This window comes from Roseobacter cerffii, assembly GCF_054226325.1.
Genome location: NZ_CM135757.1, coordinates 1,395,825 through 1,509,509 on the forward strand (window position 1 = coordinate 1,395,825; position 113,685 = coordinate 1,509,509).

Here is a 113,685-nt window from a genome sequence, read left to right on the forward strand (position 1 = left end):
GGCTTCTGGGCAATTGACGAGAAACCGACGGGGAGTAAAGACCCATTTGCGCTGAGAAGGGCTGCATTGGGTGTTATACGGATTGTTCTCGTGAACAACTTGCCTTATTCATGGCTAGACATAGCAACACCAGCTGCCCGAAGGCTACCTGCGCCAGATGCAACCTCGGCGCTGGCGTTTGCTCAAAAACTGGCCCATGACAACGATCCTGCGTGGTTCGTGGCTCGCGCAACCCTCGACTTTCTCCACGACCGTTTCAAAGTCTACCTGCGTGACCATGGGATTCGACACGACATCATCGACGCTTGCATTGCAATGGAAGGCAATGACGATCTGACGCTGCTCATGAAGCGTGCGCGGGCTCTGTCGGACGTGCTGAAAACCGAGGACGGCGAGAACCTTATCCAAGGCTTCAAGCGGGCGAACAATATTCTGACCCAGGCGCAGGAGGCGGATGGGGTGGAGTACTCCTACGGTGCCGATGCGAAGTTTGCCAAGACAGATGAGGAGCACGCGCTCTTTGCCGCGCTCGATCAGGCGGAGGCCAACATCGCTTCGGCGATGGAGCAGCAGGACTTCGCGACCGCGATGGCCGCGCTAGCGGACCTGCGCGCGCCGATTGATGCATTCTTCGAGGCGGTGAAGATCAATGCCGATAACGCCACCGTGCGGCGAAATCGTCTGAACCTGCTCAGCCGTATCACCACGCTTTGCACATCGGTCGCTGATCTCACCCGCATAGAAGGCTGAAACTGGACTCATCAGGCCATCCGCACTAAGCCTTGCCAGCCGCGCGTGACGTCTTATGCTGCATCCGAACCAAAGGAATGCCGCGGTGCAGAATAATCCGAATACCACCCTTGTGACCCCCACCGCGCCGATCGCGAATGACACGCATGGGGGGCGGGCAAAATGTCTGCAGCGGCTGGTGCGGCTCGATCTGCCTGTGCCGCGTACGGTAGCGCTGTCCTTTGACGCGGTTCAGCGGATCGCCAAGGGCGAGTTGCCTGATATCCCTGCGATTGTCTCGCAGTTCCCTGACGGCGCGTTGCTCTGTGTCCGGCCCTCGTCGGAAGACCCGGATTGGGGGGGGCCGGGTGCCGTGCTGAACATCGGGATGAACGCTGCGCGCTGTGAGGCCCTGACCGAGCGTCTGGGTGCAGACTCGGCCCGGGCGATCTATACTCGCTTTGTTCAGAATTACGCGATTGATGTGGCGCGGCTTGACCCGGATGTCTTCGAAGCGGTGCAGGGCGAGGGGCCGGAAGGCCTGTCGGAGGCGTTGCGCGCCTATGAAGCGGAGCTCGAGGAGGCCTTTCCCAGCGATCCGGCCGAACAGCTGGCTGCGGTGCTGAAGTCGATGGCGCGCGCCTGGGACGGAACCTCCGCGCGGTTGCTGCGTCAAGCGAAGGGCGCACCGGTCGATGCCGGGCTGGGTCTCGTGGTGCAGGAAATGGCGCTGGGGCTGGGATATGGCGAATGCGGCTCGGGTGTTTTGCAACTGGTGGACAGCGAGACGGGCTTGCCACAGATCACCGGGCGATACCTCAGCCAGAGTCAGGGCCGCGATGCGCTGGAGGGGGATGCCGCCGCGCTCTATCTCGGGCGGGATCCGCGCGGCCCGTCTCTGGAGGAGCTGGCGCCCGAGGCGTTCGAGGCGCTGAAATCGCAGGCGGCGTTGATGCGGATCAAGCTGCGCGAGGAGATGCAGGTCGAATTCGTCATTGAGAACGGAGCGCTCTTTATCCTCGACGGGGTGCGGGTGACGCGGTCGAGCCAGGCTGCCGTGCGCATTGCCGTGCAACTGGCGGAGGACAAGATCATCACTCAGGCCGAGGCCCTGATGCGGGTGCAGCCGCGCACGCTCTCGGAGCTCTTGCACCGGCAGGTCAGCCCTAAGGCCAAGCGCGACGTGATCGGGCGTGGCATCGCGGCCAGCCCGGGTGCTGCGACCGGCCACATCGTTTTCACGGCGGCTGAAGCGCAGGCCAGCGCGGCTCGGGGCGAGCCGTGCATCCTCGTGCGGCGCGAAACCTCGCCCGAGGACATCCGGGGCATGCATGCCGCCCACGCGGTCCTGACCGAACGGGGCGGCATCACGAGCCATGCCGCCGTGATCGGGCGGGGGATCGGCCTGCCGTGCGTCGTGGGCGCATCCAACATGCGATTTAATCGGAGTAAGAAACAGCTCATCACCCGGGATGGCCGGGTCTTCGCGGCGGGTGAAATCATCACCGTGGATGGCTCCAGCGGCGAAGTTCTGGCAGGCGCGCCCAAGATGCGGGAAGCCGCCCTTGATGAGAGTTTCCAGAAGCTCATGGAGTGGGCATCGGCGCATTGCGATATCGGTATCCGCGCCAATGCAGACACGCCGGCCGATGCGCAAACGGCACGCAATTTCGACGCGCAGGGCATCGGGCTCTGTCGCACGGAGCATATGTTTTTCGAGCCGGGCCGCTTGACTGTCATGCGCGAGATGATCTTCGCCGAGACGTCGGAAGACCGGCGCGCAGTGCTCGAGCGGTTGCTGCCGATGCAGCGCGACGACTTCACGCAGCTCTTCCGGATCATGGAGGGCAAGCCGGTCTGCATTCGGCTGTTTGACCCGCCGCTTCATGAATTTCTGCCGACAGATCGCGCGCGCCAGCGAGAGCTTGCCGAGGCGCTTGATCTGCCCTTGTCGGATGTGACCCGGCGGATCGACGCGATGTCAGAGTACAATCCGATGCTGGGGCTGCGCGGCGTACGGCTCGGGGTCACTGTGCCCGAGATCTACGAGATGCAGGCCCGTGCGATTTTCGAGGCGACCATTGCGGCCAATGCCGAAGGGTCTGTCGTGGTGCCCGAGATCATGATCCCACTGGTCTCCGCCCGCAGAGAGGTCGAGCTGGTGAAAACCTTCATCGACGCCGTCGCCGCGGCTGTCCGCACGGAGATGGACCAGGAGTTTGATTATCGCCTCGGCGTGATGGTCGAGACGCCCCGCGCCGCGCTGCGGACGGCGGAGATTGCGCCGCATTGCGCCTTTCTCAGCTTCGGGACAAACGACCTGACACAGATGGCCTATGGGCTCTCCCGAGACGACGCGGGGCGGTTCATGTCGGATTATGTGCAGCAGGGTGTCTTTCCGGAAGACCCGTTTCATGTGCTCGATACCGACGGCGTGGGTGAGTTGTTGAAACTTGGGGCAGAAAGAGGGCGGGCCGCACAGCCTGGTGTCACCCTCTCGATTTGTGGCGAGCATGGGGGGAACCCCGAATCGATTGCCTTCTGCCGGGATGTGGGTTTCGACTATGTCTCCTGCTCTCCCTTCCGGGTCCCGGTGGCGCGACTAGCTGCCGCACAGTTGGCGATCGCTGGCCAGATACAGTAGATACCTAGTTAAGTCTCTCTATATGTAGCGTTTTCTCGGATTGCGTGTTGAGCGGGACCGTGCCGACGTTAACCATCTTTACGGCCGTAAACTTTACGTCAACTTTCATTATCGTTAGAGCACCGCCATTGAAATGCCGTTGGGGGACGCGCTGTGCGTAGGATTTGCAAAGCGATTTTTTCGTTAACTTTAGGGTTGCTTCTGGGCTTTTTTGTGGCCGATACGGGCCTCGCGCGCCAGGGTGACCAATCTCAAAAGACTACTTCTGCTGACCTTCAGGAGGTCACATTGCGCCGTATGCAAGATACGGCTTTGAACACCAAGACCACCGCAGCTGTGGAGTTTTCCAAGAGCTGGCTCGACGCCCAACCCAAGGCGCAAGGCGGGCCCGAGCTGCAATGCCTGGCGGAAGCGCTGTACTTCGAGGCGCGTGGCGAAACCGTCAAAGGGCAGTTTGCTGTCGCTGAGGTCATTCTGAACCGCGTTGAATCCGAGCGTTTTCCCGGGTCGGCCTGTGGCGTGATCAATCAGGGAACGGGCAAGAAGTACCAATGCCAATTCACCTACACCTGTGACGGCCACAAGGAAGTCATCGCCGAGCCGCGCGCGTTTGAGCGGGTGTCCAAGGTGGCGCGTGCTGCCCTGGATGGCGCCGCACCAGAACTTACCGAAGGGGCCACGCATTATCACACAACTGCCGTGAGCCCGCGCTGGAGCCGCGTCTACACCAAGACAGCAGCCATCGGTGACCACATCTTCTATCGTCACACATGGCGCACCGCCAGCAAGTGACGTTTTCGGGGCTTGGCGCGGCGCTGTAAGGGCTGCTAAAGGCCGGGCATTGCTTACTTTGGCATTTGCCAGCGGTACCGAAAGGCCCAGCCCATGAGCTCCGAGATCAGACTTGCCTTCGCGCATCCCACAGAGCGGTCCGAGGCGACGGCGGAGGGCACGCCGCTGGACCGCATCTCGGTCCGGGATCATACCGTCGAGATCGAGATCGGAGCCTTTCAGGCGGAACGCGGTGTCACCCAGCGCATCTGTTTCAACGTGGTCGTCGAGGTGCGCCCGCTGACGGGGCCGATTGATGACGATGTCGACCGTATCCTGAGCTATGACAAGGTGACCGAGGCCATCGCCTTTGAGCTTTCGGACGAGCGGCTCAACCTGCTGGAGACGCTGGCTGAGCGGGTGGCCGAACGCATCTTGCTCGAACCGCAGGCGATGCGCGCCTTTGTCCGCATCGAGAAGCTCGACCGGGGGCCTGGTGCCCTCGGCGTCGAGATTGTCCGCGCGCGGCAGGAGCGTGCGCCAGTGCGTGCGGAGGAAGAACCCGCACCGCAGCCGCAGTTGATCTACCTCGGCAACACGGCCATCGCATCGCCTCATCTGAAGGGTTGGATCGATCAGCTCGAGGCGGGGGGCAAACCGTTGATCTTCTGCGTCGGCGCCTCGGACACGCCCGCCCCGCAGATCGCACATAAGATGGCGCAGCGCCGGATCGACCTGCTGGCAATCGAACAGAACGCCTGGGTGCTGGCCTCGAAGGATGATCGCTGCGTCGTTGTCAGCACCCGTACCGAGCTCGATTGGGCGATGAAGAATGGCCAGACCTGTGTTTGGGCGCCCTCGAAGATCGTGCTGGATGCGGTTGACGGGCCTTCTGCGCAGCCGCGGGATGCCGTGGCGCTGGCCGCTTGGTTCGCCGCGACCTTCGAGGCGGAAGAAATGATCGTGATCGGGGCTGACCTGCCCCAGGAGGCCTCAACGCCGCTGCGCTCCATCCCGTCCGACGCGGCAGCACTCTGATCGATGCGCGACTACATTCGTCCGATTGTTCAGGTCGATACTGCCCGCCCGCCGGAGGCAAAACCGCTTGCGGGTGGGTGGGGCTGGTTCACCCATGTCGAAGTGCTGGCTCGTGACACAGCCCCCCGGATCGTGCCAATCCAAGCGGTTGATCCGGCACGGCTGGCCCCCTTAACCGAGCCACGGGCGCCTTTGGCCGGGCTTACGCTTAGTCGCCCCAGGATCATGGGGATCCTGAACGTGACGCCCGACAGTTTTTCTGACGGTGGCAAGCACAACTCGGTGGAGGCAGCACAGCTCGCGGCCGCGAAGATGCAGGCGGCAGACATCATCGACATTGGCGGTGAATCGACGCGACCCGGTGCGGCGCTGGTGCCCGAAGCGGAGGAGATCGCGCGAACGGCTCCTGTCATCTCGGCTCTGACCGCCACAGGGGGCCGGCAGATCATCTCGATCGACACGCGCAAAGCGGCGGTCGCGCGAGAAGCGTTGGCTGCAGGTGCGACGCTGGTGAACGATGTGTCGGGGTTCACGTTTGATCCGGCACTGGCGTCGCTTTGCGCCGAGCATGAGGCGCCTGTCTGCGTGATGCATGCGCAGGGTGATCCGGCCACGATGCAGAAGAGCCCGCGCTACGATGATGTCCTGCTGGACGTTTATGACTTTCTGGCGCGGCAGATCGAGATTCTGGTGGCGCAGGGCGTTCCGCGCGCGCGCATCATCGCTGATCCGGGGATCGGGTTCGGCAAGACGCTGGGGCATAACCTTGCGCTTCTGGCACGTCTGTCACTGTTTCACGGTTTGGGCGTTCCGCTGCTGTTGGGCGCGTCTCGCAAGCGGTTTATCGGAACCTTGAGCGGTGTTGGCGCGGTAGACCAACGTATGCCCGGCTCTCTCGCCGTGGCGCTCGCGGCGTTGAAACATGGGACACAAATTGTGCGCGTGCATGACGTCCCGGAAACGGCGCAGGCCATTGCGCTCTGGCGCGCCAGCATGGCAGGTTGCGCGGATGGATAAGCTCTTTGGAACGGACGGGGTGCGGGGCACGGCCAACGCGCATCCGATGACAGCCGAGATGGCACTGCGCATTGGCGCAGCTGTTGGGCGATACTTCAGCCGCGATGGCTCCAGTGTGCACCGGGTGGTGATCGGCAAGGACACCCGGCTGTCGGGCTACATGTTCGAAAACGCGCTTACCGCCGGGCTGACCTCCACAGGTATGAACGTGCTGCTGCTCGGGCCCGTGCCCACGCCCGCGGTTGGTTTGCTAACGCGTTCGATGCGTGCGGATCTTGGTGTGATGATCTCGGCGAGCCACAACCCGGCAGTGGACAACGGCATCAAGTTCTTCGGTCCCGACGGCTACAAGCTCTCCGATCAGATGGAAGCGGATATCGAGGCGCTGATCTCGGCTGGCGTAGCGCCCACCGAAGCCAAGGAGATCGGACGCGCGAAACGGATTGACGACGGCCGCTTCCGCTATATCGAGCGGGTGAAGTCGTCTTTCCCGCGCCAGCAGCTTTTGGATGGTCTGAAAGTGGTTGTGGACTGCGCGAACGGGGCCGCCTACCGCGTGGCACCCGAAGCGCTGTGGGAGTTGGGCGCGACGGTCATTCCTGTCGGCGTGGCGCCGAACGGGCACAACATCAACGATGGCTGCGGCTCGACCCATCCGCAGATGGCCGCGGAAACCGTGGTCGCCCATGGCGCGGATGTGGGCATCTGCCTCGATGGCGATGCGGACCGGGTGATCTTGCTGGATGAGAACGGGCAGGTTGGCGATGGCGACCAGTTCATGGCGCTGATGGCGGCACGCTGGGCATCCGAAGGCCGCCTCGCCAACAAGGCGCTGGTGGCGACAGTGATGTCCAACCTTGGCCTCGAACACTTCCTCAGCGACAAGGGCCTGCGGCTCGAGCGGACCGCGGTGGGCGACCGCTATGTGGTCGAGCGTATGCGGGCTGGCGGTTTCAACCTCGGCGGCGAGCAGTCGGGCCATATCGTCATGTCTGATTATGCCACAACCGGCGACGGGCTGATGGCAGGGCTGCAGTTCTTGGCTGAGATGATGCGCTCGGGCCAGCCTGCCAGCACGTTGCTCCGCAATTTCGAGCCGGTGCCGCAACTGCTCAAGAATGTCCGCTTCTCAGCCGGTCAGACCCCGCTGGATGTTGAGAATGTGAAAGCGGCCATCGCACAGGCCGAGGCGGATCTTGCCGGACGCGGGCGCCTCTTGATCCGGAAATCGGGCACCGAGCCGCTGGTGCGAGTGATGGCCGAGCATGAAGATGCGGCCTTGATGGAACGCGCAGTGGACAGTGTGGTCGAAGCCGTGGCCGATGCGGTTTCTGCCTGACATCACTTGCGGAAAAAGAGCCGCGTGAGTGCGCCGTACTGGCTCAACGCAACCCCTGCGAGGATCAGGCACATCGCCCAGAGCAGGGAGGGCGGCAGCGGTTCGTTCAAGAGCAGCGCGCCCAGCACAACCGACCAGACGGGCACCTGGTAGTTCGTCAGCGTCATGAATACAGGGCCGGCCGTCCGGATGACCAGCACCCGCAACAGGTTGGCGGCGGCCGTCGGGATGAGGCCGAGCCCAATGACCACAAGAATGGTTTGTGTGTCCGGCAAAGGCGGAGGGCCCTCGATGATTAACGCCATCGGCACGACGAGCGTCGCGCCGATCAAAAGCAGGACCGTGGCCAGACCGATGGGGTCAACCGGTGGTAGGCGCCGCATCAGAATCGACGAGACCGCATAGCACGATGCGGCGCCCAGACAGGCGGCGCGCCCCGCGGGCTCCATGGAGGCGCCGGTCGTTTCAAAGGCCTGTGCCCCGATCAACACGCAGACGCCGACGAAGCCGATAAGAAAGCCAAGTGTCTTGCGCCACGTCAGACGTTCACCCGGCACAAAGAAATGTGCCAGCGGCAGAACGATCAGGGCGACCGCCGCCATCGAGACACCTGCAAACCCGGAGGTGACGAACTGCTGCCCCCAGGCCAGCAGCATGAAGGGCACCGCCGAGCTGAACGCGCCGATGAAGGTGGCTGCCGTCCAATCCGCGCGCGTGGCCCGTGTCTCGAAAAGACGAAATCCGATTGTGGCCCAGATCGCAGCCATCAAGGAGGCGGCAAAGGTGATCCGACCCGCCGCAAGCCAGAAGGGGGTGATCCCTTCCAGCGCCACTTCTGTGACCAGGAAGGTGCCGCCCCAGGTGAAGCCCAGCAGGGCGACCATGAGCCAACTGCGCGCGGTGATCACCGGCTGGCGTGTCATGCGGCGTTCTGCCTCTGAAACCATCCGGAACCTCTCTCGTCTCCGGAGGTTTGTTCAACAGAGAGAAAGGAGAGCGACATGGATTTTACGTACCTGATTGTCATTCTGGCGCTGGTGACGATGCTGGCTGTCATCGTCTTTGCCCTAGTCAGCAAGGCGAAAGTCGAGCAGCGCAAGGATGACCCGGACAGCCCGAAATCGACACTTGCGGCAGATAAACCGTCCGACGGCAAACCGGTTGACGTGTAATGCGCGCGGTGAAATGGCCCGGCGCTCACCGCCGGGCCGTCTCGTTTAGTTCTTGGCCTTGTCGACCATTTTTCCTGCGGAAATCCAGGGCATCATACCGCGCAGCGTTTCGCCGGTCCGCTCGATCTGGTGCTCATCGTTGATCCGCCGCGTGCCTTTGAAGAACGGCTGGCCAACCGCATTTTCCTGCATGAAATCACGCACGAACTTGCCGGTTTGGATATCGGTGAGGATCGCTTTCATGCGAGCCTTTGTTTCGTCATAAGGCAGCACGCGCGGGCCGGAGACATACTCACCATACTCGGCGGTGTTGGAGATCGAGTAGTTCATGTTGGCGATACCGCCCTCGTAGATCAGGTCCACGATCAGCTTCACCTCGTGCAGGCACTCGAAATAGGCCATCTCGGGCGCGTAGCCTGCCTCGACCAATGTCTCGAAACCCATGCGGATGAGTTCCACGAGACCGCCGCAGAGCACGGCCTGCTCGCCGAAGAGGTCGGTTTCGCATTCCTCGCGGAAGTTGGTTTCGATGATGCCGGAGCGGCCACCACCGATGGCGGAACAATAACTGAGGCCGATCTCGAGCGCCCTACCTGACGCGTCGTTGTGCACGGCCACAAGGCAGGGCACGCCGCCGCCTTTGGTGTATTCGCCACGCACGGTGTGACCCGGGCCCTTGGGGGCCATCATGATCACGTCGATGGTATCTTTCGGCTCGATCAGGCCGAAATGCACGTTGAGCCCGTGGGCAAAGGCGATGGCGGCGCCGTCGCGGATGTTGTCTTTCACATACTTCTTATAGGTTTCAGCCTGCAGCTCATCGGGCATGGTGAACATGATCAGGTCCGCCCATGCGGCGGCTTCCGCGATGCCCATGACAGTCAGGCCTTCCCCTTCGGCTTTCGCCGCAGAGGGCGACCCATCGCGCAGGGCGACGACGACGTTCTTCGCGCCGGAATCGCGCAGGTTCAGCGCATGGGCGTGGCCCTGGCTGCCATAGCCCAAGATCGCCACTTTCATGTCTTTGATCAGGTTCACATCGCAATCGCGATCATAGTAGACGCGCATTTCTCTTTGTCCTTCGTGTTGATTTGACCTGCCGCGCACTGTACTGGCCGTGATACGGGATGAAAGGGATGTGATGATGATATTCTGCCTTTAAGTCAGAAGTATCATGCGAAAAAATAAAGGAATACGGAATAATCATGCTTGATGATGTTGATCGCAGACTGCTACGCCGTTGGCAGGCCGATGCCAGCCTGAGCCCGGCTGAATTGGCCGATGCGGTGGGGATCACCGCGGGCAAAGCGGCGCGGCGCTTGGCCCGGATGCAAGAAACAGGCGTCTTGGAGGGCATCTCTGCGGTGATCGATTGGGCGGCACTCGGCTATGCGGTCGAGGTCTCGCTGCGCGTCACGCTCGACAAGACACAGTCCCGCGCCTTTGATGACTTCATCGATGCGGCGCGCGCAGTTCATCAGGTGACCGAGATCCAGACATTTCTCGGCCGCGTGGATGTGCGGCTCAACATCATCGCGCGCGACATGGCGCATTACCAAGCCATCTACCGCCAGCGCATTCTGACCCTGCCGCACATCGCGGATATCGAGGCCTTGATGCAAATCGCACAGATCAAGGCAGAGGAGGCGCTGCCGCTGTGATGGAACTGGATGAGCTTGATCGCGCCTTGCTACGCGCGCTGGCCCAAGACGCGACACAAAGCGCGGGCGCGCTGGGGCGGGCGCTTGGCCTATCGCAGCCTGCTGCGTGGCGTCGCATAAGAAAACTCGAGACAGCGGGTGTCTTGCGCGGGCGACGATTGCGGCTCAACGCCGAGAAGCTGGGCTTTGGCGTGACCGTGTTTCTGGGCGTGAAGCTCGCCACGAAGGGCCGTGTCAGTCTTGAGGATTTCGAACGTGCCGTCAGCGCCATCCCCGAGGTGCAGCGGGTCGAGCATGTGCTTGGGCTGTATGACTACCGCTTGCGGGTGGTGGCGCGCGACCTGCCGGATTTCGAGCGCGTTCTGCGGCGGCGGATCATGACGCTGCCGGGTGTCGGAGAGGTCGAGGCGAATGTTCTGCTGAGCGAAGAGCGCCGGATGGGGCCAATCGGCTAAGGTCGGCGACGCCGGTTTCCGATGCTAAACACGAGGGGTCAGCACGGGGCGCCCGTATACCGAAGTAGACTTTGCCAAGCCCTGCGCGACAGGCTAGGTCTGCCCGAAGTCAAGGGAGGTGAGATGATGGCTGCATTGCTCGATACGGTTGATCCGACAGGGCTCGAAGAGTTTTCGGTCGTGTTCACGGACCGGTCGCTGAATTCCATGAGCGCCGCGTTTCAGCAGGTGATGACCGACATCTCGTCGCTGCTGAAAGAGGTCTATGCGGCGGACGCCGTGGCTGTCATTCCCGGTGGGGGCACCTACGGGATGGAGGCCGTCGCCCGGCAGTTTGCGCGCAACTCGGACGTGTTGGTGGTGCGCAACGGCTGGTTTTCCTATCGCTGGAGCCAGATTTTCGAAACCGGTGGTTTGACGGCAAACACCACCGTGCTAAAAGCCCGACAGACCGGTAACAGCGCGCCATCGCCCTTCGCGCCCGCGCCCATCGAAGAGGTGACGGAGGCCATCGCGACCCAGAAACCTGACGTGGTTTTTGCGCCGCATGTGGAGACCAGCGCCGGTGTGATCCTGCCGGACGACTACATCAGGGCGATGGCGGATGCTGCCCATGCGGTTGGCGCGCTTATGGTGCTCGATTGCATCGCATCAGGCTGTGCTTGGGTTGATATGCGCGCGCTCGGCGTCGATGTGCTTATCTCGGCGCCGCAGAAGGGCTGGTCAGCCTCGCCCTGCGCCGGGCTCGTGATGATGTCAGACCGTGCTGTGGCGCGTCTCGCGGAGACCCAGTCTGACAGCTTTGCGATTGATCTGGGCAAGTGGCACAGCATCATGAAAGCATATGAGGACGGCGGGCACGCCTATCACGCGACGATGCCGACGGATGCGCTGCGCGCTTTCCGCGACACGATGCTGGAAACCCGCGAATACGGGTTTGAGCGGCTGAAGGAGGCGCAGTGGAAGCTTGGAGATACCGTGCGGGCGATGCTGGCTGCCAAGGGCGTGGTCTCGGTCGCGGCGGAGGGCTACGGCGCGCCGGGTGTGGTTGTGAGCTATACCGGGGACCCCGATATCCAGAACGGCAAGAAATTTGCGGCCGAAGGCATGCAGATCGCCGCCGGCGTACCCCTGCAATGCGACGAGCCTGCGGATTTCCGCACCTTCCGGCTGGGGCTTTTTGGGCTCGACAAGCTTTACGATGTGGATGGCACAGTTGGGCGGTTACAGCGTGTGATCAATCAGGTGCTCTGAGCGCCTTTTACACCGAGCCCCATCTGCATCAGCGTCCGGCGGACCGGGCCCATGGAATAGAGCGCGTTCAGCGCTGTGGCCCGGGCGTCGCGAAGCAGCGGTGCCCGCACTTGGCTTGCGCGGTTCAGCAGGTCGATCCCCTGCACGCGCAGGGTGATATCGCCATAGCGCGCCTTGTGGTAGGCATCCAGCATGGTCTGGTCGCCCAGATCATCGGGACGCGCTTGGGTCAGATGTAACAGGGTCGATGTGTCGGCAAGGCTCATGTTCAGACCTTGGGCGCCAATGGGTGGGACCACATGTGCAGCCTCTGCAATCAGGGCGATCCGTTCACCGGATAACCGCTCGGCCTGTTGGCTGATGATGGGCCAGAGGGTGCGGCGCGACGCGAGGGTCAGCGGGCCAAAGAGGTGACAACTGCGCTCCGTCATCTCGGCCTCGAAGGCCGGTACCTCCATCTCGTAACGCGCCTGTGCCAGCGCGCCGTCGTCCATCCAGACCACAGCCGACGACGGCAGCCCTTCGTGATCCGGCAGCGGCACCAGTGTGAAAGGCCCGCCGGTGCGGTGGACCTCGGTCGAGACGTTTTCGTGGGGGATCGGGTGCGTGACGGCAAAGGCCAGTGCTTTCTGGCCATAGCGCGTGGTGCGTACGGCAATTCCGGCTGCCTCGCGCATGGGTGAGTTTCGCCCGTCGGCGGCCACGACGAGCTGCGCGCGGATACGGCTGCCGTCAGTGAGACCGACACGGGCCTCACGCTCGCGGGTGAAGAGGCTGTTTGCAGCGACCCCCGAGTGGAAGGTGACATTTGGCAACTCCGCCAGCCGGGCGACGATTTCACGCCGTAAGAGCCAGTTCGGCAGGTTCCACCCGAAGGGCAGTTCCGACACATCGGACGCGTTGAAGTCCTTTGTCAGCCGCGCTTCGGGTTCGGGGCCACCGGCATCCACGATCCGCATGATTTGCAGGGGCGAGGCATGGTCCGCAAGGCGCTCCCACAGCCCCGCCGCTGCGAGCACCTGGCGCGCGGGTTGCAGCATCGCGGTGGTGCGCATATCCGCGCCATCCGCCTCGCGATCGGTGATGGGTGGCGCCGGGTCGACGCAGATGACGTCGAACCCTGCAGTGCCAAAGGCGGCCGCTGCGGTCAGCCCGGCAATACCGCCGCCGGAGATGAAGATGTCACAGCTTTGATCCGCCACGTTCCACTCCCTTATTCCCGTTGCCAGACTAGGGTTTGGCCTGCGAAATGACCAGCGTCGGTCAGCCCTTGGTGATCAACAGGAGTAGCACGAAGATTACCGGCACCATGGCCAGCGCGGGCAGGTAGAGGCCGGGCAGCCCGAAGGTGAGCGCCGAGGTCATCCAAAGACTGAAAAAGCCGATCAGCGCGAACCAGACGTTGTTCTTGTCGCCGAAGAGCAGGTCTTTCGCGACCCAGCCCAGAACGGGGACTTTGAAAAACAGACGCTGCCAGAGGGGCAGGGCAGGTGAGTTCACGGCGATCGTCATCAATGGCGCTCCTTACTGGCGTTTGCAGAGAGATAGGGGCCAGAGCCCTGGTTCACAGAGGCCGGATTGTCGCAGGGGCGTCAGATCAGGCGGGCGAGAAAGCCGCCGAGGTCGTCTGTGTGGAACTGGACATGCTGGCCTTCGCCACGGGCTTCTGCCACGTGCACGGTGCGCATTCCCATGTCATGGGGAACCTTAAGATTTCGTGCATCGTCCTCGAACATCGCGGCAGATGTCGGGGTCAGCCCGTCCTTGCGGAACACGGTGTCAAAGGCGGCCTGATCGGGCTTGGGCTGGAAGTCCGCGTCCTCGACCCCGTAGATTGCATCGAAAACCCCGTGCAGCCCGCGGGCCGCCAGCACCCGCTCGGCATAGGGCGCACAGCCGTTGGTATAGACGATCCGCCGTCCGGGCAGCGACCGGATCTGCGCGGCCAATTCGGGATCGGGTGTGAGGCTGTCCATGGGGATGTCGTGTACGTCATCAAGGTAGGGGCCCGGGTCCAGGTCATGCTCGCGCATGAGGCCCGCGAGCGTCGTTCCGTGCGTCGCCCAGTAGTGTTTGCGCAGACGATCTGCCTCAGCGTGATCGACGCCCAAGGCGTCCATCACATAGGCCGTCATGCGCACTTCGATCAGATCGAACAGTCGCGCTGACGGCGGGTAAAGCGTGTGGTCGAGATCGAAAACCCAAGTGTCGACACTGGTGAAGGCGTGCTTTGGCATGGCGCTTAGGTAGAGCGATGGCGGGGCTTGCGCAAGGCGGGCTTGGGGTTGCGTGCGGGTGGTTCGCGTCGTTAAGGTGTCAGAACAAGAACGAAAAAGGCGATGGCCATGGGCTTGCAAAAACCGCAGCCGACCGATGCATACTCCATGATTCTCGATGCAATCGACTTGGGCGTCTATCGCCCTGGCGACCGGCTGGTCGAGAGTGAGTTGGCCGAACGCTTTGGTGTCTCGCGCACACCTATTCGTGAAGCATTACAACGGCTTGAGACGCAATCCTTGCTCGCGCGAGATGGGCGTAGCCTGATTGTCGCCTCGCTCGATCACAACCAGATGGCGGAGCTTTACGTGGTGCGGCGCGAGCTTGAAGGCCTGGCCGCACGGCTGGCCGCGCAACACGCGACGGATGAGGAGGTGCGTATCCTGCGCGAGATGGTCGAGGCAGATAACGCGCTGACGGAGAACCCGGTGGCGCTGGCGCGGGCGAACCGGCGGTTTCACAAGCAGATCCATCTTGCGTCGCACAATCGCTATCTGGTGCAGCAGCTGGACCTCGTGCACCGGACCATGGCGCTGATGGCAACCACCTCGCTGGCCGCAGACGGGCGCGGCAAGATTGCGCAGGCGGAACATGATGCCATCGTGCGCGCAATCGAGACCAAGGATGCGGAAGCGGCCGATGAGGCCCTGCGTGAGCATATCTCCGTGGCTTTCATGACCCGTCTCAAGCAGGATGCGGCGCGGCGTGAGGAAGAGAGCTAGCGCCCGTCGGTCTGATGCGACACGCCGTGCTGGGTCTTGTCCCAGAAGAATGGCGCGCGGATCATTTCCCACAATGCCTTGTAAGCGGCGAGCGCGCCGAGCGTGAAGTAGAACATCATGGTCGGAACGTAGCCCAGCAGGTGGCGGTGTGCGGGGCCCGACACGGCGTAGAGCCCCATGCTCAGGCTCAACACCTCGGAGAAGATGAAGAGACCTGCGAGGGTCCAGACCACCTGCGCCCCGAGGGTCATCTCGACCGGGTGTGTGACGCCGAAGATCGTGAGCCAGAAGGACCAGAGCAGGGGTGCCGCGGCGAATTGCGAAAAGGTCGCCAGGAAAATGGTCTGCAGCCCCAGGAACCGCTTGAGGCCAAGGTCGCGCAGCAACTGGCGCGGCTGCCGCATATGCACGAAATAGGTGATCATGAAGCCCTTGAGCCACCGCGACCGCTGCCGCACCCAAGGCCAGGCGCGGCTTGTGGCCTCCTCATGGGTCACGGTCGGCAGAAGCTCGGTGACATAGCCATGGCGCGCGAGCCGGACGCCAAGATCGGCGTCTTCGGTGACATTGTGTGCATCCCAGCCGCCGAGTTCTTCAAGCGCGTCCCGCCGGAAAAACAGCGTTGTGCCGCCAAGTGGCAGCACCAGCCCTAGCTTGGAGATACCCGGCAGGATCACCCGCCACCATGTTGCATATTCAATGGTAAAACACCGCGACAGCCAATTTGTGCGCGAGTTGTAATAGTCCAGAACGCCTTGTAAACATACGACATTATCGGGTGCCGCGTTGAAGCGCGTCACCACGCGCTCGATCTGGTCGGCCTCGGGCCAGTCCTCGGCATCCCAGACGCCGATGATACTGCCGCGGCAAAAATCCAGCGCATAATTCAATGCGCGCGGCTTAGTCGTCAGCGCACCGGCGCCGGGCACCTCGATCACGCTCATCCAGTCGGGCAGCTCGGTCCGCGCAATGGTGTCGCGCGTGGTCTCATCGCCTTCTTCCAGCACCAGCACGACATTCAGCAGCGACTTTGGATAGGTCAGCTTGCTCAGCCGGGTGATGAGTTGCCCGGCGATCTCCTTCTCCTTGAGAAGCGGCACAAGCACCGATACGCGCGGCAACCGGAACTTCGGTGTCTTCAGGCTGTCCAGACTCACGTGCCGCACCGGTGGTTGGGTGAGCTGCGCAAGGAAGGCAGCTGCCTTCATCGTGGTGGTCATGAGCAGTGTCAGCACAGCCCAGAGCGCGCCGATGGTGAGCGTCCAGGCCGGCGCAAGAAGCAGCGCCGCTGCGATGCCCGCACAGATCGCGGCCGACCAGCGCCCACGATGCGATGCCCGCGCGTCCCATGACCGACAGCTTTCTGCCTCGGGCACGCGTTTTTCGGCCTTCTGGGCCAGTTCAGCGCCATAGAGCCGACTGAGATGCGACTGGATCTGCAGCTCATCGACGATCACCGGAAACAGCGACAGACCGCGCCGCTTCATGGTCTGGCAGAGCGTGGCGAAATCGGCGGGGCTGCTGGTCGCGACGAGGATCCTCAGCCCATCGCGCTTCCACGGGATCACCCCATGGCGCAGGCACACCTCGGCGGGCAGGGTTGCGGCGATCTTGGCTGTTGGCGGCTCAAGGTCCAGATCGGCGGGTTGTGCGCGGCATTGCTCGGCCAGGGCATCAAGCACGTCACGCTTGCTGAGCAGGCCTTCGGACACCATGATTTCGCCCAGAGGCGCATCCACATGGCCCTGGATTTTCAGCGCATGATCGAGATCGGTATGCGCGATCTTGCCCCGCTCCACCAGCATGCGGCCGATGGGCTCGTATGTGATTGCGGGCGCTGTCAGATCCGGTTCCGGAACCGGCTCGGACACAACCAGCCGCAGGGTGTTCATCTTTGAATGCCTTGCATAAATTCAACGCAAGCCACGCTGTCAGAACAGGGTTAACGATCTGTTAAATTAACCTTTTTCAACCTAAACGCGTGTTGGTCGGGTCTCAGGCGGCGCGGTCGGCCATGGCCTTGGCAAAGCGCTCGAACAGGTAATAGCTGTCCTGCGGGCCCGGGCTGGCCTCGGGATGGTGCTGGACCGACCACACCGGCCGGTCGGCCATGCGGATGCCGCAGTTCGAGCCATCGAAAAGCGAGGTGTGGGTCTCGATCACACCTGCGGGTAGGGTCTGTGCGTCGACCGCGAAGCCGTGGTTCATCGAGGTGATCTCGACCTTGCCGGTGTCGTGGTCCTTCACCGGGTGGTTGGCACCGTGATGTCCGTGGTTCATCTTGATCGTCTGCGCGCCCAGGGCCAGCGCCAGCATCTGGTGCCCGAGGCAGATGCCGAAAACGGGCAGGGCGGTGTCCGACAGCACCTGTTTGATCATCGGCACCGCATATTCGCCTGTCGCCGCTGGGTCTCCGGGGCCGTTTGACAGGAACACGCCATCGGGCGCATGTGCCATGACCTCGTCATAGGTGGCCGAGGCAGGCAGCACGGTCACATCGCATCCCGCGCTGGCCAGGCACCGCAGGATGTTCCGCTTGGCGCCATAATCAATCGCGACGACCTTGTGTTTTGGATCGGTCTGCGGCGCATAGCCATCGGGCCAGGCCCACCGCATCTCATTCCAGCGATAAGACTGCGCACAGGTAACATCCTTGGCCAGGTCAAGACCTTCGAGGCCGGAAAAGCCGCGCGCTGCGGCCAACAGGGCTTCGACGTCAAAGTTGCCCTGCGGGTCATGCGCCAGGGCCACATGCGGCGCCCCTGCGTTGCGGATCGCGCGGGTCAGGCGGCGGGTATCGACACCGCCCATGGCGATCCGCCCACGCGAGGCGAGCCAGGCATCGAGATCCTGTGCCGCGCGCCAGTTCGACGGGTCCGTGGGCATCCACTTGACGATCATGCCCTCGGCCACCGGATCGCCCGTCTCGTCATCCTCGGGGTTCACGCCTACATTGCCGATATGCGGGAAGGTGAAGGTCACGATCTGGCCCGCGTAGGACGGGTCGGTCATGATCTCCTGATACCCTGTCATCGCGGTGTTGAAGCAGAGCTCAGCCACAGTCTGGCCGGTTGCGCCGAAGCCTATGCCGTAGAACAGGGTCCCATCGGCCAGCGCCAGACAAGCGGTTGGGCGGTCGGGCGCAGACGGCGGCATGGGCGGTCCTTTCAGGCAGGTGGGGGCAGACAAATCTGGCGGAAACTAGACCCGGCCCGACAGCGGGTCAAGGCCGATTCAGGCCGGCTGGAAAAGCGGCTTCGCAAAGTGACGCCGCGGATCGAGTTGCGGCGGTGGGCCATGTTGGATATGGTCCAAGGCTTGAACATGCAGAGGCCGGGGATTGCCCCGCCCGCCAGTTTTGAAGGATGCAAAACCATGGAATTGCGTGCGAAGGTTTCCGCCGCATTGAAGCAGGCGATGAAGGACAAGGCGGCCGATCGGCTGTCGACCCTGCGCCTGATCAACGCGGCGATCAAGGACAAGGACATCGCGGCCCGGGCCGAGGGCAATGACGAGGGTGTGGGTGAGGCAGAAGTGCTTGCGATCCTTGGGAAAATGTCCAAGCAACGTCTGGAGAGCGCGCGCGCCTACGAGGAAGGCGGGCGGCTCGACCTGGCCGAGAGCGAGCGTGACGAGATCAAGGTGATCGAAGAATTCCTGCCACAGCAGTTGAGCGAAGCCGAAGCCGAGCAGGCGGTGGCCGACGCGGTGGCTGAAGTGGGTGCGGACAGCATCCGCGACATGGGCAAGGTGATGGCCGTGCTCAAGTCGAAATACACCGGCCAGATGGATTTCGGCACGGTCGGTCCCAAGGTGAAAGCCCGCCTGAGCTAATCGCGCGCGGGGCGGCGCAAGCGAAGCTTGCCAGCGAGCCAATGGGCCCCCCTCCAGCGCCGCGATGCGCGGGCCGTGGTGGGTCTCAACGGACGGGTTTGGGGCCGGTGTGGATCATGGTCATGGTTGGACCACCGGCCCAGACCAAGCCGCAGCATCGTGTAGTGATCGTAAGACGACATGGCACCTCTCGCTTTTTTGCAGGTATGGCAGAGGGCTGCTGACAAGACGCTGTCAGTGGTCGGTGCTAGGATGTCAGCAGTGAGGGAGGGAGGTGCACATGCCCCGGTCTGATCGGCTGTTCGAAATCATCCAGATGCTGCGCGCTGCCCGCGCGCCGATGACGGCGGATGCGCTGGCGCAGCGTCTCGAAGTGTCCAAACGCACGGTTTACCGCGATATCGCGACGTTGCAGGCGCGGCAGACGCCTATCGAGGGCGAGGCGGGGATCGGCTACATGATGCGGGCGGGCTACGATCTGCCGCCGCTCAATTTCGACGCCGAAGAGATCGAAGCGCTGCGGGTCGGCCTGGCCATGCTGACACGCACCGGAGACGGCGGGCTGCAGGCTGCGGCGCATCGCATCCATCGGAAAATCGACGCCTTGCACGGGCCCGCCGACTGGTTGCAGGTCTCGTCCTGGGGGGCGGCGCCGGACGACCCCTGCAAGGGATGTGTGTCGATGGCGTCCTTGCGAGATGCCATTCGCCGCGCTGTGAAGCTCCGGCTCACCTACCGCGACGAAGCGGGCACCGAGACCGCGCGCGTGGTGCGGCCGCTGGCGCTTGTCTATCACGTGGAATGCGTGATGTTGGCCGGGTGGTGCGAGTTGCGTGGCGGGTTCCGGCACTTCCGCACCGACCGGATGGAGGACTGCACCGCGCTGGACGTTTCATTTGCTGACCAGGTGGCGACCCTGCGAGCGCTATGGGTCGAAGAAAACCAATGGGATCAACGTGATCTGGCGCTTTCCGAAGGCTAGCGGCGCCAGGCAATCTGCAGCTCGTCGTAGAGCGAGACGCGCTCTTCCTCGCTGAGGAAAGCACCGATTTCCACCTCGCGCCCCATGCCCTTGAGGGTCACGTAGTGGGGCACCGGGCCGTCCTTTTCGTACTTGGTGATCGTGGTCCAATAGCGGTTGCAATCCCATGTCTGCACCGCCCCCGAAGGTTCCTCGCGCACCAGGTGGGCGGCCTCGTCGTCGAGTGTCAGCGTTTCGGTGATCTGTCGCGCGCGGTAGTTGCGTTGCAGCGCGAAGTAGATACCCCAGACGGCCGCGAGCAGGAACGGCAGCAGGCCCCACAGGATGGGGGAGCCCAGAAGCGGCAGGGTGGGAATGCAGATCAGCGTGAAGGTCGTCAGAACGAAGGCGGCCATGCCGCGGGCTGGCAGCGAGTTGTGCGGCCAGAGCTTGAGCGTCTGCGGGCTGGTGCCAGGTTCTGAGATCCACTGATACGGCATGGCCGGTAACCTAGCCAGCGATCCGCTTTGAGGCAATGCGACAGGTGGGCTCTGCGTCGCCCGCAGCGCCGTGCGGGACCCACCGCACGGTGGTGCGGGCGAATCGCCGGGTTAATGCTTATTTTCATGGCAAAACCGGTGTCGGTATCGCGTCGGTAAAACATCGGTATTACGTCGGTGTTTGGGTCGGTATCCGCCGCCACTAACAGACCGTGCGCTGCCAGAAAAGCCCGCCGCGGGGCGGTGAGGCCAACCGCGGCGGTAGTCATCCGTGATGCCAAAAAGGGACGTTGGCTGCGCCGAAGGCAGACCGGCGCAGCGGGCCTCACGGAACCCTGAAAGGTTTAGAAGCCTTCGTTGAAGGCCCGCTGATCGCTGTAGCCATTCGTCTGGGTGGTGTTGGCACCGCTGGCAAACTCCGCGCGGTAGGTCTTGAGCAGGCCGCGGGTGCCATCGGGGTTGGCCGCGATTTGACGGAAGGTCTGATCGCCACCGGCCTGAGCCCGGTTGTAGGAGCGCAGCAGCAGCTCTTTCTCAAAGGAGGTCAGCTGTCCGCTGGGCGCGTAGCCCATATAGCTCTGGTAGTCGGAAATGGCCGACCGGCTCTGACGGCCCAACTGGCCATCGACCGTGCCCGCGTTGAAGCCGAAATAGTTCAGCGACGTCTGGATTTCGCGGCCTTCCTGCGTGGCAGGGATCGACGAGCGATATGTGCGCTGGGTCGTGCCGCTCTGACGGACCGTGGGGGCGCGATAGACCGGCTGGGGCTGGGCGCGGTTGCGGTCCACGTTCTTCTGGATCTGCGACCCGACGACGCCGCCAATGATGGCGCCGGCGATGAAGTCTTTCCCGTCAGCGGCGACCCGGGCAGCGGGGGCGAAGGCGATGGCCGCGGCAAGCGCGGCAGATGTCATACGTGTCGAGAACATGTGTCTCTCCTCTCACTCTCTCTGGCGGGTCAACGCGCAGGCCGCGGCGGCTGTTCCATCCTGCGGCCTCACGACCGTTCACGGCGGCGTTCCGGCGGAGATACGCCCCATTTGGCCGCTCGGCTCGGCAGAAAAGCACCGGATGGTGCTTTGAGGGTCGGGCTTTGCTCCTGAGTGCGCCGGGCGCGCCGGGCCAGCCGTTCCAGGTCTGCGGCCAGCGTGATCAGCCGTGCAATGCGGGCCGCATCCCGCTGCAGGGCGATGGTATAGGCGCGGTCCTGCACCTGTGCCGCACAGCGCTCAAGGCTGAGCGCCACGTCTTCCAGCACGCCATTGGGCTGAGGCGCCTTGGCCGGGCCCGCGCATGTTACGTCGCTACGTGACAGGGCATCAGGTGACGGTGCCCTTGGTGTATTTCAGCACGCCGGAGCCGAGGCCGCGGATCGCGGCAGAGGCATGGTCGCTCACGTTGAGCTTGTCGGAGACCCGGCGGGTCAGCGTGTCGACGGTGTGGGGCGAGATGTCGAGAGTAGTGCAGGCGCATGGCCTGCCCAGGGGGGGCCGTTGGCGGGTTAGCCGCGCCAGCGCCTTGTTGCGGGACGCGTGCACGTGGCGCGCGCGCGTCTTTAAGTCTCGACCGCAGCCCGCCGGCCCATCGCAAGGGTTGCGAGAGCCAGAAGCACGATCCCGGCGGAGATCAGGGCGAGCACCGCCCAGCCGAGGCTTGACACCACGACGCCCGCGGCAAAGGCGCAGAGGGTGGAGACAAGCGCGATGATCGTATCATTCGCCCCCTGGACCGCGGCCTTCTCGGCCTCGGGCACCGCAGCGTCCAGCATCGTCGTGGCGCCGATGAAGCCGAAGTTCCACCCGACGCCCAGGACGATCAGGGCGCCGTAGAAGTGCAGTGCAGAGAGGCCTAGTGCGGCAGAGAGGGCTGCTGCGATGATCATGGCAAGCCCGCCCATCGCAATCTTCTGTGCGCCGAAGCGCTTGATCAGGAAGCCGGTGGCAAAGCTCGGGGCAAACATGGCCACGATGTGCCAGCGGACCACGTCGCTGGCGGTCGCCTCGCTGAAGCCGCATCCGACCATGGCAATGGGCGTCGGGATCATCAGGAAGACCATGACCCCCTGTGACACCGCGGCGATGCCGATGGCCCGCCGGACAGGGCGGCGCTGAAGTGCCGCGCGTGCCGCGGCCCATCTGGGGGATGTGGCGGTGGCAGGTCTCTGCGGCCGCGGCATCCGGACGGCGGCGAGGGGGACCAGGCCGAGCAGAGCAATCAGGCCCGTTGCGGCATAGGCGCCTGCAAAGGGGATGGGCGCGAGCGCGTCCTTCGCCGCGATGAACACCTGTGGTCCGACAACTGCCGCGACCAGCAGGGAGCTGAGCATGAGCGAGATGGCAACGGGGCGCCAGACGGTCGCGACCACCTCGCCCGCGGCGAAGCGGAAGTACTGAAAGGAGGCCCAACCGGCCCCCATCAGGAAATGCGCCGCACAGAGCAGGGCGAAGTTCTGGGCATAGAGCGCCTGGGTGGCTGCGACCGCGCCGAGGAGCGTCATCAGCCCGCCGAGGGCAAAGCCCGCGCGCCGCCCCATCCGCCCCATGAGCAGTGAAAACGGGGCCGCGGCGATCATGCCGGCCAGTGTCTGGACCGAGGAGGGCAGCGTTGCGAGGGTTGGGCTCGGGGCCAGCATCAGCCCCGCCAGGCCGCCGAGAATGAGCTGGATGGGAAATGCCGCGCCGAAGATCGTGTTGGCCAGCAGGAGGCCCGCGAAGTTCCGGTTTTGAAGAATGGACGCCACGGACATGGAGAGCAGGCCTTTGAACTTGCATGTGCTCGTTATGTTGTAGGGCGGCTGGCGACGTCTTCACCGTCGAAGAGGGGACATTCGTGTTGTGCGCTGACAAGGCCGGGGTGGGGGGCGTCCGGGCGCGGGTGTGGCTGGTCCATGAGGCCGGTGTCGCGGGGGACCGATAGGCTTGGCAGAGGCGCATAGAAAAAGGCCCCGGAGGTGATCCGGGGCCTTCTTTGGGTGTGGCTATCAGTGGGCCGGGTGCTTGTCCCAGTCTTCCTGCTTGGGCAGCTGCTCGAACGTGTGTTCGGGCGGCGGGCTGGGCAGGGTCCACTCCAGCGTGTCGGCATATTCGTTCCACGGGTTGCTCTCGGTCGCGGGTTTGCCTTTCCGCAGGGCGTAGAACATCACGCCGAAGAAGAACAGGAAGGACGCGAAGCTGATGAAGGCACCGACGCTTGACCACCAGTTCCAGTAAGCGAAAGCATCCGGGTAGTCGATGTAGCGGCGCGGCATGCCCTGGCGACCCAGGAAGTGCTGTGGGAAGAAGGTCAGGTTTGCGCCGATGAAGAACGCCCAGAAGTGCAGCTTGCCCGCCCATTCAGGGTACATCTTGCCGGTCATCTTCGGGAAGTAGAAGTAGATACCGGCGAAGATGGCGAAGACGGCACCGAGGCTCATCACATAGTGGAAGTGCGCCACCACGTAGTATGTGTCGTGGTAATAGCGGTCCACGGCAGCCTGCGACAGAACGATGCCTGTGACGCCGCCCACGGTGAAGAGGAAGAGGAAGCCGAAGGCCCAGAGCATCGGTGTTTCGAAAGTCACCGACCCGCCCCACATGGTGGCGATCCAGCTGAAGATCTTCACGCCGGTGGGCACCGCGATGACCATGGTCGCGAGCATGAAATAGGCCTGCTGGTTGAGCGACATGCCCACGGTGTACATGTGGTGCGCCCAGACCACGAAGCCCAAGGCGCCGATGGCGATCAGGGCCCAGACCATCGGCAGGTAGCCGAAGATCGGCTTGCGCGCGAAGGTCGCGATGACGTGGCTGATGATGCCGAAGCCGGGCAGGATTACGATGTAGACCTCGGGGTGGCCGAAAAACCACAGGATGTGCTGGTAAAGCACCGGGTCGCCGCCGCCTGCGGGATCGAAGAAGGTGAAGCCGAAGTTGCGGTCCATCAGCAGCATGGTGATCGCACCCGCCAGCACCGGCAGCGACAGCAGGATCAGCCAGGATGTCACGAAGATCGACCAGGAGAACAGCGGCACCTTGAAGAGCGTCATGCCGGGCGCGCGCATGTTCAGGAAGGTGGTGATCATGTTAATGGCACCGAGGATCGAGGAGGCGCCCGAGACGTGCACCGCGAAGATCGCGAGATCCATCGAGAAGCCACCCTCAAGCGTCGAGAGCGGCGGGTAGAGCACCCAGCCCACGCCCGAGCCCGACTGATCATTGCCGCCCGGCGCCAGCACCGAGCAGATCGCCAGCGAGGTGCCTGCGACGTAGAGCCAGAACGACAGGTTGTTCATGCGCGGGAAGGCCATATCGGGCGCCCCGATCTGCAAGGGCATGAAATAATTGCCAAATCCGCCGAAGAGGGCTGGGATCACGACAAAGAACATCATCAGGATGCCGTGGCCGGTGATCAGCACGTTCCACAAATGCCCATTGGGGGTGCAAGCCTCGCCTGACGAGAACAGACGTGCCCCTTCCATGCACATATATTGAACGCCCGGATCCATCAGCTCCAGCCGCATGTAGACGGTGAAGGCGACCGAGATGAAGCCGGCGAGAGCCGACGTGATCAGGTACAGGATACCGATGTCTTTGTGGTTTGTGGACATGAACCATCGGGTAAAGAACCCGCGTTCATCATGGTGTTCGTGGCCATGAACGGCTGCGTCAGCCATGCTCGTGCCTCCTTGTTGTCGTCGTGGTTGCGATGCGGCGGTTCCCATGCCGCATAGCAGAGTCCCGATGGTTTTAGAGGGAGTTGTCTTAAGGAGCAATGATCGTAATTGCCGCAGCCCCAGAAAATTTGTGCGCAGGCGGCGCGGAGGGCGGCTGCCCGCGCTGATTGAAAATATTAGGATCAATTTAACCGATCCGGGCCGCTGTTTACGCAGGCTTAAGCTTCGTCGGACAGTATGACGGGTGGAGTGGTCAAGGTCCCGACGGGCCAAGTGTGTGTGAGAGTCGATAAGATAATGCGGGCGATCCTTCCTCAATGCGCTGAAGCAGCGCCGGTCCCCGCCGGCGATCGCAGCACTGAATTCTGGGAAAAGATGGCGGATATCGTTCCGGGCATCATCTATATCTTCAATCAGCAAACCATGTCGAACGAATATGCCAACCGGTCCGTGATGGACCTTCTGGGCTATTCGGAGGTCGAAGTACGGGACATGGGCACCGATATGCTGAAAACAGTTGTGCTGCCCGAGGATCAGCCCGCGCTGTTTCGCTATCTCGACGGTTTGCGCGAGCTCTCGGAGGGAGAGGACAGTTCGCACGAATACCGGGTGCGGCGGCGCGACGGGACGGTCCGGTGGCTCTGCAGCATCGATACGGTGTTTGAAAAGGCCCCGGATGGTGGCGTGCTGCGGCACATTGGTATCGCCCTCGACATCACGCGTCAGAAGACCGCCGAGGCGGAGCTGCGCGCAATCAACGACGAGCTTGAGGCACGGGTCAAGGCCAGGACCGAAGAGCTGGAGGCACTCAACGTTGAGTTGGGCACCTGCATGGCGCAGCGCACCGCCGAGCTGAACGACATCAATCGCGACATGAAAGACCTGACCTATGTGGCGACCCATGATCTGAAGGTGCCGGTCAACAACATGAGCAGCCTGACGCATATGCTGAGCGAGGCGGAACCGCTGTTGCCGCCGGAGCATGTAGAGACGCTGGGCTGGCTGCGCGATGTCGCCGATCAGGCGAGCGAGAAGCTCGATGCGCTGATCTGCGTGGCCCAGGCGCATTCGGGCGCGTTGAAGGGGTTTCAGGAGGTCGATCTCGCCGAGGTGACCGAGCGCGCGCTGGTCAATCTGCATTTCCAGATCAGCCGCGCGCGGGCGGTGATCAAGACCGGGTTTGAGCAGCCTTCCGTCTGGTTTGTGCCGCGGGAGATGGAGCATATCCTGCAATCCATGATCGGCAACGCGGTGAAGTATCACGAGCCGGGGCGCAGGCCGCGGATCAATGTGTTGTCGCGCCAGCTCGACGATCACGTGGAAATCTCGATCCGCGACAATGGCACCGGGCTTGACCTGCCGCGGGACGCGGAGAAGGTGTTTGGCCTCTTCAAACGTGCGCATACGACGCCCGATGGCGCGGGGGTGTCGCTCTATTCGATCCGGCGGGTGTTGGAGCGGGTGGGCGGAACCATCGATGTGACCAGCAAACCGGGGCGGGGCAGCTGTTTCTCGATCTGCCTGCCCAACCGGCCCGAGCCGTCATGACCGCGCCCGCGTTGCAAAAGGTGCTGCTTGTCGATGACGACAAGGTGACGAACCTGATGCACGGGCGCCTGATCCGGCGCAGCGGGCTGATCGGCGAGATCGATGTGGCCACCGATGGTGTGGCCGCGCTCGACTATCTGGATGCACGCACCGCGGCGGGTGAGGCCTGGCCCGAGCTGATCCTGCTCGACATCAACATGCCCCGGATGGGCGGGTTCGAATTTCTGGAGAACTATGCGGCCCTGCCGGAGCAGATGCGGGCGGCGGATCCGGTGATCGTGATGCTGTCAACGTCGATCTTGCGGGCCGATCACGAGCGGGCCGAGGCAGACCCGCATGTGCATGCCTTTGTCAGCAAACCGATGCAGAGCGAGGATATCGCGGGTTTCGTCGACGCTTGCCAGAGCCGGTGCGCCAGCTAGCTGTCCGCCCCCGCATGTGAAGCCTCAGGAATGACGGCCTGCGGCGGGTCAACCGGCGCATCGCCGAAGACCTGTTCAAACGCCGCGCGCAGAGCCACGTCCACATCCGGCAGACCCACCGGCAGGCCAAGATCGACAAGGCTTGTGACCCCATGTTCGCGGATCCCGCAGGGCACGATGCCGTCGAAATGGCTCAGATCCGGGTCCACGTTCAGCGAAATGCCGTGAAAGCTGATCCATTTGCGCAGTCGGATGCCGATGGCGGCGATCTTGTCCTCGGCGGGGCTGCCATCGGGCTGTGGCGGTTTTTCGGGCCGTTCGACCCAGACGCCCACCCGCCCTGCGCGCACGACGCCGGTGACGTTGAAGGCGTCGAGCGTGGCGATCACCCAGGCTTCAAGCTGCTGGACGAAGCGGCGCACGTCGCGGCCGCGTCGGCCCACGTCGAGCAGCACGTAGGCAACGCGCTGGCCGGGCCCGTGGTAGGTGTACTGCCCACCGCGCCGCGTGGGGTAGACGGGGAAACGCCGCGGGTCGGTGAGGTCTTCGGCGCGGGCGCTGGTGCCGGCGGAGTAGAGCGGCGGGTGCTCAACCAGCCAGATGCATTCAGGCGCGGTGCCCGCGGCGATTGCGTCCGCCCGGGCCTCCATCCAGGCCTCCGCCGCGCGGTAGTCGGTCAGCCCGTCGGTTACGATCCACTCCACCATGGGGGTGGTCTATCGCAGGGACGGGCGCACGGAAAGCCCCGGCTTCTGCGGTGTAGGAGGCCGGGTCGTGGTGGGCGCGGCGACACGGAGGAGATTGGAATGAGGGCTGCAAGCGGTCGGGGTGGTTGCTTCGCGAAACCGGTCTCCCGACGTACGCGGAGTCGGCGGGGCTCAATCGGCGAGGTTCGACGCCACGGCTTGTTCGAGGAGCATGTCGGCCGTCTCCGGCCACGGTCTTCTGAAGAAAGCCGGCGGATACACCCTGTGCCCCTCCTGCACCAGCGCGATTTGCTGAAAATGGCTCTTCACAACCGCGGGCGGGCAGGCTAAAGACCTCCAACATTCTAAAGCGTGCGGATGTGGCGGAATGGTAGACGCGCAGCGTTGAGGTCGCTGTGGGGTAACACCCGTGGAAGTTCGAGTCTTCTCATCCGCACCACTCCCACCCTCCAGAGCTTTGTCATTACGTCACTCGCCCCTCACGCGAGTGTGCGTGTTTGGTTTTTGACATCCCCTGCCGTGGCGCGCTAGGCCGCTTGGACGCTGCGCGCAAAGGACAGGATTTGACCGCCCGCCTTTTTTCGACCCGACACCGGCCGTTCCATCTGGGGCCGTTTCCGCTGGAGCGCTTGGCGCGGCACGCGGGGATGCCGGATATGACCCGGGTACCGCCGATGCAGCCTGTCTCCTTTGATCGGGGCGAGGTGCCTGCCTCGCTGGTCAATGCGATGGCGGAGTACCAGGCGATGCTGGACGCGATCCGGGACGGGCTGATCAACCGTGCGCCCTCGCGATGCCCCGACGATCCTGAGGAGCGGGCGCGGCATATCAAGTCCTTTGGGTATTTCCAGGATGCGCCAATGGTCGGCATTGGGCGGCTGGCGGCGGAGAATATGCTGGAGGTGCCGCTGCGCAATCCGGGCATCGACCGGCTCGCCGAGGAGCTGCGCACGCGCCAGACCCAGACGCTGGCGGCGGGCATCGACACCATTATGGCCGATCTGCGGGATAGCATGACAGCGCCGCCGCGCACGATTTCCGCGCATCGCTATACGGTGGTGTTCCTCTATGACTACAGCCGCGAGCCGGACGCGGGAGAGCCGGGGTATGACTGGATCGCAGAGGCGCATCAACAGCGGGCAGCGCTGCGCGCGAGTGAGACAGCGGTGATCATCGCGGGGTATCTGCGGGTGCTGGGGCATGACGCCAAGGCGCATACCGCGACATCGTCGGATGTGGACCTGAACAAGCTGGCGGTTGGCGCGGGTTTGGCGACGGTGGAAGAGGGCGTGCTGGTCAACCCCTATGTCGGGTCGCGGTTTCAGGTGGCGGCGGTGACCACCGATTTCGAGATGACGCCGGACAGGCCGCTGGTGCCCCTGGCGGAGCAGCCGAAATCCATCCACGGGCTGGCCTGGAAGCTGGGCAAGGGCGCGCCGAAGAGTGCGCGGACGCTCGATCCTTACGCCAAGCGGCGCTATGCGGACGGGCCGCACCCGTTCGAGACGCTCAAGCGGGTGGACAGACCCACGACCTATATCGACGAGGCGCGGGTGGCGCGGGTGCCGAAGCGCACGGACATGTTTGCGCGGGCGCAGTTTGGCGACATCGGCAAGGCCAACCAGCGGGCGACGACAGGCGGGTATTTTGCGCAGAAAGCGCCGATCAGCAATGCGATCCGGCGGCCCTCGGGCGCGCTGTTGCTGCTGCAGCAGGGCGCCGTGGCGCCAGAGATCGACCCGAGCGCCCGCGAGGCGGCGCGCAATGCGGAAGGGATCAAAGCGGCGGCCTATTTCATGGGCGCGGATGCGGTGGGCATCTCGCGCTGTCCGGAGTGGGCGTGGTATTCGCATGATGCGGTGGGCGAGCCGATCACGCCCACCCATGACAACGCGATCAGCCTGATCATTGATCAGGGGTTCGACACCACCGAGGGCTCCTCGGGGGATGACTGGATCGCGGTCACGCAATCGATGCGGGCGTATTTGCGGTTTTCGCTGTTGGGGGGCGTGATTGGCAAGCAGATCCGCAATCTGGGCTATGAGGCCCGGGTGCATACGAACCTCGACGGGGAGGTGTTGCAGCCGCCTCTGTTGTTGCTCTCCGGGCTCGGTGAGGTGAGCCGGATTGGCGAGGTGATCGTGAACCCCTTTCTGGGGCCGCGGCTGAAGTCGGGCTGTATCACCACGACCATGCCGCTGGCCCATGACAAGCCCATCGACTTCGGGATGCAGGCATTTTGCGAGGCCTGCAACAAATGTGCGCGGGAGTGCCCCTCGGGGGCGATAACGGCGGGGCCGAAGCTGATGTTCAACGGCTATGAGATCTGGAAATCCGACAGCCAGAAGTGCATCACCTATCGGCTCACACAGGAGGGGGGCTCGATGTGTGGGCGCTGCATGAAGACCTGCCCGTGGAACATGGAAGGGCTGGAGCACGAAAAGCCGCTGCGCTGGATCGCGATGAATGTGCCCGCGATGGCTGGGGTGCTGGCGAAGGCGGATGATCTGGTGGGCAATGGCGGGATCAACCCGCAGAAGCGCTGGTGGTGGGATCTGAAGGTGAACGACGAGGGGGGCTTTGAGCCTTCTGAGGTGCCTGCAAACGCGCGCGCGTTGCAGACCGATCTGAAGCTCGACTATGCGGATCAGACCTTGGCCGTGTACCCCGCGACCCTGGCGCCGCCGCCTTATCCCTTTCCCTTCCCGATGGATCGGGAGAAGGGGATCGAGGCCTACCAGGCGCTGATCACGGCGGAGGAGTACCAGGCGCGGCTGGACCGGGGCGAGACCGATGGTCTGGCGCACACCTACTTGGGCGCAGGCGAGGCGCCGGTGATCCGGGTGCGGGTGGCCAAGGTGACGGCGCTGACGCGGGAGATCAGCCTTTACGAGCTGCGCAGCCTGGATGGCAGTGACCTGCCCGCCTGGGAGGCGGGGGCGCATCTCGATGTGGTGGTGGCGCCGGAGTTCTTTCGTCAGTTCTCGCTCTGCGGGAATCCGGGGGACCGGTCGCGGTACCAGGTGGCGGTGCTGCGCGAAGAGGGCGGGCGCGGCGGCTCGAAGTTGATGCACAAGATCTTCACGGAAGGCCGGAAGGTCTTTGTGTCGAAGCCGATCAATCACTTCCCGCTGGTGGAGGGGGCGTCAAAGCATATCCTGATGGGCGGCGGGATCGGGATCACGCCGATGCTGGCGTTCGCGCATGCGTGTCATGCGAAAGGCGCGGAGTTTGCGCTGCATTACTCGGTGTCTTCCGGGGCGGAGGCGGCGTTTCTCGATCTGCTGAGGGCGGTGCCCTGGGCGGATCGGGCGACGGTGCATAACTCGGCGGCAGGCACGCGCGCCGATCTGGATGAGGTTTTGGCGGGGTATGCACCCGGCTGGCACGTCTATGCTTGCGGGCCGGACGCTTACATGCGCGCGGTGACGGACGCAGCCACGCGGCAGGGCTTTCCCGAGGCGGCGCAGCATGTCGAGTATTTCTCGGTGCCGGAGGTGCCGGACTATGAGAACCATGCGTTCACCTTGCGGCTGGCGCGGTCGCAGCGCGATCTGCAGGTGCCTGCAGATCGCGCTGCGACCGATGTGCTCCGCGACAACGGGATCGCCGTGGATGTGAAGTGTTCCGACGGGCTCTGCGGAGTGTGTAAATGCGGGCTGATTTCCGGTGAGGTCGAGCATCGCGATTTCGTCCTGTCGAAGGCGCAGCGCGAGGGGGCGATCATCCTGTGCCAGAGCCGCGCGGCAGAGCCGGGCGGGGTGGTGGAGGTTGATCTTTAGGCGTGGTCTGTGCTGGTCGCTCAGTTCAGTGAACCAAGGGCATCGCCCGACCTAGAGGGCGTTTCTATCCGAACAGCTGCTTACGTGATTGCGAAATGCGGTGGTGGTGCGCTGTTTGAGGCGTCGCAAAATCGCCCTCCGGGGGGAGGTCGGGCGATGCCCGGCGTTGCCGCCGGGCGGGACATCTTCACCGTCGCACTCTAAAAGCCATGGGTTGGCCAAGATGCGGTCTGACTTCTAGGTCGGCGCGTGGGCGAGGTGGCCGGATTTGATCCAGACGCGGGCGCCCTCGGGGCCTGCGGTGGCGGAGCTGGCCGTGCCCGTGGGCAGGCGTAGCCAGTCCCAGGGGCCTAGCGTTTCGCCCGCTTCTTCGAAGCCGCCCTCAATCACGAAGAGCTCCATGCCGCCCGGGGCGTCGAGATCGACGGTCGTTCCAGGCGCCCACAGCGCCACGCGGACCTCTTCGAAGTCGTCGCGGTGCAGCAGTTGAGCGTCCTGCGCCGGGTCGAGATCGACGCGGACCTGCGTGCGATCTGCCGGGTCGAACTGGTGCAGTTTCACCAGGATCGTGGCCCCCTCGGGTGCGGAGGGCGTGTGGCTGGAGGTTGGCGGGTTGCGCACATAGGTGCCCGTCGGGAAGGCGCCGTGCTCGTCGCAGAAGGTGCCGTCGAGCACCAGGTATTCCTCGCCGCCGTCATGGGTATGGGCGGAAAACGCGCTGCCGGGGGCATAACGTACAATGGTCGTGGCACGGGCGACCTCGTCGCCGATCCGGTCGAGCATCTTGCGGTCGACACCGGGCATGGGCGAGGCGATCCAGTCGTTCTCGGAAAACCGCACCAGCGCGCGTTGGGTAAAATCGGCGTTCAGTCGCATGTGAGCCTCCGCTGTCTCTGGAGCCCCTGCATGGGCGATTCTGGCCGCGATGTGAAGAGCGGGGCCCCGGTTGAGGCCCCGCGCACAGGTCAGTTTGACATGCCGTGACTGGAATGGTCGTGTTCCGCGGCGGCGCCGCGTTCCTCGATGCTGAACTGCACCTCGAGTTCGCCTGCGGTCTCGAAGATCAGCGTTGCGGGGATTTTCTCGCCCACGTCAAAGCCATCGCCGCCGAGGCCCATGAACATGACGTGCAGCCCGCCTGGTTCGAGCGCGACAGTCTCGCCCGCGGGGATTTCGATGGCCTCAACATGCATCATGCGGGCGACGCCATCTTTCTCTTCGGTGGTGTGCAGCTCGACCTTGGGGAAGTCGGCGCGCACGCCAATCAGCTTGTCGTCGGTGTCGCCGGTGTTGGTGATGGTGAGGTAGCCGCCACCCGACTTTGCAGTCGGTGCGGTGTTGAAGGCCATCGGGTGGTCGATGACCAGATCGCCGACAGTGTAGTCATGCGCGAAGGCGGCGGTGGACAGGGCAAAGAGCGCGGCGGAGGCCGCAAGTGTGAGACGTGTCATGATGTGATCCTCTGGTGAAGCGCTGCTGGGCGCCGAAAAATTCGGGTGTAGTACGGGATCATCCAAAGGGGGGCGCGCGGCTCGGCGGTCTGACGTCCGTGTGCTCCGGCGCTGCAAACGGGGCTGGTACGCCCGCGTGTTCGACCCGCGCGTACCGCAGCGGGGCCGTGGTGTCTGGCGTGTGGTCCGGGGCGAGCGCATTGGCGCTGATGCGGCAGGCGTCGCAGCCCGCGGTGAGGTGATGCGCCACCCCGGCCTCGCCGCAGAGCTCGGCGAGCGTACCGCCCATGCTGAGATAGGCGAGCAGATCCGGTGTCTGGCTGCCTTGTGTCACGCGATGCGTGAAGGCCGCCGCCGACATGGCGAGGCTGGCCAGAAGCACAAGCGCGAGACCCGCGCGGGAGAGAGCAGACCGGAGTGTCATCCTCTCTGTCTTAGGCATTGCGGCGCGCAGCGTCCAGAGCGCGCGCGGGCTTGCGCGGCTCTGTCGCGGCACGGATCGGGCTTGACGGGTCCGCGCGGCGGTGCCCTGATCGGCGGGCAGGAGGAGGGCGCAACATGACCGTAAACCCATTGGGGCTCGACCCCGCGCAGTGTCTCATTGGCGGGGTCTGGCGGGCCCCGGCGGACGGCGCGGTGCTGCCGCTGATTGACCCGTCGACGGGGGCGGAGCTGTGCGAGATCGCGCGGGGGCAGGCGGCGGACATTGATGCCGCCGTGACGGCGGCGCAATCGGCTCTGGCGGGTGATTGGGGCCGGGCGACGGCGGGGGAGCGAGGTCGGGTGCTCGCGCGCATCGGCCAGTTGGTGCAGGAGCAGGCGGAACATCTGGCAGAACTGGAAGCGCGTGATGTGGGCAAGCCGCTCACCCAGGCGCGGGCGGATGTGACAGCGCTCGCGCGGTACATGGAGTTCTATGCAGGTGCGGCGGACAAGGTGCATGGGCAAACGATCCCCTATCTCGACGGCTATACGGTCTATACCCTGCGGGAGCCGCACGGGGTCACGGGGCATATCGTGCCGTGGAACTACCCGATGCAGATCATCGGGCGGTCGGTGGGCGCAGCGCTGGCGATGGGCAACGCCTGTGTGCTGAAGCCGGCGGAGGAGGCCTGCCTGACGGCGCTGGCCTTTGGCGAACTGGCGCAGCGGGCCGGGTTGCCTGCAGGCGCGCTGAACGTGGTGCCGGGGCTGGGGGCGGAGGCGGGGGCGGCGCTCGCCGCGCATCCGGGTGTGAGCCATGTGTCCTTCACCGGGTCGGTTGAAGTTGGCAAACTGGTGCAGCAGGCGGCGGGGGCCAATGTGGTGCCGGTGACGCTGGAGCTGGGGGGCAAGTCGCCACAGCTGGTGTTCGACGATGCGGATCTCGACGACGCGCTGCCATTTCTGGTGAACGCAGGCGTTCAGAATGCGGGACAGACCTGTTCCGCCGCCTCGCGCATCCTGGTGCAACGCGGCGTCTACGATCAGGTGGTCGCGGCCATGGCCGCGCGGTATCGCGGCTTGCGTGTGGGGCCTGCGCTGGATGATCGCGACGTGGGGCCGCTGATTTCAGAGCGCCAGCGCGCGCGGGTCGAGGGGTTTCTGGCGCATGGCCGCGATCTGGAGGTGGCCGGGCAGGCCATGTTGCCGGGTGATCTGCCAGAGGGTGGGGCCTATGTGACGCCGACGCTCTTTGCCGGGGCAGCGCCGGACCATGTGCTGGCGCAGGACGAGGTCTTTGGCCCGGTGCAGGTGGTGATCCCCTTTGAAGACGAGACCGAAGCGCTGGCGATTGCCAATGGCACGGCTTACGGGCTGGTCGCGTCGGTCTGGACGCGGGACGGGGCGCGGCAGATGCGGCTGGCGAAGGCGCTGCGGGCGGGGCAGGTGTTTCTGAACAACTATGGTGCGGGCGGCGGGGTCGAACTGCCCTTTGGCGGCACTGGGCTGTCGGGGCATGGGCGCGAGAAGGGGTTCGAGGCACTTTACGGGTTCTCGGCACTGAAGACGGTGGCCGCTCGGCATGGGTAGGGGGCTGTCCGCTTTGCCAGACCGGGACATGCGTCAGGCGTCAGAGCGTCCCAAGCGCCATCAGCCAGAGCCAGACCGTGATCACCGACGCACCGGTGGCGATGAGGACGGAGGAGGCGGCGACCCGTTTTGCGCGCCCGTACATGTTGGCGAAGATATAGGTGTTGACGCCGGGCGCCATGGCCGCCGTGAGCACGCCGGAGCGGAACGCGTCGGTCGGCAGGCTCTGCAGGCTGCCAAAGAGCCAGACGAGGGCGGGGTGCAGCACCAGCCCGATGGCGCAGACCATCGCGATGGTGCGGCCATCGCCTTCGGGGCGGTACTGGAAGAGCACGCCGCCAAGCGCGAAGAGGGCGGCGGGCAGGGCGGCCCGGGCGACGAGGGTCAGCGCATCATCGACCACTGCAGGCACCGTGACGCCGGAGAGGTTGACGACGAAACCTAGCGCGATGGCGAGCACCAGCGCGTTGCGGAACATCGCGCGTGCCACGCCGCGCAGCATCACCAGCGGGGACTGGCCGCGGTTGCGCACGATTTCCATCGCAGTGATGCCGAGCCCATAGCAGAAGGGCGAGTGGATCGCGACGATGGCGAAATTGCCGGTGAGCGCCTCTGGCCCATAGGCGCGTTCGGTGATCGGCAGGCCGAGCAGCACGGAGTTGGAAAAGAGGCAGCAAAAGCCGATGGCGACGCAGTCTTCCCAATCGCGGTTGAAGAACAGCCGGGCGCCGATCAGCCCGGCGGCAAAGCAGAGGCCGGCGCCCGCATAGAAGCTGCCGAGCAGGGCGGGATCGAAGGAGGTGCCGAGGTCGATCTTGGCGATGGCCTGGAAGAGCAGGCAGGGGATGGCGAAATGCTGGGTGAAGTTCATCACGCCGTCGATGCCCGCCTCGGGGAAGAGCTTGCGCCAGACCGCGACATAGCCAAAGCCGATGACCAGAAACACGGGCAGGATGACGTCGAGCAGGGTCTGCATGGGCGGGCCTTTGCGCGCAAGTGCTGGGCGCGTGGGGCGTCAGGGACGCTCAGGACGCGGGAAAGGTGAGGGTCAACCCGTCGTAGGCGGGCTCGATATGGTCGGGGGTTTCGGCGTTGACGGTCTCGTAGTCGAGGTCGATGTGCATGTTGGTGAGCACGGCGCGCTTGGGCTGGACCTCGGCGATCCATTCCAGCGTGCGGGCGAGATGGGCGTGCGTGGGATGCGGGTCGCGGCGCAGCGCGTCAACGATCCAGCAGTCGAGGTTGGCGAGCGCGGGCCAGGCGGCCTCGGGGATTTGGGCCACATCCGGCAGGTAGGCCAGATCGCCGATGCGGAAGCCAAGCGCGTCCATGCCTCCATGGGCCACTTGAAAGGGGGAGAAGGTGATCGGGCCGCCCGCGCCGTCGATGGTCACATCCCCCTCGATCAGGTGCATGTCGAGGATCGGCGGGTAGGTGGAGCCTTCGGGCTGCACAAAGGCGTAGGCGAAGCGTTCCATCAGCGCGGCCCGGGTCGGCGGATCGGCCCAGACGGGCAGGCGCGCGCGCATGTTGAAGACAATCATGCGCAGATCGTCGATGCCGTGCACATGGTCGGCGTGGGCATGGGTGTAGATCACTGCATCGAGCCGCCCGACACCGGCGGTGAGCAGTTGGTTGCGCAGGTCGGGTGAGGTGTCGATGAGCACGGTGGTCGTGCCCTCAGCGCTCTCCCGTTCAACCAGCAGCGAGCAGCGCTGGCGGCGGTTGCGGGGGTTTTTGGGGTCGCAGTCGCCCCAGTGGCCGCCGAGGCGGGGCACGCCGCCGGAGGAGCCGCAGCCGAGGATCGTCACCCGCAGTGTTGCCATCAGGCGGGCACCTCGAATTGCGCCGCCTTGCTGAAGAGTCGGTCGAAGTTGGCCTGGGTGTGGGCGGCGAAGGCGCCGTAGCTCAGCCCCATGGTTTCGGCCCCGCGCCGGGCGGTGTGGGCGACGTAAGCCGGTTCATTGCGTTTGCCGCGTTGGGGCGGCGGCGCGAGGTAGGGCGCATCGGTTTCCACGAGGATGCGGTCGATGGGGGCGGCGGCGAAGATGTCGCGCAGTTCCTGGCTTTTGGGGAAGGCGGTGATGCCGGACATCGACAGGTAGAACCCCAGGTCGAGGGCCGCCTGCGCCAGCGCGGGCGAGGAGGAAAAGCAATGCATCACGCAGGTGTAGTGGCTTTTGGCGTATTCCTCGGTCAGGATGCGCGCCATGTCTTCATCTGCATCGCGGGCGTGGATGATCAGAGGCAGGCCGGTGGCCCGCGCCGCCTCGATGTGCAGGCGCAGCGAGGTCTGCTGCGCCTCGGCGCTCTCGGCGGTGTAGTGATAGTCGAGCCCGGTTTCGCCGATGCCAACGCATTTGGGGTGGCGGGCGATGGCGATCAGATCGTCCACCTCGATCATTGGTTCCTTGGCGACGCTCATCGGGTGGGTGCCAGCGGCGAAGAAAACGGGCGCATGGGCCTCGGCAATGGCCTGCACCTGCGCCAGGTTGGCCAGCCGCGTGCAAATGGTGACCATACGCGTCACCCCGGCCTCGCTCGCGCGGGCGATGATGTCATCCAACTGGCCCTCGAAATCGGGGAAATCCAGATGACAGTGGCTGTCGGTGATCTGAGGTGTCACGGTCATGCCGGTCCGATCAGTTCGCGCGGGCGTCGCATTACGCCTCGGCGGTGAGGCTCATTTTGATCAGGGTATCTAGGACCAGCGCGGCAGGGTCAAGGTTCACCGCGATGCCATGTTGCACCCGCGCACCGGTCTCCTGCGCGATCTGCGCCCAGGCGCGGCCCGCGCGTGCGTCGGGGGCAAGGCGCGCAAAAGTCTCAGCCTCGCGCGGCGCGGCTTCGGGGCTGGGGGGCTGGCCGGTGGCGCCGGTGCGCGCTAGGCGGGCAAGAGCGAGGTCGATCAGCTCGAAGAGCAAATCGCGCTTGGCTTCGGCGCCGCGGGCGGCGGCGGCTTCGGCCATCTTGACGGCGGCGGGGCGGTCGAAGCGGGGCAGGGTGCCCATCAGCGTGACAAGATCCGCATAGGTCTTGAGCCCGTCGAGCAGCGAGAGGCGCAGCGCCGCGCCAATGGAGCCACCGGACAGTGCCGCGAGCGCGCCCGCATCCGCTCCGACCTCGATGCCCGCCTGCGCAAAGGCGCGGGCCATGTCGTCGGGGTTTAGCGTGCCGAGCCTGAGGGTCCGGCAGCGCGAGCGGATCGTGGGCAGCAGGCCGGAGGGGCGATGGCTGATCAGCAGCAGCGTGGCACGCTCGGGCGGCTCTTCCAGCATCTTCAGGAGCGCATTGGCGGCGGAGGTGTTCATCTCATCAGCCGCATCCACGATCACAACGCGCCGCCCGCCGTCGGTCGCCGAGAGCTGGAAGAAGCCGGCGAGCGAGCGGATGTCATCGACGACGATCTGGTCGCGCATGCGCTCGGTGGTGGGGTTGGGCGTCCGGGTGATCGCCTTGAGCCCGGGCTCGGCACCGGCGGCAATGCGCCGGGCCACCGGGTGCTCGGGGTCGATGTGCAGCGTATCCGGGGGCGGCGGCGCGCCGAAGAGGCCATCGTCGTCCTGCGGCGGGGTGGCGAGCAGGAAGCGCGCGATGCGCCAGGCGAGCGTGGCTTTGCCCACGCCGCGCGGGCCTGTCAGCAGCCAGGCGTGGTGCAGGCGACCGGTGGCGTAGGCGTCGAGAAACGCCTGCTCTGCCGCATCCTGACCAAAGAGCGTTGGCGTGTCGCGCGGATGCGGGGCGCCCTCGATCTGGTCGGGTGCGCTCATACCAATTCGCCGTCGACCACAGCTGCGATATCCTCCGCCACCGCGTCCATGTCGCGCGCGCCGTTGATGACGCGGAAGCGCTGGGCGAACTCCTCGGCGAGGTCGAGAAAGCCTTGGCGCATGGCCGTCTGCAGATCTTCTCCGAAGGCCTCGAAGCGCTCATCCGCGGTGCGTCGCGAGAGCGCGCGGGTCAGGCCAACGGCGGGGTCCATGTCGATCAGGATTGTGAGGTCCGGCTCGCGCCCGATCATCAGGGTGTGCAGCTGGTCGACAAGGCCGCGCAGATTGCCACGGGAGAGGCCCTGATACATCCGGGTGCTGTCGGCGAAGCGGTCGCAGAGCACGATTTTGCCAGCGCGCAGTGCGGGTAAAATCGTGCGCTCCAGATGATCGCGCCGGGCAGCGGTAAAGAGCAGGATTTCGGTCTCGGCGGACCAGCGATCGGGATCGCCCTGCAGCACCAGCGCGCGGATTTCCTCGGCGCCAGGCGAGCCACCCGGCTCGCGCGTGAGCACCACGTCGTGGCCTTGTGCGGTCAAATGCGCCGCCAGCCGTTTCACTTGCGTGGATTTGCCCGAGCCGTCGATGCCTTCGAAGGTGATGAACCGTGCCGAGGCAGGCAGGGGTGTCGTCACGTCGCCTCCTCGGGTCCCTGCATGAGCATCTTGAAGAGCACAAGGGCGGCGGTGCTGACCCGGCTCACGAAGCCGCCCGGCGCGATGTCACGATCCGCGACCAGCGGCACACGGGTTTCGGGCAGCCCGTCGAGGGTGAAGACCAGCTCGGCCAGTTGGTCGCCCGCGGCGATGGGTGCGCTGAGCGGACCGGTGTAGACCACCTCGCCTTCGATCTCACTGGGCGCCAGCGCAGGCATCAGGATGCTGACGTCTTCCGCAGCGACGAGGCCGACCGTGGGTTCGCTGCCCATCCAGACGTTGGCCTGCGCAAATTGTTCGCCCTCTTCGGCCAGCGGGCGCATGGAGAATTGCCGGAAGGCCCAGTTCACGATGGCCTGGCTCTCCTGCGCGCGCTGCTGCACCGTGTCGAGCCCGGTGATCACCCAAATCACCCGGCGGTCGCCCTGTTTGGCGGAGCCGGTGAGGCCATAGCCCGCTTCCTGCGTGTGCCCGGTCTTGAGCCCATCGGCACCGATGCCCATGGTCAGCACAGGGTTGCGGTTGCGCTTGTTGCTGGGCACGCGGTTGTCGAATTCGAACTCTGTCTCTGCAAAGAGCGGGTAGAATTCGGGGAAATCGGTGATCAGACGGTCAGCCAGCAGAGCCAAATCACGCATCGACATCAGATGCCCGGGCTGCGGCCAGCCGCTGGAGTTCACGAAGGTCGAGTTGGTCATGCCGAGCTGTTGCGCGCGCTGGGTCATGAGCCGGGCAAAGCCGTATTCGGTGCCATCGGGCGAGAGCGCTTCAGCGATCACCACACAGGCATCATTGCCCGAGAGCACGATGATGCCGCGGATGAGATCCTCGACCGTGACACGCTCGCCCGAGCGCAGGAACATGCTGGAGCCGCCAAAGGATTGCGCGTGCTCGGACACCAGCAGCTCTTCATTGAGGTCGAGCCCGCCATCGGCCTTGCCGCGGCGGATTGCCTCGAAGGCCATGTAGAGTGTCATCAGCTTGGACATGGACGCAGGTGGCAGCGGCTCGTCCGCGTTTTTGTTGAGCAGGACGGTGCCTGTGGTCTGGTCGATCACGAAGGCGGAACTGGCCTCGGTGTCGAAGGCCGAGGCCTGGGTGGTGGACAGGGCAAGGGCCAGAAGGGCGGTGGCAAGACGGATCACGGGTGCGCGCTCCTTTCTCGGGGTCAATTGGTCACGGCGTAGGCGTCGGAGAAGCCTTCGTCCTTGATGGTGGAGAGCAGCGATGCCTGCTCGGATGCGGAGGTGGCCGGGCCCACGACAACCCGCCAGAAGGGTTTGCCGCTCAGTTCCTGTTCCTTCACGGTCGGGATCAGCCCGGCGCTGCGCATCTGCTTGGCGGCGCGGTCGGCATTGGCCTCTTCGCTGAAAATTCCGATCTGGATGAAGGGCTTGCTGAGCGAGGAGGTGGGTGCCACGGATTGCGGCAGGTTGGATTGCGGCAGTGCTGCGGGTTCGATCACCGCAGTTTCAGTGCTGGCTGTCGCCGCTGCGGCGGTTTCCACCGGCGTGGGCTCGGCGGCGTCAATTGCGGCGCCTGCGGCGGCGATCGGATCAAGCGAGGTTTCGGTGATTTCCGCCGGTTCCGCGATCACCTCTTCTTCTGATATCGGCGGGGCCACTTCGACGGTTTCCTTGCGCAGCGCAACCACTTCGAGGTCGGTCGGGGCACCCGCCAGGATGCCAAGCGCCTCGGCGGCATCGGAGGACATCTGCAGGCGCGGGCCGGGAATGTCGCGCTCGCGGCGGAAGAGGGCGCCGACCACGAACTGGCCGTTGCTCTGGTTGCGGATGATCACCCGCTCGGGTTCGGTGACGTCGGGGTGGGCCACCCAGACCCCGCCCAGTGAGGGCCGCCCGTCCCAGAGCCCGGCTTCGTTTGACGAGAACACCTCGGGCGCTTCCACATCGCGCTCGATCACCTCACCCGTGGCGGCGGGGGTCGTTTCCGCCGCTGCTTCGGCCCCGGGCTTGGGTGCGAAGGCCTCGCGAAGGTTGAAATTGCCCGCCTCATCGCAGGCGGTCAGAAGGCTCAGCGCGGCCAGGCCGAGCGCGAGCGGAAATCCGGTTCTGGAATAGGGTGTGATGTCGCCGCTCATACTGCGCGTCCTTGCCTGTTGGCCGGTGGTCCGGCACGCTCAATGGCCCCTTGAAGAGGGATCTTTGCGCGCAGTCTAGCTTGGCCGGGCCAGTCTGGGAAGGTGTTGCGCATCAAATCGGCGACATTCCCCAGCAAATATGCGGATTTTTTGAGGTTTCAGAATCGTTTGCGGGGCACTAGGACGGATCAACCGGAGGAGTGGCAGAGTGGTCGAATGCACCGGTCTTGAAAACCGGCGTGCGTGAAAGCGTACCGTGGGTTCGAATCCCACCTCCTCCGCCAATCTCCCTTTCCTTTTGATTCAAACCATTCGCCTCTGATGTGAGATAATCCATATTTCATTAGACAAAGTGCGGCCACTGCGTTGTCTTCAATTTCTTTCGGTTACGTCTGTATTCTTCCTTGAGTGGTATGGAATGTGGTACTTATGGAATTGCTCTATCTGGCAAGCTGACAAAGAAACTGGTGGCGAACCTCCGCGCTGGGCGGCATGGCGACAGCAACGGGCTGTATTTGGTGGTTGATCCGTCAGGTGCGCGGTGTTGGATCATGCGGGTGGTGGACAAAGGTCAAAGGAATAAGAAGGGCGCACCGTTGCGGACCGACTTTGGTTTGGGCGGGGCGGATATTGTCACGCTCCACCAAGCGCTTGAACGGGCGCTGGACTATCGGCATATGGCCCAGGCGGGGCTAAACCCGCGTCTCAATGCCAAACGGAAAAACCCGACGTTCGAAGAGTTTGCAAAACAAGTGCATATTGATCGGATGCCCACCTGGAAGACCGCTAAACACGGTCAGCAATGGATCAACACGTTGCGCGACTATGCTTTCCCAAGATTGGCCGCATGCCGATTGATAGCGTCCAACAGCCCGAAGTGATGATGTGTCCGGCTCCGATCTGGACAAAAAACACGAAACTGCCAAGCGCTTGGCCCAACGGATCAAGACGGTGCTGGACGTGCCGCGCTCGAAAGGGTTTCGCGATGGCGAGAACTCGGCGATAGCGATCAAAGACGCCGGCGCATGGCCCAAGGTTAGAAAGAAGATCAAGCACCACAAGGCAATGCATTGGCGCGACGTGCCAGCCTTTTACGCCGACCTGAAATCCCGCAACGCAATCACCGCAAAAGCGTTGATGTTGACCTGCCTGACGGGATCACGCCCAGGTAATGTACTGCGCATGCAATGGTGCGAGGTCGATCTGGGCGCGTGCGTTTGGATCTGTCCGGCGGAACGTATGAAGACGGGTGTGGAACACTGGGTGCCACTGACGGGTGAAATGCTGTCGATCATCGAACCGCTGCGGGCGATGCAGTCAGACTACGTTTTTGAAGGCCAGAAGCGCCATCAGCCACTTCCTAATATGTCGATGCTAATGCTCCTGCGCCGCATGAAGGTGGAGGGTGTCACGGTAAACCGTTTTCGCTCAGCATTCCGGGATTGGGCATCCGAGGCGGCCAATGCGCCGCGTGAAGTGGCCGAAATGAGCCTGGCCCATCAAGTCGGATCAGACGTTGAGAGCGCTTACGCGAGGTCTGATCTGCTGGATAAACGGCGGGTCCTGATGGAGCGTCGGTCAGACTTTGTTTCGGGCATGTCACAAAAAAACCGATAGGCTGCACTGATGTTTTGAAAAAGGGTACACATCACTTGCAAATCTCTGGAACGAATTCGAGCGGCAAAACTTGGGATGGTGCCACCGCCAAGCTTGCTCATATTTTCAATCGCATGGCTTTGCAACTATAACGTGTTCGACTCTCCGATGGAGTTGTGCGAGAATCTTTTTCTCAACTCAGTGAAGAAATTTGAGCTTGCACTGCTCACTCTCTCTGAGCAGGTCATTCGATCCTGGTCGCGGGACAGGTTGCGGACAAGCCGATCCACCATCGCGGCCGCCCCGGAATCCCGTTCCGCAAAATCAAGCAGCGCGCCCCCGAGGATCACCTTGCGCCTTGTATCGAGCTTGCGCTGTTTCGTGGCTTCCCGATTGCGCAGGGCCTGAAGCCGGGCTTTGGCCTGGGCGTATCGCTTCTCCGCACGTTCCAGCTCCGTCTCGGCCATGTCTCAAACCATCCGTGTTCATTCACGTCATGGTTGAGAGACTCCGATATCGTCGTAAGATAACAAGGGTCATCCAAATCATGTCTGCCTTTCGGCGGAACATGGCGGATGACACTGCGCGGATCGGCAGAGCTCCGCGAAGAAGGACAGGTTGCACCCTCTGTTCTTGAAATACCGAACGGAAGCGCAAACCCTGAGCTGAGGATCAGTGAAGGGTGCACTTATGCAAACTCTCCAGGGCCAACGTCAGCCGTTGGATCGCAGTCCAGCACAGAATGCGCTGGACCGAAAGACGTGCCCCGTCTCTCGTACTCTCTGTGGCCAAGCTGCGCGCTTGGATGGCGTCCCGCGCCGCAACACCCTGACGGCACCCTGTGCCCCGTTGCCGGGGCTGGCGTGCCGGTGGTGTCGCGCTTGGGGGCTGCGCGAAAGGACAGTCGCTTGCCTATGCTTCCTTGCCGGGTTTGCCGCTGGCAAACCGCAGATGAGTGCCGCCAATCTCCCGCCCCCTATGCCGGGGTGCGCGCCGGCACGGCTGGGGAGATTGATGGAACGCATCATCAAGCCCGGGCGTCTGCCACCCTCCGGGCAGCTTCGGCCGGGCTGTCTTTCCCCCTCCGCCACTTGCGGTGCGAACGCGCACAGCGACCCGGGGCGCGGGGCGTCGGGGCAAAGACGGTTGGTCGCCGCAAAGATGGCTTCGGCACGGTGTGTTCCAAAGCCATTGACTTACGCCCAACAGGGAGGTTGAAGCCGGAGCCTCTCACGAAGAGTAGAAGGCAGACTTCACCCTCATCCTGCGCAGACACCCCGTCTCTTGTCGCGCGCCAAGGGCCGGGTGGCATGGGAATGCCTGGTGTCGCGCAGCGGCCGCGTGTTTGCCCATTGCGGGCGCAATTGCAATCTTCTGGAGAGGGGGTCGGATGGCCAGCTACCACCTCTCCGTGAAGACGATCAAACGCAGCGCCGGGCGCTCTGCCACGGCGGCAGCAGCTTACCGTGTCGGAGAGCGCATTGAGTGCCAGCGTGAAGGTCGCGTCCACGATTACACCCGCAAGCAGGGCATTGAGGAGACCTTCATCCTGACCCCGAAGGACGCGCCCGAATGGGCGCTGGACCGCTCGAAACTCTGGAACGAGGTCGAGGCCAGCGAGACCCGCCGCAACTCCGTCACAGCCCGCGAATGGGAGCTGGCGCTGCCGTCCGAGATCAGCGCCGAGGACCGCTCCCAGATCACCCGAGACTTCGCCGAGGAGCTGGTCAGCCGCTACGGCGTGGCCGTCGATGTGGCGATCCACGCGCCGAACAGGGAAGGCGATCAGCGGAACCACCATGCACATGTTCTGACCTCCACGCGGAAGCTGGAGCCGGAAGGGTTCACGGCCAAGACCCGCGTGCTCGACTCCGCGAAGACCGGCGGCGTCGAGATCGAGCAGATGCGCGGTGTCTGGGCCGATCTCCAGAACCGCGCGCTGGAGCGGGTAGGGGAGGTCGAGCGCGTCGATCATCGGTCGCTCGAAGCGCAGCGGGAGGCGGCGCTGGAGCGGGGCGATCAGCTCTCAGCCGAGGAACTGGATCGTGACCCCGAGCTGAAGCTGGGGCCAGCGGCCAATTCCATGGAGCGGCGCGAAAAAGCTGCGGCTGCCCGAGAAGGCCGGGAGTACGTCACCGTCACCGAGCGCGGTGCCGTGGTCCATGCCGCGCGCCAGGCCCGCGTGCGTTCCGCGAGTTACGCGAGCGACTGGACATTGCTCGGGACACCTACGCGGCTGAGCGCGATGCGGGGCAGGGGCTTGTGTCTGCCGGTCTCGCGGCGCTCCGGGCGGCGGCTTCGAAAGAGCAAGGCGCGCAGTCTGGGCCGGAGGACATGCGCGAGCGCTTGGCGAAGGTCGTCGGACGGTCAGAGGATCGGGAGGACACGCCGATGCCGGAAGGCCGCAACTATGCACGGGAGCGGCTCAAAGCGATCATGGAGAAGGGCACCGGTCGAGATGGTCAAGCAGCGGTTCATAAACTGGAAGGGCACAGCGATCCAGAGCTCGGCCAGGGGACCAATCAACCAGATCTCAAACCGTCCGTGAACGAACGACTAAAGGACGTGCTCAATAAGCCACGCGAAAGGCTGGAGAGTGAAAACGAGCGAGAGGTGGAGAAGGATCGCGAGGCTGAAAACGAGCGTGAAATCGACAGGGAGATAGATCGTGATCCCGGTCTGAGTCATTGAGGCGTGAACACTGACAACTTACTATCCGCATTCGGCCAAACTTCCCCGGCCACCGGGCGGACAGTACAAACTTAACACATGACCGCTTACAGGCGTCTGGCCCAGCCTTGAGCTCCCCAAGGATCGGGCGGGGGCCGATAAGCGCGCTTATGTACAACTGGCTCTCATAGTTAGCTCTTGGTGTAGGGAAATGAGCGGCCTTGATGCAAGGCGATGGCAAGAGTTGTATGAGACGCGTCCTGCTTAGCTGATACCGAGATCAACATACCGTTCAAGCACCACGAAACTCGCAGCCACCGTACTCCGAAGTTGAAATGCCGGGTTGCGAATTGGGGCGAGCATGATCGCGGCTTGGTCCAGCGGGGCGATATCCGCTTCTGGATCCATGAAGAAACGATCAATTCCTGGATCGCTCCGTATCGACGACGCCCGGTGGACAGAAAAATACTCAAACTTCGCGATTGAACCACCCTTACCCTCAGCACGGTGTTTGGCCTGCAACTTCGACAAACGGAAGGTTTCGTGCGCAGCTTGATAGATCTGATGGGTCATGATTTAACTGTGCCGTACTATACGACACTTCCCCGAAGATGCCGTACAATTGAGGTAGGCATTCATGCACCTGGACGAAAAGCGCCTGTCGACTTGGTGCTGGGTAGCACTGGGCTCAAGTTGTGTCGGTCTGTCAAAAGCAGGATGAAGAGCGTCGGACGTGGAGGAAGCTCCACATCGCCATGGACGCGGGCACTGGTGAAATCATGCCGCCTAAGCTGACCAATGATGACACATCAGATCCAGAGATGGTGACTCCCCTGATGACAGTCGCTGGAGGTCGCATACGCCACGCATTCCCAGATGGCACCTACAATGGGCAACCCACATACGACGTAATCCGAGAGCCAGCCCACCTAAATTCACGCCGAAGGTCGTAATCAATCCGCGCTATACATAGATCCCAGACAAAGGAGCCACCCACGGCGGGCCTGAGCGTGAAATCCGTGCCGCTAGGATTGCAAAAGTCGGACAAGTTGCCTGGCAAAATGAAACTGATTATGGCACGCGATCGCTCGGCGAGAACACCCACGGTCGCATCAAATCCAAGCCGGGTGGCAAGCTGAAGGCCCGTACATTCGGCGCACAGAAATCCAAGATCAGCATTCAATTTACGTTCGCAAACCGGGTAATCCGAGCGGCCAAACCAGTCTCCGTACGAGTATCATCAAATCAAAAAACCCGACCGAAATCCGCCAAGCAGGCTCTGTGCATCAACGACGCCATGCCGGAAACCAACATCTACGCGTGAACATCGGTGTGACAATCCTTGCTAGCTTGTACATGCGCCCACACCCCATCTTCTGCGTTGGTTTGCTACCGCAAGATTAGTTTGAAATTGCTACCACAACACTCTAGCCTGCTCCGAGAAATAGATCTGGCCGCTGGTATGAACTTCGAAGAATATGTTATTGAAATCCTTCAGGATGTAGGAGGTATCATTCTGGCGCAGCAAGATGGGGACATTGTCACCCGCTTTCCAAATTCCACGACGAAGTTTGGAGAATCTACGTGGATAGTCAGGACTTTTGATAGTATCGATGACGGTGAAGGGGATCTAGAAAAATTTCTTTCTCGGAGCTTCTCGGAGTTGTCTAAGACTTACAAGGCGAATTTAGGAGAAACCCCATTGATACTTGCTCCAGTAATTAGGGGGCCTCTTGACCCCCAAGTATTGAGCTTTCGCATAAAACCTAAACTGCCATATCAAATACTCGATGAAGAGAAGTTCCGATCTCTTTCAGAGAGATCAGACAAACTTTGGAAAGAGAACTTTGGTAAAGAAGCCTTGCAAAAGGGCGAATTGGAAATACAGCTGCGGGAGGTGAAGACGGAAGTCAGTGATCTACGCCATCAAATCCTTAAGTACGACTCCGAACTAAAAGAAGAACGAAAACGTTCTCAAAGACTAGAAGCCAATTCTCTTTGGAAAATAATGGCGTCGTTTATGATCCATGACTTAACAAATGCAATGCTACCATTGAACGGAAGGATTAATGCCGCAAAGAATTGTATTGTCACAGATCCTGAGAGATTACCCGAAATTCTTGAAAAATTAGATAGCCTATCAAGCGATATTTCTGAGAGGTTAGAAAAGTTCAAGATCAAGAAGGTTGCACTAAATCAAACGCGTATTGCTGTGAATGACTTAATGTCAGAGCTACGAGATTGGTGTAGTATTCATGATGTGAAGTTCAATGGACAGAGAAAGAAGGCCTACATAGAAATTGACAAGCTGATTTTTTTTGATGTTTTGCAAGAGCTAAAATACAATACAGAAAAGTACGCAAAAGAAAGTGCCGATAGAAATTTACACGCTAGAGTAATTGAAAGAGCTGATCGGAGCCGAATATTTCAGCTGGACTATTCAGATGACGGGCCCGGAGTCCCGGAAGCGCTAAAAGAGAAGATCTTTCTGCCCGGCTATTCTTCGGCTTCCCAGAAAGCAGAAGATAAGAAGAAAGGAAAAATCTATGAAAACGGAGAGGGCCTTGCGTTTGTCTCAGATGTAGTGTCACGAATGAACGGTTCTGTCAAAGAAGTTGGAAAGTTTCAATCAGGTGCAACTTTTCGATTTATTTTTCCGTTGCACAACGCGGAGGTGACACCTTGAGGACAGTCTATGTACTTACTTTAGAGGACGATTTTCACGTTTCAGAAGACTACCAAAGCGTGATCAGTGAGTGTTTTGAGAAATTTGACGCTGAATTACACTTGTTACCGTTCGTAGACTACGACGAGGCGGTAAGGTTTATGAAAAAGACGAGTAGGCCGCACATAGACATAGCTCTTGTTGACCTGCTTCTGGAGTCTCATCGGCTTTACGAGGCAGACTCAAAACCGCCTATGGAAACGTATTCAGGTTTCAAATTTATGGAGGCGTTCCGAAATCAGTTTAAGGCGTGCTTCTTTATTTCAGCGTCGATTGAGCGAGAAGATTATCGGGAATTTATGAAGGGGGAATTCTCTTCAATACCTTTTCTGACAAAAAAGCGAACTGCACCTGAATGGCTACAGGTGGTTGAGAGGCCAAATTTGCCACAGAATTTTGGCTATCCACAGAATCTCCACCAATTATTGCAAGACTATTTGGGAGGAACGGTAGATGAGTGAAGAGAACCTTCTGTATTGGCTTGATCTTCACGCGATACCAAGAGATTTCCCCCTTCTATCGAAGGGGGAGGTTTCTAGTCGAGTGTACTTACGAGAAAACGGCAATGAGATCATTCGAATACTTGACCACATGCAAGCGAGCTTTCGGAATATGGTTGTGGTTCCAAAGGGGCAAGGCGCTACCACTTTGCTAAGAGAGCTGATTGAACGAACAGTCACCGCTCCGGTTCGGGTGCCGACACTTCATATATCAATTGACTTAGAAAATTTCGATGATGATGAAGACATTAGCGAAGTTGTTAGCGAAGCAATTGTAAGAGGCGTTTTTCACCATCTTGTCCAGAACCAATGGCCAGAGGCTTCGAGCGGCGCAAAAAGAGCAAAACTATTATCCTTTCTCGGTTTTGAAACCATAAATGACTTCAGAGTATTCCGTGGAACTTTGACGCTCGACCAACGAGTTCCAGAATCAATTATGGAGTACTCCGAAAATGTGGAAGACCTTTATAAATTTTTGTATGAAGAGCTTGGCATATCGGTTCGCCTCTGCTTTGATTTCAATCATGACTGTAGTCAAGATTTGCTTCTCGATGTCGTTCGCGAGCAGAAGTGGTTTGATGAGAATTCCAAAGACAAAATAGTCGAGGCTGCAGTGACAGAGACCTATTTTGTTACGAGTGAACAAGCTGATCAGATATCATCAACGTGGTCCGTGTCTTTTCAAAAGTACAATGTTCGGCCTTATAGCAAGGCCGAAATATTTGGTATGCTAGAAACTAAATTTGACCTTGAGGGTCACTTAATCACGATCTTCTCGGACCGTTTTGTAAATAGAATTTGGGAAGATGGGATGCCTCTTCATCTATTCGGCACACGGTTGAAGGCGGAAATGGTTGATGCTCTAGATCAACTATTGCGAGGTGAGATACCGTTCTATCTTGAGCCGAAGAATGGAAGCTATCAATGATTACTAATAGGGAACTTACTAGCAAGGTCGAAATGATCTTCGCGCATACCAATGCATACAACCTGCCCGCTGCATTCGCAAACCGAGAGGACTCTCGCGAAGAGCTTCGCGGTAAAATCGAGCGCCTATCGGGCTCAAGTGTAATCCTGGTTTCTGACATACTGGGAAGTGGTAAAACATTTCTTGTGCAGATGGTTATGGGTGAATTGGGACTGGAAGATGCAGCCCCGTTGATTGCTGGCCGAACGAAGGCATCCGACTTTGAGGGCGATACACCAAAGTTTATCGATGAATGGGACATCAAGGCAAACCCCCGGAGATTACGTAGAACGGTTACGCAGATGCTGGAGCAAAAAAATGCTCGCGCTCCTCTCATACTGATGGGCGATTTCACACTACGTTCTGCGAACTTCCGGAGTATGATTGAGCCTTTGGGTGCTCCCGACGAAATCGAAATGGAGCAACTGAACCCAAAGTTCTTTCACCTTGCACTTAATAATCGATTAGCACGTGCGACGGGCGATGAATTTGATCCAAGTCAGGAGCTGATTTCGGAAGAGGTCTTGAGTGCTTTGGTTCCAAACTGGTCTGAGACACCAGCAAACTTTCGTGACGTTTTTAAGACGCTTGCTCAGGTAACATATAACTTACCACAAAACTATGAGCCAGCTTTTATCGACGTATCGGCAGTACGTCCTTGGGTAGAGAAAAATCGGCCAACGATCGAGAAGGGACCGCAATCTGAGCTATTCGAAGCGCTGGTGGTGCACTTTGCAAGTGAAATTCGGCAGGGTAAATGGAATGAAACGATGCCTCTGAGTGTTTCAAGCCTTAAGAAAATGATAACGTCTGAAGATGTTGATGAGTTTCAATCACAAGTTATAGAACCGTTTGCTCGATCTGGACTGCTATCTTCTTTTGGAGTGCCCGAGATATCTGAGGATTGGAAGGCATATGACAGATATCCGGGACCGTACTTGCCAGGCACATTTATTCGGCTTTGTGCGGCATTGAAGGCAGCTACGATATGAGCTTAACAACGAAAATTAGCGCATGTGTGGCTCTGTTTGGCAAGTCGAGCTCAACTCACGAGGTATCTCTCAAAGTTTCTGTTTATAAGAAACTGCTTGAACTAAGAAATGTAGAAGGGATAGACGAATTTGATTTGAGGGTGGCCCTTGAAGATGTAGATAGTTTTAGGTCTTTAGATGACTTAGTCGCTATAGCGAACTCCTTTAAGATTATTCATAGAGATTCGAAAAGTGATTTTATTGAAATTCGAGAGGAGATCCCTTTTGACGACCTATTTTCGAGTGAAATACCAAGCGACCCGTCTTCTTTCTCAACTGAGATATTTGACGAGGTAAACCAAGACCACGTGAATGCATACAATACGGATGTGTTCCAAGTTTTGGGTGTTTTAGAAAAATCTCGCCAATTAGCTGTTGAGGTTGCTAGTCAAGGAATTGGAGACCCTGTTTTCTTCTCGCCATTTGTCCGAGTTGGAGAGAAGAGTGGCAACGTTGTGCCGTTCTCAGACATCTCTGCATCCTCGTCGTTCCTAGATACGATCTTATTCCTTAATACCCTGTCCTCGTGTGTACCTCGTGCTTCGCGGGGCGAAGAACTACTTTTGCTTCTATCGCACTTGAAGAGGATCTCTGACTATCTGCTCTCTGATGATGACGAGTTTGGTGATGTAGGTGTGTTGTGTCTCAAAGAAGACGACGATTACCCTGGAGCGGACCGTCCAGCGACGATGCCATGCGGGATGCTTCTGTCCGTGTTTGCCATAGCTGCCAAGGCGCAACCAGATTTGGACTTTACAAAGCAGGTAAGCGATCATGTGGACCACTTGAACCGCCAAATGGAGGACGACGGAGGATGGGGCGTATACGGGTATAAGTCAGGCCTTTTTGGCGACTTGAAGATCGCCAGCCAAAAGCATGTGTATTTTTCCTACCATGCAGCTCGAGGATTAATAGCTTGTTTTTCACTCTTGAAAAGTGACGAACAGAAGCGAGAGACTGTTCACTCGCTTCGCAAGCTAGCTAAACTGCTAAATCGCAGTTTCAAAGGCACTGCCAATGAAAGTCAAGGAGGATGGTGTAGTGGATTCAACCCCGACTCAGACATTTGTCCATTTGACACAGCGACAAGCATAGTTCTTTCTCTTATGCTTGCTGATTTTTTGCAGGATGAGGCAAGTACACTTCGGTTGAATGCAGCAAAAGCTGTTGATTACATTTCTTCTCAGTGGAGTATTGGATCGCTTGCGTCCGAAGACCTTCATCGGATTACCTTTCGCCCACCTACGTCGCTTGGGCCATCTGGAACATCTTTGAGCTGGGAGCAGTCAGGGCGTTCAAAGATCTTGGATGCTTTGGCCACAAGTTATTTGGTTACTGAAAATGACCTGTCTACGGCGGGGTGGGAGCTTATGAGTGCGCTCACAGATCGTCTTCTTCAAGAAAATCTACATGGCCACTGGCCAGATCTAAATTCGGATATGAGTGAAGTAGGAGGAGAGACCTTTATTGTTGCAAACAACAACAACACGATGATGTCAGCATCAGCCCTTGCCAAGTCGGTTGCCTCTTTTGCTAAGCGTTCTGGCCATATTGATACAATAGTACTATGAAGGGCTTGGAAAATCTTTTTTTTTGGAACCCTCAACAGACTTTTCCAAGAGTACGTTTAGAGGAAGAGTTACTCGTAGAACATCGAAATGATGATTACAAATCAAGCTTGATTTCAATTTCAGAAGAAGCAGGTGGTTTTTGTTCGCGTGAGCTTTGCGAAGATATTTTCTTGTCTTTTGGTATTAGTGTTCCACGTCAAATATTGCATTCTGGTGCCCGTTCTAACACTGAACTGCTCAAAAAGATTGGATCCTTTGATAGTCTTAGGTCTCTGAATCCTTGTGTAGAGAGCTGGGAGATGGAGGACTTTCGAGGACGGCTAGCTCGTTTAACTAGTTTTGAAGAGACTAGGTTCATATCTTCTGTCGGAACAACATTTTACTACAACTCCCGCGTCGGGATGCGGGAGTTACTCCTGAGCAGAAAGGAGTTGAGAGCAGCTTTTCCAGGGTCAACGGTAGCTCATACACCAGAACAAGTGAGTTCACTGATCAACAATGATGCTGAAATGAGTGTGTACGTTGTAAAGTCAAACTTTTCAATGGGCGGAGTCGGGTCGGCCATTGTTTCTGCAAGCACCGGTTTTAACTTGGATATGCTTGGTTTTGACATAGATCCGAATGACAATCTACTGGATACTCAGCGGGAGTATTCCGGAAGTAAGGTAGGCTCAGAGAGTTGGGACTGGACTCACGAACCATTTGTTGTTGAGAACTTTGTTGGAGACGAGCGAACAAACAAGAGTCTCACATTCGATGGAATGATGGATAGCGACGGTCAGTTTGAGTTTGTAGGTGCATCTGAGCAGATCCTCCGAGATAGGAAGTGTTATGAGGGCATTAAGTCGTTTGACTTTGACTGCCCAGCTACAATAGATGTTTGTATGAGCCTAATTGAGCTGGTCTCGAGTCTATTATGGACTAAGGGCTATGTCGGCCCAATCAATATTGACTTTGTTCGATTGTCTGATGGCAGTATTTTCTTAGTCGATTTAAACTTGAGGTTCTCCGCACCGTTCCCCATACACAGACTTCTTCAGAAAATTTTGCCGAACTTTCGAGGGGGCAGAGTTCAGTATCAGTTTGTCGAAGAGTTTTTCTGCGGCAGGAATGACATCAAGAGAGTAAAAGAGTACTTCGATGGGCTTCGATCAGAGTTTCCGCGCGAGTTCGGGCCGTTCCTTCTCGCTTCTCCGGTGGCGTCAGAGTCTCGAACAGTTACTGTTCCAATTCTATTTTTGGATGACAGTCATGACAGCATCCAGAATTTGATAGAACGTATTCGGCGAGAATTGGCATAGTGCTAAATGATAGGTGTGACCCCCAAATAGTTCAGGACTTGGCGAAGCGCATGGCCAAGCTAACGGCTCGTTTTCGAAGTTCGCACCCTCTAACCCCAGGCAGATTCCGTACTGGGCATTATTTGGCACCGATTTGTCCTGACGGCAAACCTGCTCACAAGGCTCTGGTCTGGTATCCAACCAAGGGGTGTAGCTGGGCTATCAAGTCCGGATGTACAATGTGTAACTTCGGCCAATGGTCAAGTCTTCCCGAGAGTGGTCGACTGATAGATGATTTCATCGCAGAGCTCGACAAGCTGGACCCTGGGACAAGGTATATGCACATCGGGCCTGGCGGTTCGGTTCTTAGGGACAAAGAAGTCTCTCCGGTCTTAAGAAAGCGGTTGATAGGCCAACTTAAGAAGTTTGCTTTTTTGGAGTCGCTTGGCATTGAAAGCAGGGCGGAGACAATGAACAGCGAGCAAATCTTGGAGATCGAAAGCACTCTTGGGCCAAACGTGCGGGAACTTTCGATTGACTTTGGGCTTGAAAGCAGCTCGGATTTGATACGACGTGTTGCGGTTAACAAACATCAAACCCGAGAGATGCTTGGTAATGCATTCAACACTGTTAAGGTCGCAAACGCACAAAGCAGTCGGAATATTGTCGTCGACTGCTACGTTTTATTGAAGCCAATATTTCTGAGAGAAAGCGAAGCGATCGAAGACTGTGTGCGATCTATAAACTGGGCTTATGATCAAGGTGCATCAACAGTCACAATCTTTATGTCCACGGTCAAAGTAGATACCGTCATGAAGTTTCTCAACGAGGTAGATATGGAGTATCCATATCGGTACGCGACGCCCTACTATCATTCAGTATGGGAGGTGTTAAAACGATTACATCCGCTTAGGCGTCGAAGAACAGGCGTCTTGGGCTTGACTAGCGGCAGGCCATTTGACGTTGCTCCACGGAGCTGTGAATTTTGTAAGTTTGTGCATGAAGGTCTCATTGCAACACATAACTATACTCGGGACCCTGCCATTCTAAGTGCAGCCTCAGAAATTAACTGCTCCTGTAAATCCAAATGGGAGGAGGAAATTCAGATAATGGAGCAAGGCTCCCTGGTAGATAGATTTATGGAGTACATTAGCCTTCTTGATGCACAGTTCTCCGGGAACGATTGGTAGGTCGCCAAGTATGTTAATTGCAGGACTAAATGTGTCTGCCACACAAGATGGCCGGCCTCAATCTGATGCTGCTGTGGCATTTTACACAGATGGCAAGGTATACTCTATCCCAGAGGAGCGAATAACCAGAAAGAAGCACGATGGAAATTCACTCTATTCTATTCAGTACGGTCTTTCAGCGCTGAAACGCGGCATTAATGATGTAGACCGATGGATCGTGTCTACTTGCGGGGAGGAAGTTCCTAGTCCCGATTGCTCGACCTGGATTAGAGCGGATCGCAGGCTGTCGCTTGAGGATCTGGGAGTGCCCAAAAATAAAATCATCTGGAATCCGTCACATCATCAATCACATGCCTACGAAGCCCTCCTTTCGAACGATCTTCCAGGATCATGCAAGCAGACTTCACTTATCTTTGTAGCTGATCGAATTGGGCAACCCTTTGAGAAGCAGTCGCTGTTTTTTTATGAATTTGGAAAACTGAGAAAAGTAGTAGATGCTTGGAAAGGATCAGGAATGGGAATATGCGATGCATACGAACGCACTACCGGTGCCTTGGGATGGCATCCTCAGTTTGATTGTGGGTTGACTATGGCACTTTCTGGATCTTCTAAAAACGTGGGCAATTTGGCCGCGGACCTATTTTCCATAAAAAGAGACCACATCTATGTGAATGAGGATGGTGTTGATCAAATTATTCATAAAATAGATGATTCGCGAAGTTTACAGAGTAGAATTCAATTCTCATGTGTGTTGCAACGCAGCTTAGAGAAAACTGTTGTTCGTTTTTTAAGGTCTTGGGTGGAAGCGCTGAAACCCGATAATCTGATAATATCAGGAGGACTCGGATTGAATTGTGCTCTGTTAGGTCGACTAGTGCAGAAATTCCCGGAGGCGCAAGTCCGGGGCACGCTGATCCCAAATGACCACGGTCAAGGTGTTGGAAACATTTGTTGGTATTTAGCCGAAACCATTGGTGTTCTACCGGAAAAACTACCCGTATTACCGAGCGACAGGTCCCATAATCTGTCTAGGGATCTTGTTCGCAAAGCGGCCAAAGAAATCCTGTCTGGTGGGTTTTGGGAAGTTCATCAAGGGGATGCGGAACCTGGTCCAAGAGCTTTGGGTAACCGTTCAATCCTTGCTGATCCAAGAAGAACAAATGTCAAGTTTGACTTAAATCGGAGAAAGGGGCGGTATACTTGGCAGCCTTTCGGAGCGGTGCTTCACCCGAACGTTGCCAGATCATTTTTGGTTGACTCTCCTTACATGTCTACCGTTGCGTTCCCTTCTTCTGAATTTACGGGGGAATTTCCATCCATAATGCATACTGATGGTTCCTGTAGAGTTCAAACTTCATATAAAGGCCGACCATTCTTACGCGCACTGATGGATTACCTTGAAGAAAAACATGGGCTAAATGTTCTCCTAAACACGTCCCTCAATCGAAATGGTGAACCCATCGTTCTATAGACCAGTGGCACGGAAATTGTAGAGTCTAGACCCGAGTTCATTATGTGGTAAAGGTTAGTTCATAGCCGCAGGCTGTTTTGAATGAACGAGCACTTCGTCTTGAGACATCCAGTACCATTTTGCGTTTGGCGCTCGCCCCAAATCCATGCCGTGGGCTCTTGGATCTAGACCAATAGAACTTAGAAACTGGCTCATCAAGTAGAGATTTGCCTTAGTAATGCTATTTGACTTTCCGTCATGACCAAAATCCGACACTCGGTCGAACGTGTCTGACATCTCGTCTAGTGTCTCTTCAACACCTGGCGGTAATTCAAATGGTAAAGGTGCACCGAAAAATAGAGCGCCTAGCCGAGCTGCTGGTGCTAGGTATTTCAACAAACCCTGGTCAGCTGTGAAATCAATTTCTGCAATAAATTGACCGCTGAACTCGGAATATAGACTCGCGTTTAGACGAACTCGACCAAGTAGGGACCAACTCTTGATGTCTTTCCAGCGCTTTTCAGCGGGCTTAATGACGACACTCGCAGGAGCAGGCCGTTGTAAATGTTGTTTCAAATAGCCTAAATCATCGAACTCGACTCCGTACGATCGATGAACCTGCTGCGGCTTAATGCCAGCCAATATATGGCCTGGATAGATGGTTGTATCACACTCTTGACACTTCCCAGTTTCGTTGTTCTTCATCCATCTGAGAACATTCTCAAGATTAAACGTTCCGTTACAAAGTCCTGTTGCAGTTTGAGTTTTGCATTGCAGAAGATCGAAACGCTCTACTCCCGGCCAAAGTGCACATACGTTAGTGATAGTTTCGTCAATGATGTTGAATAGAAAACTTGGATTGTCACCACAAACAAAAACTTCGAGTTTCATAAGGGTTCGTTCATAATGTATAGTTACTAGCGCTTCGTTATTATAGCGGCCACCAAAATCCCTTAAGAATACTCCATCACTCCAAAAACTACCTTTTTCACCTTTCTTTGGATAGTGATGGTAAGGTTCAAAGGAAGCAAGGAGTCGCGGAAAAAAACCTTCAACACTTGGCTCCAGATTGGTCGTCATGCGTAGTATTTTCTCTTCCCTATTTTGAATCTCCTCTGGTACCCAAGGTAGTTCAGGGAGAGCCTTAGGAACCAGTTGAGGGATAAGACTTTTTCTTCCATTGGAACCCTTTGTTGGCAAAGCAACACCTTGCTCTTGCAGCATCCGTAGAAGACGGGCGAAATCATCTAATCTGTATATGGTCCAACCATCAGTTTCATTCCCGTGATTACACCAAACATCTTCAAGTTGGTCGTGGTTCAAAATTCCGCCAGACAGTTGTGTGGGTCGATGCTCCATTACTTGCATAAATGCCATAGCCAACCAACTTGGATCACGCACGATGGTATCCCGCAAGTATGGGTCGTTGGGCGAGTCTACACCGTACCATAAGCCGCGACCTGTCCGATGGATGTACGAGGATGCAATTGTTTCGACGGCTTCTCCATCAATAATACCATGCCTTTGGCAAATTCTTTGCAATTCAGAGAAGTTTAGCCATGGTGACGACTTGGGCCCGCCAAGTGCTTCTGCTCTGGCAGCCAGCCAACTCTTATTGATTGGGTGATCATATCCTGGAGTAGACTTTGTCGCACAGATAATCGCTTTTCGTAATTCATCGATCTGAAAATCTTCTAAAGAGTCAACCTGCACTTGTGAAACTACCATTTCTTGGATATCATCGTCGAAATTGGTTAAGTCAACTTTCCAAGAGTACGCGCCGCGGATAGCTTTTGCATGCGTTGCAACAATAATTATTTTTGCGCGGTTTTTTGTTCGTGCTGAGATACGATTCAGCCAATCTATGATCATGCATTGGTCTTCACCTCTTCGTGGGTCCCAAACGAGCAGATAAATGCCATGTTCGCTATAGAAGAATTGTTGCGTAATTCTGTAAACTTGTTGCCCAGCAAAATCCCAGTAGTTTACGGTTATTGTTTCCTCTGACTTGTTAGGATCGGCGATCTGGAAGTGGCCGTAGTCCAAACCCCACGTGTTTTGTTCGTCATGTTTAGGTGTGGCTGTATTGTCTAGACTCTTTCGTAGCGTGGTTTTTCCAACTCCACCTTCTCCAGTTATGAGAAGCTTAACTTCTTTCAGTCCAGTAACATCACTAGGATCGATTAATGCTTGCAAAAGAGCGCGGAGGTAGGGTGTCCCTTGCTGTGCTGCTGACACGATGGATGGTGCCAGCTGCGTACCAAGAACATTAAAAGTATCGAGGTCCTTTAGATTGCATATCTGGTACGGAATTGCATCGATAGGGTTATTGGAGAAATCGGCTTGTCGCAGTGAGATCATCAATTCTATGGATTCAGGAATTCGCTTTAGGAAGTTATTTTGCGCCCAAAGTGATCGCAGAGATGCCAAGTTACCGATGCTTTCCGGCAGTTTCTTGATCTTGTTTCCGAGAATAGCTAGCTCTTCAAGGGTGCTGATTTCACAAATAGACTGTGGAAGTGACGTAAGTTGGTTCTTAAAAAGGTGCAATTCGCGTAGGCTTTGCAGTTTTCCGATATTCTTGGGTAGCTGATTCAGTTGGCAAAAATTAGCATCTAGAATTTTTAGATCTGTGAGGTTGGCCAGGCTCGATGGAAGTTTCGTAATTGGATTATTTTGGATCTCTAGTGAATCTAGTGAGCGCATACTTCCTATATATGGCGGTAGGCTCTCAAGTTCATTTCGTGATAAGTTCAATCGCTTTAGCCTTGTAAGACTAGTTATTGCAGAGTCTATCTCAGAAATTTGGTTTCCTTCGAGGCTTAATACTTTCAGCGAAGCTAAGGTACAGATTTCTAAAGGTATATTCTGAAGACGGTTTCCGTCTAGTATCAAGTGGGCCAAGTTGACTAGATTGGATAAAGCGTCGGTTAAACTGTCGAGCTTGTTTAGCCTCAGGTTTAAGCTCCGGAGGTTTTTTAATTCGTTGAGGTCGGGTTGTAGACCTTTTAGTTGGTTTGCCGATAGGTCGAGGTCTGTCAGCTTTGGCAGTTGAGAAAGTGCTCTTGGTATTTTCTTGAACCGGTTCAGTGAGAGGTCAACTGTTTCAAGATCGTGGAGTTCACTGAATCCTGCTGGTAGAGTCTCCAAGCGGAGTCCCGACAAATTTATGGATGTGCTCTTGTTTTCTGCTGCGTATTGAACAAGGCGCTTCGCTTCGTCTAGGTGATGAGCTTTTGACATTTATACTAACCTAAGCTGAATTTTCTTAGTCTAAGTTGGCCAGGGTTTATTGGTCAATCAGGACCTCAATCTTTGAGTGAAGAATTATATTCATAAGATTGATTACGCATTATGGCAGTATTACTGACCTAAAAGTTTGAATTTCCGCCCCACTCATTCAGGTTCGGCCCAATGCTGACGTCCGCCTTGACATCCAGATGCTGCGGTGCGGCCCGTCGATCCGGACATTCGCGGCAACCGCCAAGGAAACAAGCGAACAAAACTACGATCTGCGGAAAACGACGACTTTCGCTGTTTTTGCGCTGGCCACAGACTCTAGTTGACTCAAACTCTTTGGTGGACTTGTAGCTTCATGCGCCTCTAGCTTTCAGTCTCGATTCCCCAGGAGTCGTTTTGGCTCCAATGGTGGCCAGTCAACCGACTCAAAGCTCTCAAGTGCCCGGGCACCATAGTCCGGCTCAACGGTCTCCGCCCAAGCGATCAAACCGCGGACATGGTGAAAGATACCGGACACGGAAGTTTTCCTTGAAGCTGCGTGCACAGACGGCCCGTGTGATTCCGATGTCAGGTAATGTAAATGCATGCGGATGTTATCCTTGTATTCGCGCGGCAATCGCGGCAGCTCGGAATCAACCAACATGCCTAGAACAATCCGCCTTGTCCCTGGTCCACGAACGACGGTCTTTCGGTGGTTGGGGCGGAACCCTGACTTATTGAGCTTCGCCAAAACCAAGCATTTGAAGCGCTGGAGGTGCGCAATCTCGTTTTCGTCGCCGCACGAGAACGCCAAGTCATCGGCATACCTTGTGTAGGTCATCCCGTATTCCTCAGCGAGCGCGCTCAAAATCTCGTCTGCCTTCAACATAGCAAGATTGGCGAGCATCGGACTCGTCGGCGCGCCTTGGGGAAGCATGCCTTCATGCTCGCACTGATAGTACGGAATTGCCGGCCAACGTTCTTCTAGATCAGGTCGCGGTCTGGGTCGTTCGCAGGCAACTGTCGTCAATCTTGCGAGTTCAAAGGACAGGAGGCGGGGAAACCCCAAACCCTCGAAGATAGCGGTGACGCGCCCTTCCGATACAGTGTGAAAGAATTCTTCGAGATCAATCTTGAGCAGCCAAGCGCATCCGCAATGCTCCGCCGCCGCTTCATAAGGCCGACAGTGGGGATGGAATGCAAAACTGGCGGCATGTGGCCGCGTGAACTGGAGGATGTTGTCGACGATCCATCTCTGAAGACTCATCAATGTCGCAATCGGCACGCTGATCATGCGAACGCGATTTCGGCCCGGAATACGTTTCTTGAGATAAAAGAACTTGTAAGGCCGATGCACACGCCGTGCTACCAGATCTCGAAGATGCAGAAACGGAATATCAGTTAGATAGCTGAGGTGTCTGAGCGTCAGGACCGGCGTTATCCTAGAATCAACAGCGCGAATCCGCTCGAAGGCCGCCATTGCATTGTCGAGTACCGACTCATCGACACCTTCACGACGTCCCTGAGAGCAATAGCGTTGAGAGTTCGGCGTTGGCATCTACTTTGACCCACCCGGGTGGGTGGTACTGCGCGTCGCGGCCAAGACACCGCCAGACGTGACGTGCAGTATCGCGCAGCGTGAATACTCCGCTCCTCTTAGCGAACGCCGGAAATCCGACGTTCCAGGCCCCCAAGGGACCCGTCGCTGCCGAAGCAGCGCATTTCTAGACCCCGTCACCGAGCCCTCAACCGTGTGGGATAGTAGAAGGGTTTGTTCGGCTTTGGAAGGACAGGGCTGCGCGCCCGGCGTCGTTTCAGCCGCCGAAGCTCGGATCGTCCGAGCGCAGACAATGTCAGCTTTCGCGTCGTCCAATGCGCGATTTCGGTGAAGTCGACGATTTCTCGAACCGTTTCAAGTTCTAGCCTGCTGTGCGCCGATATCTGCGCTCGGGAGCGCGCGCCCGCCTCGATCGCCGCCAATACCAGCATCGTTTTAATCCATCGGCGACCACGCGAGTCAGACAGATAAGTCTCGGCATCGCGGATACGAAGCAACTGCTCGGCACGCGCAGCGAGTTCCTCACGGTTCGTGCTTGGAAATTCTCCTCTGGCTGCGATGGTGCTTCGCCGCTGGAAAAGCGGTTCCCATTTGCCCCATCCGCTATGCAGGATGGGCGGAGCATTGTTCGGCACACCATGCTCGAACGCAATCAGCGCTCTCGCCCGACCATAACCAAAAGGCCGGTTGTGATTTGGAGGATAGGTCCGGCACAATTGCCTCACAGCGTCGCGTGTCGGCTTACGGAACGCAGCATCAATCGTCGGACATCCCGTCACCGTCAGCACCTTGGGTCGCAAGCGGCTCGATCGCACGTAGCGCAAACCCTCCTCTGTTCCCGAATACGCGACGACGTAGAAATCGATCAGGTGATAGGAGCGCCAACTTCGGACGGAGGCAACAGTACGAAATGCCTCGAGCATCTCCCAGACCCGCTGCCCTGATCCGATGAAATCAGCTACTATAACAATCGGGCCGACTTTGCGCCTTCGCAGCAGATCCGGACCTGGATGATTGAGCATCTGTCGGCCATGCTGGCGACAATAGTTGGTGATGAGATTTGCGATGAGGCCTTCGCTTCCGACCTCGGGACGATTGGGATCGAATAGAATAGGCTGTGGACCTTTGCCGACCGCACGCCCGTTTCGGGCACCAGGGAAGATGGGCAAGACTTGGTTCTTATCCCATTCCACTTCGCGTTCTGCGTAGAAGGCAAGCGGCCCCTGACCTCCATATTGAATATGGACTTTGTCAAAAAGTTGGGTGATGCCGTTCGTAAGCTCGCCACCGCTGACGAGAAGCAGTTCGTCGATGAGATTAGCGGCGATCTCACGATCCGTTTCTGAGAAGCGCTCTAACCAGCGCTGTGCAACCTCACTTCCCGAGAAATTAGCCACTTATCAATCTATCCTCGTGAATTTGCCGATTTGCTCAGCCTAAGCTACGACGTCAGTGGCAGTCTACCAACTGGGTTCGTGTTGAGACGAACCGCAGGCTTTGTTCAATTTAGTGTTCTCTGCTGCGCAGTTTCATTAACGCAGACATCGGCCCGCAGCCTGCCGATGTTTAGCACCTAAGGAATCTTGAAAAGAAGACTGGGGTTCGTTTTCGGAATGACAATTGCCAAAGACGACTTTGCGCGGCTTAAGGCCACGTAAAGCTTACATCTTCCGTAAATCGTGTTGCCAAAGCTGGAACGGTCACAATGCATGATCATGGTATTGCTGCACTCGAGGCCCTTGGCTTTGTGAACGGTAGAAAGCGTCTTCGGTAGGGGTTTGGGTCGCATTACAATGCGGCGCATAGTGATTTCGGCGTAGCCTTGGGAGACGTCTTCATACTGTACGAGCCTTTGCGATTCCCAGAACTCGCGCTTGAGATCGACCTTTACGTCAGAGAAACCCGCTGCGGAGCTTTCGATGAATTGATCAATCGCTGCGATCGCTTTCGAAATGCCTAAGTGGTTAGGCTCGGCCAGCAGCATCCTGGTTAGACCTTGTATGTTTCTGGGTTTACCTTTTCGGGTTTTACCGCACTCGCTTTCTATTTCAGCGTTCAATGTGTTGCCGTGCGTTGAAGCGGTGAAGCCTTTTGCAATAGACGACATGAACCTCGTAAGCGCTTTTCCAGCCCTGACTGCGCTGCCATCGACGGACTGGATGTCTGTTAACAAGACAGACAGTGCGTCGCGCGTATGGCCTTCCCAAATCGGAACCTTATGATTTGATGATGATCCGGGGAGGCGTCCTGATGCTCGTCGCAAACGACTATCGGATAGCGGCGTGCCAGAGCTGCCGGGACAACCGGATTATTCTTTAGAAACACAGCAACACGTGCCGCGATCTGTAAGAAACCGTTATGTGTATAGGCCCAAACCGTCGGGTCCGGCCGAAGGTCGAGCACCTTGTGATATGCAGCGGCAATCTGGCAGATCAGCGCGTCTATGGTTCTGATTTCAACCGCGTTGCGAGAGACGCCCCGTGTTCTTTCTCCGAATACGTCGCAAGCCGCATTGGTATGAGTAGGAATCAACATCCGACCGTTGCCAAGCGTCGGTGCGATGTCATGGGCATATTCGGCGCCCTGATAGGTCTTGCCACAACCCGCAGGTGCCTCAATCACGACCAGGGGTTCATCGCTCCGCAGCAAATCGAATACGGACTGATCAGGCATTCGCAAGGTTATGGGCAACGGTGAGCCCGACAGACGCCAATATGGCTGCAATCAAGGGAAGCAGGCGTTCCGAAAGGCCGTTCGATCCACCAAGCGCTATCGCCTTTTGGGCAAGTTCGGCACCGCCAGCTTCAGACTTGAACCAGCTGGACGAATGGCTCTTCCAGGCTTTTTTCTCTCCTTCGGGCGCGTCATCGGAACGCCCGCTTGCGGCGTCAATAACAAGCTGCTTCAAGGGTTTTCCGGTACTGGCCAGAGCTGCACTAATGCTGTCCAGCGTCCTTTCTTCGGCTCCGCAGCGAACTTTCAGATGTTGTAGACGGGTGCCAGTCTTATCTTCCCCTACGGCGCCGATCAACGCGGGGATTTGATCCTCAGGAATGGCAGAGATGACCGCTTCTTCAGTACAACCTTCCTCCCATTGGAGCAGTAAATCACCCATCTTTTCTTTTAACTCTGCCCAGCTATCGGTTTTGACACCTTCATTGTCGGCCAAGCCTGCAAATTTGAGTCTTGCCTCTTCAAGAGCTTTGAGCAGCTTTCTCGTGTGGTCGTTGCCTTGGCCGTTGCAGACGCGAATTCCGTGATCGAGGGGGGCGCACCCCAGTGCCAATTCGAGAAGGTGATTTAGAAAACCCACCTCTGTTACGCCCTCCGCGATAACTGCAACGCGCGACAAGAAAGTCTCGGGATCGTTCTTTTGCTGTTTGCCAACTAGCTCGGACGGCAGTGTGCCCAAGCGGCCGGTGCTATCCATGTACCACAGGTGCGCTTCTGGCGCGGAAGCTATTGCTATTGGGCTATGCGTCGTGACGAATTTCTGGCCGTCTTGCTCGGAAAGATCGGTGAGAAACTGTCTTAGACGGTATGGCTCTAGCCCACGTTCGATTTCATCCACGGTGATGAAAGAGGGCGCAGTGCTATCGGCAGCCCCGATTTCAAGGCTGGCTAAACGCCTGGTTCCGGCTCCCCAACTCGAAAGCGGAAGTTGCGTGTCCGCGCTCTTTTCAGCCAGCAAACCGACAAGGGCGCCAATCGAGATGCCCTTAGAGCTCGTCAATCCAATCGACACGCTGCCGGGAAGGGCTTTTTCTACGAACTTGGCATCAAGTGCCGTCAGTGCCTCCTTTGCCGCTGCGGATAGTTCGTCCTGAAGATTGATACTGGAAACCTGCTTGCCTATGCGGGAACGCAAGGACGGATCGCCTATGTGCCGATCCAGAGCAGACCCGTAGACCAATCTGAGGTCCTTGTCGTTTCGGTCATCACTTGGGAGTGAAACCAGCCCGATCTGTCGTCTGAGCCCAACGGAAAATCGGATCGTGTTTCCGTCTGGTTGAACGATCTCCCACAAGGTTTCTTGCTGATCGTTTGCTGTGAACCGGACTCTGTAGACTTCGTCGTTTTCGCCGCTCTCTTCGTTATTATCTGGAACAACGGCTTCCTTTCCATCCCAATGCCAAGGGTAGGCCATGTTCGACTGGGTGTTGATATCGATCTCGTTGCCCAGGCGAACTACAGCTTCGATAACGAAACTGGTTGCGGTGTCCCTCATCCAGTAATCTGTCTCGGAAACGTTAAATGAAGTCGATGGCGAGAACAGAAGATCTACGGCCTCTAGCACCGTTGTCTTTCCTGTATCGCCGCCACCTAAAACGAAATTCATACCAGCGGAGGGAAGTTACATCAGGTCGGGCAACTCGCAATCGCAGCGAATGTCGGCTCTCATCGGCCGGGCCGCAGCATTAAGACAACGGGTTTGATGTCTCCTTTGGGCCGCCAACTCAACGGGGTAAGGTGACTTTGGAAACCACAGTTTGCGCTAGCTGCCACGGCAACTACGAGCCTATAGTATTGAACTTTCCGCGATGTATGAACGTCTGTTTTCTAAAATGAGACAGGCCTCTGCATACCTATCAAAAGCGCGCTTGCTCGACAGGAACGATGATTCAGCCTACCCTTCCTGCTGAATGTAGCGGGAAAGCACTAGCAAAAATGAATAGGCGTCGTTTCGCAAAATATGTTGTCTCTGGCGCTTTTTTGGGTGTCGCGGGTGGTGGGTACTTCTGGCTGAACGCAGCGCGCGATCAAAGTCAACTCGGTCTTGACTTGATGCTGGATAAGCTCGACACGCTCGCGAAATCGCCTTTAGATAAAGCCGGAGATTGGGACCCGACGCGAACGTTTCATCATCTCGCACAATCGGTCGAGTTCTCGATGTCGGGATTTCCGGAAGAAAAGTCTTCGGTTTTCCAACGAACTGTTGGGCAACTCGCATTCAAGGTCTTCAGCGCGCGTGGAAAGATGTCCCACGGTTTAGATGAGGTCATCCCCGGAGAGGTCGTACAGAATGACGGCGAGGCTCTCAACGGTCTGCTGCGTTTGAAGTCTGCGCTTTTGACATTCCGCGAATATGAAGCCGACCTCAAACCCCACTTCGCATATGGCCGACTGGACAAAGACGATTACGCGATTGCGCATGTATTGCACATCAACAACCATCTGGAAGAGTTTCGAATTGTCTAGGTCAAAGAGCCGACCTTGAAACTTCGGAAGCGAATGGCGGCGCTGTCACGTGTCCTCGTCGTTTGGTAGAGCGCATGCTGCGCGTCCGCGCCGAACGTCTGCAGATCAGGCTGCGAGCACTGCATTGCCTGGAAACCCGTCAGACTCCAAGAAGGCCCGCTAATTGCAAGCCCTCGAACAGACAACGCTTAGACACCTCTTCGAGGAATAGTGGGTCTTGTCCGCGTGGTTCAAGCGGAACTCTGGTCTCAGGCGCACGATAACGTCGAGAATGTCTCGACAGTAGCACCAGCGGACCTGATTAACGGATTTGTATAGCGGAAGGTTTCTAGCTCATTTGAACCTGGGCTTCCCCAACGATTTTAAACATCTAATAACCAACCCGTTAGAAACCTCACCGCTTCAAGACGGTTGTCGGTTAAATTTCGCCTTTGAGTTTTGATGGTTTGGTTTGACGGACGGCAGGCGAATGGCAACCGAAGACAAAGACGCTGGGCCCAGAGGGGCACCGCAGGAGAACGCTACAGACAACCGCACGGCTCGTCCGTCGGATGAACAGTCGCGATTTGTTGATGTGCGGTTCGAGAGCGGCGACGCAACGACTTTGTCAGCGGCGGCGTCGAGCAATCTAGCGGCGCTGAGCGGCCTAGTCGGCACCGAGGCAGAGGCAGCACCCGTTGAGGGGCCGATGTCCGGGGCGCCAGCGGATCGCGCCGATGCGGTGGCTCAGGATGACGCAGTACTGCCCGAACCGACGCAGCGGAGCGGCGAGGAGGCGCGCCTTGAGGGGGCGGGTGCGGAGGCGCTCGCACAGCCCTCCGGGACACCGCAGGTGGGTGCCTCTGCGGCGCCACAGACACTCGATCTTGACCTTGATGTGACACCAGTTGCCGCCCCCGGCGCCGGTGATCGGCCAGCGGCAGAGCGCGATGTGGCGGCCCGCTCCGAGCCTGCGCAGGATGCAGAGGCAAGCGCCGCCGCCGCGGCCCCGCCCGAGGGTGGGAGTACGGCGACACCGAGTGCCACCCGTGAGGCTGCAGACGACAGCCCTGAGCCGGTGGTGACTGCGGCAGCGGTCCCTCAGCCGGCTGCCGTCGCACCGACGCTACAGGTTCTGTCGGGCGGGTCTGTCGTGGAAAACAGTGCGACCGGGACAGTGGTGGCGACGCTTGCGGCGTCTGACGCCGATGGCGCGGTGAGCTATGTGCTGACGGATGCTGCGGGCACGCCCGTGGTTGACCCGAACTTTGAGATTGTCGGGAACGAGATTCGGATCAAGCCGGGTGCGGATCTGGATTTCGAGGCGGCGGAGAGCCATGCGCTGTTTGTCACGGCCCGGGATGCCGATGCCACCTCGGACCCGTTGCCGGTGACGGTGACCGTGACGGATACCGCCGAGACGCTCACCCTGGCGGACGGGGGTGTCACCTTCGTTGACAGCGGGGTCACCGAGACCTTGGTTGCCGGTGGCGCAGGTGATGACGCCGTCACCGGGACTGCCGCGGATGATGTGATCAGCGGTGCAGGCGGCCATGATACGCTCACAGGTGCCGCGGGTGACGATGCGCTGAGCCTCGGCGCGGGTGATGATGTGGCGATGGCTGGCAGCGGCGACGACACGATCACCGGCGGGGCCGGTGACGATACGATCGACGGCGGGGCGGATGATGACCGGGCGATCTGGGACGGTGATCTTGCCGATTTCACCGTCACCTATGACAGCGGCGCTGACACCTTCACGATCACGGATGTGAATGCGGCTGATGGCGATGAGGGGAGTGATCAGGTCACTGGCGTGGAAACCTTTACGTTCAACGGCACGGACTATTCCGCGGCCTATTTGCAATCTTATGCCGCCAATACCGCGCCCACCGACATCACCATGACCGGCGGCACGGTGAATGAAACGGTCGCAAGCGGCGGCAGCATCGGCGCGAGCTATGACCCGTCGGGCGATGTGGTGGCGACCCTGTCCACCAGCGATGCGAATGCGGGCGACAGCCATACCTATAGCCTCGTGAATGACCCCTCGGGTGTGTTCGAGGTGGTTGGCAATGAAATCCGGGTCCGCTCGGGCCAGACCATCGACCATGAGACCGATCCGAGTTTCGATCTGACCGTGCGGGTCACCGATCAGTTCGGCGCCACCTATGACGAGGTGCTGACGATCAATGTTCAGAACGCGGAGAGCAGCTATGCCGCTGGCAGCGGCGGCGAGACCGTGACGGGCACCTCGGAGGAGGACACGCTGACAGGTGGCTCGGGCATCGACAGCCTCTATGGTGGCGATGGTGACGACACGCTGATTGACGGGCGCGGCGGGCGCGACACGCTGGATGGTGGCGAGGGCAGCGACCGGATCTTCCTGAACCACTCGGATGGGGCGACCAGCAATATCGTGACCGATACCGGGACCAGCGGCACCGACACGCTGGTGCTCGACAATGGCGCGGGTACCTACCGCGTGCAGGGTGATTTCTCGGCGGCCACCTCGGGCATCGAGGTGATCGACGGCAGCCAGACCTCCGGGGATGATCTGGGCACGCAGGACGGGGCCGCGAATTTTGATTTCTCGGGCATGACGCTTGTCGGTGTGGATCGGATCATCGGCACCAACAATGACGACCAGATCATCGGCTCGGATGGTGGCGACCAGATCGTCGGATTTGCTGGCGACGACAGCATCAGCGGGATGGGCGGCAATGACACGCTCCATGGCGGCGTGGGCCGGGATACGGTCCACGGTGGCGATGGCGATGATGTCATAACAGCCGATGGCAGCGCGTCAGGCGCGCCTGTGCTGTTGATGAATTTCGAGGATGGCGCCAGCGGGGTGGCCTCCGACGCCGGCCCGAATGGTGTCGATGGGGTCTATCAGGGCGATGCGTCGACGGGCTCTGTCGGCTGGAATGGCGCAGGCACGGCGGCAACGCTCGATGGCTCTGGCGATTACATCGAAGTCCCGCACGATCCGGCCTTTGCGCTGTCTTCGGGGACGGTCTCGGTGCGGTTCAACGCGGACAATCTGGCGGGGCAGCAGACGATTTTCTCGCGCGATTCGAGCTATTTCGACAATGGCGGGCACCTGACGCTCTGGGTGGAGTCCGATGGTGGGCTCAAGCTGCGGATCCAGTCCGAGACGGACAGCTATTTCATCGACACGGCCTCGGGGCTCGTGAGCCCTGGATCGTGGGCGCATGCGGCCGTGACCTTCGGGCCCGATGGGCTGGAGCTCTATCTCGACGGAACGCTTGTGGGTACCAACAGCTACACCGGCGGGATTTCGGGGAACATGGAGCCCTGGACGCTGGGCGCCTCGCAGTGGAAGAGCGGCGATGCTGTCGCCGACAATCTGCAGCAGTATTTCGAAGGCGCCATTGACGAGTTTGCGATCTTCGAGGGCCAGCTGTCGTCCAGCGAGGTCAGCGATCTGGCGACAAACGGTGTAACCGCGTTGATCGACGGCAACCTGCTGAACGGTGATGGCGGGAACGACACGATCACCGGTGGTGACGGCAACGACCAGATCCTGGGTGGCGCAGGGGATGATCTCCTCGTCGGCCAGGAGGGCAATGACACCATCGACGGCGGCGCCGATGACGACACGATACAGGTCGCGGACACGCATGGAACAGATTCCATCAGCGGTGGCGATGGTTTCGATATGCTGGAGTTTCTCGGAACCCACGGTGTCGAGGTCACATCGACGGCGGATGGCGCTGGCGATTACGCCTTCCGTTCAGGCGGCGGCGCGGATGGTACGTTCTCCGAGATTGAGCGGATGATCCTGTCGGACGGCGCGGACCGCGTTGACGGATCGGCGGATACGGCGGGCCTCGACATCGATGCCGGAGCCGGAGACGACACGCTGACCCTTGGCTCGGGCGATGATGTGGTCACCGGCGGCAGCGGGTCGGATGCGTTTCTGATCGGGTCGCAAGAGGGTGCGGACACCGTCGATGGTGGCCTTGCGGGCGGATGGACTGATGTCATCACGCTGGAGGGCATGGGCAACGGCTATTCCATAAGCGGCGACACGGTGGATGGCGATGGCTGGACCATGGTTCTCGAAAGCGGTCATTCGGTCGTGTCTGACAGCGCAGGTGTGCTGCAACTGTCGCAGGACGCCAGCGGTGTGATCTCCTTCGATGACGGCGGAACGATCGATTTCACCGGCATAGAACAGATAAACTTTTAACGGAAAACAGAGACTTAAATCGAAATTTAGCACTTTGAGGTATCTATTCCCGCGATGGTTCGAGGGAATGGAATGTCGGTTTACAAGAGTCTGCAGAGTGCGCTGCGTGATCCAGCGCTGATCGGTGCGTCTGTCGCATCGAACCTGCTTAGTTTGGCGATTCCGCTGGCGATGATCCAGATCTATGATCGGATCATCCCGAATGAGGCCTATGAGACGCTGATCGTACTTGCCGCCGTGGTGTTGACCACGGTGGTGGCGGAGATGCTGCTGCGCGGTGCACGCCACTTCCTGCTTGGTCTGGCGGGGCAAAGGTTTGAGTTCACGGCCTATGCGGCTGCTCTGCGGGCGATCATGAACCAACCGTCTGTGGAGGCCAGCCGCCAGAACGAGGGGACGCTCTTCACACAGCTGTCGAGCATTGATCGGCTGCGCGAGATTTACACCGGGCCAAGTATCATGGCGCTCCTCGATCTGCCGTTCGCGTTTCTGTTTTTGTTTGTGATCATGCTGATTTCCCCTTTCACCGGCGGTGCGGTGCTGGTGGCGCTGTCGATTGCGTTCCTGATCCTGAGATCGTCGCGCACCAAGGTCACCGCGCTGCAGGAGCAGCGCAAGGAGATCGAAGCGCAGCGCCACAGTTTCCTTGCCGAGGTGTTGCGCGCCATGTCCTCTGTCAAATCACAGGGGATCGAAGGGTTCATGCGCCGCCGGTACGAGCGCCTTTTGTCGCGTTCGGGTGAGAAAACCTTTGATATGAATGCACGTATTCACACCGCTCAGGGGTTCGCGGGTGCAATTGGCTCTCTGGCGCCGCTCTTCGTGTGTTGTATTGGCGCCTACTCGGTCATCCATGACGCGATGACGGTTGGATCGCTCGCGGCGATGGTCCTCCTGACCGGGCGGATCGTTCAGCCTGTGCTGCAGTTCGAAGCCTTCCTGGCCGGGAGTGAGACGGCCAAGAATGCGCGCGAAGATCTCGATGCCATTCTCAACCTGCCGACGGCGGCGGACGGCAAGAACGGCCTGTGGGGGGTTTGCAAGCTGGAGCTTGTCGATGTCGAGACCGAGCCGGAGCCCCGGACAGGCATCTGGTTCGAGGGGTTGAACGTCTCGCTGAAAACCGGGGACTGTATTACGCTCGAAGCACCGAACCCGCTCTATCAATCCGCGTTCCTGCGCGTGCTTGGTGCCGAGGCGGCGTTCCGGCGTGGACAATATCTCATCAATGATCAGCCTGCCGAAGCGTTCCGCTCTGCCGACCGGGCGGAGGCGGTGCGCCTTCTGGGCCCCGAGAGCCAGCTCATCGAGGGGACGATCATGGAGAACATGACGAATTTCGCGCCTGATCTGCACCGGCACCGCGCGCTGGCGCTTGCGAGCGAGATCGGGGTGGATCGGTTTTTCTCCGAAAGCGCCGATGGGTATGAGACACAGATCGGGTCGTCCAATGATGTGAGCCTGCCAAAGTCGATTGCGGATGCGACGCTGATCGTGAGCGGTCTGGTGACGGAGCCTGACGTTATCCTCTTTGATGAGGCAAATGCAGCGCTTGACCTTGAGACCGATCAGAAGCTGCTGGCGCTGTTGGAACGGCTGAGGCCAAACTCGATCATCGTGCTGGTGACCGGTCGGCCCTCGTTTCGGAACATCGCCACTGGGAGCCTCGATCTGACACCGCATGCGCGGGGCTTGCGCGTGCCGGGGGCCATGGCTGTCACGACACCTGCGGAGGTTCTGCAATGACAGAGCCCGCCTCACGCCGCAAGGCCGCCGCCACCCGACCCGGCCCGGACCATGCAAGAGAATTTGTGCTCGATGCCCATCAAGACGCGATGTGCAATGGTCAACTGAACGGATTCTCCTTCGATCCGAGGGACGCAGCGCTGTTGATCGAGCTTTTGTCGCGGCTGAAATGGATGCCGGCGATGCGGGATCTGGCTGTGGCGTTGCCGCATTTCCCGCGGGTCTTCGGGCCCCATGAGCTCCGCACCACGCTGGCCAATCTCGGCTACGCGAGCTCCCAGAGCAGGCGCCGAGGGTCTGCGATCTCGCAGCGCGGAGACGTTTGCATGGTCGTCGATGGCGATGGCGTGCCCTGGCTGCTGGACCAAGAGGAGGGTCGGGCCTGTCTCAGCCATCCCCGGGGACGCGACGGCATGGCGGAGCGCCAGCCCATCCGACCGCATCGGACCTATGACATGATCACGTTCCGCGAAATGCGACACGACGCGGACGCCGACCGCGCTGTCATGGCGCGGGGCAGCTATATGGCTGATCTGTTCTCTCGGTTCGCGCCGCAGGTGCGGCTTCTGTTCCTCCTATCGGTCCTGACCGGTGCGATGGCCATCATCGTGGCCTTCGGTATCACGATGATCTTTGACACGGTCCTGCCCACGAGGAACACCACGACTCTTCTGCACATCCTGTTCGGGCTTGGCCTTGTGTTCGGCGTGGATTTTGCGTTGCGCCGGATCAAGACCAAGCTTATCGGGCGGATTTCGGCGCGGGTCGAAAATATCCTTGGCGCAGACCTCTTCGGCAAGCTTCTGCGGCTTCGGCCCAACCTCGTGACCGCAGCCCCCGTGAGTGCGCAGCTGGCGCGTTTGCGTCAGTTCGAAGCCATTCGGGATGTTCCGGCGAGCCCAATGGTGGCGACGCTGCTGGAACTGCCCTTGACCGTGATCTTGCTGACCACCATTGCTTTCATGGCCTGGCCGTTGGCTGCGATGCTCTTTGTTCTTTGCGTCGCTTTCGGTCTGGCCGGCCTGGTTGCCGGGCCGGGCCTCAAGCGCGAGACGCGCAAGCTCGCGATCGTCAAAAGCGGGGTGTCGCGCACCGTCACGGAAATCCTCGCGAACCGGCAGCATATCGCGCGATATGGCCTGGCGGATGCGCTGTGGACAAAGACCAGCCCGCAGATCGGGGATCTTGTGCGTCAGCGACGGCGCGTGGCGATTTATGCGCGGGTGATTGGCGGGATTTCCTATGCCAGCCTCCCGTTTTCGGCGGCAATGGTGATTGGTGTTGGCGCGGTACTGGTGATGAACGGGAGCGTGACACAGGGGCAGCTTGTGGCGACGACCATCCTGACCTGGCGGCTCATGGCACCGGTTCAGCAGTTGCTGGTCCAGATGTCGCGCCTCCAGGACGTGCGCGATTTGGCCGCTGATGTGGACGCGATGATGCGCCTCCCCAACGAAGAATCGACCCGTGCGGCCGAGGTTCAGCGGATGCCGGAAGGGCATCTCAGCGCATCAAATGTCGTCGTGCGCTTCCCGAAATCGGTGTTGCCGACCCTGATGGATCTTCATCTGGACATTCCCCACGGGGCATTCACGACCCTGATTGGCGCGTCGGGGTCCGGCAAGTCGACCCTTCTGAAGGTCTTTGCGGGGCTCTTGCCGCCAAATGCGGGTGCGGTGCATTTGAACCAGCTGAATATCGCGCAGCTCTCCAAGGAGTTCCGGGTCGCAAACATCGCTTACGTCCCGCAACAGCCCCCGTTCTTCTTCGGAAGTGTTGCCCAAAACCTGAGGTTTGCCGATCCCGGAGCAAGTGATGAGCGCCTGCATCAGGTGCTTGCGGATCTGGGCATGACGGAGTGGCTCAACGACCTGCCCGAGGGCCTGTCGACCCGGCTCGATCCATCGCGCGACAGCGCCATTCTGCGCCCGGGCGTCAAATCGATGCTGGCGGTCGCGCGTGCGTTCCTGACCGACCCGGTTGTCCTGTGCCTCGACGAGCCCGCAGGCGGTTTGGACCGCCACCTAGAAAGCAACCTGTTGAGCGCTCTGAAAGTGCGGCAAGATCGCATGACGACCATCATGGTCACCCACCGGCCCAGCATTATCCGCCAAGCGGATCTGGTGATCGCGCTGAATTCCCGCAAGGCGCGGGTCTATCGCCAAAACGACAGCGAGCAGGCCGCGTGATGATCCCCAAAACCCTCATACCCCTGAAGGCATCTCGCCGGGCCCCAGACGATGCAGTGCCGGATCATCTGAGCGGCCTCGATGCCAGTCCGGAGCTGCCCGAGCGACGTGATGGCCGCTTTGCGCGGCAGTTGATTGTCACGATTTTGACCGGAATCGTTCTCGCGATCTTCTGGGCCGCGACGACTTCGGTTGATGAGATCACAGTTGGCGACGGGGTGATCGCCACCCAGTCGAACACCGTCCATGTGGAGCACCCCTACGGCGGCGTGGTTGAGCAACTCAGTGCCTCTGTCGGTGCGGACGTGGCCGCGGGCGACCATCTTCTGTCGCTCGACAGTGCATCGCTGGAGCGGGAACGGCAAACTGTCGAGGCCAGACTTGGCGCGCTGCGTGCGGAGCTTCGCCGGGCGTCGCTTGTACTGCGGGATGAGACCCCGGCCCTTGGTTCCGAAGCGGCGGATCTTTCGCCGGAAGAACAGCTGTTCTGGGCCGAGCAGGACTTTCTGACCGCCCGGATCGAGATCATCTCGTCACAAGCCACAGCCGCGGGAAACCGGATAGACGCCTTGACGGAAACGCGTGAAAGCCTGGCGCAGGAGTTGGACCTTCTAGCGGATCAACTCCAACGGTATCGCATGCTTGTGGAGCGCGGATCTATACCGCTTGGCGAGGCAGAAGCGGCTGAGCGCAGATGGCTTCAGATTGAACGGGAATTGTTGGAGCTGAACGGGGATATCGTGGCTGAACAGGACGCACAGAAGGCCACGCACCTTCGGCGCGCAGAACTTCTGGCCGAACGTCGGCGAGAGGCGGCGCAACGCCGTTTTGAACTGACTGAGGAGCTCGTCGCGGCAGAGCAGAACCTGGCTGAAATCGATGCCCGCCTCGACCGCGCGGTTGTCACGGCATCGACGGCTGGAACCATACAGCAGCTGTCTGTGTCAGGACGCGGTGAGGTCATTGCACCTGGCGATCTCATCGTGGAGATAGTCCCACATGGGGGTTTGCTGGAGGTGGAAGTCGAGGTCGGGGCTGATCGGATCGGGACCGTGCAAGAAGGCCTTCCCGCAACGATCAAGGTGTCTACCTATGATTTCACGCGCTTCGGGACCATTGAGGGGCGCGTCGCCGAGGTGTCGCCGACCAGCTTTCAGAATGAAACCGGAGAGACGGTTTATAGGGTGAAGATTACGCTTCCAAACGATGGTGGCGATATCAGACTCGGCGGGCATCCTCTACGTCCCGGAATGGTCGTCACGGCCGAGATAATCTCCGACAGTAAGACGGTCCTCAACTACGTCCTGAAACCTCTACGCGAAATTCGTCAGGGCGCATTTGCCGAAGCTTGAATTGCGAACGGCACGAGCCTGAGAGAGCTCTGGGATTTTGATAGTATTTGGCGAAGAGAACGGAGTGTGTTCGGCGTCGCTTGGTCATTCCTTGCTCAAAGAAGGGTTCTTGCTCCGGCTCATCGAGAGCTCGACCTCAGTACAGGGTCAGACCGATTATGCATGCTTAGGACCGAACTGATCCAAACTGTGGGAGCGCATCCAATGAATGCTCCGACGATCACAGAGCGCGCGGAGGAGACATCAGTGGCGTCAGGCCGGTCGACCGGACTTTGATTTTTCCGTTTGGTAGCTCGAAGGGGTCCATTGGAGAATGGAGTGCGCGAAAACTACCGCCGCATCCTGCGCGCAAGGGCCGCCAATGCTCTCAATCATGCAGCGAAGCGTTCAGATGCTATTCCGCCTCTGCTAACCGGAGCGAGCCCAGGCTCACCAATGCTGCGCCCTGCACAAATGACCGGGTCACTCGAATGCTCGCGCTGCAAGGCCGTTACTGGCTCAGGATGCTGCGGGGCGCTCACTTAAAGTGCTCCGGCCGAGAATGATGGCCGATGCGATGGCAAATCCAGATGCAGAGAATATGACGGTTTGAAAGTCAGACACTTGCGCGATCAGGCCGGCAGCGGGCCCGGCAATGACAAGCGTGATCATCATCGTGTTCCAGTACATCGCCGTCGCGTAGGCGGGTCGATCTTCAGACAGCGATTGCACGAAGCTGATCGCCAGTGTCGAGAACAGTCCGAAGTAGAAGCCTTCAAGAGCAGCGCCGATGAGCATGTGTGGAAGCGATTGCACCGTTGCGAGAACAAGAATGGCAACGATCGCCAAGAGTGCCGTTCCGAACAACGAGGTCCGCAGTCCGAATCGTGCGATCAGGAACGGCGTAGAGAAGATCGCGAAGAGTTCTACGAACGTCTTAATACTGAAGGCCGCTCCTGGCGCGTAACCTGGTAGTCCGACCTCTCTCACGAAGAAAATTGGCAACGCCGAGAACGTGAGCGAGTGTGCAAGTGCCAGACAGAATACGAAAAGGACCGCGTTCCAGAGCTTGGCATTCGAAGCATTCTTCCCGGAATCGGGCGGCGCATCCAAAGCGGGTCGAACGGCGGCATCACGTGGACCTGTCCACCACCACAGACTAAGCCACAGGAGTGCTATTGCGGATGCGACCTGAAAGACAGTCTCCGGGCCCGCCTGATCGGCCACAGTGAAGCTTAGCGCGGGGCCGATCATCCAGGCTGTCGACGTTGTGGCGCGCATGTAGGCGTTAAAGGTGCTGCGCTTGATGGCCTTGCGATCTGCAATGACCCCGCCCACCGAAAACATGGTCGACATCGAACTTGATCCGATGCCAAAGCCAATCACACCGACGGTAATAACCGTCAGAAAATCTGGCGATAAAGAGAGCGCTATGGCTGCTACGACATAGCTTGCGGCTGCGAAACCGATCATTGGAAATGGATTTGCCCCCTGGTCGATCCGCTTCGCAAAGGTCCGGTTCGCGGAGATGACAGCAAGGGCGAAAAGACCTGTATAGACGCTGATGCTCCACGGCTCCTGATCCAAGCCGTCAACTATGTAAAAGCCCATGAACGAAACCGCCATCGCGTTGCAGACGGTTCCCACCAGAAGGAGCAAAAGCAAGAATACTGGGAGTGATGTCGGCATACCCCGTCAGGCTATGGAATTGCGCTACGTTGCAAAACAATACGATTTGAACTTATCGTTTCATTCATGAACGAATATCCGCTTGGCACAGAGCGTGTTCGCTGGAACGATTTGGCTGATTTTCTGGCGGTTGCGCGGGCAGGTGGGCTGGCGGCCGCGTCCAAGGACGTAGCCTCAAGCGCACCCACACTTGGACGGAGAATGCGGAGCCTTGAGCGCACCATTGACCGTGAACTTTTTGTGCGCCGTACGCATGGGTACGACTTGACGGACGCGGGCATCGAGTTGATGCGCGAAGTCGAAGCTGTTGCGGAACGCATCGCACGAGCGACGGCCAAACCGAGAGACGACAATCCGCCACTCGTCAAGCTGTCGGCAGGGGCGTGGACGTCTCTTGCGCTGGCGAGGCGCTGGCAGAACATCACTGGTGATCCGCCTGATGTTAGATTGCGCCTTGTGTCGTCCGAGGCAGTTCTAAGCATCAAACGGCGCGAAGCGTCGATAGCGATCCGGAACAAACGCCCAACCGAACCCGGACTTGCGGGAAGGAGGCTCGCCCGGAACGATTTCGCTGTTTATGCGCTGGCCCACGCACCATCTCGCTGGATTGTCCACACCGTGGATACGCCGTCATCGCGCTGGACCAAAGAGCGCGCAGGGCAGGATGTCTGCTATGAGGTGAGCCATCCGAGGCTTGCACTCGATCTTGCTTTGGCAGGTGCTGGCCAAGTCGTTTTGCCGACGTTCATCGGAGACGAGGAGCAACGTCTCGAGAGACGGTCTGAGGCTATCCCCGAGCTATCCCATGATGCGTGGCTGGTGGCGCATGACGATGACAGACATCTTCCGGAGATACGCCGGGTCATTGACCGCGTCGTCGCACTTCGATCGTGAGGCAGCCCGAACATCGCGAGCGCCAGAGCAGACCTCGAGGGTCGCGGGTGCTTTGTCAGGTTTGTCCCTGAACTTGCCCATCCATTTGACTGATAGCGTCTTCGTTGCAGCGAATGTCCGGTAAGTGGGCTGCGTCCGCAGCAAAAGAGGTGCAGGCCCAATTTCTCATATGGGCCGAAATATGACCTCGAAATCAGCTCTGGTGTGTTTGCGAGTGCATTCGTCATTTCTGTTTGGTGGCGCTATGCAAGACGCGCAAGTCAGAGTTGGCGAGCTCAAACGACGTCACAACGGTTTGTCGCTTGGGGCAGCAGATACCACCCGGAGGACATCGGGGGTGTTCGCGTCCGGATCAGACACCCGTATGTGTTTGTGAGGTTTTCATCGGTTAGCACTTGCTCCGGCCGACCGTCGGCGACGATCCTCCCCGATTTCATCAGCACGACATGATCTGCGAACATGGCGGACAGGTTGAGGTCATGCATCACCGAGACGACCCCACCGCCGGCATCCACATAGTCTCGTGCGATCTGCATGATCTGAAGCTGATGTCCGATGTCCAGGCTCGACACCGGCTCATCGAGCAGCAGCCAGCGCGGCTGCCCGGACACCAAGGGCTCCCAAACCTGACACAGGATCCGCGCCAGCTGTACGCGCTGCTGCTCGCCACCGGACAGCTCCTGATAAAAGCGCGCCTCATACCCGGCCAGGCCAACCCGCGCCAAGGCCCGGTGCGGCAGACGCGGGTCATTCGATGTGCCCTGACCTAGGCCCAGCCGCACCACCTCGATGGCCTGAAACGGAAAGGACATGGGTGTGGATTGCGGTAGAACCGCACGCAGGCTCGCCAATTGCCATGCCGGTGTTGTCGCGATGTCGTAGCCTTCGACGCGGACCTCTCCGTCACACTTGATCTCTCCGGTCAACGCCTTGAGCAGGCTCGTCTTGCCTGATCCATTTGGCCCGACAATCGCTGTCAGCGCACCCGGGTGTGCAGTGAAATCCAAGCCTTCGAGGACTGGCTTACGCCCGTACCGCAGCGTGACATCTCTGGCGCTGATCACTTCACAGATCCACCACGTTGCGGCGGCGCAGGAGAATCCAAAGGAAAAACGGCGCGCCCAGCACCGCGGTGACAATCCCGATGGGCAGCTCCGCAGGTGCCACAACGAGGCGTGAGACAATGTCCGCCAACAGCAGCAGGCTGGCGCCCAGCAGCGCCGAGTTGATCAGCAGCCCATGATGGTCGGGGCCGGTCGCTAGGCGCAGCAGATGCGGCACGACGATCCCGACAAACCCGATGCCGCCCGACACAGCAACCGCCGCACCCGTAGCCGCGCTGACCGCAAGTATCGCGATGTTCTTGGTCCGCTGTACGTTGATCCCGATGTGGTGGGCCGACGCTTCGCCTAGAGCAAGCCCGTTGAGTCCCCGCGCGAGCGTGGTGGCTATGAACGTGGCCATCAGGATCACGGGCCCCGCAATCATGACCTTGGCCCATGAACTGCCCGAGAGAGAGCCCAGCTGCCAGAACGTCAGCTCACGCAGCTGCATGTCATCCGCGTGGTAGATCAGCAGGCCTGAAAGCGCGCTTGTCAGCGCGGCCAAGGCGATCCCGGCCAGCAGCATCGTGGCCACCGAGGTGCGCCCTGAGCGTGTCGCAACCGCGTAGAGCAGCAGCATCGACGCCCAGGCGCCCACGAAGGCCATCACAGGTAGCAGCGCATCCCCGAAATACGCCGCAACGCCAAAGGGAAGCGCACCGCCCACCACGATGGCCAGTAGGGCGCCAAGACCTGCACCAGCGCTCACGCCCAAAAGCCCGGGGTCAGCCAGTGGGTTGCGGAAGAGCCCCTGCATCACCGCCCCTGAGACTGCCAAAGCTGCACCGACAAAGGCACCCAGCATTGTCCGCGGCGCGCGGATGTCCCAGAGGATCACCGCTTCGGTCGCCGCCGCGCCCTGACCGGTCACAAGGCTCCACAGCGCGCGCCAAAGCGAGGTGCCCGATGCACCCACCGCAAGGCTCGTGACACAAACCGCGATCAGGCACAGCGTCAGCACCCCGTGCAATTGTCGCGCCCGGTGGCGGCGGTCCACCACCACGCCTATGCTCTGGTCGGCCAGCGCCACAGCGTCAGCCTGCTGTATAGAGCGCGCTGTGCAACTCACGAACCGCCTCTGCCGTGCGGGGTCCGAACCCGAGCAGGAGCAGGCCGTTCATCCGCACCACGGCCTCCCGCTGCGCCGCGGGCGTGGTGCGCAGGGCGGGCATCGCGAAGAGTTCGGCGTTGCTGCTGGCGTGATCTCCCGCACGATCCATCATCAGGATTACGTCGGGCGCGGCGGTTGCAATCGCCTCCGCGGTCACGGACTTGTAACCTTCGAATGTGTCGATCGCGTTGTCTCCGCCCGCCAGTTCGATGATCGCATCCGCCGCTGTCTCCGCGCCTGAGGCCATCAGTCGCCCGCCTTGCGTACTGAGCAGGAACAGCACCCGCGGGCGCGACGCCTCTACGCGTTCGATGTCGTCTGCCGTCGCCTGCAACTGCGCCAATACCTCATCAGCAAGCATTGCCGCCTTGTCGGGCACACCGAGGACCGCGCCCACGGCGTTGATCTTCTCGGCAATCTGCTCGGGCGTACGCGCCTGCGGCATCTCTACAAAGGGAACCTGCGCGGACTTCAAAAGCTCCAGCGCGTCTGGCGGCCCGGCTCCGGCTTCGGAGATGATCAAATCCGGCTGGGCGCTCAGCACACCCTCGGGCGAGAGCGCCCGGATGTATCCCACATCCGGCAGGTCCAGCGCGGCCTGCGGAAAGCTCGAGGTGGTATCCCGTGCGACAAGACGGTGATCTTCGCCAAGCGCAAAGACGATCTCGGTCACTGAGCCACCAAGCGACACGATCCGGCTGGCACTGCTGTCCGCACGCGCATTCGACGTGGCAATCCCCAGCGCCAGAAGGATCAGCGTGATCATCAGACTAACGCGGTCACTCAGCGTCATGCGGCCCTGTCTGAACTTCATTGTGCTGCCTCCACTTCAAGCGACGGCAGGTCGTCGACGATCTCGCGCCATGCCGGGCGGCTGTCGCGCCCCTCCTTGCCGAGCCCGAAGACCTGGAAGATCAACATGCCCCGCGCATCAAATGCCTCAACCGAGACCGCCGGGCCGCGCTGCGTGGGCTTTTCCACCGCCCAAACCTCTGCGACGTGATCACCACGCAGGTGTAGGTTGAAGCGGGGGTCCATCACGTTCCGCCAGGGCCCCATCGGTTTGAGCGTCCCAATTGGGCCGGTGTGGATCTGGATGCAGCCACGATTGCCGACAAAGAGCATGATGTCGATCTGCCGGTCCCGAACGGCCTCAAACATCGCGTTCACGGCCCGCGGCGGAAGCGCTCGCACAAACGGCGTGCCCGCGATCCGGTAGGCGCCCAAGCGGTTCATCTTCAGCTTCGACGCGAGGCGCAGGAACTGGTGGGTGTCCGTCATCCGGACCCATTCCTTGCGCAGAATATCGAGTTTGCCGGGATCAGATTTGGGCGCCTCCGGCGGCTGGCGCGGTTTTACGGTCAATGTCGCGTCCTGATCGCGCAGAGCGATCTGCGCTCTGGCCTCCGCCCATGGCGCCTCGACATCATCGCCACGCAGGAAGATCTTGTGCACCGCATCGCCTGCCGCATCGAACACCTGCAGGCTGCGGCGCAGCCCTGCGTCAGTCTCTGTCTCGACCATGTAGGCATGGCGCCAGTGGTTGGGGAAAATCCGCAGGTCGATGTCTTCTGTCAGCACCATCGCCGCATGGGACCCCGGGTGGTAATTGTCATACACACCGATCTTCTCATGCACGCAGGAGACATTGCGCGTCAGCGCCATGGTCTCGCCAAAGGTCGCGGCGGCATGCATGATCTGATCTGGATGCGCCACTACAGCCGTGGCGCCAAAGCCCACGTGGGCCGCCACGAGCTGCGCTTCGCTGATCTGCAGCCGCTCCGCCAGATCGCGGTCGCGGAACTTCGGATCTGCGGCCCGGGCTGCGCGAATGTCTTCGGGGTTGAGGTCGGTCATCACTGCGCACCAATCTTGTCGGGGGATCAAAACTGGCTCGGTGGATCGTCTCACCTGGCTTTCGGTATTCTTGACATTTTTAGTAAGTTTAAGATAGTCGTTCAAGAGGCAAGCGAAAAGCTTGTCTGAAATTATCCAAATTGACTGTGGCCAGCCTCTTGCAAGCTCACGAATTAGCCAGCTTCGAGGGGACCCCATGTCATTTTTATCTTCGCGCATCGTGTTGCGCGCCACCACTGTCGTGCTCATCGCCGCACCGGGCAGCGTTTGGTCGCAAGCGCTGGAAGAGGATGAGACATACCTCGGCACAATCGTGTTGGGGGAGAGCAAGCGGGATGTCGCCACAGACGCCGCGATTCCCACCACCACCATCGACGAGACCGAGATCAAAGACCGGCAGGCCGGAACTATCGCTGAGCTGATCGACTCCGTCCCCGGTGTCACGCTGGTCAACGGCGCGACCGCCGCAGGCTCCGGCATCAACATTCGGGGCTACGGCGCCAACGGAACCTTCGGTACCGATCAGAAGGTGCTCATCCAGGTCGATGGCGCCACCAAGGGCAGCGAGGAGTTGTATCGCATCGGCACACAGCTCTATACCGACCCGTTTCTCTTCCGCGAGGTCGAGGTCATTCGCGGCACCATCGGCTCCTTCGAGTACGGCTCGGGCGTTTTCGGCGGGGTGGTGCGGCTGGAGACGATCAACGCCTCCGACATCCTCGGCGATGAGTTGGGTTTCGGCGGGCGGCAGACCTTCGAATTCTCTTCGAACGGCGATGGCCTGACCAGCTCGACGATACTCGGGTGGAAGCCCGACGAGAACCTGGAACTGCTCTTCAACTACACCCGCCGCACCCTTGGCGTGCGCGAGGATGGCGATGGGGACGAGATCAACGCGGCTGCGGGCGATCTGGACGACCCGTCCTACCTCATCAAGGGCCGGTACACCTTTGGCGACGACCGCGCGCATTCGCTGACCTTCAGCTATTCCAACACCGAGCAGGAGCAGTTCGACGTTCCATATGACACCTTCGGTCTCGCCAATTTCGGGAACGTCGACCGCTTTATCGAAAACGAGGTTGCCAGCCTGCGCTATAACTACAACCCGGCGGGCAATGATCTGGTCAATCTTGATGTCGAGCTGACCTATTCCGATGAGCTCGTGGAGAGCGAGGCCATCGACCGCACTTTGCCTGTTGGCACGCTCGGCCTTCTCGATGCCGACAACCGCTACCAGACCACCACGCTGCGCATCCGCAACACCGCGCTCTTCAGCACCGGCTCGGTGCAGCATGAGTTGCGCGCGGGCGCCGAGTATATCTGGCGCGAGCGTCAGGATGCCTCGGACGGGTCTGCCCCAGGCGGTGACAAGGAGGTCTTCGCGATCTATGTGGTCGACGAAATGCAAATCGGTGACGCCTGGACGATCATGCCTGCGCTGCGCTACGAGACCCAGAAGATCACCGAGGACCCAGTTAACGGCGTGTCGGAATTCAGCGATGATGCGCTGATGGGTGGGCTTTCGGTGCGCTACGCCTTTGACAATGGCATCGCCCTCTTCGGTTCGGCGGCCTATACTGTGAACCTTCCCATCGTCGATGATATCGAAAGCGACCTCATCTTCCAGTCGGAGCGCGCCACCACCTATGAGCTGGGCGTCTCCTATGAGGGCCTCGATGTTTTCGAGGCGGGCGACACCCTCGCGCTCAAGCTTAACTATTATACGCAAGCTTCGGACAGCGTGACGACCCTCCGTGCGATGGGAGATCCGCTGGCCTCGGTGGATGAAGTCGACCGGGACGGTTTCGAGCTAGAGGCTTCCTACACGCGGCAAAACGGGTTCTATGTTGATCTCAACGCTCATATCTCCGACGGCGAGGAGACGCTGCTCAATGGCACAGTGCAAGACTATCGCTTCAATCCGGCGGATGCGCTGCGGATCACGCTCGGCCAGCGTCTCAGCGAGACCTGGGATCTCAGCTACGAGCTCGTGACCCAGCGCCGCTATGACGAGGGCACCGATGTCTCCCCCGGCTTCGGTGTCAGCAACCTGCGCGCCACCTACGTGCCCCAGCGCGGTATGCTCGAGGGCACTGAAATCCGTTTCGGCGTCGAAAACGTCTTTGACAAGCTATACCAGCCGCGTCTGTCGACCCGCAATGCGACCGGGCGCAATTTCATTCTGACCGTTGCCGCAACCTTCTGACCTTGATCGCGGCTTCAAAGAGGCCAAGAGAAGAGAAAGCGATCCAATGGAGACCACAGATGTATATTGCCATGAACCGATTCACCGTCCGCCCCGAAAACGCGGAAGCCTTTGAGGCGCTCTGGCTGGGGCGCGACAGCCATCTCAAGGACATGGAGGGCTTTGTCGAGTTTCACATGCTGAAAGGTCCGGAAGCGGGGGGCACGATCCTCTACGCCTCGCATACCGCCTGGGCCTCGGAAGACGCTTTCCGCAACTGGACGCGCAGCACCGCCTTCCGCGAAGCGCACAAGAATGCTGGCGACACCGCCAAGCTGCATGAAGGGTCGCCCACCTTCGAAGGGTTCGCGACGATCCAACACATCGTCTGACGCGCGAGGGCCGCGGTTTGATCCCGCGGCCCGAACCAGCTAGATTACCACTACACTCCAGCAACTGCCACGTGGCATCGCCAGGGTCTTTTCCAACTTTGTTGAGACCAATCCGGGGATGCCGATGCACCGATTTCTTCTTTCACTTGTTGCGGTGCTTGTCCCGTTTTGCGCCCTGGCGGATGAGGCCGCGCAGATCGGGATCGAACTGAATGCCGCTGAAACCGACGGGCAAAGCTGCAGGCTCACCTTCGTGATCCAGAACGACCTGGCCGCGTCCGTCGATGAACTGGTGCTGGAGACAGTCCTGTTTGACGCCGCGGGTCAGGTGGACCGGCTGACGCTCTTCGACTTTGGCGCGCTGCCTGAAGGGCGGCAGCGGGTCCGCCAATTCGCGGTCGATCAGATAGACTGTGATGATCTCGGCCACATCCTCTTCAATGGAACAGAGCGTTGCACTGGCAACACGCTGACGCCTGCGGCTTGCGAGGCAGCCCTCATAGCGAGGTCGCGCACGCCAATCGAGGTCCTGCAATGATGGAGGTGATATCGGCATGGCTCGCCCCTGTTCGCGACCTCGTAGAGACGGGCGGGCCGGTGGTTCTGCTATTGCTGATCATCTCGGTGCTGACCGTCGCGGTGATCCTCTACAAGCTCTGGCAGTTCGCAAGCGCGGGTGTCGGGCGCCACCGCTCGCTCTTGCGCGCCATCGCGGCCATCGATGCGGGCGACACAGCCGGCGCACACGATGCACTCGCCCGGTCCGCCAGCTATCTCGCGCCGCTGGCCGGGCACGCACAGCAGAACGCACAGAGCCGGGAGCGTCTGGCCATCGAGGCCGAAGGCGCCTTCGCCCGCCTCGAACGCGGCTTTCGCTGGCTTGATACGGTTGCCCAACTGGCGCCGCTGCTGGGGCTCTTCGGCACGGTTCTGGGCATGATCGACGCGTTCCAGGCCCTGCAGGACGCGGGTGCGCAGGTCGATCCGTCAGTGCTGGCCGGTGGCATCTGGGTCGCGCTTCTGACCACCGCTGCCGGGCTTAGCGTCGCGATGCCCGCCGCCCTCGCACTCAGCTGGTTCGAAGGGCGCATGGCGGGTGAACGCCTGCTGGCAGAGAGACTGCTGCACACCTTGCCTGCCACCGCCGAGGCGCTGCCTACGAACGATGTCGGCCGGTCGCATGTGTCTCATGCTTAGCGCGCCCCGGGCCCGACGGCGCCTGTCGATGACATCCCTCATTGATGTCATCTTTCTGTTGCTGCTCTTCTTCATGCTGTCCTCGACCTTCTCACGGTTTGTCGAGGTCGAGCTGGCGGCCGCTGACCCGGTCGGTAGCGATGCGCAGGGAGCGCCACCCCTATTCCTGCAGCTGTCCGTTGACCACCTCACCGTGAACGGCACACCGCACACGCTCGACGATCTGCAGCAGAGCCCGCTGGCGGAGGTTGCCCCAAGCACCAACGCGCTGCTCAGCCTGCGCGGCCCCGTCGATGCTCAGCGTCTGACCGACGCGCTTGTGGCGCTGCGCCAATTCCCCGACATCACGCTTACCGTTCTGGGCCGCTGACAGATGCCCGCGCGGCGACATAAGCGCGAGCCGACGATTGCGCTGATCAACATCGTGTTCCTCATGCTCGTGTTTTTCATGGTCGCAAGCACGTTGAGCACGCCCATAGACGGGCCGCTGGCCCTAGTCCAAACTGCCGAGCTCGACGGCAACCTGCCGCTGGATGTGCTGGTCCTGCACGCCAATGGCAACATGCGGTCCGGAGGCGAGCCGGTGGACAGCCTGTCACGCTTCTACGCCAGCCTGGCCGATACCACGCAGCTTCGCCTGCTGCCTGACCGCGCGCTGCCCGCTGCAGACCTCATCCGGGTCGCCGCAGACCTGAAGGCCCTCGGCGCGGGCCAGGTCCTGATCATCACCGAGCGGAGCCTGCCATGACCCTGCGGCTCACCTTCGTGAAATCCGCAGCGCTGGTGAGCGCATCGGCGCTGCACCTGCTGATCCTGCAGCCCTGGCAGACGCCGGAGCCTGCACTGACGGAGGCGGGCTCCGGCGCCGCAATTGCCACGTTGGGCACAAGTTTCGTGGATATGGTTGCTGGCACACAACAGCCCGCGCGTCCGCAACAAACGCTTACTGCGGACCCGACGAAGGACGAGACCGAGCACATGGCCGCACAGCCCGCACCACAACCGGCCACCGTCAAAAGCGCGCGTCCCCTCGAACCGCAAAGAAAGGCCGCCCGTCCAGTGGCTGAAACCGAGCACCGACCACCAACGAAGGACGTCACCGAAGCCACGACGCCGCCAAGGGCCTCGACCAGTCTGACCACGTCACTGCGCCCGAAGCTCCGCCCGGACCGACCGCAACCCGCGCGCAGCCCGGCGCCGCCCCCAGCCGATACGGGGCAGGCGGCACAGAATGCCGTGCAGGGGGTTGCATCCGGCCAAGCCAGTGCAACGGCCAAGACACAAGGTCGGCCAACCGCGAAACCTTCCGCCTCAGGCACCGCAGCGGCCACCAATTACCCCGGTGTGGTCATGCGCTACATCGCGCGCCAACGCCGTCCGGACCTGGGTGTCCGAGGCACGGCGGTGATCGACTTCACCATCGCTGCGGACGGGCGACTGGCGCAGGCGCAGGTGGCGCGCAGCTCTGGATCATCGGCCCTCGACCGGGCTGCATTGCAGATCGTGCAACGCGCGGCCCCCTTCCCACCGCCCCCCGACGGGGCACGGCGCAGCCACTCCGTCGGGATCAAGGGCCGAGGTTAGTCTTGCGCTGAGATGAACGCCACAATCGCAGGAACAAGCTCGGGGTGAAGCGGATGCGTGTGGTCCGTATAGGTCGCGAACGGCTGCCCCGGCACGTCTGCCTTCAACATATGCGTCATATCTTCGAGTATATGGGTCTCCGCGTGAGGCAAGGCTTCTTGCAAACGCGCCGCGTCCTCTACACCGATCTGCATATCGGCGCCCCCTTGCACAATCAGCACCGGCAGCCCCAGCGCTGCGCCTGCGTCTTGCGGATCATAAGAAAAGAGGTCGATCATGTAGCGCTGCAGGCCCGGCTGAAACATGGGCCGCAGCTCCGCGGAGATGTCATCGACAGGCCGGCTCTGCCCGGCCTCCAGATCGTCGATTATGGCTTCCAGCTCTGGGAGGAAGGGCGCATTGGCCGGGTTCGCGCGGATCTGCCCACGCATGACCTCGCTTATCGGGCGCCCCGCAGTGGCCAGCAGGATCACGCCACAGAGCTCAACCGGCGGCTTGGCTGCGGCAACCAGCGCGACGAGCCCCCCCTCGGAATGCCCTGCCAGCCAGACACAGGGGGCTTTCTCCGCAGCCTTGCCAACCCAGCCCCGTGCATCCTCGGCGTAAGCAGCGATGGTCACCGCATTCGGGTCTGAGATAGCCGCGGCGCTGCCAAAGAAACCCCGCTTGTCGATCCGGAGGGAGGAGATGCCCGCCGCGGCCAGGGCCCCGGCGAACAGGCGGTAGCTGTCAGAGTGCAGGCCAACTTGTGGCCCATTGCCGTCGCGGTCAATCGGCCCCGAACCGGGGACAAGAACGACAACATGTCGCGCGTCGGGCGCGGCGACGTACGCGCTGGACAACGCCCCCTTAGGTCCAGGGATCGTCAGCTCTTCGGCGGCGGCGTTCTGACTTTGAAGCGCAATTGCAAAAGTCATTGCCATCGCCAATACCCTCATCGACATGATCCCTTTGTTGCGGGCCGCGCACTGCGCGATCTTCTCGTGAGTTTCTTGCGGTTGTCGTGCAATCGCGGGTTTGGCCGCCCATATCCGCAAGCGCAACAACGCGAATGTGCTAATCTGAACGCCTCTGATCAAAAAGCAAGATCAATATCGTCGTGACACAGGAGAGATAGAGCCAGTCAGCGAAGCCTAGATCGACTACCGACAATGGAAGTTCAGAGGTGAGGACGGATCGGAATAATACCCAAATTGCCGTTGTTGAAAGAGGAACGTCAACGGGTTTGCGGGATCGTTGGCCAATGAGCGCGCATGACGTTTTTAGTAAGCGTCGAAGGATTGCCGTAGGCGCTGGCGCAAGACCAGAAATGCACGGATCGTAGAGAATTGCCGCAAATGTATGAGTTCGGAGGAGGGATTTCTTGGAAGCTCCGGCTTTAGGTCTCCTCCGGTCAGTTCATGGAACGGCCGAGTCAAATGCGCTGGAAAACTTCGCTTAGCCTTAACTGTCTGACGTCAGGGCCAATGGGACAGTGAAGATGACGATGCAATTCGACCGGGATCTGACAGTTGAAGATTGCCCGGTTGAAGTCGCGGTTGCGATGATCGGAGGAAAGTGGAAGCCGGTTCTTCTTTTCCATGTCATGATGGGCGCGAAACGCTATTCCGAGCTCAAAAAACTGGTGCCTCGCGCTTCCGATCGGATGTTGACCCGATCCTTGCGGGAGTTGGAAGAAGACGGGCTCGTGAACGGTGATATCTTCCCGGAAATGCCCGTCCGCGTCGAATACTCGCTCACAACCGATGGCAAAACCCTCTATCCCATCCTCGCAGAAATGAGCCGATGGGGCACCAATCGACAGAAGACCGAATAGGACGAAGTCCTCGAAGCAGGCATTTAGTTTCATCCCGCGAACGGCAGGGTTATCCCGCGGACTGTGAGTTCGACCATCACTAGATTTTCCGTTCGTGTCGAACGTCTAGTTCGGTGAAGCTGCAACGCGGCGCGTGATGAGCCGACGAATGGCAGCTCCGGGCCGTCCTGATGTGCCAGCGGTTCCACCAGAATGCGGATGTTGTGCCGTCTCCGAGGTTGGCGGGGGCTCAGACCAGACCCAACGACGATCGCTCGTTATTCATGTTCGCTGGTTCTAGAGACGCTGCTGGACGCTTGACCAAGGTCCGGGTCGTCGATGGAGGAGACTGTGAACTCTACGGGCTGCGAAGCAAGTGGGACCATTGGCGAAAAAGACGGCGCCGCAGGATAGCCGAGTTTCATTTCCCAGCAGCGTCGCGCCAGGTCGCTGCCTCGCTTAACAATCCCGTCGAGTTGAAGACTGTGATGGTGTTGCCGTTTGCATCGACTGCGATGAGCCCACCTTCGCCCGCAATGTCTCCGAGCGTCTCGAAAACCGCACCGCGCGCGGCCTCCTCGATTGATTGTCCGCCCCACCGCATCCGCGCGGCAACGTCGTGCGCCAGAGCGGTCTTGAGGAAGCTTTCTCCGTGGCCGGTGGAGGCGACAGCGACAAGGCCGTTTTCCGCATAGAGGCCCGCGCCGGGAACGGGTGTGTCGCCGATGCGCCCAGCCATCTTGTCCTCGAAACCTCCGGTAGACCCCGCTGCCGCGAGATCGCCGCATCGGTCCAGGGCCACGGCCCCGACGGTGCCCTTCTGTTCGAAATCGGCCTTCGGCACAACGGACTGGAAGTAATTGGGGTCGACCGCTTCCGCGCCGAGCGCGGCGAGCGTCTCGTCGGCATCGGTTCCGGACAACAGAACGTGGGGCGTCCAGATCATAACGAGCTTCGCCCCGCGAATGGGGTTCTTCAATCGTCTGACGCCCGCAACCGCGCCCACGTTAAGGTCGCGGCCGTCCATGATGGCGGCGTCGAGTTCGACGAACCCTTCCCGGTTCAAGATCGCGCCGCGGCCAGCGTTGAAGATCCCTGCATCTTCCATGAGCACAACCGCTTCCTCGACAGCCGAAAGGGCGGGCGCGCCTCGGCGCAGCCAGTCCCCGGCGCTTTGCGCGATCTCACGGAGAAGACGGGTCCTGTTCGGGTCATCGTCCGTACCCCAATAGGCACCGGCGTGGACAATGAGGGCAAAACGCTCGCTGTCGTCGCATGCGAGCTTCGGATTCGCCATCCGAGCTTCCATCCATGCCATGTCGGCACGCGCAGATTGGGAAAGCGACAGACACACCGCGCAACAGAGGAAGCCGAACAGAAAGACCGCGCTGAGGACTTGGTTTAGGGTCATGGCAATGGGGTATCCTCGCTCCGATCCGAGATCATCTGTGTGTACCATGTTCATCCTACGAGCGGTTACCCTTCGAGAGGGAGACCTATTTTGGCGGGCAAGCCTGTCCGGATCGCACATAACTGGCGATGAGGATGGAACCCGTTCGGAGGGTTGCCGAAGCATCCATCCCATCTATTCTAAACATGCAAAAGTCGAATTGACTCCAGTGAGCCTTCGCCATGCGATGCACCAATGTATTGTTCGGCGGATCAATCCAACCGTCTAAAGACGTCCGACGCCGATCCTGCCGCCAGGTCGTCTTGGAGACGTTTCGCGGCAAAGCCAGGTTCTGCTGCCCAAACGGCGATGTAGCGATAGAAAATGGGCGTCAGGAATAGGGTGAAGATTGTTGCAAAGCCAAGTCCGCCGACAATGACCCACCCGACCGCAATGCGCGCCTCTGCCCCTGCACCGAAGGTCATGATCAGCGGCAGCCCGCCACAGACTGTCGAAACCATTGTCATCATCACAGGTCGGATCCGCAGGCTGACGGCATTGCGGATCGCTGTATCGATATCCTGTCCGCGTTCGCGCAGCTGGTTGGCAAACTCCACGATCAGGATGCCGTTCTTGGCCATGACCCCGATCAACAGAACGAGGCCGATCTGGCTGTAGTAGTTCAGTGACCCGCCGGTTACGGAGATTGCCAATAATGCGGCGGCGACACCAAAAGGCACCGTGAGCATGATCACGACAGCACTTGAGACACTTTCGAACTGCGCAGCCAGAACCAGAACCACAACGAGCAAAGCAACGCCGAACACGATGTAAAGGGCGCTCGTGCTGTCATCCAACTGCGCAGCCTCCCCGGTGAAGATGAGTGCGGTCCCGTCAGGTAGCACCTCGTCTGCAAGGATTTGTGCACGCGCCATCGCAGTGGAAAGATCGATGCCATCCGGCAAACTCGCCTCAAGTGAGATAGTCAGCGCGCCACCCTGGCGCTCGATTTGCGCCCGTGCGACGGCCATTTCCAGCGCGGTGAAAACCGACATGGGCATGTAGCCGCCATCGGGCAACAAAACGGAGACCGAAGCAACATCCGACGGATCGTCGATCGGCGGACCGCCTGGCGTGAGGACGATGTCCACTTCGGTGTCATTCTGGAACACGCTGACCGCAATTTCTCCCTGTACGTAGGCGCTGATAAGCGCACTCAGGTCCGCCGGAGAGATACCCGTATCGCTTGCGACCGACTCATCAATGCTGACCTGTAGCTGGGCGCTGACTAAAGTATCCGCCAACTGCGGATTGAGGAAGGCGTCGTCTTGCGCCATGGCAGCGACGAGGTCACCGGCGGCGTTGGTCATCGCTTCAAGATCGGTGCCGGTCACCGCTAGATCGAGCCCAGTGCTGCTGCCGCTTCCACGGATATTGAGGCTGTTGGTTGACCGCGCACTCACCTCCACTCCAGGGATCGCGGACAATTCTCTGCTGATATCAACGATGAAAGCTGACTGCGAAAAGTCCCGGTCTTGCCAATCAGGCAAGCGCACGATGATGAAGGCGCTCGTCCCGCCACGTACGCCGACGATGCTTTGCACCGTCTCGATGTCTCCGTTTTCCAGATAGGGGGCGAGGACGTCTTCGATCATCATGGCTTGTGTGTCGAGATAGGACAGGGAAGTATCCGATGCCCCGCGTGCCTGGACCAGAAAGAAGCCGCGATCCTCCGACGGTGTGATCTCGGAGGGGAGGGTGTTGGCGGCCCCGAGCGCGATGATCACGAATGCTCCCGCGATCGCGATCACAAGGATCGGGAGCCGGATCGCACAATCCAAGACGTTGTCGAACGCACCGCCCAATCTGCTTCGGGTCTGCGCGCCGTCGGCCAGGTTCGCTACGCGCTTCCCAGGGTCCAGCAGGGCGGCCAGCACAGGAGTTAACGTCAACGCGGTGAAAGAGGAAAGCGTGACCGCAAAGGCCAGCACAAAGCCGAATTCGGAAAACACGCCTCCCGCTTCCCCGGGAAGGAATGAGATCGGAATGAACACGGCCGCCAGCGTAGCGGTGGTGGAGATAACGGCAAAAAACACCTCGTTCGTGCCCGCCGCCGCGGCAGCAAATGCCCCAAGGCCCTCTTTGCGTTTGCGGGCGATGTTCTCGATTACGACGATTGCATCGTCAACGACCATGCCCGTCGCGAGCACGAGCGCAAGAAGGCTAATCGTGTTGATGGAGAACCCCGTCAGCCAGATAGCGGCCAGTGTGCCGACCAAGGCTACTGGAATGGCAATCGCCGGGATGAACGTCGCCCGGAACGAGCGCAGAAAGACGAAAATCACGACGATGACGATGACTGTCGCAAAGAGAATGGATTTCACGACCTCCTGAATAGACTGTTCGATGAAGACACCGTCATCGGACGCCACGAACAGCTCAACGCTGTCAGGCAACTGTGACTGGAGCTCTGCAACGGCGGCATTCACCCCACGCGAGATGTCGAGCGTATTGGCCGTTGATTGCCGCGTGATATCGAGGCCGACTGCTGTTTGGCCGTTCATGCGTGACAGGACGCTGCTTTCTTCCGGAGCCAATTGCACAAAGGCGATATCAGCCACGATCGTTGTGGCGTTGATGCGGAGGTTGCTAACGGTTTCGATGGTCACGTCTTCATTTGCAACGCTGAGCGAGAGGAGTTGATCCGTCGTCTCCAACTCGCCCAGCGGTGTATCGTCCCGCAAGGTCTGCAGGGCGGTGCTGACATCGTCGATCGTCAAGCCACGGCTCACGAGAGACGGGATATCAAGCGTTACTCGAAACTCGTTGGACCGGCTGCCGCGCACAGTGACTTCGGCGATGCCGTCGATCGTAGTCAATCTGTCGTAGATCACACCTTCGGCAATCTCGGTGAGGTCTGCGAAGGATGCGTCACCCCGAAGGGCCAACCGGATGATGGCATCGGAATTGCTGTCCGATTTGCTCACATTCGGGTCGTCAATGTCATCTGGCAAGTGCCGTAGTGTTTCAGAGACGATTTCGCGAGCCTCGTTTGCGGCGACATCAACATCGACACTGTCAGACAGGTAGATCGTAATCCGGCTGTCCCCCGCACTGGAGGTGGACTCCAAGTAGGACAGACCCTCGAGCGCGCTCAACGCGTCCTCCAGAGGCCGGGTGATTTCGGAATCAACAGTCGAAGGTACTGCACCTTCGTAGATTGTCTGAACAGACAGGACCGGTTGATCGACATCAGGCATTTCTCTGACGTCCACGCCGGACAGGGCCGCCAACCCGGCGATTAGGACAAGTAGATTGATGACGATCCCGAAAATCGGTCTTGCAACGAATACATCGGCAAACCCTGACCGGTGTAGAACGCGCTCTAGGCTCATGTTGAGATACCCGCAGCAGCAACCGTAGTGCCATCGCGTAGCTTGAGGGCGCCCTCGACCACGATCTGCGCGCCAAGGGGAGCTTCTGTCTCAATCCAAATCTGATCGCCATCCCTGTAGCGGATCGTGACAGAATGTCGTGTGGCTCTGCCGTCTTCGACTACCCAGATACTAGCGCCATCTTGAGCCCAGGTAATCGCCGTTGACGGCACAACAGGCATAGGGTCTGTCTCTTCGACTACCCGCACACCAAAGGACATACCTGCCCACAACAACCCATCCGAGTTGTCGATTTCCGCTCGCACGGTCGCACTGCGCGTGACGCTGTCCAGCCGGGTGTCGAAAGCGATGATTTCGCCGTGAAAGATCCGGCCGCGATAGGTTGGCGTGCCGATCAGGACTTCTTTTCCAGCCTCCAGCAGGCCTACCGATCGTTCGGGCACCTCGAATTCCGCAACGATGACACTGGGGTCTTCCACAGTGACAACTGGATCGTTGATGTCCAGATAGCCACCGACCTGAAGATCGCTCAGGCCCAATTGCCCTGAGAGCGGCGCACGGATGACTCGCTCTTCGATCGTGTTCTTGGACAGGGCGACGTTGGCCTCTGCTAGGCGCAACCCAACTCTAGCCTCAGTCAGGTCGGCGTCTGTATTTGTCCGGACACCGGTTTTGGCAAGCGTTACGTATCGGTCCAGCGTTGCCTCCGCGAGGTCACGCTCGGCGAGCGCTATGTCGAGTTCGAGTTGCTCTGATGCGTCGTCAAGCTGCACCAGGACATCGCCGGAATCGACATGCCCATTTGACGGCAATTGAAGGTCCGTGATTTGACCTGCTTCGGTCGCGACGACATCGACACTGCGTAGCGAAGTGGCTGTCCCGATGGTGCGCAATGTCAAGGCATAGGTCTGGGCCTCCAGAGGAGCGAGCACCACCGCGTTGGCCTCCGTTCCCCCACGTCCCTCGGGTCGCTGTCTGGGTTGGGGAGCTGCCGTTCGTTCCTCTTCCGATGCAGCTGTTTGATCAAATGCGGCGCCGATTTCTAACGGAGCGACAAAGGTAAAAACGTATGCTCCACAGAGTATTACGAGGGAGGCGAGTGCGGTCAGAAAATTCTTCAAGAGACTGACTTTCATAGTGAGAGAGCGAAAGCAACATGGGCTTTTGAACATCAAACGTTGCGGTCGACCGCTTCCGTCGAAGATATCGGTTGAAAGAAAGCATCTCTTTTCGTTTCGAATCTCGAGGTGGCTCGTGGTCCGGATCTTTCCGGCGCTTGTTTCAGTTCACCAAAGGAATGAGCAAAGACGACCTACTGCCGCGGACTTAACGCCGATCATTTCCGGCATGTTCAAAAACAAGACGACGGAAACATGACCCACGTCCGTTTAACCAACATCGACATGTTTGGAGGTCCTCATGAAGATATTTGGCACTACGTTCGCCCTAACGCTTTTGGCTAGCGGTGCGGCTTCCGCGCATGTCATGATCACTGTGGAGGGAGATCGGCGCTGTATCACATCCGACGGTGTACCTGACCATGAAACTGGTCAGTGGCGGGAAGGAGCCATCGTGGAAGCGCAGGATCACCGCTTTTGCATGGATGCGACGCCCGAGCTGACGGATACCATCACCGATAGGGTTCGGATTTCCGGCATAACAGTAACCGGCATACCCCTGCGGCCGGGCACAGCGGAGTACTACGACGGATCGACCGAGCGTGGGTATTCACGCGACCCGTCTTCGGGGTGGAACGTCGAAGGCATAGGCGGGCTGATCATGGATGAGCAGAATGCGCATGTGGACGGTGACGGAATGTACCACTATCACGGCATCCCCTCTGCCGTGGTCGGCTCGCTTAACGGAACGCTCTTTGGTTATGCCGCGGACGGATTCGAAATCCACTACATTGGCGACAAAGCACAATCGTCCTGGCAGCTTAAAGCGGGGGAGCGCGCCTCCGGACCAGGTGGTGCCCATGACGGCACATATGTACAGGACTACGAATTTGTTGAAGGATCCGGTACGCTGGACGAATGCAACGGCGGAATCCTAAATGGACACTACGTATATTTCGCAACCGATACCTACCCGTTCTTCCCGCGTTGTTTCAGAGGAACGGTCTCCAGTGACTTCATGAACCGAGAGGGCGATCGGCCACCGCAAGGCGAAAGACCTCCGCGTGGCTATGGTGAGCGCCCCCCACGTGGAGAACGGCCTCCTATTGATGACGGCGGGTAGAATGATTTTACAGATGCGCCAAGGCGAGTTCATGATTGGGTTTTGCTGTCGCAGCGAATAGCAGGAATGTGGGCTGCGACCGCAGCGTCGCGATGACCTGCTGGATGTCTCTTTTCGGGCCGCTCTGAACCATGCATGTGGGCTCTGCCACTAGATGCCGCGCCGCATCCGAGGTCCGTGGTGAGCCCATACTTCTAAATTTCTGCAACGCGGCCAATGTCGGCTTCGCGCAGCTGCCGGATGTTTGGTTCGTTATGTATTCTAGCGGATGGCTGATGCGCCAAGCAAAGCTAAGTCGACCGAGCGCCTCTGTCGTTAAAGATCCGGAACTGAAGCTCAGCTCGACACATCCCATCACTTCAAGTCGACATAGGCATGAGCGCTGACACGGCTTTTCAGTGCGCTACAGGCGTCAGACCAGGCCCGATCATCCTCGTCAAAAGCTGACCGCAGGTAGGCCCAGGTCATGCGTTGAACAACAGCCAGGCGATCTGGGTCCTCGTCACTGGTTTCTTTGGCATCGTAGCCCGACACGCCGCCAAGCCCATGTTTTCCACCGATGAGGGTAAGCATCGCATCTGCGCCAGGGCCCTCACGGAAAGGATCCCTGTACCAATCCGCGCCGCGAGTAGTGAGATGAGTGGCGAGGTCTGCGTCCCCGGCGACCACCAGTGTTTTTGTCGTCAAATAGGAGAAGTCCGGATTCAGCGCCGAATAGTTCTCTTTCGCAGTGTCGCTAAGGCTGTCACCGCCGTTTCCCGGAGCAGCCAGTAGCACTCCGACCTTAATGCGCGGCTCGATCATGTTGACGTTTACCGCGTCGGAGTCTTTGGGATCGGTTAGACGTGCACCGAGCAACATGCCTACCGTCTGCCCGCCCAGAGAATGCCCAACCGCAGCGACTTTGCCGTGATCGAGACGTCCGGCAATGCTTGGAACCGATGCCTCAATCTCATCCAGGTGATCCAGGATCATCGATATGTCCTCAACACGCGAGCGCCAGAACAGTGGGCCATCCGGTGCGTCAGGAGCCAATCCAGCGACCTTCGAGTTCACATGGGTCGGTTGGATCACGACAAAACCATGTGCAGCATAGAGATTCGCCAAAGGGCCATAACCGTCCTTCGACGGGATATAGAGGGAAGGCCCATGTCCGTGCGACAGCAGGATAATGGGCAGATCGTGACCCGTTACCGCGGCGGTGATCCGCATTTCCAGTGGCACGCCACGATCTGGGGCCTGCAAGATCACCGGGCTGATCGAAATGGTCTGGGTTGCTTCATTGATGGGAATGCTGCTGGCATCGGTAATGAGATTGTTCATGGCACCATTTTCCTTTCTGTGCTGCGGGGTTGCGTTGGGCGAGACCTGGAGGCGCTATGAGCCCAATGCTGCCTGGGGTATCGCGATGGCAGACTTTTATTCGATACGGCCTTGTGGATCAGGGCTGTCTATGAACGTTTTCGCGGCGTCGGACCAGCCATTGTCGTCATCATAGAGCGCTCTGCGCAGATACGCTGTGCTCAGTTTCTGAACAGCGGAAACGCGCTCCGGGCTTTCGCCGGTCGTGTCGGTCACACCGTAACCTGTGATCCCGCCAAGCAGGTGTTCGCCACCAACCAGAGTGACCATAGCCATTGCAGCGGGGCTGAGGACGTAAACATCCGTAAACCAATCTGGCCCATGTGTGCTGAGCGGCGGGTCGTCTTTATGCCCTGAGACGACAAAAGCAGGCCTGGTTAGTTCCGTAACACCCGATTGGGTTCACGCCTCAACTTGGCTGAGTGTTGGCCCATTTTTCGCGTCAAGAGCTGTGGCTGCTATGTCAGAGTATAGTCAAGATACAAATTCCGACTATGATTGCCGAGGCCACGATATCCAGTGGTCCCAACGCGATGTCGCGGCTGTGCAGCCACTCGCGGTCCTGCTGTTTCTGCACGCGGGCGCAGTCGTGTGGGTGCCGATCGCACCAGGTTCTGATAGGCATTTTGTTCTCCAACTCCGCTGGGGGGGGGCACGAATGCCCTCCCAACTGATTGTTCCATTTCGATTGGCTTAGCTTTTGATGAAGTCGAGCAGATCGGCGTTCACCAGATCGGGATGCGTCGCAAAGAAGCCATGCGATAAACCCTCGTACACCTTCAAGGTTCCGTTCGGCAGCAGCTTAACCGCTTTCTCGGCGGAGTTCGCGATCGGCACGACTTGGTCGTTGTCGCCGTGCATCACAAGTGTCGGCACGTTCATCGCCTTCAAGTCCTCGGTCTGGTCGGTCTCTGAGAACACCGCAATACACTGGTAATGAGCAGAGGCGCTGCCCATCATCCCTTGGCGCCACCAGTTCTGAATCTGGCCCTGGCTGACCTCGGCACCTTCTCGGTTGAAGCCGAAGAACGGGCCCGATGGCACATCGAGGTAGAACTGCGCCCGGTTAGCGGCCAAGGCGGCGCGGAACCCATCAAAGACCTCCATTGGAATGCCATCTGGATTGGCCTCGGTCTGCAGCATCAGCGGTGGGATAGCACCGAGCAGCGCGGCCTTGGCAACCCGGCCCGGCTCTGCCTTTGCGACATAAGCCGCAACCTCGCCGCCACCCGTGGAGTGGCCGATGTGCACGGCGTTTTTCAGGTCCAGCGCTGCAGCCAGATCGACCACATCGTTGGCATAGGTCGCCATATCATGCCCCTGGTCGGTCTGGTCCGAGCGCCCGTGACCACGGCGGTCATGGGCAATCACCCGGTAGCCTTGGGCAAGAAAGAACAGCATCTGGTTGTCCCAGTCGTCGCCGCTCAGGGGCCATCCGTGGTGAAAGACGATGGGCTGTGCATCGCGCGGGCCCCAGTCTTTGTAGAAAATCTTGGTTCCGTCGCGGGTTTCAATGGTAGACATAATTGTTTCTCCTTGGTTTTGGGTCAGGGTTTGAGCCGCAAGTGCGGTGGGCATCGCAGCGAGCAACGCGGTTGCTGCACCGGTCTGCAAAACAGTGCGTCGTGTCATGTCGTTTTGGATCATGTTCATCGGGCCTCGGTTCTTGTTTCGATGGACCCAATATTGCAATCGCGCTCGCAATCAGCGATTGTCACAAATGACAAAAACAGGTGCAAAAGTGACAAAGGCGGAACAAGACTGGATCGCTGAGGTTGGCCTCCTGATTTACCCCGACTGCCAGATGTCGGCGATTTATGGCCTCACAGATTTGTTCAGGATTGCGGGCGAATGGGCCGACCGGGACGGGTCGCGAAGTGTTCGGGTATCGCATTGGCGCGCCGAGGATCAGGGACAGCCCATATGCATCTGGGATTCCGATCCAGGCCAACCCCATCGGCTTGACTACATCATCACACCGCCCAGCATCGTGATGCCGAACAAGATGCAGTCGATGTCGGACGAAGCTGAGTGGCTGCGCGCGCAACACAATGAGGGCAGCCGGGTGTGCTCGATCTGTGCCGGAGCGTTCGTTCTGGCCGAAAGTGGTTTGCTGCACGGCAGGCGGGTCACGACCCATTGGGCCTTCGCCAAACAACTCGCCGAGCGTCACGCGGACATCGAGGTCGCTGACCGAAATCTAGTGCTGGATGATGGGGACGTGATTTCAGCGGGCGGCATGCTTGCCTGGACCGATCTTGGGCTGACCCTGGTCGAACGCTTCTTCGGGCGAAGCACGATGCTCTCTACCGCGCGATTTCTGGTCGTTCAGCCGCCGCGTGCCTCGCAACTCCCGTTCACCGAATTTGTCCCCGATTTCGATCACGCAGACGCGGCGATCCGGCGGGTTCAGCACCACATCCACGCCGACCTGACCGCACCGTTGAACCTGAGCGATCTCGCCGAGGTTGCAAGTCTCGGCAAGCGAACTTTCATGCGCCGGTTTGCCCAAGCCACGTCGCTCAACCCGACTGAGTACATTCAACAGGCGCGCGTCGCCAAAGCCAGGGGCATCCTGGAGCTTACCAACCGCCCATTGGACCAAATTGCATGGGAGGTCGGCTACAAAGATCCGTCCGCGTTCAGTAAGATATTCCAGCGCATCTCGGGCATAACGGCCTCAGAGTACCGTCATCAATTCGGTGTTGCACTAGGCTAAACTTGGTCGGTCCGAGAAACATGGCTGAGCGGCCATTGGGGCCGCAGACTGTGGTTTCCGTTCGTTCGAGATTTTGCACTTGCAGCGAATGGCGGCTCTGATGGGCCGCGCCGCAGCACCTTGACCCATTGGTCAACGGCAGGAATGGGCAGTCATGATAGGTTCGGATCACCAGACATTTAGGGCAACATTTTTTGGGCCGGTCGAGGCGCCTTAAAGTGGATCGAACCAGCCCTGGTAGAACTGCCTGACTGGCGGAATGAGATCCCGCGCGAGGCGCCGCATGGCCGCTTCGTCAGGCGTGTCGGGCCGCGCCAATACTACCTTGATCGCCGCATGAACCGCCGCCCGATCGACCCCCGGGAAGCGGCCCTCGTGGTATATCGTCCGCCCGCCGACCAGCACGGTCTCAACTGCGTTGGGCTTGGCGCGCCGAACCAACACGTCGATGATCGGCATCGATGGGTCCTGCCATGGCCGCGTCACCGCTTCCCAGTCTAGAAGCACGATGTCAGCAAGCATTCCAGGCGCCAGTCGCCCAATCCGGCCAGTGAAGGGTGTCGTGGCCGCGCCGTGCTCTGTCGCCATCCGCAGAACCTGCGCGGCGGTGGGGCAGGGCGCGTCGTGTCCAGGAGGGCGATGCAGCGTCAGAGCGAGCCGCATCTCCTGCAACATGTCGCGGTCGTCGTTGATCCCCGCCTCGTCGATGCCAAGCGCAACAGGTACGCCAGAGGCCAGGAAGGCGTTGAGATCCGCTTTGCCGCTTTTCAGGCGCAGGTTGGACGAGCAGTTGTGACAGAGACAGGCGCCCCGTTCGGCTGCAAGTTGCAGGTCCTTCTCGGTCATCCAGACACTATGTCCCAATGTCGTTTTTGGGCCGAGCAATCCGTAGCTGTCGAGATGCGCAAGGGCCGAGCCACCCGTGCGCCGCTGCGCGTATTCCATCTGATATGGCGTCTCCAACAGGTGGAGATGCATGGGCGCGCTGGTCTCCTCTGCCATGCGGGCCGCACTTTCCAGAGCCGCGTCGGAAAGCCAATGCAGGTTCGAAGGTGCTATCTGGATCGCGGCTAGCGGCTCCTCCGCCCAAGTCTCACTCAAAGCGTGGAACACCGCGATCTGATCGGCCAGCGGCATCGCGAAAGCGCTCAGATATTGCGCCGTGGGTGCGCGGAGCGGTTCGGGAAGGGAGGCCACAAAAGCTTCGTCATCGCCATAGACCAGTCTGTTCTGGTCCCGCAGCGCGAAGGAATAGCTGACCCGCATTCCCAATTCGCGATAGGCACCCAGGATGGCACCCGCCCGGGCGCAGACCGCATCCACATCGCCCGGGGCGCGGCTGTGAAGGTGCTGCACGGTCGTCACGCCCGACGCAACCATCTCGAAGGCCGAAAAGAGGGTGTCCAACCGCGGATCGAGGTCGCGTATGGCCAAGCGCTCGGGGAACCACAGCTCCAGCGGTTGGTCGCGGGCCCCCATCTGGAACGGCGTCAGACCAACATGATGGTGGGCGTTGATGAGGCCCGGGATCGCCACGCGCCCCTTTCCGCCGATCCGATCCGTGTTTGGGTGAGCACGGGCGAGTTCAGCGACAGGACCGATCGCGGCGATGGTTTCACCGTCGATCAGAACAGCGGCATCGTCGAGGATGACCGGCGTGCCGCCCTGCGTGAAACCCGTCACGACGTGATCGGCATGAACGAGACGGGTCATTGTGCGGCCCTCCGGGCAAGGCGCGCGCGGGTCAGGCGCAGCGCTGCAGGGATCGGCTCGATCAGCGGGACAGGGGCGTCGCGCGCGATGGCGCGTGCGGCAACGGCGAGCGGGCCGCCTCCGATAACCACGACCTCTGCCCCGCCTTCGGCCGCGCGGCGGCAAGTAGCGAGGAGCGCCTTCCGCAATGCGCGTGGGGTGGCGTGGAGCAGCACCGGAGCGCCCTCTGTGATCCAGGTGCCTGCGAAGTCCGCTAGCCCGAGCGATCTGGCTGTGGCTGCAATATGCTGGGTCAGGTTGAGCGTTGTGGTGACCACGGCGACGCGGCCTAGGGCAGATGCCTCTCGCAAGCTCGCCTCTGCAATTCCAGTGACGGGCACCTTTAGCCTTCTGCGTAGGGCATCGCGACCCGGATCGCCGAAGGCGGCCACAATCACGGCCCGGTCAGTTCTTAGATGTGGGCCGAGGTGCTTAACCGCCCGCGCGGCGCGGTCGAGCGCGCGCGGCTCAGTGATGAGCGGCACACCGAAAGGTGCCGTGACCCCGCGCAGTGCCAAGTCGGGCGCTGTGGCCTGAGCAACGCGCAGCATGGCCGCAGTGGTCGCTCGGGACGTGTTGGGGTTCACCATAGCGATCATACGGGGTAGGCGGCATCGAAGGCGCGCGCGATCTCGCCGCGCCGCGCAAGCCAAAGCCGGTCGCGCCGCGCGTCGAGCAAGGCGAGGATGCGCTCAAAAGCCGGAAAGCGTCCGGGACGGCCGACGATCCGCAAGTGAAAGCCGATGTTGAGCAGGCGCGGCAGGCCGCGTGCCGCCTCGGCCTCCAGCACATCGAGCGCGTCCGTGACATAAGCGACCATATCGTCGGCGTGGACGAAGCCATTGGGGTGAAAGAACTTCATATCGTTTGCATCGAGCGCGTAGGGCACGACGATCAGCCCCGACGGGCACCGATAGGGCAGGTCGTCGTCGAAACCGTTGGAGGTATAGAGATAGCCGCGCTCTGCCAGAAGGGCGCGGGTCCAGAGGCTTTCGGCGCCGCGGCAGAAGAATCCCTGTGGCCTGGCACCGGTAGCTGCTTCAATAGCAGCGTTGGTGCGGTCGAGGTCGGCGGCCTCGGCTTCCGGGGTATCGTATTCCGCGTGGGGGCGCCAGAGCCAGCCGTGGCTGGCGGTCTCGTGCCCGTCCTTGGCCAGCATTTCGAGCACCGGTGCTGCGCGCTCGGCAGCGCGCCCGCAGGCGAAGAGCGTGGCGGGGATGGTGTGGCGACGAAGCGCATCCGCCATTCGCCATGCACCAGCGCGGGTGCCATAAGCGAAGATCTGGGCCTGACCCGGATCCGGGCGGCCTTTCGGCACGACAGAGAGGACTTCCCCGATCCGCTCGCTGACCGGATCGCCATCGCTCACCTGACGCTCCGCACCCTCTTCAAAATTGACGACGACCGATACGGCTAAGCGGTTGCCGTCGGGCCAGGTCAGGTCGGGCCAGGCGCCCCCATAGCCGATCAGATCCCGGCTCATGAAGCGAAGTCCGCAGGGGCTGGTCGCGGGCTCCAGTCGGGCAAGCCAGTGGCGTGCCGCCAGGCCCGGGCAATCTGGGCTCGCGTCGCGATCCAAGCATCCGTTCCGGCGATATGATCGAGGAACGCTTCCAACCCGCCGATCCGGGCGGGCCGCCCGATGATCCGCGCGTGCAAACCGATCGAGAGCATACGTGGCGCATCGCGCGCCTCCATCAAAAGCCGGTCGAACCCGGCGATGCAGTAGCGCGCGAAATCCTCCGCAAAGACAAAGCCGCCGTTATTGTAGAAGCGCATGTCGTTGGTGTCGAAAGCATAAGGAAGGACGATGTGGGGCCCCGTGGCCGTCTCGACCGCATAGGGGATGTCGTCGTTGTATGCGTTTGAATCGTAAAGAAACCCGCCCTGTTCAATCAGCAAATCGCGGGTCCGTGGTGAGGTTGCGGAGCGGGTGTGCCAACCGAGCGGCGGTGTTCCGGCGGTGCGGGTGATGGTGTCTACCGTGCGGGCGATGACGCACCGCTCGGTCGCCTCGTCCATGCCCGCGTGTCGCTCCCACCGCCAACCATGGGCCGCGACCTCGTGGCCATCGGCGACAGCCTCAGCGGCGATCCAGGGCGTCGCTTCCAGAGCGCGACCACACGCGTTGAGCGTTGCGGGAAAGCCGTGTTCCGCAAGTGCGGCGCGGATGCGCGGCCAACCAGCGCGGGGACCATACTCGAAGTGGCTTTCCATACAAGGGTCGGGAGCATCCTCGACGCGCTCGACGGCCTCGTAGATAGGCTCGTTGCGCGCGTCGCCGGCGGTGAGCGACAGCTCCGCACCTTCCTCGATGTTAACGACGAGGGAGACGGCCAGACCGGCGCCATTCGGCCATCGGACCGGTGGTGGCGCGCCGCGATAGCCGGCGAAATCGCGGCTCATTGAGCGCCCCTGGCGGCGTCTATGAAGCGACGGCAAAGATCGGCGTCCCAGCGGATAAGGTCAGCGGGGCTCGCACCTTTCCGCATCAGCGCACTGGAGATGACAGCACCGTCTGCGGTGGCGAGGGCCTCGGCGACGTTCTCTGCTGTGACACCGCCGCCGACTAGGATGGGGCGGCGGATGCCCTCGGCGCGGACGGCGTCGATCCGGGCGATGCTGTCAGCAAAGTTGGAGCCGGTGATGACCAGACCGTCGGCTCCCGCCTTCAGGGCCCAGCCCGCGGCCGTCGGTTGGTCTTCGTCGGAGAGAGGTAGCACCGTGCGGTCATGGACGTCGGCAAGGATGGCGACACTGTCTGCGCGCAGAGCGGCGCGGTACGCAACGGTTTCCGCGCCAAGCGCTTGGCGCGTGCCTTCGGCACCGATGGCACTGCCGACGAAGACCTTTAGGCGTACGAAAGACGCCCCCGAGGCCTGCGCCACGGTCACCGCCGCGGTCGGGTCATGCGCCTCGATGATAATGCCGAGGCCCAGGTTTGGGAACTCAGCGCGGATCAGCCGTGCCAGCGCCGCCATGCGGGCAACGGTCTCAGAGCCGGCAGGACCGGTCGTCCGCGTTTGATCCTGAAGCTTGATCCAAGGAACCGCGGCCTCGGCGAAGACACGGGCATTTGCGATGGCGTACTCCTCGTACCAAGCCTGTGAGCGGTCGCGGTTCAGGCGGAAATCGGGTAGATGCAGCGCGGCAATGATAGGTTTCGACCCGGCGAAGAGATCTGTCATGCGATCACCACTTCCGAAAGGGTTCCGTCTGCGCCGAAGCATTCAACAACCCGCGCGGCAGCCTGAGCGCCTATCTGTGCTGCGCGCATCGGGTCGCCCGTACGGGTCAGCCCAGCGAGAAAGCCGCCGCAGAACGCATCGCCTGCGCCGGTCGGGTCCAAGGTGCGTGCTGCGGCTGCGGGAAGCATATGTGCTGAGGCTGTCGCTCGGTTCCAAAGGAGCACACCGGCGGGGCCGAGCTTGACTGCAACAGCGCCGGGACAGATGTCGGCCAAGACCGCGAGTGCATCAGCAGGGGACGCGCCGGACACAAGCGCGCGTACCTCTACTTCGGAAGGGAGAAACGCATCGAGCACGCCGAGGATATCGGCGATGGCCTCGAGCGGCAGTCCGGAAAGATGGGCTCCCGGGTCTGCAGTGATCCTCGCACCCTTTGGGCTGAAAAGCGCGATCATCTCTCGCATGACATCGAGACCGCTGGGTGCTAGGTGAACACCGCGGGCGTCGAGCCATGCTTGGGGGACTTGGTCCGCGCGCAGCGGGTGGATCTGACGAAATTCGGAATAGCCCGTCTCGGCCGGGCGCGCCGCAAGCGTTTCTTGCCAGCGCGCGGCCTGAGTGGGGGTCAGCCGGTCTGTGCGAAAGCCGGCCTCGGACAGGGCAGCGGCCGGCGCGGTCAAGCCTTCCTGGCGGCGGCCCTCAGCATCGTAGAGAAACCAAGATCCGGCGGTGAGCTGTCCTTCGGAAAAGACGACGCCGCCGAGGTCCACGCCGCCTGCCTCCAACCGGCGCAATGTCTTCTGCGGATAGCTTGCCACCGCGTGGCTGACCAAGCCGACCCGGTCCACGAGGCTGAGGGCGCCAACCGCGGCATAGGCACCGTTGCCACCGGCCCGGTCGAGTGCCACCGTGCCATCCGCGGCAACGACATTATCGACGGTCAGCCCGCCGACAGTGACAAGCTCCGGTGTCACGCCGGCACGCCAAGCCGCGGCGGGCCAAACCCGAGCGCGTCTCGTTCCATCGCCGCGTGGTAGCCGAAGAGATGCAGCGGTACGGAGTAGACAATGGGCGCCGTCTCTGGTGCGACTTTGGGCAGGTGCCAGGCGACATCCGCCAATTCGGCGATCTCAGTCTCTCCCTCGGGAACAAGCGCCACGCAAAACCCGTCAACGCCGCGTGACATGACCGTTGTTTCAACCGCGCGCGCATGGCTTGCGGAATCGCCTGCCACGATGAACATCGGGTCACCCGCTTTCTGGCTACGATAGTGGTGATACTCCTCGAGCGGGAAAGCATAGGCGTGGATCGGGGCCAGTTCGCGCAGCTTCGCCGTACCGAACTCCGCCGGGGCATAGAATGGCCCCGCCCCGGTCATGAGGATGAGATCGGCGCGCGCGAGCGTTTTCGCGACGGACTTGGCGTTGTCATAGTGGGTACGGGCGACAGCATCGACCTGATCTGGCAGAGCCGCTAGCGCGTCGGTCAAAGCCGTTGCATCACCTCCCTTGGCGGTCCGGACGCTCGCGGCCATTGCCAGCATCAGCGCCATGGCAGCGGTTGAGGATTGTGTGGGCCAGCCGCCGCGCGTCGCGCGGATATGGAGCGCGCCGGGGCACTGCTCCATCAATGGCGAGCCCAGCGTGTTCGACAGCCCAATGGTGTAGGCACCCCGCTCGGCAGCACCGGTCAACCCGTCGATCACCGGCTCGGTCTTGCCCGAACTGCTCAGGCCGATCACGACCGTCTCGGCGTCGATGGCGCCCAGGCCGTAGGTCGCAAAGTCGAAAGCCTCGATGGGCTCGCAAGGTGCGCCTAGCGCTTCTTCGATGGCGGGGCGGACGCCGTGACCCGCGATCCAGCTATCTCCGCACCCCACGGTAACGATGCGGCTGATCGTGCGGTCGGCGAGATTGCGACCGATGGTGGCAAGCGGCACCTTATTTGCGTCGAGTGTGGCGCGGATCGCCTCGCCCTGCGACATCATCTCTGTCTCGGTCAGTGCCACACGGCGGAATCGCTCCGGATCGCCAGGCGCGTCCGAGGAAGGTTCGCGGCGGATCTCAATCAGTCTTTGCTCTATGCTCATGGTCATCTCCAGAAAGGGGTGCGGAAAGGTCGTGCATTTCCGAGTTTCTTTCGATATCTGTCATTCTTAAGAAAAACGCAAGTCAAAGGCAAAAAGATAAGATGGAAGATGCGCTCGACGCCCCGCTCCCAAAGCGTCACAGAAGGATATTGGAGATCATCGCGCAGGATCGTTCTGCCGAGGTCGCGACCCTGTCGGAGGCGCTCGGCGTTTCAGCGGTCACGATTCGCTCTGATCTGGATATCTTGGATCGACGGATGCTCCTGCGCCGCGTGCGGGGTGGGGCGGTTGCGGTTGAGTCTGCGCGGTTCGAGCGTCCGGTCGACCTGCCGGGCCGGAACTTTACGGATGAAAAGGCACGCATCGGTGCCGCAGCGGCGGCCAAGGTGCGTGATGGCGAGACGATCATCCTCGACGCAGGCACCACCACGCTCGCCATGGCGATGGCGCTGCCCGAAGGGCTAACGGATGTGATGGTCATAACGTCCAGCCTGGATATCGCCATCGAACTGGAGGAGCATAGCGGTATCACCGTCGTTGTTACGGGTGGAACGCTCAAGAAATCCGGGCGAAACAAGCGGTCCCGCTCTTTGATCCCGCCGCTCGCGGGCCTGCTGCTGGAGAGCTTGAATGCGGATTGCGCCTATCTCTGCTGCGCCGGGGTGGACGCATCGCGCGGCTTTACAAATGCACATCCCGAGGAGGCGGAGGTTAAACGGGCGATGATCGCGGCGGCGCGTCGGTCTGTAATGCTGGCCGATCATGGCAAGATCGGCCACGTGGCCGGAGCCCGGATCGCGCCCATACGCGACATCGCTGCTCTGATCACTGATCGCGGCGCACCGGCTGCCGATATCGCGGCGCTAGAGGCTGCTAGCGTGACCGTAACACGTGCCTGAAGGCACTCGAATGATGCCCTGTGCCTGAAAATTGAGCAAGTCCACGCAGAGAGCGCACACTTTCTAAATTTTATCTTGAAGTTGTTTTCGAAAGTACTTTGTTCATAATTGAAGTCGTTCAAGCGGCGGTCAACAACGAAACAGGGAATTTTTTTATGAAACTGACACGAAGAAGCGTCGTGGTGGGGCTCGCGGCCACCACCGCACTCGCCAGCCCCGCCGTCCTGCGCGCCGCAACGCGCGAGCTAGTCATGACCGGCTACGGCAACGATTCCGACGCGCCACTGATCGCTGCCGGTGAAGAGCTTGCGCGCCGCAATCCGGGTGTCTCACTCACGATCATCGGCGGTCTGTCTGCAGAGGCGCTGGCACAGATCAAGGCCGCGCGGGGCAACTCGCCCTATGATCTGGGCGTCATGGGCTCTCCGGCTATCGTCAACGCGATGGCCGAAGAAGTGCTCGTCCCACTCGACTTTTCGCAGATCCCGAATGCGGTAAACGTGATTGAGAAGTTTCCAGGATATGGATACGACGTGGGCCAGCCGATCTGGTTCGAGGGTATCGGTGTTGCCTATGACAGCACCCGCGTAGACACGCCGCCCACGACTTGGGAAGAGCTTTGGTCCGGCGACTTCAACGGCCGCATCGGCATGTGCCGTCCGCAGTCGAACCTCGGGCTCGGCGTGCTGGCCGCGACCGCCGAAGCCTTTGGGATGCCCCAGGACGACATGACCTTCGCGTTGGAGAAATGGTCGGAGCTTGATCCGCTTGTCGGCCGCTCGCCACCGCTGCTCCAGCAGATGATCGAACGGGGCGAGGTCGATCTCGCACCGCTGTGGCATGTGAACGCCGCGCTTGCGGCCTCATCCGGTTTGCCTATTGGTTATACCAAGTTGACTGAGCCCGGCCCTCTGATGCTGCCGACGAATATCGTGCAGTTCATCAACACGCCCGACGGCACCGCCGATTTGGTGCATGAGTTCACGGATATCTTGTTGTCGCCGGAGATCCAGTCCATGGCCAACAGCGCGCCTATCTACTTCGGTACGGTAGTTGAGGGTGTGGAGACACCGCAAGAGGCCGCGCCCTACGTGCCGTCAACGCCGGAAGAGCTGGCGACGACCACCTCGCTCGAATGGCCAAGCTTTGCACCTTTGCGCGGCGAGACGGTTGAGACCTTCGACCGAATGTTCGCAGCGTAATGATTCACGCAACCTGCGGATCCGTTTCGGATTCAGATATCGCCGCCCCGGTCGTTCGGATCGGGGCGGTGTCGAAACGGTTCGGCGACACGACCGTCCTGCACGACTGCGTGCTCGACATCGCGGAAGGGGAAATCGTCACGCTGCTCGGTGCATCCGGGTGCGGCAAGACCACGTTGCTGCGCTGTGTCGCGGGATTTCTGGACCCGGATGCCGGCACGATCGCCATTGACGGGCGCGCAATGGCCGATGTGGCCGTTAATCGCCGGCCCGTCGGCGTGGTGTTTCAGAGCTATGCTCTTTTCCCCCACCTCACGGTCGCGAAGAATGTCGGCTACGGTCTCCGTATGCGCGGGATGCCCCAAGCCGAAATTGCCAAACGAGTCGCGCGGGCACTCGACACCGTCTCGCTCAGCGACTTTGCCGATCGCTATCCGGCGCAGCTCTCGGGTGGGCAGCAACAGCGGGTCGCCGTCGCGCGTGTGCTCGTGCTCGAGCCGCGCGTCTTGCTTTTGGACGAACCCTTCAGCGCGCTTGACGCGAAGCTGCGCGCGGGGATGCAAGTGGAGTTGCGGCAACTCATCAAACGTCTGGGGCTCACCGCTATATTCGTCACCCATGACCAGGAAGAGGCGCTGACGATGTCGGACCGGATTGCCGTTATGCGTGATGGCCGGATCGAACAGGTCGGCCCGCCAGATACTGTGTTCGACCGCCCTGCCACCGCCTATGTCGCCGATTTTGTCGGATCATCGAATTTCTGGGACGCGCAGGCCGAAGGTGGCCATGTGCGCCTGCCCGACGGTCAATCTGTCCCGACCACGCTCAACGGTGCTGTCCGCGTGATGGCGCGACCACATAACCTGGTGCTCGCGCCGGAAGAGGCCGGGAGTTGGTGCGGGCGCGTGGCCTTCCACCGGACAGTCGGCGCACTGATCGAATACCATATCGAGATCGCCGACGGCACGACGCTCCAAGTCGCCGCGATGCGCCAAGAGCGTGCGCGTACGCTGCGCGACGGTGCCGCGGTCAGCCTATCCGTCATCGATCCGAGCTACTGTTCAGTCTACCCGGCATGACCGCCATCGCCGACATTCCCGCGCCCAGATCCGGCCTGATCGATCAGACCCTCGACAAGCTGCTCTCGGGCCGCGGCATCTGGCCAGCCGTACCTGCCATCGTCGTTTTGGTCGTTGTCGCCGTGATCCCTTTCGCGATCCTGCTGTCGCTCGGTTTCTCCGATGTGGAGGTCGAACGCGGCGCCATTGTCTCGCAGGAGTTTACGCTCACCCATCTCGCGGGCGCTCTGACAGACCCGCTCTACTGGATCACCTTCCAGCGCTCGCTGAGCCTCGCTCTCACCACGACAGCACTCTGCTTGCTCCTCGGCTATCCGGTCGCCTATATGTTCGTGATCGGTGGGAAATGGGCGCGGCGCGCGATCCTGATCCTGACCATCGCGCCACTGCTGACTTCGGGGATCGTGCGGACCTATGCCTGGCTTGTAATCCTGGGCGGGCGAGGTGTGGTGAATTCGACGCTGATGAACCTCGGTCTGATCGACCAGCCGCTCCGCATCATGAACACCCATTGGGCGGTGCTTATCGGCATGGTTCAAATCCATCTCCCCGTGATGATCCTGCCGCTGATCGCGGTGATGGCCCGTCACGATGGCGGCCTGCTGGAGGCTTCGGCTAACTTGGGTGCCTCGCGCCTCGACACGCTGCGCACCGTGATCCTGCCGCTCAGCGCGCCGGGGATCGGGACGGGAGCCGCGCTTGTCTTCACGCTCAGCTACACGACCTTCGTCGTGCCGCAGCTTTTGGGTGGCGGCAATTACCTGAACGCCGCGACCATGGTTTATGAGCAGGTCGTCTTCTCGCTCGATTGGTCCAAGGGGTCGGTAAGCTCGCTGATCCTGATGGCGACGTGCCTGCTCGTGCTGGTATCCATCGCATTGCTGACCAATCTGGCCACGCGCTGGACGAAAGGGCGCGAGAGATGAGGGCGCTGAGTAAGTCTTCCTTAAGCGACATCCTCGGTATCGGCCTCATCCTTGCCGTCGCCGTTTTGTCGCTCCTTCTTCTGGTGGCGCCGTCGATCGTCGTGCTCATCATCTCCTTCGACACGAGGGCCTTCGTCAGCTTCCCGCCCGAGGGTTTCACCCTGCGATGGTACGCTGAGGTGTTCGAGCAGGGCGAACTGGTCGGCGCGATGTGGACCTCGCTCAAGGTGGGTCTGATGGTGACGCTGCTGTGCATCGCACTCGGTGTGCCGACGGCCTTGGCCTGCGTGCGCGGGCGGTTCAGGGGAACGACAGCGCTGTCGGTCTTCGTGCTGCTGCCGCATATGGTGCCCGGCATCGTGCTTGGCGTCGCCGTCCTGTTTGCCGGTGCATTGATTGGGGTGTCGCCGTCGATCTGGCTTCAGGCGATCTCCATCGCGGTCTTCGTCATGGCGGTGATGGTGCGCACCGTTCAGAGCCGCCTGATGAGGTTGGATTCCGCGCTGGAGGAGGCGGCAACCAATCTCGGCGCTACCTCCTTCCAAGCGCTGCGGACCATCACCTTCCCGCTTCTCCTGCCGGCGATCCTCGCGGGCGCAGTTTTCACCTTCGTGGAAGGGTTCGACAATCTTTCGGTCGCGATCTTCACCCACGGCTTCCGGGATCGCCCACTTCCTGTGGAGTTGTTGGCGCTCGTCCAATACACCAGCACGCCGCTAGTGGCCGCAGTCTCCGGTGTGCAGATCCTGCTGGCAATCCTTGCCTTGGCCATCGTGGCCCGGACGATCGGGTTGGATGGTGTGAACGAATAGGCAGTACAGAATGTTCGCTGACCGGAACATCCAACAATATGGCCTCGTGCGACCCCCATACAGCGAACGTTGAATTCGTGATCGCGAGTGGCCACAAGGTCCGCATTGCCGACCGTGGGCGATATCTCCACTCCCGGTCGCAGTTAACTTTTGGTCAGTGACTTTGGACTGAGGCTTCGGCATCCGTGACCATTGCCTTCCTTTGGCCCTACCGTGCTCCTACGGGTGCCCTAGCCGGAACGTCTAGAGAGCCGAGATTCTGGTATAGCGCAGGTTCGCGCGCACGAGACGGTCTTGATAGTATTCACCATTGAAACTGCAGCTATTTTGCCGATTCTGATTATAGCTCTTCGCCCTCAATTCGTTACTTTGATGAGGCGTTTTTTTTGAGGTATAGGACTGCTTATCTGAGCTATTTTGTATCTTTTACAACAGGTTAGTTTGATAGTGCGACCGACACCTCCTCCGCCAAGAAGATGCAGGTCCGTGCTGTCCGACTTCCAAATCCCGATGCTTTCCATGATCGCCGTGCACGTTGGTACGCTGTGGCTGGCATTTTCCGGATGTAAACCCGCATGAAGTACCGCATACCACGGGCCAGATTGCGGAGGATTTTCGTCGGCTGCAAACAGCGAAGGCGTCGTGGGTCGCACGGCAGCCTGAGAGTTGCTGATCAGATGCGTTTGGTCACAGCCCGGGCCAAGTGAAGGCCTGACTTACGTCCCACGTCCTCAAGAACAGGGCACTTCACCCACCAGCCGGGCTCCAAATTTGCCGACGCCGGGTGTTCAGCGCGCGACCCCGCCTGTTCCATCACCCCGGAATGATGGGTTGTACCGGCTGATCCTGCGCTTGCATGAGGGCTTCGAACTCGGGCAGGCCGAGAGTGCCCAGGGTTTCGCCATTTGGCCCGAGGATTTCATAGATCA

Annotated in this window: 101 protein-coding genes and 2 tRNA genes (2 of these 103 running past the window's edge); 52 read left to right on the forward strand and 51 right to left on the reverse strand. The window is 60.1% G+C overall.

Annotated elements, in window-relative coordinates:
• From glyS to glmM, 6 genes are all read left to right on the forward strand, one after another.
• On the forward strand, positions 1-750 hold the 3' end of the coding sequence (glyS, locus tag ACVC7O_RS06885; protein ID WP_458325345.1) for a glycine--tRNA ligase subunit beta. The gene continues 1,380 nt to the left of window position 1, outside the view; only the last 750 of its 2,130 coding nucleotides appear in the window; its start codon lies beyond the left edge, outside the window; it ends in the stop codon at positions 748-750.
• A gap of 55 nt (positions 751-805) precedes the next feature.
• The gene (locus tag ACVC7O_RS06890) at positions 806-3,373 is read left to right on the forward strand and encodes a putative PEP-binding protein (protein WP_458325346.1); all 2,568 of its coding nucleotides are present in this window, start codon (positions 806-808) and stop codon (positions 3,371-3,373) included.
• A gap of 162 nt (positions 3,374-3,535) precedes the next feature.
• On the forward strand, positions 3,536-4,165 hold the full coding sequence (locus tag ACVC7O_RS06895) for a cell wall hydrolase (protein ID WP_458326050.1): 630 nt from the start codon (positions 3,536-3,538) through the stop codon (positions 4,163-4,165).
• A gap of 93 nt (positions 4,166-4,258) precedes the next feature.
• On the forward strand, positions 4,259-5,182 hold the full coding sequence (locus tag ACVC7O_RS06900) for a dihydroneopterin aldolase (RefSeq protein WP_458325347.1): 924 nt from the start codon (positions 4,259-4,261) through the stop codon (positions 5,180-5,182).
• 3 nt (positions 5,183-5,185) lie between these two features.
• A complete protein-coding gene (gene folP / locus ACVC7O_RS06905) occupies positions 5,186-6,199 on the forward strand; it encodes a dihydropteroate synthase (protein WP_458325348.1) in 1,014 nt (337 codons plus the stop codon).
• Positions 6,192-7,538: a phosphoglucosamine mutase gene (gene glmM / locus ACVC7O_RS06910; RefSeq protein WP_458325349.1), complete on the forward strand. Its 1,347-nt coding sequence runs from the start codon at positions 6,192-6,194 to the stop codon at positions 7,536-7,538. Before folP ends, glmM begins: the two co-directional genes overlap by 8 nt.
• Positions 7,539-7,540: 2 nt before the next feature.
• On the opposite strand, the gene ACVC7O_RS06915 is transcribed toward glmM, so the two are convergent.
• On the reverse strand, positions 7,541-8,461 hold the full coding sequence (locus ACVC7O_RS06915; protein WP_458325350.1) for a DMT family transporter: 921 nt from the start codon (positions 8,459-8,461) through the stop codon (positions 7,541-7,543).
• A gap of 78 nt (positions 8,462-8,539) precedes the next feature.
• Between ACVC7O_RS06915 and ACVC7O_RS06920 the strand changes: the two genes are divergently transcribed.
• Complete coding sequence (locus ACVC7O_RS06920; protein WP_458325351.1) at positions 8,540-8,710, forward strand: hypothetical protein; 171 nt, start codon at positions 8,540-8,542, stop codon at positions 8,708-8,710.
• A 45-nt stretch (positions 8,711-8,755) separates the two neighbouring features.
• Here the strand turns inward: ACVC7O_RS06920 and ilvC are convergent, their stop codons facing one another.
• Positions 8,756-9,778: a ketol-acid reductoisomerase gene (ilvC, locus tag ACVC7O_RS06925; RefSeq protein ID WP_458325352.1), complete on the reverse strand. Its 1,023-nt coding sequence runs from the start codon at positions 9,776-9,778 to the stop codon at positions 8,756-8,758.
• A gap of 137 nt (positions 9,779-9,915) precedes the next feature.
• Between ilvC and ACVC7O_RS06930 the strand changes: the two genes are divergently transcribed.
• From ACVC7O_RS06930 to ACVC7O_RS06940, 3 genes are all read left to right on the forward strand, one after another.
• A complete protein-coding gene (locus tag ACVC7O_RS06930) occupies positions 9,916-10,371 on the forward strand; it encodes an Lrp/AsnC family transcriptional regulator (protein ID WP_458325353.1) in 456 nt (151 codons plus the stop codon).
• Positions 10,368-10,826, forward strand: a complete 459-nt coding sequence (locus ACVC7O_RS06935) for an Lrp/AsnC family transcriptional regulator (protein WP_458325354.1) — start codon at positions 10,368-10,370, stop codon at positions 10,824-10,826. Before ACVC7O_RS06930 ends, ACVC7O_RS06935 begins: the two co-directional genes overlap by 4 nt.
• Before the next feature lie 126 nt (positions 10,827-10,952).
• Entirely contained in the window at positions 10,953-12,080 is a 1,128-nt protein-coding gene (locus tag ACVC7O_RS06940; RefSeq protein WP_458326051.1) for an aminotransferase class V-fold PLP-dependent enzyme, read from the forward strand.
• On the opposite strand, the gene ACVC7O_RS06945 is transcribed toward ACVC7O_RS06940, so the two are convergent.
• The 3 genes from ACVC7O_RS06945 to ACVC7O_RS06955 form a co-directional block, all read right to left on the reverse strand.
• Entirely contained in the window at positions 12,068-13,282 is a 1,215-nt protein-coding gene (locus ACVC7O_RS06945) for a UbiH/UbiF family hydroxylase (RefSeq protein WP_458325355.1), read from the reverse strand. The genes ACVC7O_RS06940 and ACVC7O_RS06945 overlap by 13 nt on opposite strands.
• A gap of 61 nt (positions 13,283-13,343) precedes the next feature.
• Positions 13,344-13,592: a hypothetical protein gene (locus ACVC7O_RS06950; protein WP_458325356.1), complete on the reverse strand. Its 249-nt coding sequence runs from the start codon at positions 13,590-13,592 to the stop codon at positions 13,344-13,346.
• Between the two features lie 80 nt (positions 13,593-13,672).
• Complete coding sequence (locus tag ACVC7O_RS06955) at positions 13,673-14,317, reverse strand: pyrimidine 5'-nucleotidase (protein WP_458325357.1); 645 nt, start codon at positions 14,315-14,317, stop codon at positions 13,673-13,675.
• A gap of 108 nt (positions 14,318-14,425) precedes the next feature.
• Between ACVC7O_RS06955 and ACVC7O_RS06960 the strand changes: the two genes are divergently transcribed.
• A complete protein-coding gene (locus ACVC7O_RS06960) occupies positions 14,426-15,079 on the forward strand; it encodes a GntR family transcriptional regulator (RefSeq protein ID WP_458325358.1) in 654 nt (217 codons plus the stop codon).
• Here the strand turns inward: ACVC7O_RS06960 and ACVC7O_RS06965 are convergent.
• Positions 15,076-16,971 carry a glycosyltransferase family 2 protein gene (locus ACVC7O_RS06965; protein WP_458325359.1) on the reverse strand — a complete coding sequence of 632 codons (1,896 nt, stop codon included), beginning with the start codon at positions 16,969-16,971 and terminating at the stop codon, positions 15,076-15,078. The two genes, ACVC7O_RS06960 and ACVC7O_RS06965, sit on opposite strands and share 4 nt — an antisense overlap.
• A gap of 103 nt (positions 16,972-17,074) precedes the next feature.
• Positions 17,075-18,235, reverse strand: coding sequence for a glutamine-hydrolyzing carbamoyl-phosphate synthase small subunit (gene carA, locus ACVC7O_RS06970; RefSeq protein ID WP_458325360.1), 1,161 nt, complete (start codon positions 18,233-18,235; stop codon positions 17,075-17,077).
• Positions 18,236-18,454: 219 nt separating this feature from the next.
• On the opposite strand from carA, the gene ACVC7O_RS06975 reads away from it, so the two are divergent.
• Positions 18,455-18,913 (forward strand): GatB/YqeY domain-containing protein, encoded by a 459-nt coding sequence (locus tag ACVC7O_RS06975; RefSeq protein WP_458325361.1) that lies wholly within the window; start codon positions 18,455-18,457, stop codon positions 18,911-18,913.
• A gap of 280 nt (positions 18,914-19,193) precedes the next feature.
• The gene (locus ACVC7O_RS06980; RefSeq protein WP_458325362.1) at positions 19,194-19,895 is read left to right on the forward strand and encodes a helix-turn-helix transcriptional regulator; all 702 of its coding nucleotides are present in this window, start codon (positions 19,194-19,196) and stop codon (positions 19,893-19,895) included.
• Here ACVC7O_RS06980 and ACVC7O_RS06985 read toward each other — a convergent pair.
• From ACVC7O_RS06985 to ctaD, 5 genes are all read right to left on the reverse strand, one after another.
• Positions 19,892-20,374, reverse strand: a complete 483-nt coding sequence (locus ACVC7O_RS06985) for a DUF2244 domain-containing protein (protein ID WP_458325363.1) — start codon at positions 20,372-20,374, stop codon at positions 19,892-19,894. The two genes, ACVC7O_RS06980 and ACVC7O_RS06985, sit on opposite strands and share 4 nt — an antisense overlap.
• Before the next feature lie 344 nt (positions 20,375-20,718).
• Positions 20,719-21,303, reverse strand: a complete 585-nt coding sequence (locus tag ACVC7O_RS06990) for a peptidoglycan-binding domain-containing protein (protein ID WP_458325364.1) — start codon at positions 21,301-21,303, stop codon at positions 20,719-20,721.
• 68 nt (positions 21,304-21,371) lie between these two features.
• The gene (locus ACVC7O_RS06995) at positions 21,372-21,632 is read right to left on the reverse strand and encodes a hypothetical protein (protein ID WP_458325365.1); all 261 of its coding nucleotides are present in this window, start codon (positions 21,630-21,632) and stop codon (positions 21,372-21,374) included.
• A 297-nt stretch (positions 21,633-21,929) separates the two neighbouring features.
• The gene (locus tag ACVC7O_RS07000; protein ID WP_458325366.1) at positions 21,930-23,120 is read right to left on the reverse strand and encodes an MFS transporter; all 1,191 of its coding nucleotides are present in this window, start codon (positions 23,118-23,120) and stop codon (positions 21,930-21,932) included.
• Between the two features lie 234 nt (positions 23,121-23,354).
• Complete coding sequence (gene ctaD, locus ACVC7O_RS07005) at positions 23,355-25,025, reverse strand: cytochrome c oxidase subunit I (RefSeq protein WP_458325367.1); 1,671 nt, start codon at positions 25,023-25,025, stop codon at positions 23,355-23,357.
• A gap of 375 nt (positions 25,026-25,400) precedes the next feature.
• On the opposite strand from ctaD, the gene ACVC7O_RS07010 reads away from it, so the two are divergent.
• Together ACVC7O_RS07010 and ACVC7O_RS07015 are read left to right on the forward strand one after the other, a co-directional pair.
• On the forward strand, positions 25,401-26,573 hold the full coding sequence (locus ACVC7O_RS07010) for a sensor histidine kinase (protein ID WP_458325368.1): 1,173 nt from the start codon (positions 25,401-25,403) through the stop codon (positions 26,571-26,573).
• Positions 26,570-26,995, forward strand: coding sequence for a response regulator (locus tag ACVC7O_RS07015; RefSeq protein WP_458325369.1), 426 nt, complete (start codon positions 26,570-26,572; stop codon positions 26,993-26,995). The genes ACVC7O_RS07010 and ACVC7O_RS07015 overlap by 4 nt, the downstream gene beginning before the upstream one ends.
• Here the strand turns inward: ACVC7O_RS07015 and lipB are convergent.
• Positions 26,992-27,702: a lipoyl(octanoyl) transferase LipB gene (gene lipB, locus ACVC7O_RS07020; RefSeq protein WP_458325370.1), complete on the reverse strand. Its 711-nt coding sequence runs from the start codon at positions 27,700-27,702 to the stop codon at positions 26,992-26,994. The two genes, ACVC7O_RS07015 and lipB, sit on opposite strands and share 4 nt — an antisense overlap.
• Before the next feature lie 353 nt (positions 27,703-28,055).
• On the opposite strand from lipB, the gene ACVC7O_RS07025 reads away from it, so the two are divergent.
• Both ACVC7O_RS07025 and ACVC7O_RS07030 read left to right on the forward strand, forming a co-directional pair.
• Positions 28,056-28,141 (forward strand) — tRNA-Leu (locus ACVC7O_RS07025).
• Positions 28,142-28,265: 124 nt separating this feature from the next.
• A complete protein-coding gene (locus ACVC7O_RS07030) occupies positions 28,266-31,484 on the forward strand; it encodes a 2Fe-2S iron-sulfur cluster-binding protein (protein WP_458325371.1) in 3,219 nt (1,072 codons plus the stop codon).
• 237 nt (positions 31,485-31,721) lie between these two features.
• Here the strand turns inward: ACVC7O_RS07030 and ACVC7O_RS07035 are convergent, their stop codons facing one another.
• The 3 genes from ACVC7O_RS07035 to ACVC7O_RS07045 all read right to left on the reverse strand — a co-directional run bounded on the left by ACVC7O_RS07035 (position 31,722) and on the right by ACVC7O_RS07045 (position 33,359).
• Positions 31,722-32,360 carry a cupin domain-containing protein gene (locus ACVC7O_RS07035; RefSeq protein WP_458325372.1) on the reverse strand — a complete coding sequence of 213 codons (639 nt, stop codon included), beginning with the start codon at positions 32,358-32,360 and terminating at the stop codon, positions 31,722-31,724.
• An 89-nt stretch (positions 32,361-32,449) separates the two neighbouring features.
• Positions 32,450-32,935 (reverse strand): copper chaperone PCu(A)C, encoded by a 486-nt coding sequence (locus ACVC7O_RS07040; protein WP_458325373.1) that lies wholly within the window; start codon positions 32,933-32,935, stop codon positions 32,450-32,452.
• Positions 32,936-32,993: 58 nt separating this feature from the next.
• Positions 32,994-33,359 carry a hypothetical protein gene (locus ACVC7O_RS07045; RefSeq protein WP_458325374.1) on the reverse strand — a complete coding sequence of 122 codons (366 nt, stop codon included), beginning with the start codon at positions 33,357-33,359 and terminating at the stop codon, positions 32,994-32,996.
• 134 nt (positions 33,360-33,493) lie between these two features.
• Between ACVC7O_RS07045 and ACVC7O_RS07050 the strand changes: the two genes are divergently transcribed.
• Positions 33,494-34,948 carry an aldehyde dehydrogenase family protein gene (locus tag ACVC7O_RS07050; protein ID WP_458325375.1) on the forward strand — a complete coding sequence of 485 codons (1,455 nt, stop codon included), beginning with the start codon at positions 33,494-33,496 and terminating at the stop codon, positions 34,946-34,948.
• A gap of 40 nt (positions 34,949-34,988) precedes the next feature.
• Here ACVC7O_RS07050 and ACVC7O_RS07055 read toward each other — a convergent pair whose 3' ends face one another.
• The 7 genes from ACVC7O_RS07055 to ACVC7O_RS07085 are packed head-to-tail and all read right to left on the reverse strand — an operon-like array spanning position 34,989 to position 41,475.
• Positions 34,989-35,924: an AEC family transporter gene (locus ACVC7O_RS07055; protein ID WP_458325376.1), complete on the reverse strand. Its 936-nt coding sequence runs from the start codon at positions 35,922-35,924 to the stop codon at positions 34,989-34,991.
• Positions 35,925-35,973: 49 nt separating this feature from the next.
• Positions 35,974-36,774 (reverse strand): MBL fold metallo-hydrolase, encoded by an 801-nt coding sequence (locus tag ACVC7O_RS07060; protein WP_458325377.1) that lies wholly within the window; start codon positions 36,772-36,774, stop codon positions 35,974-35,976.
• Positions 36,774-37,580 carry a TatD family hydrolase gene (locus tag ACVC7O_RS07065; RefSeq protein ID WP_458325378.1) on the reverse strand — a complete coding sequence of 269 codons (807 nt, stop codon included), beginning with the start codon at positions 37,578-37,580 and terminating at the stop codon, positions 36,774-36,776. The genes ACVC7O_RS07060 and ACVC7O_RS07065 overlap by 1 nt, the downstream gene beginning before the upstream one ends.
• A gap of 31 nt (positions 37,581-37,611) precedes the next feature.
• Positions 37,612-38,718, reverse strand: coding sequence for a DNA polymerase III subunit delta' (locus ACVC7O_RS07070; protein ID WP_458325379.1), 1,107 nt, complete (start codon positions 38,716-38,718; stop codon positions 37,612-37,614).
• Complete coding sequence (tmk, locus tag ACVC7O_RS07075; protein ID WP_458325380.1) at positions 38,715-39,353, reverse strand: dTMP kinase; 639 nt, start codon at positions 39,351-39,353, stop codon at positions 38,715-38,717. The genes ACVC7O_RS07070 and tmk overlap by 4 nt, the downstream gene beginning before the upstream one ends.
• Positions 39,350-40,519: a D-alanyl-D-alanine carboxypeptidase family protein gene (locus ACVC7O_RS07080; protein WP_458325381.1), complete on the reverse strand. Its 1,170-nt coding sequence runs from the start codon at positions 40,517-40,519 to the stop codon at positions 39,350-39,352. The genes tmk and ACVC7O_RS07080 overlap by 4 nt, the downstream gene beginning before the upstream one ends.
• A gap of 23 nt (positions 40,520-40,542) precedes the next feature.
• Positions 40,543-41,475 (reverse strand): SPOR domain-containing protein, encoded by a 933-nt coding sequence (locus tag ACVC7O_RS07085; RefSeq protein WP_458325382.1) that lies wholly within the window; start codon positions 41,473-41,475, stop codon positions 40,543-40,545.
• Positions 41,476-41,669: 194 nt separating this feature from the next.
• On the opposite strand from ACVC7O_RS07085, the gene ACVC7O_RS07090 reads away from it, so the two are divergent.
• The 3 genes from ACVC7O_RS07090 (at position 41,670) to ACVC7O_RS07100 (ending at position 43,092) form a co-directional block, all read left to right on the forward strand.
• A tRNA-Ser gene (locus tag ACVC7O_RS07090) sits at positions 41,670-41,759 on the forward strand.
• 129 nt (positions 41,760-41,888) lie between these two features.
• Positions 41,889-42,356: an integrase arm-type DNA-binding domain-containing protein gene (locus ACVC7O_RS07095; protein ID WP_458326052.1), complete on the forward strand. Its 468-nt coding sequence runs from the start codon at positions 41,889-41,891 to the stop codon at positions 42,354-42,356.
• A 4-nt stretch (positions 42,357-42,360) separates the two neighbouring features.
• Complete coding sequence (locus tag ACVC7O_RS07100; RefSeq protein ID WP_458325383.1) at positions 42,361-43,092, forward strand: tyrosine-type recombinase/integrase; 732 nt, start codon at positions 42,361-42,363, stop codon at positions 43,090-43,092.
• A gap of 125 nt (positions 43,093-43,217) precedes the next feature.
• Here the strand turns inward: ACVC7O_RS07100 and ACVC7O_RS07105 are convergent, their stop codons facing one another.
• Positions 43,218-43,538 carry a mobilization protein gene (locus ACVC7O_RS07105; protein WP_458325384.1) on the reverse strand — a complete coding sequence of 107 codons (321 nt, stop codon included), beginning with the start codon at positions 43,536-43,538 and terminating at the stop codon, positions 43,218-43,220.
• Positions 43,539-44,461: 923 nt separating this feature from the next.
• On the opposite strand from ACVC7O_RS07105, the gene mobQ reads away from it, so the two are divergent.
• Positions 44,462-45,619, forward strand: coding sequence for a MobQ family relaxase (mobQ, locus tag ACVC7O_RS07110; RefSeq protein ID WP_458325385.1), 1,158 nt, complete (start codon positions 44,462-44,464; stop codon positions 45,617-45,619).
• A gap of 386 nt (positions 45,620-46,005) precedes the next feature.
• Here the strand turns inward: mobQ and ACVC7O_RS07115 are convergent, their stop codons facing one another.
• Positions 46,006-46,314 (reverse strand): hypothetical protein, encoded by a 309-nt coding sequence (locus tag ACVC7O_RS07115; protein ID WP_458325386.1) that lies wholly within the window; start codon positions 46,312-46,314, stop codon positions 46,006-46,008.
• On the opposite strand from ACVC7O_RS07115, the gene ACVC7O_RS07120 reads away from it, so the two are divergent.
• The 9 genes from ACVC7O_RS07120 (at position 46,285) to ACVC7O_RS07160 (ending at position 56,476) form a co-directional block, all read left to right on the forward strand.
• On the forward strand, positions 46,285-46,536 hold the full coding sequence (locus ACVC7O_RS07120) for a transposase (protein ID WP_458325387.1): 252 nt from the start codon (positions 46,285-46,287) through the stop codon (positions 46,534-46,536). The two genes, ACVC7O_RS07115 and ACVC7O_RS07120, sit on opposite strands and share 30 nt — an antisense overlap.
• Positions 46,437-46,694, forward strand: coding sequence for a hypothetical protein (locus tag ACVC7O_RS07125; RefSeq protein WP_458325388.1), 258 nt, complete (start codon positions 46,437-46,439; stop codon positions 46,692-46,694). Before ACVC7O_RS07120 ends, ACVC7O_RS07125 begins: the two co-directional genes overlap by 100 nt.
• A gap of 509 nt (positions 46,695-47,203) precedes the next feature.
• Positions 47,204-48,427: a sensor histidine kinase gene (locus ACVC7O_RS07130; protein WP_458325389.1), complete on the forward strand. Its 1,224-nt coding sequence runs from the start codon at positions 47,204-47,206 to the stop codon at positions 48,425-48,427.
• Positions 48,428-48,919: 492 nt separating this feature from the next.
• Positions 48,920-49,894 carry a hypothetical protein gene (locus tag ACVC7O_RS07135; protein ID WP_458325390.1) on the forward strand — a complete coding sequence of 325 codons (975 nt, stop codon included), beginning with the start codon at positions 48,920-48,922 and terminating at the stop codon, positions 49,892-49,894.
• 32 nt (positions 49,895-49,926) lie between these two features.
• Positions 49,927-50,925, forward strand: coding sequence for a hypothetical protein (locus tag ACVC7O_RS07140; protein ID WP_458325391.1), 999 nt, complete (start codon positions 49,927-49,929; stop codon positions 50,923-50,925).
• Positions 50,922-52,535 carry a hypothetical protein gene (locus ACVC7O_RS07145; RefSeq protein ID WP_458325392.1) on the forward strand — a complete coding sequence of 538 codons (1,614 nt, stop codon included), beginning with the start codon at positions 50,922-50,924 and terminating at the stop codon, positions 52,533-52,535. The genes ACVC7O_RS07140 and ACVC7O_RS07145 overlap by 4 nt, the downstream gene beginning before the upstream one ends.
• Entirely contained in the window at positions 52,532-53,836 is a 1,305-nt protein-coding gene (locus ACVC7O_RS07150; protein WP_458325393.1) for a hypothetical protein, read from the forward strand. The genes ACVC7O_RS07145 and ACVC7O_RS07150 overlap by 4 nt, the downstream gene beginning before the upstream one ends.
• 218 nt (positions 53,837-54,054) lie before the next feature.
• Positions 54,055-55,005 (forward strand): hypothetical protein, encoded by a 951-nt coding sequence (locus ACVC7O_RS07155; RefSeq protein WP_458325394.1) that lies wholly within the window; start codon positions 54,055-54,057, stop codon positions 55,003-55,005.
• A 10-nt stretch (positions 55,006-55,015) separates the two neighbouring features.
• Positions 55,016-56,476: a carbamoyltransferase C-terminal domain-containing protein gene (locus tag ACVC7O_RS07160; RefSeq protein ID WP_458325395.1), complete on the forward strand. Its 1,461-nt coding sequence runs from the start codon at positions 55,016-55,018 to the stop codon at positions 56,474-56,476.
• Positions 56,477-56,530: 54 nt separating this feature from the next.
• On the opposite strand, the gene ACVC7O_RS07165 is transcribed toward ACVC7O_RS07160, so the two are convergent.
• The 6 genes from ACVC7O_RS07165 to ACVC7O_RS07190 all read right to left on the reverse strand — a co-directional run bounded on the left by ACVC7O_RS07165 (position 56,531) and on the right by ACVC7O_RS07190 (position 65,571).
• Entirely contained in the window at positions 56,531-59,698 is a 3,168-nt protein-coding gene (locus tag ACVC7O_RS07165; protein ID WP_458325396.1) for a leucine-rich repeat domain-containing protein, read from the reverse strand.
• Between the two features lie 367 nt (positions 59,699-60,065).
• Entirely contained in the window at positions 60,066-61,232 is a 1,167-nt protein-coding gene (locus tag ACVC7O_RS07170) for a reverse transcriptase family protein (RefSeq protein WP_458325397.1), read from the reverse strand.
• Between the two features lie 176 nt (positions 61,233-61,408).
• A complete protein-coding gene (locus ACVC7O_RS07175; RefSeq protein WP_458325398.1) occupies positions 61,409-62,629 on the reverse strand; it encodes a phosphoribosyltransferase-like protein in 1,221 nt (406 codons plus the stop codon).
• A gap of 176 nt (positions 62,630-62,805) precedes the next feature.
• Positions 62,806-63,405, reverse strand: a complete 600-nt coding sequence (locus tag ACVC7O_RS07180) for an ATP-binding domain-containing protein (protein ID WP_458325399.1) — start codon at positions 63,403-63,405, stop codon at positions 62,806-62,808.
• Entirely contained in the window at positions 63,399-63,905 is a 507-nt protein-coding gene (locus ACVC7O_RS07185) for a hypothetical protein (RefSeq protein ID WP_458325400.1), read from the reverse strand. The genes ACVC7O_RS07180 and ACVC7O_RS07185 overlap by 7 nt, the downstream gene beginning before the upstream one ends.
• Entirely contained in the window at positions 63,898-65,571 is a 1,674-nt protein-coding gene (locus tag ACVC7O_RS07190) for an ATP-dependent nuclease (protein WP_458325401.1), read from the reverse strand. The genes ACVC7O_RS07185 and ACVC7O_RS07190 overlap by 8 nt, the downstream gene beginning before the upstream one ends.
• Before the next feature lie 278 nt (positions 65,572-65,849).
• On the opposite strand from ACVC7O_RS07190, the gene ACVC7O_RS07195 reads away from it, so the two are divergent.
• The 5 genes from ACVC7O_RS07195 (at position 65,850) to ACVC7O_RS07215 (ending at position 75,916) form a co-directional block, all read left to right on the forward strand.
• Positions 65,850-66,431 (forward strand): DUF1569 domain-containing protein, encoded by a 582-nt coding sequence (locus ACVC7O_RS07195; RefSeq protein WP_458325402.1) that lies wholly within the window; start codon positions 65,850-65,852, stop codon positions 66,429-66,431.
• A 469-nt stretch (positions 66,432-66,900) separates the two neighbouring features.
• A complete protein-coding gene (locus tag ACVC7O_RS07200; RefSeq protein WP_458325403.1) occupies positions 66,901-70,629 on the forward strand; it encodes a LamG-like jellyroll fold domain-containing protein in 3,729 nt (1,242 codons plus the stop codon).
• 72 nt (positions 70,630-70,701) lie between these two features.
• Positions 70,702-72,375: an ABC transporter transmembrane domain-containing protein gene (locus ACVC7O_RS07205; protein WP_458325404.1), complete on the forward strand. Its 1,674-nt coding sequence runs from the start codon at positions 70,702-70,704 to the stop codon at positions 72,373-72,375.
• Positions 72,372-74,564, forward strand: a complete 2,193-nt coding sequence (locus ACVC7O_RS07210) for a peptidase domain-containing ABC transporter (protein ID WP_458325405.1) — start codon at positions 72,372-72,374, stop codon at positions 74,562-74,564. Before ACVC7O_RS07205 ends, ACVC7O_RS07210 begins: the two co-directional genes overlap by 4 nt.
• Positions 74,564-75,916 carry an HlyD family type I secretion periplasmic adaptor subunit gene (locus tag ACVC7O_RS07215; RefSeq protein WP_458325406.1) on the forward strand — a complete coding sequence of 451 codons (1,353 nt, stop codon included), beginning with the start codon at positions 74,564-74,566 and terminating at the stop codon, positions 75,914-75,916. Before ACVC7O_RS07210 ends, ACVC7O_RS07215 begins: the two co-directional genes overlap by 1 nt.
• 498 nt (positions 75,917-76,414) lie before the next feature.
• Here ACVC7O_RS07215 and ACVC7O_RS07220 read toward each other — a convergent pair whose 3' ends face one another.
• Complete coding sequence (locus ACVC7O_RS07220) at positions 76,415-77,584, reverse strand: MFS transporter (protein WP_458325407.1); 1,170 nt, start codon at positions 77,582-77,584, stop codon at positions 76,415-76,417.
• Between the two features lie 66 nt (positions 77,585-77,650).
• On the opposite strand from ACVC7O_RS07220, the gene ACVC7O_RS07225 reads away from it, so the two are divergent.
• Positions 77,651-78,478 carry a LysR family transcriptional regulator gene (locus tag ACVC7O_RS07225; RefSeq protein ID WP_458325408.1) on the forward strand — a complete coding sequence of 276 codons (828 nt, stop codon included), beginning with the start codon at positions 77,651-77,653 and terminating at the stop codon, positions 78,476-78,478.
• A 275-nt stretch (positions 78,479-78,753) separates the two neighbouring features.
• Here ACVC7O_RS07225 and ACVC7O_RS07230 read toward each other — a convergent pair whose 3' ends face one another.
• From ACVC7O_RS07230 to ACVC7O_RS07245, 4 genes are read right to left on the reverse strand one after another with little or no spacing between them, the layout of a single operon-like run.
• Positions 78,754-79,542 (reverse strand): heme ABC transporter ATP-binding protein, encoded by a 789-nt coding sequence (locus tag ACVC7O_RS07230; RefSeq protein ID WP_458325409.1) that lies wholly within the window; start codon positions 79,540-79,542, stop codon positions 78,754-78,756.
• Between the two features lies 1 nt (position 79,543).
• Entirely contained in the window at positions 79,544-80,650 is a 1,107-nt protein-coding gene (locus ACVC7O_RS07235) for a FecCD family ABC transporter permease (protein WP_458325410.1), read from the reverse strand.
• Positions 80,616-81,506, reverse strand: a complete 891-nt coding sequence (locus ACVC7O_RS07240) for a heme/hemin ABC transporter substrate-binding protein (RefSeq protein ID WP_458325411.1) — start codon at positions 81,504-81,506, stop codon at positions 80,616-80,618. The genes ACVC7O_RS07235 and ACVC7O_RS07240 overlap by 35 nt, the downstream gene beginning before the upstream one ends.
• Positions 81,503-82,549 carry a hemin-degrading factor gene (locus ACVC7O_RS07245; RefSeq protein WP_458325412.1) on the reverse strand — a complete coding sequence of 349 codons (1,047 nt, stop codon included), beginning with the start codon at positions 82,547-82,549 and terminating at the stop codon, positions 81,503-81,505. The genes ACVC7O_RS07240 and ACVC7O_RS07245 overlap by 4 nt, the downstream gene beginning before the upstream one ends.
• A gap of 196 nt (positions 82,550-82,745) precedes the next feature.
• Between ACVC7O_RS07245 and ACVC7O_RS07250 the strand changes: the two genes are divergently transcribed.
• The 7 genes from ACVC7O_RS07250 (at position 82,746) to ACVC7O_RS07280 (ending at position 87,907) form a co-directional block, all read left to right on the forward strand.
• On the forward strand, positions 82,746-84,755 hold the full coding sequence (locus ACVC7O_RS07250; protein ID WP_458325413.1) for a TonB-dependent receptor domain-containing protein: 2,010 nt from the start codon (positions 82,746-82,748) through the stop codon (positions 84,753-84,755).
• 59 nt (positions 84,756-84,814) lie between these two features.
• The gene (locus tag ACVC7O_RS07255; RefSeq protein ID WP_458325414.1) at positions 84,815-85,126 is read left to right on the forward strand and encodes an antibiotic biosynthesis monooxygenase family protein; all 312 of its coding nucleotides are present in this window, start codon (positions 84,815-84,817) and stop codon (positions 85,124-85,126) included.
• A 124-nt stretch (positions 85,127-85,250) separates the two neighbouring features.
• Positions 85,251-85,664, forward strand: a complete 414-nt coding sequence (locus ACVC7O_RS07260) for a hypothetical protein (RefSeq protein ID WP_458325415.1) — start codon at positions 85,251-85,253, stop codon at positions 85,662-85,664.
• The gene (locus ACVC7O_RS07265) at positions 85,664-86,323 is read left to right on the forward strand and encodes a MotA/TolQ/ExbB proton channel family protein (RefSeq protein ID WP_458326053.1); all 660 of its coding nucleotides are present in this window, start codon (positions 85,664-85,666) and stop codon (positions 86,321-86,323) included. The genes ACVC7O_RS07260 and ACVC7O_RS07265 overlap by 1 nt, the downstream gene beginning before the upstream one ends.
• Positions 86,324-86,351: 28 nt before the next feature.
• Positions 86,352-86,693, forward strand: a complete 342-nt coding sequence (locus ACVC7O_RS07270) for a biopolymer transporter ExbD (protein ID WP_458325416.1) — start codon at positions 86,352-86,354, stop codon at positions 86,691-86,693.
• A 3-nt stretch (positions 86,694-86,696) separates the two neighbouring features.
• Positions 86,697-87,071 (forward strand): ExbD/TolR family protein, encoded by a 375-nt coding sequence (locus tag ACVC7O_RS07275; RefSeq protein ID WP_458325417.1) that lies wholly within the window; start codon positions 86,697-86,699, stop codon positions 87,069-87,071.
• Positions 87,068-87,907, forward strand: a complete 840-nt coding sequence (locus tag ACVC7O_RS07280; protein ID WP_458325418.1) for a TonB family protein — start codon at positions 87,068-87,070, stop codon at positions 87,905-87,907. The genes ACVC7O_RS07275 and ACVC7O_RS07280 overlap by 4 nt, the downstream gene beginning before the upstream one ends.
• On the opposite strand, the gene ACVC7O_RS07285 is transcribed toward ACVC7O_RS07280, so the two are convergent.
• Positions 87,904-88,830, reverse strand: coding sequence for an alpha/beta hydrolase (locus ACVC7O_RS07285; RefSeq protein WP_458325419.1), 927 nt, complete (start codon positions 88,828-88,830; stop codon positions 87,904-87,906). The genes ACVC7O_RS07280 and ACVC7O_RS07285 overlap by 4 nt on opposite strands.
• 557 nt (positions 88,831-89,387) lie before the next feature.
• Here ACVC7O_RS07285 and ACVC7O_RS07290 point away from each other — a divergent pair.
• The gene (locus ACVC7O_RS07290; protein ID WP_458325420.1) at positions 89,388-89,723 is read left to right on the forward strand and encodes a winged helix-turn-helix transcriptional regulator; all 336 of its coding nucleotides are present in this window, start codon (positions 89,388-89,390) and stop codon (positions 89,721-89,723) included.
• A gap of 400 nt (positions 89,724-90,123) precedes the next feature.
• On the opposite strand, the gene ACVC7O_RS07295 is transcribed toward ACVC7O_RS07290, so the two are convergent.
• The 3 genes from ACVC7O_RS07295 to ACVC7O_RS07305 all read right to left on the reverse strand — a co-directional run bounded on the left by ACVC7O_RS07295 (position 90,124) and on the right by ACVC7O_RS07305 (position 95,608).
• Entirely contained in the window at positions 90,124-91,167 is a 1,044-nt protein-coding gene (locus ACVC7O_RS07295) for an isoaspartyl peptidase/L-asparaginase family protein (RefSeq protein ID WP_458325421.1), read from the reverse strand.
• A 197-nt stretch (positions 91,168-91,364) separates the two neighbouring features.
• Entirely contained in the window at positions 91,365-94,487 is a 3,123-nt protein-coding gene (locus ACVC7O_RS07300; RefSeq protein WP_458325422.1) for an efflux RND transporter permease subunit, read from the reverse strand.
• The gene (locus ACVC7O_RS07305) at positions 94,484-95,608 is read right to left on the reverse strand and encodes an efflux RND transporter periplasmic adaptor subunit (protein ID WP_458325423.1); all 1,125 of its coding nucleotides are present in this window, start codon (positions 95,606-95,608) and stop codon (positions 94,484-94,486) included. The genes ACVC7O_RS07300 and ACVC7O_RS07305 overlap by 4 nt, the downstream gene beginning before the upstream one ends.
• Before the next feature lie 298 nt (positions 95,609-95,906).
• Here ACVC7O_RS07305 and ACVC7O_RS07310 point away from each other — a divergent pair, with 298 nt between their 5' ends.
• Positions 95,907-96,728: a YHYH protein gene (locus ACVC7O_RS07310; protein WP_458325424.1), complete on the forward strand. Its 822-nt coding sequence runs from the start codon at positions 95,907-95,909 to the stop codon at positions 96,726-96,728.
• A gap of 354 nt (positions 96,729-97,082) precedes the next feature.
• Here the strand turns inward: ACVC7O_RS07310 and ACVC7O_RS07315 are convergent, their stop codons facing one another.
• From ACVC7O_RS07315 to ACVC7O_RS07325, 3 genes are all read right to left on the reverse strand, one after another.
• A complete protein-coding gene (locus ACVC7O_RS07315; protein WP_458325425.1) occupies positions 97,083-98,051 on the reverse strand; it encodes an alpha/beta hydrolase family protein in 969 nt (322 codons plus the stop codon).
• Positions 98,052-98,147: 96 nt separating this feature from the next.
• Positions 98,148-98,366, reverse strand: a complete 219-nt coding sequence (locus ACVC7O_RS07320) for a hypothetical protein (protein WP_458325426.1) — start codon at positions 98,364-98,366, stop codon at positions 98,148-98,150.
• A 417-nt stretch (positions 98,367-98,783) separates the two neighbouring features.
• Entirely contained in the window at positions 98,784-99,614 is an 831-nt protein-coding gene (locus ACVC7O_RS07325; RefSeq protein WP_458325427.1) for an alpha/beta fold hydrolase, read from the reverse strand.
• Positions 99,615-99,720: 106 nt separating this feature from the next.
• Here ACVC7O_RS07325 and ACVC7O_RS07330 point away from each other — a divergent pair, with 106 nt between their 5' ends.
• Entirely contained in the window at positions 99,721-100,809 is a 1,089-nt protein-coding gene (locus ACVC7O_RS07330) for a GlxA family transcriptional regulator (RefSeq protein WP_458325428.1), read from the forward strand.
• Between the two features lie 213 nt (positions 100,810-101,022).
• Here the strand turns inward: ACVC7O_RS07330 and ACVC7O_RS07335 are convergent, their stop codons facing one another.
• Genes ACVC7O_RS07335 through ACVC7O_RS07365 form a run of 7 tightly spaced genes read right to left on the reverse strand, consistent with a single transcriptional unit; the run spans position 101,023 to position 107,838 of the window.
• Complete coding sequence (locus ACVC7O_RS07335; RefSeq protein ID WP_458325429.1) at positions 101,023-102,522, reverse strand: amidohydrolase family protein; 1,500 nt, start codon at positions 102,520-102,522, stop codon at positions 101,023-101,025.
• Positions 102,519-103,112 (reverse strand): aspartate/glutamate racemase family protein, encoded by a 594-nt coding sequence (locus tag ACVC7O_RS07340; RefSeq protein ID WP_458325430.1) that lies wholly within the window; start codon positions 103,110-103,112, stop codon positions 102,519-102,521. The genes ACVC7O_RS07335 and ACVC7O_RS07340 overlap by 4 nt, the downstream gene beginning before the upstream one ends.
• A gap of 44 nt (positions 103,113-103,156) precedes the next feature.
• Positions 103,157-104,044: a polysaccharide deacetylase family protein gene (locus ACVC7O_RS07345; protein WP_458325431.1), complete on the reverse strand. Its 888-nt coding sequence runs from the start codon at positions 104,042-104,044 to the stop codon at positions 103,157-103,159.
• Complete coding sequence (locus tag ACVC7O_RS07350; RefSeq protein WP_458325432.1) at positions 104,041-104,967, reverse strand: polysaccharide deacetylase family protein; 927 nt, start codon at positions 104,965-104,967, stop codon at positions 104,041-104,043. The genes ACVC7O_RS07345 and ACVC7O_RS07350 overlap by 4 nt, the downstream gene beginning before the upstream one ends.
• A complete protein-coding gene (locus ACVC7O_RS07355) occupies positions 104,964-105,749 on the reverse strand; it encodes a BtpA/SgcQ family protein (RefSeq protein ID WP_458325433.1) in 786 nt (261 codons plus the stop codon). Before ACVC7O_RS07355 ends, ACVC7O_RS07350 begins: the two co-directional genes overlap by 4 nt.
• A complete protein-coding gene (locus tag ACVC7O_RS07360; protein ID WP_458325434.1) occupies positions 105,746-106,723 on the reverse strand; it encodes a carbohydrate kinase family protein in 978 nt (325 codons plus the stop codon). The genes ACVC7O_RS07355 and ACVC7O_RS07360 overlap by 4 nt, the downstream gene beginning before the upstream one ends.
• Complete coding sequence (locus ACVC7O_RS07365; protein WP_458325435.1) at positions 106,720-107,838, reverse strand: SIS domain-containing protein; 1,119 nt, start codon at positions 107,836-107,838, stop codon at positions 106,720-106,722. Before ACVC7O_RS07365 ends, ACVC7O_RS07360 begins: the two co-directional genes overlap by 4 nt.
• A 101-nt stretch (positions 107,839-107,939) precedes the next feature.
• Here ACVC7O_RS07365 and ACVC7O_RS07370 point away from each other — a divergent pair, with 101 nt between their 5' ends.
• The 5 genes from ACVC7O_RS07370 to ACVC7O_RS07390 all read left to right on the forward strand — a co-directional run bounded on the left by ACVC7O_RS07370 (position 107,940) and on the right by ACVC7O_RS07390 (position 112,756).
• The gene (locus tag ACVC7O_RS07370; RefSeq protein WP_458325436.1) at positions 107,940-108,737 is read left to right on the forward strand and encodes a DeoR/GlpR family DNA-binding transcription regulator; all 798 of its coding nucleotides are present in this window, start codon (positions 107,940-107,942) and stop codon (positions 108,735-108,737) included.
• A 155-nt stretch (positions 108,738-108,892) separates the two neighbouring features.
• Entirely contained in the window at positions 108,893-109,939 is a 1,047-nt protein-coding gene (locus ACVC7O_RS07375; protein ID WP_458325437.1) for an ABC transporter substrate-binding protein, read from the forward strand.
• Positions 109,939-111,018 (forward strand): ABC transporter ATP-binding protein, encoded by a 1,080-nt coding sequence (locus ACVC7O_RS07380; protein WP_458325438.1) that lies wholly within the window; start codon positions 109,939-109,941, stop codon positions 111,016-111,018. Before ACVC7O_RS07375 ends, ACVC7O_RS07380 begins: the two co-directional genes overlap by 1 nt.
• Positions 111,015-111,944: an ABC transporter permease gene (locus tag ACVC7O_RS07385; protein ID WP_458325439.1), complete on the forward strand. Its 930-nt coding sequence runs from the start codon at positions 111,015-111,017 to the stop codon at positions 111,942-111,944. Before ACVC7O_RS07380 ends, ACVC7O_RS07385 begins: the two co-directional genes overlap by 4 nt.
• Entirely contained in the window at positions 111,941-112,756 is an 816-nt protein-coding gene (locus tag ACVC7O_RS07390; protein WP_458325440.1) for an ABC transporter permease, read from the forward strand. The genes ACVC7O_RS07385 and ACVC7O_RS07390 overlap by 4 nt, the downstream gene beginning before the upstream one ends.
• A gap of 813 nt (positions 112,757-113,569) precedes the next feature.
• Here ACVC7O_RS07390 and ACVC7O_RS07395 read toward each other — a convergent pair.
• On the reverse strand, positions 113,570-113,685 hold the final stretch of the coding sequence (locus ACVC7O_RS07395) for a hypothetical protein (protein ID WP_458325441.1). It continues 436 nt past the right edge of the window; 116 of the gene's 552 nt are visible here — the last part of the coding sequence; its start codon lies off the right edge, out of view; it ends in the stop codon at positions 113,570-113,572.

What these genes read in the sequence shown, in the direction of transcription:
- ACVC7O_RS06890 (WP_458325346.1), top strand. Translation starts at nt 806, where the DNA reads ATGCTGCATCCGAACCAAAGGAATGCCGCGGTGCAGAATAATCCGAAT.
- ACVC7O_RS06900 (WP_458325347.1), top strand. Translation starts at nt 4,259, where the DNA reads ATGAGCTCCGAGATCAGACTTGCCTTCGCGCATCCCACAGAGCGGTCC.
- folP (WP_458325348.1), top strand. Translation starts at nt 5,186, where the DNA reads ATGCGCGACTACATTCGTCCGATTGTTCAGGTCGATACTGCCCGCCCG.
- glmM (WP_458325349.1), top strand. Translation starts at nt 6,192, where the DNA reads ATGGATAAGCTCTTTGGAACGGACGGGGTGCGGGGCACGGCCAACGCG.
- ACVC7O_RS06915 (WP_458325350.1), bottom strand. Translation starts at nt 8,461, where the DNA reads ATGACACGCCAGCCGGTGATCACCGCGCGCAGTTGGCTCATGGTCGCC.
- ACVC7O_RS06920 (WP_458325351.1), top strand. Translation starts at nt 8,540, where the DNA reads ATGGATTTTACGTACCTGATTGTCATTCTGGCGCTGGTGACGATGCTG.
- ilvC (WP_458325352.1), bottom strand. Translation starts at nt 9,778, where the DNA reads ATGCGCGTCTACTATGATCGCGATTGCGATGTGAACCTGATCAAAGAC.
- ACVC7O_RS06930 (WP_458325353.1), top strand. Translation starts at nt 9,916, where the DNA reads ATGCTTGATGATGTTGATCGCAGACTGCTACGCCGTTGGCAGGCCGAT.
- ACVC7O_RS06940 (WP_458326051.1), top strand. Translation starts at nt 10,953, where the DNA reads ATGGCTGCATTGCTCGATACGGTTGATCCGACAGGGCTCGAAGAGTTT.
- ACVC7O_RS06950 (WP_458325356.1), bottom strand. Translation starts at nt 13,592, where the DNA reads ATGACGATCGCCGTGAACTCACCTGCCCTGCCCCTCTGGCAGCGTCTG.
- ACVC7O_RS06955 (WP_458325357.1), bottom strand. Translation starts at nt 14,317, where the DNA reads ATGCCAAAGCACGCCTTCACCAGTGTCGACACTTGGGTTTTCGATCTC.
- ACVC7O_RS06960 (WP_458325358.1), top strand. Translation starts at nt 14,426, where the DNA reads ATGGGCTTGCAAAAACCGCAGCCGACCGATGCATACTCCATGATTCTC.
- ACVC7O_RS06965 (WP_458325359.1), bottom strand. Translation starts at nt 16,971, where the DNA reads ATGAACACCCTGCGGCTGGTTGTGTCCGAGCCGGTTCCGGAACCGGAT.
- carA (WP_458325360.1), bottom strand. Translation starts at nt 18,235, where the DNA reads ATGCCGCCGTCTGCGCCCGACCGCCCAACCGCTTGTCTGGCGCTGGCC.
- ACVC7O_RS06975 (WP_458325361.1), top strand. Translation starts at nt 18,455, where the DNA reads ATGGAATTGCGTGCGAAGGTTTCCGCCGCATTGAAGCAGGCGATGAAG.
- ACVC7O_RS06980 (WP_458325362.1), top strand. Translation starts at nt 19,194, where the DNA reads ATGCCCCGGTCTGATCGGCTGTTCGAAATCATCCAGATGCTGCGCGCT.
- ACVC7O_RS06985 (WP_458325363.1), bottom strand. Translation starts at nt 20,374, where the DNA reads ATGCCGTATCAGTGGATCTCAGAACCTGGCACCAGCCCGCAGACGCTC.
- ACVC7O_RS06990 (WP_458325364.1), bottom strand. Translation starts at nt 21,303, where the DNA reads ATGTTCTCGACACGTATGACATCTGCCGCGCTTGCCGCGGCCATCGCC.
- ACVC7O_RS07000 (WP_458325366.1), bottom strand. Translation starts at nt 23,120, where the DNA reads ATGTCCGTGGCGTCCATTCTTCAAAACCGGAACTTCGCGGGCCTCCTG.
- ctaD (WP_458325367.1), bottom strand. Translation starts at nt 25,025, where the DNA reads ATGGCTGACGCAGCCGTTCATGGCCACGAACACCATGATGAACGCGGG.
- ACVC7O_RS07010 (WP_458325368.1), top strand. Translation starts at nt 25,401, where the DNA reads ATGGCGGATATCGTTCCGGGCATCATCTATATCTTCAATCAGCAAACC.
- ACVC7O_RS07015 (WP_458325369.1), top strand. Translation starts at nt 26,570, where the DNA reads ATGACCGCGCCCGCGTTGCAAAAGGTGCTGCTTGTCGATGACGACAAG.
- lipB (WP_458325370.1), bottom strand. Translation starts at nt 27,702, where the DNA reads ATGGTGGAGTGGATCGTAACCGACGGGCTGACCGACTACCGCGCGGCG.
- ACVC7O_RS07035 (WP_458325372.1), bottom strand. Translation starts at nt 32,360, where the DNA reads ATGCGACTGAACGCCGATTTTACCCAACGCGCGCTGGTGCGGTTTTCC.
- ACVC7O_RS07040 (WP_458325373.1), bottom strand. Translation starts at nt 32,935, where the DNA reads ATGACACGTCTCACACTTGCGGCCTCCGCCGCGCTCTTTGCCCTGTCC.
- ACVC7O_RS07045 (WP_458325374.1), bottom strand. Translation starts at nt 33,359, where the DNA reads ATGACACTCCGGTCTGCTCTCTCCCGCGCGGGTCTCGCGCTTGTGCTT.
- ACVC7O_RS07050 (WP_458325375.1), top strand. Translation starts at nt 33,494, where the DNA reads ATGACCGTAAACCCATTGGGGCTCGACCCCGCGCAGTGTCTCATTGGC.
- ACVC7O_RS07055 (WP_458325376.1), bottom strand. Translation starts at nt 35,924, where the DNA reads ATGCAGACCCTGCTCGACGTCATCCTGCCCGTGTTTCTGGTCATCGGC.
- ACVC7O_RS07060 (WP_458325377.1), bottom strand. Translation starts at nt 36,774, where the DNA reads ATGGCAACACTGCGGGTGACGATCCTCGGCTGCGGCTCCTCCGGCGGC.
- ACVC7O_RS07065 (WP_458325378.1), bottom strand. Translation starts at nt 37,580, where the DNA reads ATGACCGTGACACCTCAGATCACCGACAGCCACTGTCATCTGGATTTC.
- ACVC7O_RS07070 (WP_458325379.1), bottom strand. Translation starts at nt 38,718, where the DNA reads ATGAGCGCACCCGACCAGATCGAGGGCGCCCCGCATCCGCGCGACACG.
- ACVC7O_RS07085 (WP_458325382.1), bottom strand. Translation starts at nt 41,475, where the DNA reads ATGAGCGGCGACATCACACCCTATTCCAGAACCGGATTTCCGCTCGCG.
- ACVC7O_RS07095 (WP_458326052.1), top strand. Translation starts at nt 41,889, where the DNA reads ATGGAATGTGGTACTTATGGAATTGCTCTATCTGGCAAGCTGACAAAG.
- ACVC7O_RS07105 (WP_458325384.1), bottom strand. Translation starts at nt 43,538, where the DNA reads ATGGCCGAGACGGAGCTGGAACGTGCGGAGAAGCGATACGCCCAGGCC.
- mobQ (WP_458325385.1), top strand. Translation starts at nt 44,462, where the DNA reads ATGGCCAGCTACCACCTCTCCGTGAAGACGATCAAACGCAGCGCCGGG.
- ACVC7O_RS07115 (WP_458325386.1), bottom strand. Translation starts at nt 46,314, where the DNA reads ATGACCCATCAGATCTATCAAGCTGCGCACGAAACCTTCCGTTTGTCG.
- ACVC7O_RS07130 (WP_458325389.1), top strand. Translation starts at nt 47,204, where the DNA reads ATGAACTTCGAAGAATATGTTATTGAAATCCTTCAGGATGTAGGAGGT.
- ACVC7O_RS07135 (WP_458325390.1), top strand. Translation starts at nt 48,920, where the DNA reads ATGAGTGAAGAGAACCTTCTGTATTGGCTTGATCTTCACGCGATACCA.
- ACVC7O_RS07140 (WP_458325391.1), top strand. Translation starts at nt 49,927, where the DNA reads ATGATCTTCGCGCATACCAATGCATACAACCTGCCCGCTGCATTCGCA.
- ACVC7O_RS07145 (WP_458325392.1), top strand. Translation starts at nt 50,922, where the DNA reads ATGAGCTTAACAACGAAAATTAGCGCATGTGTGGCTCTGTTTGGCAAG.
- ACVC7O_RS07150 (WP_458325393.1), top strand. Translation starts at nt 52,532, where the DNA reads ATGAAGGGCTTGGAAAATCTTTTTTTTTGGAACCCTCAACAGACTTTT.
- ACVC7O_RS07155 (WP_458325394.1), top strand. Translation starts at nt 54,055, where the DNA reads ATGTGTAACTTCGGCCAATGGTCAAGTCTTCCCGAGAGTGGTCGACTG.
- ACVC7O_RS07160 (WP_458325395.1), top strand. Translation starts at nt 55,016, where the DNA reads ATGTTAATTGCAGGACTAAATGTGTCTGCCACACAAGATGGCCGGCCT.
- ACVC7O_RS07165 (WP_458325396.1), bottom strand. Translation starts at nt 59,698, where the DNA reads ATGTCAAAAGCTCATCACCTAGACGAAGCGAAGCGCCTTGTTCAATAC.
- ACVC7O_RS07170 (WP_458325397.1), bottom strand. Translation starts at nt 61,232, where the DNA reads ATGCCAACGCCGAACTCTCAACGCTATTGCTCTCAGGGACGTCGTGAA.
- ACVC7O_RS07185 (WP_458325400.1), bottom strand. Translation starts at nt 63,905, where the DNA reads ATGCCTGATCAGTCCGTATTCGATTTGCTGCGGAGCGATGAACCCCTG.
- ACVC7O_RS07190 (WP_458325401.1), bottom strand. Translation starts at nt 65,571, where the DNA reads ATGAATTTCGTTTTAGGTGGCGGCGATACAGGAAAGACAACGGTGCTA.
- ACVC7O_RS07195 (WP_458325402.1), top strand. Translation starts at nt 65,850, where the DNA reads ATGATTCAGCCTACCCTTCCTGCTGAATGTAGCGGGAAAGCACTAGCA.
- ACVC7O_RS07200 (WP_458325403.1), top strand. Translation starts at nt 66,901, where the DNA reads ATGGCAACCGAAGACAAAGACGCTGGGCCCAGAGGGGCACCGCAGGAG.
- ACVC7O_RS07205 (WP_458325404.1), top strand. Translation starts at nt 70,702, where the DNA reads ATGTCGGTTTACAAGAGTCTGCAGAGTGCGCTGCGTGATCCAGCGCTG.
- ACVC7O_RS07210 (WP_458325405.1), top strand. Translation starts at nt 72,372, where the DNA reads ATGACAGAGCCCGCCTCACGCCGCAAGGCCGCCGCCACCCGACCCGGC.
- ACVC7O_RS07215 (WP_458325406.1), top strand. Translation starts at nt 74,564, where the DNA reads ATGATCCCCAAAACCCTCATACCCCTGAAGGCATCTCGCCGGGCCCCA.
- ACVC7O_RS07220 (WP_458325407.1), bottom strand. Translation starts at nt 77,584, where the DNA reads ATGCCGACATCACTCCCAGTATTCTTGCTTTTGCTCCTTCTGGTGGGA.
- ACVC7O_RS07225 (WP_458325408.1), top strand. Translation starts at nt 77,651, where the DNA reads ATGAACGAATATCCGCTTGGCACAGAGCGTGTTCGCTGGAACGATTTG.
- ACVC7O_RS07240 (WP_458325411.1), bottom strand. Translation starts at nt 81,506, where the DNA reads ATGAAGTTCAGACAGGGCCGCATGACGCTGAGTGACCGCGTTAGTCTG.
- ACVC7O_RS07245 (WP_458325412.1), bottom strand. Translation starts at nt 82,549, where the DNA reads ATGACCGACCTCAACCCCGAAGACATTCGCGCAGCCCGGGCCGCAGAT.
- ACVC7O_RS07250 (WP_458325413.1), top strand. Translation starts at nt 82,746, where the DNA reads ATGTCATTTTTATCTTCGCGCATCGTGTTGCGCGCCACCACTGTCGTG.
- ACVC7O_RS07255 (WP_458325414.1), top strand. Translation starts at nt 84,815, where the DNA reads ATGTATATTGCCATGAACCGATTCACCGTCCGCCCCGAAAACGCGGAA.
- ACVC7O_RS07260 (WP_458325415.1), top strand. Translation starts at nt 85,251, where the DNA reads ATGCACCGATTTCTTCTTTCACTTGTTGCGGTGCTTGTCCCGTTTTGC.
- ACVC7O_RS07265 (WP_458326053.1), top strand. Translation starts at nt 85,664, where the DNA reads ATGGAGGTGATATCGGCATGGCTCGCCCCTGTTCGCGACCTCGTAGAG.
- ACVC7O_RS07270 (WP_458325416.1), top strand. Translation starts at nt 86,352, where the DNA reads ATGACATCCCTCATTGATGTCATCTTTCTGTTGCTGCTCTTCTTCATG.
- ACVC7O_RS07275 (WP_458325417.1), top strand. Translation starts at nt 86,697, where the DNA reads ATGCCCGCGCGGCGACATAAGCGCGAGCCGACGATTGCGCTGATCAAC.
- ACVC7O_RS07280 (WP_458325418.1), top strand. Translation starts at nt 87,068, where the DNA reads ATGACCCTGCGGCTCACCTTCGTGAAATCCGCAGCGCTGGTGAGCGCA.
- ACVC7O_RS07285 (WP_458325419.1), bottom strand. Translation starts at nt 88,830, where the DNA reads ATGGCAATGACTTTTGCAATTGCGCTTCAAAGTCAGAACGCCGCCGCC.
- ACVC7O_RS07290 (WP_458325420.1), top strand. Translation starts at nt 89,388, where the DNA reads ATGACGATGCAATTCGACCGGGATCTGACAGTTGAAGATTGCCCGGTT.
- ACVC7O_RS07295 (WP_458325421.1), bottom strand. Translation starts at nt 91,167, where the DNA reads ATGAACATGGTACACACAGATGATCTCGGATCGGAGCGAGGATACCCC.
- ACVC7O_RS07300 (WP_458325422.1), bottom strand. Translation starts at nt 94,487, where the DNA reads ATGAGCCTAGAGCGCGTTCTACACCGGTCAGGGTTTGCCGATGTATTC.
- ACVC7O_RS07310 (WP_458325424.1), top strand. Translation starts at nt 95,907, where the DNA reads ATGAAGATATTTGGCACTACGTTCGCCCTAACGCTTTTGGCTAGCGGT.
- ACVC7O_RS07315 (WP_458325425.1), bottom strand. Translation starts at nt 98,051, where the DNA reads ATGAACAATCTCATTACCGATGCCAGCAGCATTCCCATCAATGAAGCA.
- ACVC7O_RS07320 (WP_458325426.1), bottom strand. Translation starts at nt 98,366, where the DNA reads ATGGCTATGGTCACTCTGGTTGGTGGCGAACACCTGCTTGGCGGGATC.
- ACVC7O_RS07325 (WP_458325427.1), bottom strand. Translation starts at nt 99,614, where the DNA reads ATGTCTACCATTGAAACCCGCGACGGAACCAAGATTTTCTACAAAGAC.
- ACVC7O_RS07330 (WP_458325428.1), top strand. Translation starts at nt 99,721, where the DNA reads ATGTCGTTTTGGATCATGTTCATCGGGCCTCGGTTCTTGTTTCGATGG.
- ACVC7O_RS07335 (WP_458325429.1), bottom strand. Translation starts at nt 102,522, where the DNA reads ATGACCCGTCTCGTTCATGCCGATCACGTCGTGACGGGTTTCACGCAG.
- ACVC7O_RS07340 (WP_458325430.1), bottom strand. Translation starts at nt 103,112, where the DNA reads ATGCTGCGCGTTGCTCAGGCCACAGCGCCCGACTTGGCACTGCGCGGG.
- ACVC7O_RS07345 (WP_458325431.1), bottom strand. Translation starts at nt 104,044, where the DNA reads ATGAGCCGGGATCTGATCGGCTATGGGGGCGCCTGGCCCGACCTGACC.
- ACVC7O_RS07350 (WP_458325432.1), bottom strand. Translation starts at nt 104,967, where the DNA reads ATGAGCCGCGATTTCGCCGGCTATCGCGGCGCGCCACCACCGGTCCGA.
- ACVC7O_RS07355 (WP_458325433.1), bottom strand. Translation starts at nt 105,749, where the DNA reads ATGACAGATCTCTTCGCCGGGTCGAAACCTATCATTGCCGCGCTGCAT.
- ACVC7O_RS07365 (WP_458325435.1), bottom strand. Translation starts at nt 107,838, where the DNA reads ATGAGCATAGAGCAAAGACTGATTGAGATCCGCCGCGAACCTTCCTCG.
- ACVC7O_RS07370 (WP_458325436.1), top strand. Translation starts at nt 107,940, where the DNA reads ATGGAAGATGCGCTCGACGCCCCGCTCCCAAAGCGTCACAGAAGGATA.
- ACVC7O_RS07375 (WP_458325437.1), top strand. Translation starts at nt 108,893, where the DNA reads ATGAAACTGACACGAAGAAGCGTCGTGGTGGGGCTCGCGGCCACCACC.
- ACVC7O_RS07380 (WP_458325438.1), top strand. Translation starts at nt 109,939, where the DNA reads ATGATTCACGCAACCTGCGGATCCGTTTCGGATTCAGATATCGCCGCC.
- ACVC7O_RS07385 (WP_458325439.1), top strand. Translation starts at nt 111,015, where the DNA reads ATGACCGCCATCGCCGACATTCCCGCGCCCAGATCCGGCCTGATCGAT.
- ACVC7O_RS07390 (WP_458325440.1), top strand. Translation starts at nt 111,941, where the DNA reads ATGAGGGCGCTGAGTAAGTCTTCCTTAAGCGACATCCTCGGTATCGGC.